Below are 115,343 nucleotides of genomic sequence, written 5' to 3'. Positions count from 1 at the left end.
CGCTCATCATCCGGCCGGTGATCTTCGGGAACCAGTAATAAAGACCTGCGAAGAAACCGAACACCACGCCGCCGATCAACGTGTAATGGAAGTGCGCCACCACGAAGTAGGACCCGTGATACTGAAAGTCCGCCGGAGCAGCCGCTAGCATCACGCCCGTGAACCCGCCGATCACGAAGGTGGGCAGGAATCCCAAGGCGAACATCATGGGGGGCTTGAACCGGATCTGACCGCCCCACATGGTGAACAACCAGTTAAAGACTTTCATCCCGGTCGGGATACCGATGAGCATCGTGGAAATCGCAAAAATCGAGTTGGCCATCGCCCCCAAGCCCACCGTGAACATGTGGTGCACCCACACCATGAAGCCGATAAAGCCGATCAACACTGTCGCAATGACCATGGAGGTGTAACCGAAAATGCGCTTCCTGGAGAAGGTCGCCACCACTTCGGAGATCATCCCGAAAGCTGGGAGCACGACGATGTACACTTCTGGGTGTCCGAAGATCCAGAACAGGTGCGTCCACAACAGCGGGTTCCCACCCATGGTCGCATCGAAGAAGTGGCCGCCAAAAAGTCGCTCGAACATATACAAGAACAGGCCTACGGTCAACGGCGGAAATCCGAACACGATCAGGCCGGAGGTCACCAGGCTGGTCCACGTGAACAGCGGCATCCTGAGCAGGGTCATGCCCGGCGCCCGCATGTTGAGAATCGTGGCGATGAAATTGATCGCGCCCATTAACGACCCGAAGCCCGCAATCTGTAGGCCGATGACGTAAAAGTCCATCCCTGTGCCGGGAGTATACTTATCGAGCCCGATGGGGGTATAAGCAAACCAACCGGCACTTGGAGCAGGGCCAAAAAACCAGCTGATGTTTACGAGCAAAGCCCCCACGAAAGTGAACCATAGGCTGACGGCGTTCATGAAGGGGAACGCCACGTCCCGAGCCCCGATCTGAACCGGCATGATCAAGTTGACCAATCCGAAGATCAAAGGCATGGCTGCGAAGAAGATCATGTTCGTTCCATGCATGGTGAATAATTCGTTAAAGGTCGGGTAACTCACAAACTGATTATTGGGCACAAACAGCTGAATACGCATCAGAAGCGCTTCCACGCCCCCGACGAGCAGATAGAACACCCCGATCAGCACATACATGATCCCGATCTTTTTATGATCCACCGTCGACAGATAGTCCAACAACCAGTGGCGCTTATGAGGCGCTTCGACGGTATGCACGTGATGGCTCAACACTTCTTCCAGCGGTTTTGCCATCCCATAACCCTCCTTTTCGACCGAACTGCCCCCTCGAAACAAGCCGCCGTGGGATGAGTCGTTATTTCAACCCCTCCAAGAATGCGGAGAGCGCCGAGATCTGCTGCTGATTCAAGGGCAGTTTGGGCATCTTGGTGCCCGGTTTGATCGCCGCCGGATCGCTGATCCACTTCTCCACATCGGTGGGGTTATTATCCAGCACCCCAGCCACTTTCGGACGATCCGCAAAACCCGTCAAATCCGGCCCCAGAACCCCTTTGAAGTTGGTTCCCGCAATGGCGTGGCATGTGGCGCAATTTTGCGCGAACAACTTCTCGCCCTCAGCCGCCTGCGCACTCGTCGGCTGCACCTGGGGATTTTTCATCTTCTGAACCCAGGCTTGGAATTGCTGCGGCGTGTCGGCAATGACAACAAAGTCCATCACACCGTGGCTCGGGCCGCAGTATTCTGCACATTTCCCTTGATACTCGCCCGGTTGACTGGCCTCGAACCACATGGTGTTCACCCGGCCGGGGATGAGGTCGGTCTTGCCGGCCAGTCGGGGCACCCAAAACGAATGCATGACATCGGTGGTTTCCAGCTTGAGGTTGACCTTGGTTCCCACGGGGATATGTAAGGCTTGCGCCGTTACAATTCCCAGATCAGGATATTCAAACTGCCACCAAAACTGAGACGCCTTAACCGTGACATTCATGGTGTTCGGACCCGTCTGTTTCTGATCCAGCGCAAAGGCGGTGGACACCGTCGGAACAGCCAGAATCCCCATAAGAATGAGTGGAATAATGGTCCAGGTCAACTCCATCCAATTGTTTCCTTCCACCTGTTTTGGCGGCAAATCCTGCCCCTTCCGCCGACGGAAGCGGATGAGCACATAAACGAGAATCGCCATCGCCACAATAAATACGCCGGTCATAATGTACACGCTGGTCATAATCACCGATAATTCCATCTTGGCCACCGGCCCGGCCGGATCGAAAACGGACATATCGGTCCTTCCGCAACCGGTCAGCCCAAACAGGAGCCCTACCATGACAAACAGTAGTCCGATGCGATGTTTCGGCCTCACCCACCAAACCCTCCCTTTCCCTTATCTCCTAGTGCGGCCAATCCCCTGCTCAGGAGTCTATTTCCATAATATCAAAAAATCCTGGGAGTTAATATGGCCAAAATGTGACAGTATGGCCGATCCTTTGCGTTTTTTCCCGATGTCGAGTAAACGGGGAAGGGTTTGTCATCTAAGGTAAATAGTGAAGTTTCAGAATCTGGCGTCCCGACCGGTGAGAGCCCATCACGTCCCGAGCTCTTCCCGGCCCGCCTGTCGGCGGCCGCTCCCGTACACCCAAAGGGCTGTGAGGAAAAAGACCACCATCGTGGTCCAGAACACCGAACTAAACCCCAGAGTTGTTCCGAGCGCCCCGCCCACCAAGGGGCCCAACACCGTACCCATCATTTGAAAACTCGTGGTCATTCCGAAAGCCGTGCCCCGTTCGGATTCCGAGACGAGCTGGCCAATCAACGCATTGGAAGTCGGAAGAAGTCCCCCAATAAAGAGTCCCGCCGCCGTCCGCAAGGCGATCAACTGCACAATTGTCTCCGCTGTCCCGGTCCACCCGAACACAATGGCGGCGCCAATACACATGAAGACGAGCAAGCGGCGATGGCCGTAACGATCCCCAAGCTGCCCCGCCACCACCGCCGACACCGAGCCCGCCACCCCCGCCAGCGCCACCAAAAGGCCGGTCACCGTCCCCACGAACCGCGAATCGCCGAGTAAATGCCTGACGAACAAGGGAATCACCGGCGCGATGACCACCACACCGAACTGGACCATGGCGCCCGTCATCGCCAGACTCAGCAACCCCGGGCGTCGGACCAGGGTCCATATTTTACCGAAAAACCCCTGTTCGGCCCCCCGGCCGACCGGCCGAACACCGGAAGGTTCGGCCACCCCGAGCCAAACCAGCAGGGCGGCCACCACGTTCAACGCGCCAAGCAGGACGTAGGGAAACCGAATGCTCACGAGATCGGCCAGCAATCCCCCAAAGAAGGGCCCTATCGCAGCCGCCGTAAAATTCGACGTCTGGTACAGCCCCAAGGCGGACCCCAAGCGATCCGCCGGGGTGATGGACGTCACCAAAGATAAGGACGCCGCCGCCACTCCGCCCAGGGCCCCCTGAAGAATTCTGAGAATGAACAGCTGCCACGGCTGATGTACAAATCCCATGGCCCCGATAATGAAAATATTGGCGAGATAGACCTGGATCACCACCCGGCGACGCCCGTGCTTGTCTGCAAAATTCCCCCACAGCGGACCGGTGATCGCCGCCACCAAGGGAGTGACCGCCATGATCGCCCCGGACCACACCCCCACCGCCCGGGTGGAGGTCACCCCCAGATGAGGAAGATAGAGGGGGATAAACGACCACTGAAAATTGAGCCCCAACACCGCAATAAAATTGCTGAGCCACAGAAGGTAGAGTGGTCGCCGCCAAGAGGTTTCCGGATCCTCAACGCTCTCCCGCCGCCCGATCCTCATTCCGCCACCCCGAGGGCGCGGCGCACAAAGGCGGGCAAGGCAAAACTCCCCTCCGCAAGATCGGCGGTTACATACCGTGTACTCTCCTCGCGAATCCGGCGGGTCCATCCGGAATCCTCAAACGGATCGAACAAACACCCCAAAGTAAAGGTCCACAAAGCCCCAGGATATGTCGGTACCGGGGCCCAATAGGTCCGGGTAACGGGAAACAACTCGTTTAGCACCCGACGGGTATTTTGAAGCACCGGCAGATAAAAAAGCGGGGACTCACTCTGGCAAACCATGATTCCGCCCGGGCGAAGAGCCGCTTTCACCGAGCGGTAAAACGGTTCCTCAAAGAGAACCGTGGCGGGGCCAATGGGATCCGAGGAGTCGACGATGATCACATCGTACTGATTCTCGACGCCCTTTATATACTGCACCCCGTCTTCAAACCGCGTGCGCACCCGGGGATCGTCCAACTGTCCAGCGAGCTCGGGCAGATACGTCCTGCAAGCACTGGTGACCTGCTCATCGATCTCCACCAGATCCACCCGCTCCACCGAAGGATATTTTAGACACTCCCGCACCGCGCCCCCGTCGCCTCCGCCGATCACCAGGACTTGCTTCGGATTTGGGTGCAAGGCCAAGGGGACATGGCTGATCATTTCGTTATAGATAAACTCATCCCCCGCCGTGGTCTGCACCACGCCGTCCAGGACCAGCGCCCTGCCGAAGGTTTCCGTGTCCACGATAGCGATCTCTTGAAAGGGCGACCGTTCCACGTGAAGAACGTTTTTTAATCTCCAGTTTAATTTCAGATGACCCGATTCCACTTCAGTCAACCACAAAGCCCCGTCTCGCTCCTGAATGTATTCAGGCCGGTTCATCTCCTTCACCCCCCGCACATCGCCAAAAGCCAGTATAACAAAAGCGTTGCCCGACGACAAAAAGGCCGGCGCGCGAGGCGCCGACCCTTCTGCCTTCTACCTCCTTGTACCGCCGGGGTACCGCCCTCGCGGACCGGAACTCACCAGCCTCAATCGGCGAGAACTTTCTTCAATTCCTCGGTGAGCATGGGAACCACTTCGAACAGATCGCCGACAATCCCGTAATTCGCCACTTTAAAAATCGGCGCTTCCGGATCTTTGTTGATAGCCACGATCACCTTCGAGTTTGACATGCCGGCCAGGTGTTGGATCGCACCCGAAATTCCGCAGGCGATGTACAGATCCGGCGTCACCACCTTGCCGGTCTGCCCGATCTGCATCGAATAATCACAGTAACCGGCATCACAGGCCGCCCGGGAAGCACCCACCGCCGCCCCGAGAACCTCGGCCAGTTCATACAGCGGCTTGAAGCCCTCCGCGCTCTTGACCCCCCGACCGCCGGAAACGATAATCTTGGCCTCGGTCAAATCCACACCGGAAGTGGCCTTTTGCACCACTTCTTTCACCACGGTCCGCAAGGAGGCGCCCGATAGACCCGCCCCCACCGTTTCCACAGTGGCACTCCGTCCCGCATCCGGCTCATCAGCGGACAGGTTGTTCGGCCGGACGGTCGCAAACACCTTGCCGTCTGAGATCGTCACCTTGGTAAAGGCTTTCCCGGCATAAATCGGCCGCGTAAACACGATCTTGCCGTCTTCCAGCCCCACGTCCACCACATCGGACACTTGACCCGCGCCAAACCGGGCCGCGAGCTTCGGCGCCAAGTCCCGGCCAATAGCGGAGTGGGCGAAGAGCACCACGTCGGGATCTGCCGTTCGGATCAGCCGCTCCATCACCGAGGCATAAGCGTCCGGTGTATAATACTTCAACCCGGCATCTTCCACGACGTACACTTTATCGGCGCCGTACGCCCCCAGCCCCTGGGCAAATCCGCTTACGCCATCCCCGACGAGAGCAACAGAAACTTCTCCGCCCTCCGCCAAGCGCCGGGCAGCGGCCAGAGCTTCATAGGTCACATTCCGGACTTTGCCCCCGCGCAGGTCCGCCATCACCAAACATGTACGCGCCATTGTCGTCTCTCCTCTCTCTATACCTTACAGGACTTTTTCGTCTGAACGCAGGGCCTGAACCAATTCCTTCACCTGATCGGCCAAATCCCCCTGGAGAATCCTCCCGCCAGCCTTTGGCTTGGGCAGGAAGGTCTCCAGAATCTCCGCTTTCGCAGCGACGCCTGCGGCGTCGAGGCCGAGGTCAGCCGCCGTATATCGGGTGATCGGCTTCTTGTTCGCCTTGCGAATACCGATCAACGACGGATACCGCGGCTCATTGAGCCCCTGTTGAGCGGTGACCAGGATGGGCAAGGTGCCCTCCACCACCTCGACGTCCCCTTCCGCATCCCGCTCTGCCCGCACCTTCCCGTCCGCCACCTCGAGCTTTGTAACCGTGCCGATATGCGGGATGCCGAGTAGCTCGGCCAGCCGGACAGCCACCTGACCCGAGCCGTCGTCCACCGCCTGATTCCCCGCAAGAACGATATCGTACGGATGCTTCTCGACGGCCTTGGCCAACACTTGAGCCGCCGTGAATTCATCTCCCAGCAAGCCGGGATCATCGACGATGACCGCTTCGTCCGCCCCCATGGCCAACGCCGTCCGCAACGCTTCCTCCGCCCGGGCCGGCCCGAGAGTGATCACCGTAACCTGGCCTCCGTGCTGTTCCTTGAGGCGGATCGCCTCTTCCACCGCGAACTCGTCGTATGGGTTGATCACGAACTTGACCCCGTCTTCCTTAATCTTTCCATTGTCGAGAACGATGCGTTCCTCGGTATCGAAGGTCTGTTTCATGCACACAATGATGTTCATCCCAAGGACTCCTTTCTGTCCGGTTCTCTTCGCCATCGCTCATCTTCGCGGCGGACCAGCCCTCCGAGTAACAAGTCTACCACCGGACCCGCCAAGGCCACCAGGTCATATTTCGCCCCAGTCAAAACCCAGGCGGTGACCGTTTCGTCCATGGTGCCAAAGATCATTCGCCGGGCGATGCGCCGATCGATGGTCGGTCGAAACATCCCCCGCTCCACTCCCCGCTCGATGATCCTGTCGATGATTCGATAATACGGGCGCATAATGTCGCCGATCTTGCGCCTCACGTCGGGATTGGTCTGACGGAGGTGGACCTGGGTGACCATGGCCAGGTCTTTCGTTTCCGCAAGTCCCCGAAAGTACAGAAACACCAATCGATGCAACATCTCGGCGGGATCCTCGAGCCCGGTCAGGGCCGCCTGGACCCGTTCGATGATCTCCCCGATGGTCTCCCGGAGGATGGAGATGAGAATATCCTCTTTGTTTTTAAAATAGAGGTACACGGTGCCGTCCGCGACCCCGGCCTCCCGGGCAATCCGGGACACCTGGGCATTGTAGTACCCGGACTCGGCCATGACTTTTACGGCCGCCTGCAGAATCGCTACGTACTTTGCTCGATCCTTGCGCAGCGCAATCGCTCTCACCCCGGTAAAATGAATGGTGATTCATTCATTCTTATTCTATCGACCGACCGTTCGCTTTGTCAATAAAAAAGACGAGGGCGGCGCTGGGCCGTCCCCGCCTCCTTCAACTTTTTTACCAAGTCCGGATCCCCGGAGCGCTGGGAGGCGCATTTTGCAGCGTATCGATCACGGGATATGCGTAAGCCACCAGGATCAAGACGGCAGCCAGGGAAATGAGCACCGGCCACCGCTCCAGCAACCGGGGCGTCGCCTCCGCAGGATTGGCGACCTCGCCGATCGGATACTCCTCGAAGCCTTTCGGGGCAAACCAGGTCAAGTAAACCACCATGCCGATCATGAGCATGGCTCCAATGAAGAGCAGCGTACCACCGAGGGCCATGACCCCCTCGAGGGGCATCCAGCTGAGTGCAGTGGGGTCATTCATGTAGGTCGTGTAGGCAGTGCGCCGGGGTACACCCAAGAGCCCCATGTAATGCATGGCACCGGACATGAGCAGCATCCCCGTCCCCCAGATCACCGCCTGGATCAGTCCGACCCGGTTGGCTGCCCGGGTCAATTTTCGTCCGGTAAGATGCGGCAACAGCCAGTAGCTGATGCCGAAGAAGGTCATGGCCACTGCCGTGCCGACGGTCAGGTGGAAGTGACCTGTCACAAAGATCGTATTGTGCACGACCTCGTTCATCTGGTTACTGGCGTTGACAATCCCGCCGGCCCCGCCCGGAATGAAGGCGATCATGCCCATCATCGGGACCATAAACCGCACATCGTTCCAGGGGAGCTTTTTAAACCACCCGAACAGCCCCGTCGCCCCCTTGGCGCGGCCTGCCGATTCAAACACCGCAAACATATTGAAAGCGGTCATCAGTGAAGGAATCACGACAAACATGGTCAAGATCACGTGCAAGAATTTCCACAGGGGCGGAATACCCGGCTCCAACAATTGATGGTGAAAGCCAACGGGCGTCGAGAGCAGGATAAACATCACGAAACTGGTTCGCGCCAAGGCGTCGCTGAACACCTTGCCGCCGACGATTTTCGGCATCACCGCATACCACATAGTGTATGCTGGCAGCAGCCAGAAATACACCAGGGGATGGCCGAAATACCAGAACAACATCCGGCTCAGTAACACATTGACGGTCGAAACCCAACCAAAAGACCACGGAATCAGTTGCAGGACGACCTCCAGGGCCACGCCAATGGTCGCGATCTGCCAGAGCAGCATGGTGGCAAAGGCCATAAAGGTAAAGAGGGGCGAGAGCTTACCGGGATTTTTCCGTTTCCAGATTCGGTATGCCGCAAAGACGCCGTACCCGCCGAACCAGCTGCCCACCACCACCAAGGCCGTGCCGATATAGAAGAGCGGCGACGCCTTCATCGGCGCGTAAAACGTGTACAGGACCGACGCATTTCCCGCCAATACTTCGAAGGTCGCCGCCACTTGCCCGATGACCATCATCCACCAGCCGAGCCAGCCTAACCTGCGGGCCACCGGGGGCAATGAACCGCCAGTGGTTCGGGCGACACCGGAAAAGAAAAAGCCAATGATAAAGTAGGTGGTGAAAAGAAGCCCCATGTACACACCGTGCGCAGTGAGAATCTGGTAATAGTTCAACCATTTCGGCAGGGTGATGACGCCGCCCCGGTCCAGACCTTGGAGCAGGCCGGCGATGGCCGCCACTCCGAAGGACAAAAACGCCACCAACACGTAAGCCAAGCTCAACCGGGCTGCCGCTCGGTCCACCCGCACGTTCTGGGCTTCCGCCACTTGTGCTTCCGCCATCCTGATTCACATCCTTCCCGTCTCTACTTTACAATTAAGTGAGCCGCCATCAATTGGTGGCCGGTTCCGCAGTACTCGTTACAAAGAATTAAGTAATCCCCGGGCTTTGTGAAGGTATGGGTCGTGGAGTTGACCAACCCCGGAATGACCATCATGTTCACGTTCGTCCCCGGTATTTCAAACCCGTGCACCACATCTTTACTCGTCACGTTGAAAGTCACCGTGGATCCCACCGGGACCTCCATGCGGTTCGGTGCATAGCTAAACACAAAAGCCGTCATGTTGGCCACATAATTGTTCTGGCCGATTTGTTTCAAGGCAGGCTGATCGAAAGGCGGCGTCTGGCTCACTTTGGTCGGGTCCATCACCTGAGTGTTACTCGGTGGTTGAGCCCCCATGGCGAATGCGTTCACCCCAAGTGTGATGATAAATGCAATCAACGTCAGCACGCCCACGGTGAGCCAGATTTTTTCATAACGATGCAGGTGCATATCCGAACCCTCCTCCCCACTCTAACCTTTCGGAAAGCGATTCACTGATTGTCCTTAGCTGCGAGGCTCACTCCCGACTCAATTCCTGTCCAAAAAGAGAATGAAGACCCCGAGCCACGACACCAAGAGAACCGCCCCCACGATAAATACCGAAGCCAGAGTCCCTTTCAGGTTCTCCTCTGCTTCCGTCTCCCGCTCCCTGGTTTTTGGAGCTGACATCTGGGCCATTGTGCCCCCTCCCTTCATGACCATGGCCGCTGAACAGATGAACCGCCTCGGCTAATTCCATCCTCAGTTTCCTTCTTCCCTCAAACCAGCGCATGATAAAAAGGGACCATTGCCGATAGTACAAAACTACCAGGAATGTTAAATAGACACATAACCGACACAAAGGTTTCACTCGAAAGACACAAACGCCATCTTTTTGCCAAAAATAAAGGCCCGCAGACGGGAAATTGACCTTCCCGTCCCGGGCTTTCCCCTTTTCCGACAAATTCTGCGCGGTGCTGTCAAAAAAGATTCGAAGGCATTACCGGTGCGCCCGGCCCCGAACGCCGGCCAGGGAGTACGCCCGATCCACCCCCACCGCCGCCGCCGCGGCAATCACCGCTTTGACGAGATCACCCGGAATAAAGGGCAACACCCCCAGGGCGATGGCTTGTCCCGCGGTCAGATGCCCGACGTGGGCCAGCCAGGCCGCCCCGGGGATGTACGCCACCAGGGCGCCCCCGACCACACTCCCCACAAGAGCCCGAAAAATCGTCAACCGCCCTCGCACGAACCAACCGATGACGAAGGCACCGAGGATAAATCCGATCAGATAACCGCCCGTCGGCCCGAGCAGAACCCCGAGGCCTGCATGTCCCCGGGCGCCGATGGGTACGCCCAGCGCCACCAACAGAACGTATAAGACCATACTTAAACCGCCCCACCAGGGCCCGAGCAACAGCCCCGACAGCATGACGCCGAGGTTTTGCCCGCTGATGGGCACCTGGGTGAAAGGCAGCGGGACCGCCACATAGGCCAGCGCCCCGGTGACCGCGGCCATGAGCGCCGCCATCACCATTCCCCGGACCTGCATCTCCATTTTCCTCTCCCCCCTTCGCCGATCTACTTTACCATGGGAAACCGCCCTGGACAAACGGGTTGCCGAAGATCGGCCGATTCACTACAATGCTCGTGGACACGAGTGCTCGTCGACCCGGGATTCCACAAGGGATTCCAGGTCATCGCCGGGGACTTTCACGAGAGGATTTTGACACCATGCTGGCACTGAACTGCGCGACCATAGGATGGGACGACGGGGGATACCATGCCCCCGTCCTAGAAAATGTGGATTTTCAAGCGCCCCGGGGGACATGGACCTGCGTGATCGGCCGGAATGGATCGGGCAAGTCCACCTTACTTCTGGCCTTGGCCGGCCTTCTGCCCGTGACCCCAGGAGGCCTCACGGTGGACGGACAACCGTTGGAACAAGTCAACTCCGCCGCCCGCTTGGTGTTGGGCCGGGGAAGTCATCAGATCGTGGGCAGCACCCCCGCCGAGGATATCGCTTGGGGCCTGCAATTGCAACGCCTCGCCCCGGACGCGATCCGGCGCCGGACTGCTGGGGCCCTGGAGGCATTCAATCTGGTGGATATAGCCGAACAGCCCATTCATCTTCTTTCCGGCGGTCAACTCCAAAGGGTGGCCCTGGCGGGGGCATGGGCGATGAAACCGGGATGGATTCTCGCCGATGAACCCACATCGATGCTGGATCCCGATCATCAGGAACGAGTCTTGGATCTCCTCGCCACCCTTCGGGACGGGGGGGTCGGAATTGTCCACACGACCCATTCATTGGAAGAAATGGAGCGCGCGGACCGGGTGTGGCTGGTGGATGGAGGCCGGGTGATTCCGCTGGGAACGCCCGAAGAAGCCCGAGAGGCGTGGGAGCGGATCGCCGAAGCGGGTTTCCCAAAACCGTGGAAATGGAAAGTTATGGAGAACATGACAGTCCCCCCTCGGGCAGAAGAAGACTCCCGTCGACCTAAACCCGCGGGCCCAGACCCGGGAGTCCACCCCGGTGCGGCGGCCGGCCAGGTGTCCTGGATTTTTCTCGCCGGGGTCCTGCAGGGTGTGAATTCCGGAAAACCTGGGCCGGATCCGCGGCCACAAGATGCTGAACCCATAGCCACCCTGACCGATGTGGTCGTGGAGGGCCGGCTGCAATTGGAACGGTGTGAACTCTACCCGGGCATCACCGCCCTCCTCGGACCCAGCGGGGCAGGCAAAACGACGCTCCTCGCCCTCCTCGGGGGGCTCCTGCAGCCGAACTCCGGCAATTTTCACATGAGGGAAGGCGACCCCTACCGGGCCCGCCGGGCCCTGACACAGCTCAGGCAAAACGCGGCCATGGCTTTGCAGTTTCCCGAGCAACAACTTTTTGCGCCGACGGTGTACGAAGACATGGCCTACGCCCTGCGGCGTCGGGGCCTTCGGGCCGAAGAAGTCGACAAAAGGGTCCGGACGACGGCGTCCGATCTCGGCCTTACCCACCTGCTGGAGCGCTCGCCTTTTACCCTCAGCTTTGGCGAACAGCGCAGGGTGGCCCTGGGGGGCATCTTGGCCCTCAACCCGCGCATCCTGCTGCTCGACGAGCCCTTCGCCGGGATCGATTCTGCCGGCCGAACGGCCCTGGCCGGGCTTCTTAAAAATTGGGCAAAACGAACCGGAGGGGCTCTCGTGGTGGCCAGCCACCACATCGAAGAGCTCCTGGATGTGGCCGACCGGTGGTGGCTGTTGGAGGGTGGGCGACTGACCGCCGCAGGTTCCTTGTCCGCCGTTGCCCGGGCTGCCTCGTCCGGAGGGGACCACCCCATCGCCGCGGCCAAGCTGCGCGTCGCCGCCCGGTGGTCTTCCCGGGTTTGAGATGGCCTCCAAGGCTGCGAGGGAGAGGAGGGAGAAATCCATGAAAACCGAACTGTTACTCGGACAGTACCTTTCAAGGCAAACTTTCCTCCACCGGCTAGACCCTCGCAGCAAACTGTTGATCGCTCTCCTCCTCACCATCGATCTCATGAAGGCCCAATGGCCATGGGAAGTGTTGGGATTGGGTGCATTGGCTCTTCTGGGCATGGGGGCCGCACGGGTGCCTCTGAGGGCCGCTCTCAAAACTTTACGCCCCATCCTTTTTCTGATCGCCTTCAGCGCGGTCATGAATCTCACCGCCCCGGGAACCCGCTGGATCGAGGTCGGCCCAGTCACTCTCACCCGCACGGGCCTGGTTCTCGCCATGGACACCTTGACCCGGATCCCGGCTTTGATTCTCCTGGCCTCACTTCTGGTCTGGACCACCTCCCCCGGGGCGTTGGCCGAAGGACTCGCATCCGCTGTCCGCCCCCTGGAGCAATTGGGCCGCCCGGGCCGGGCGACGGCAGCGAGCTTGCGGGACGTGGTGTTTTTCGCGGGGCTGGCCCTGCGCCTGATCCCACAAGTGCACCAATCGTTCCGCCAGGTCCGCACATCCTTTCTGGCCCGGGGCCTGGAGGTGGACACCGGGCCAGCCCGGGTCAGGTGGCGCTACCTCGCGGAGATGATCGTCCCTTGGCTGGTGGCGATCCTCCGGAGCGCCGACGACATCTCCCTGGCCCTGACCGCCAGGGGTTACCGCCGGGGTGCCGCCCCCACCCCGCTGTACGTCCAGCCCTGGTCCCGGCGCGAAATCCTCTCGGTGGCGGCCGCTGGCCTCGTCACCCTGTGGGTCTGGCGACACACCTTCGTCGGCCTCCTCGGCATCGCGGCTCTCCCTTTCTAGCCGCCTGTCCCGGATCGCCACCATCGAACCGAAACTAGACGATCTCGCACTTCAGCACGTGCTCCATGTGATTCAGCGCCATCTCGTGAGCCTGGGCATTGAAAGACGCTACCCCTTGGCGGTGAACGGCAATCTCCAGATCTCCCCGTTTCGTCACCCGGTGTTTGTACAAGCCCAGGCAAGTGCTGACCACGCAGATGTCTGTGCAAACCCCGGCCACGTGCAATCGGGTGATCCCTTCTCGATCTAAGTAGTCCAGCAGCGGCGTCTCGTAGGTGGCGTCATACGTTTTCTTCGGCCAGGTCACATACCCCTCGTAGCCCTCCACCGCCGCGGCCAGCCGGTCTTCCAGCTCCCGACCCGGGGTCCCGGTCAAACAATGGGGCGGAAAAAGACCGGTCCGGATCTCATAATCGGACTTCAGATGATCGTCCCGGATATCCAGGATCGGGCGGCCCTCCCGGCGGAACTCTTCGACGAGCCCCTGAACATAGGGGATGATCTCCTGTCCCGCAGCTCCACACGTCAAAGCCCCATCCATATCGATAAAATCTTTCGATAAGTCGATCAAAAGCAGAGCTTCTCGCACAGCCGGCACCCCCTCTGCGAATGTTCTGCATTTATCATAGCAAAAAATGGCTGGCGGGCCAAGGACCCGCCCTACGCCCTATTTTCCCGGCCAATCGGTGCGAAGGCCCGCGAACAGCCGCTCCTGGTCCCGCTCCGGCCGCACTGCCACGCGAAAGTATCGCTGGTCCAACCCGACAAACGTTCGGCAGTCCCGGACGAATACCCCCCGACGGGCAAGGCGGGGCCACGCCCGACCGATGTCAAAATCCTCCCGCCACGCTAACAAAAAATTCGCCTTCGAGTCGGTGACAGAAAACCCGAGCTGCCCGAAAGCCCCCACCATCCGCCGGCGCTGCTCGATAACCCACCGCCGGCTCCAGACCGCAAAGGCCTCATCTTGCAAAGCCGCCGTCCCCGCCGCCAGGGCAACACCGTTCACCGACCACGGGGGGCGCAAACCCTCCATCCGCCGGATCACATCCGGAGACGCCGCCCCGTAACCCAGACGCACTCCGGGAATACTGTAAAATTTGGTCATCGAGCGGAGGACGAAGAGCCCCGGCCGCCGGCCGACCCGGGGGATCTGACTCCGAATTTGCTCATCGGAGCAAAAATCGAGAAACGCCTCATCCAAAAGCACCCGCACCCCGGCCTCCTCCGCCTCATCCAACACCCTTTCCAGGGATGCCGAATCCCAAAGAACACCTGTGGGATTATTGGGATTGGCAAGAACCAACAGATCCACCCCGGTCCCGAGGGCGTCCATCAGCACCCCGACGTCGGGGACAAACCCCCGCTCCGGACGGAGTGGGATACGGTGGATCTCAGCCCCGGCCGCCAGGGCGGCGTCTTCGTATTCCGAAAAGGAAGGGGCAAGAGCCAGGATCCGCCGAGGCCGCCACGCAAACATCAAGAGAAAAATCAGTTCCGCCGCTCCATTGCCCACAATTACCGCGTCCGGGCTCATGCCCCACCGCTCGGCCACCTGCCGGCGAAATCCCTCCTGGCGGGGGTCCGGGTAGCGATGGACCTCTTCCAGGGCCGCCCTCATGGCCGACCTCACCGACTCCGGGGGACCCAGGGGATTGATATTGGCGCTAAAGTCAGCGAGATCCTCGGGATCGCCGCCCCAGCGCTCCCGATACTCCCGGACATTTCCCCCGTGATCCATGAATGGGCGCGTCATATCCACCGCCCGATCACCTCCATCGCCACCAGGGCGCACACCTGGGTGAACACGCACAAGGCTCCGTAGACGTCCCCGGTCAAGCCCCCCAATCGTTTGGCCACCCGGCCTGCCCAAAACCGGGCGGCAACAAAGGCGACCCCCGCACCGAGAAGCACCGACCACTGGCTGGAGATCACCGCCGGGACCCCGGGGATCAGCAGGGCCACCCCCGCCACGGCCACATCCCCAGGTCCTGCCCCCCGAAGGGCCGCCCCCATTCCTTCCGCCCGGGCGTAGGGCAACGCCGCCACCGCCCAGACCATGATCCAGCGGGCGATGCCCCAGGCGGCCGCCGGCACCTCAAAGGGCGCCCCTTCGGCGATCCACATATCCAAGAATGCCCATTCCGTCAGGAGCACCCCGATGGCCGTCATGACGCCAAAGGCGCCCACCCGGCTGTCCCGCATAATTTCCAGGGCCCTCTCCCGCTCCCGGCGACTGCCCAGCCCGTCTGCCGTATCCATCCACCCGTCCAGGTGAAGCCCCCCGGTGAGCCACAGATCTGCCGCCACCACCAGGGCCGCCGCCCCGGGCGCCGGCACCCGCAGAACGTGCAAAAGCTCCGCCGCAACCCACAATAGGGCTCCGAGGATGACCCCGACAAAGGCGTACCAGCGAAGGCTGCGCTTCTGCCGTTCCTCTCCCGTCTCCCCCAAAAGGGGCACCGGAATTCGGCTGAGAAACCGTACGGCGGTGGTCAGGGCCGCCCCTTCCCGGGCCGCCCATCGTCCAATCCCGGCTACCGCCACCCGGCCATCCCCTCCGCCAATAAAATCAACACCGCCATCTCTCCGGTGGTCCAGGCCATGAGTCGCACAGTCCGGGGGATATCTTCCGGCTCCAGGGGGCGTGCGTCAGGACCCAGGTAAGGGCGGAAGGATCGCCGCCCGTGATAAAGGTTCCAGCCCCCGAGCCGCACTCCCAGAGCCCCGGCCGCCGCCGCCTCCGGAATACCCCCGTTGGGGCTGGGATGCCGCCGGGCATCCCTCCGTATGGCGCGAAAGGCCCCCCGCACGTCCAGTCCAAGCACCCCCGCCGCCCCGAGCATCAGGACCCCGGTGATCCGGGCCGGAATCCAGTTGAGTGCATCATCCAGCCGGGCCGCCACCCGGCCGAAATCCAGGTATCGAACATTGCGGTACCCAATCATGGCATCAAGGGTGTTGGCCGCCCGGTACGCCATGGCCGCCGGCCCCCCGCCGAGGGCGGCGTAGAATAAAGGGGCGATGATGGCGTCCACGATATTTTCCGCCACACTTTCCACAGCCGCCCGGATCACCTCCCCTTCGGGAAGACCGCCGGTGCTTCGACTCACCATCATCCCGGCCGCCTTCCTGGCTCCCTCCAGGTCCCCCGCCAGGAGGAACCCGGACACCCGCCTTGCCGCCTGGGCGAGATTTCGAGGCGCCACCGCCACCCAGACCCACAGGGCGGACACCACAAACCCGAGGGCAGGATGAAAATGCCCTCCTAGCCACACGGTCAGCCCCGTGACCGCGTAGGTCAGTCCCACCACCCCGACGGCCAAAATACCACCTGCCCATCGTTCCCGGACCCCACGACCAAAGGGAGCCTCGGAGGCGTTCCCACCTCCGCGCCCAGCACCGGGAACTGAGCCGGATGGGCCCACGCCGCCCGGATCGCCGCTCTCTCCCTCAAGCGGAGGCACCCGAAACAGACGGCGCAACCCCCTCTCCCCGGCTTCGATGCAGCGCCCGAGTCCCACCACCGGATGAACCGCCCCGGGCGGTTCTCCCACCAGGACATCGAGAATCAGGCCGGCCAAAGCCTCCATCACGGCGCTCCGCCTCCCAGACCGGCTTCAACACGGCTGTCTATCGCCCTGGAGCGAATCTCGACCGGTAGACCCGCCGTCATCCGGTACACCCGCCCAGAGGCCCGGGCCAGGGTTTGATTGGCCAAGCCCAGAGCATCCCGGAACAGGCATCCCACCGCCGTGGCCGGGACCACCCCTTCCCCCACCTCGTCGCTCACCACCACCACGGGATAAGGGCTCCGCCGGCACCGGCGGATCAGCGCCTCCATAGTTTCCTTAAGATCTCTTTCCTCTTCGGGTGACCATTCGGGAACGGGTTCGCGGTGGGACCCGTCCAGGGACGGGGATCGCAGGGCCAACCTCCGGCTCATCCAGGCCGTGACCCAGTGGGTCAAACTGTCGATGAGCACCACTCCCCCGGGGCCCGGCCCGTCCCACAGTCCGGCCAGTACATCTCCTTCCGGCGCTTCGATGGTCTTCCATCCCGGCGGGCGCCGCCTTTGGTGGCGCCTCACCCGCTCCTCCATTCCCTCCCTCGGGGCTGTGGCGACGTAGACGACCTTCACCCCGAGCTGTCGCGCCCAGTGATCGGCCAAACCTTCCGCCCATTCGCTTTTGCCGCTTCTCGCCCCGCCGATCACGAAGGTAAGAGACGGCAGCCCCCCCCGGCGATCATCTCTCTCCCGGAGCGCCCGGTGGAGCAAGCGATGGGCCTCCCGAGCCAACATCCAGCCCGCCTCGGACCCCGGGCCCGCGTACACCGCAGATCGTCCGCCCTTGCGAAACAGCACCGCCACCGCATCGGTACTGGTCCCCGTCGCCGGGAGCCCGGACTCCGCACACCGGACCCCCCGCTCCCGCAAAACCCGGCTTTTGACCTCGGTCAACGTGATGACGGCGTTCACCGCCGCTTGCTCGGACAGCGCCCCGTCGAACACCGCCGTCATATTGATCGTCCCGGGCCCGGCATCGAACCATCCCGGCTTCTCCCCGGCGCACAAGGCATTGCTCGTCCCCGCCGTGAGGGCGATCAGCCACCGGCCCCCGGGGCCATTCACCACCGACCACTGGGTCTCCCTCACGTCTACCGCGGTCATCATCCCCACGGCGGGCGTCGGCACCCGGACCGACTTCAGCCTTCGAGCAATGTCCCCCGCGGGGTCAAGGCCCTTGTATCCGAGATCCACCGTTACGTTTGCCACGGCGCGGATGCCGCTTTGGCGTCCGCCGCCGTACACCGCCGACGACAGGCTTTCCCAAGCCTCCTCCGACTCCAGCCACCAGCACCCTTCCCCCCACCGAAGGGTCAGCCCCAACTCCGTCACCCGCCGAATTTCACGCTCCATCTCCGACACCGCACCTCGACCACCCATCCTGTGCAGCCCCCATCGCCCGCCCCGCGCCCTTGGCGTCTTCACGCCCCGGGTTCCCCGGGCACCGCCCGCGGATCCCTTCCCCTGCGCCGGGGCGCGCCCGGAGGCTCCAGAGCCAAGAAACGATAAACCCGCTCCCAGTCGACATGTTGTCGCAACAAAGCCGCCAACCGATCGAAAGCTTCCTCCCGGACAGCATACATGTCCCGCACCTGGCCTTCAAGAGGGGGCAGACCCTTCTCCCGGCGCAGCCCATCCAGCCAGCGGCGCCGGAAGGCCCAGCTGTCGAAAATCCCGTGGACATACGTCCCCCAGACCTTTCCATCCCGGGACACGGCGCCCTCGGGATACCCCGCCTCCCCCCCGGCAGACTCAAGCCACAATAAAGAGCGGGGCTCTTCGCACCAGGACGTCCGGCCCATGTGAATCTCGTACCCCTCCACCGGCACACCTTGCAAATCCGGCCCCAACTCCTCCGCCGCCACCCGGCCGGCCCTGCGCAAGACACGCTTGGTCGGGAAAAACGCCGTCTCCGCGGGAAGGAGGCCGAGCCCAGGCACCTCCTCCCCCGGGCGCCCCCCTTCGATCCCCTCCGGGTCCGTCAAGCGAATACCCAGCATTTGATAACCTCCGCACAGCCCCACCACCCGGCCCCCCCGGGCGGCAAAATCGCCGATGGCCGCCGCCAGCCCCCGATCCCGGAGCCAGACCAAGTCCCCGATGCTATTTTTCGTGCCGGGCAGGATCACGGCGTCCGGATCCCCCAACGCCTCCGGCCGCTCCACCCAGCGAATCCGCACGTCGGGTTCCAGTCGCAGGGGATCGAGGTCCGTATAGTTCGACAGGTGAGGCAAACGGATGGCGACAATCTCCAATGGCCCCTCCCCGAAGCCGCCGGGAAGGGCCAGGGAATCCTCGCCATCGATAGGCAAATCCTCCCAGGGAACCACCCCGATCACCGGCACCCCGGTCCGCGCCTCCAGCCACTTCAGCCCCGGTTCGAGCAACGACGGGTCGCCCCGGAATTTGTTGATCAAAAAGCCCTTCACCCGCCGCCTCTCCTCCGGGTTGAGCAGCTCCAGGGTCCCCACGAAGGAAGCAAACACCCCGCCCCGGTCGATGTCTCCCACCAGGAGAACCGGGGCGTCGGCCAGGGCGGCGATGCGCATATTCGCGATGTCCCGGTCTTTCAAATTGATTTCCGCCGGACTGCCCGCCCCTTCGATCACCACCACTTCCGCCTCTTGACGGAGCCGGTCCAGGGATTCTTTCACCGCACCTAGAAGTTCGGGAATCAGGCGTTCCCGGTATTCCCGGGCGCCGGCGTCCGTCAAGGGTTTCCCTCGGAGGATCACCTGGGCCGAGGCGGGGCCGCACGGCTTGAGCAAAATCGGGTTCATGTCGACGGTGGCGATCACGCCGGCGGCCTCGGCCTGAACCCCCTGGGCCCGGCCAATCTCCCCGCCGTCCATCGTGACATAGCTGTTTAACGCCATATTTTGCGACTTAAAGGGCGCCACCCGCCAGCCGTCCTGGGCCAGAACTCGGCAAAAGCCGGTGGCCAGCCAGCTTTTCCCAACGTTAGAGGCCGTGCCCTGTAACATGATGCACCTGGCCGGGGGAGAGACCGCCGCCTCAGGCCTCGGCATCGGAGACCCCTGCCTCCTCAAAGGTGGCCATCTCATCGAGGATTCGCGCAGCGGCCTCCATCATCGGCATGGCCAGGACCGCGCCCGTCCCCTCCCCAAGGCGAAGATCGAGATCGAACAAGGGCTCCCGCCCCAGCCAGCGAAGGATTCGACCATGCCCGGGCTCCACCGACCGGTGCGACGCGAACATGTAGGGCAACGCCCTGGAGTCGATGTGAACCGCCGCCAACACCGCCGCCGACGCGATGAACCCGTCCATGAGCACCGGCACCCGCCGGGCGGCGCCGGCCAGAGCCGCCCCGGCCAACCCGGCGATCTCCAGACCGCCCACCTTGGACAGCACGTCCACCGCGTCCGAAGGGTCCGGCCGATTCACCGCCAGAGCCCGGCGGACCGCCTGGAGCTTTTTCTGCCGGCGGACCGGATCGATTCCGGTTCCCAGCCCCACCAGGTCCCCCTCGGGCCACCCAGTCAGTGCGGCAGCCACCGCCGCGGCCGCCGTGGTGTTGCCAATGCCCATTTCTCCCAGGGCGAGGAGCCGGATGCCGGAGTCGATCATCTCTATGGCCACACTCCAGCCAACATCCAGGGCCCGCTCCGCTTCCTCCCGGGACATGGCCGGCCCCCGGGTCATATCCGCCGTCCCGGGTCGGACTTTCCGCACCCGGAACACCGCCCCGGAACCGGCCGCCCCGGTGGTGGAGCCGACCCCCGCCGGGTTGATCTCGACCCCCACTCCGACATCCACCACCCAGACCGCCGCCCCGGCCACCCGGGACAGGACGTTCACCGCCGCCCCGCCGCGAAGAAAATTCAACACCATTTGGGCGGTGACCTCCGGGGGGTAGGCGGACACGCCGCCCGCAGCCACCCCGTGATCCCCGGCCATGACCAGCACCCCCGCCGGCCGGACCTTCGGACGCTCCTCCCCCGTCGCCGCCGCCAATTCCACCGCCAGACCCTCCAGGCGCCCCAGACTGCCCTGGGGTTTGGTCAACCGGTCCAACCGCCGCCTCGCGGCCTCCGCCGATTTTTCAGAGGGAAGGGGGATTTCCCGGGACATCCAAGAATACAATTCGATCACCTCACAAAAGGGGTCTTCATCCATTGAAACTCCCGGCGCCGCGGATCCTTTTTTATCGGGCCTCTCGCCCTAGTCCTTTGTTGAGCCCAACGCCCAGGGCATGGGATCCAGGCGCCCCCGCTCATTCGCTCCGGTCAATGTATACTTGCGCTGGTAACCCCGGGGGGTCACCATCCGCCCGTGATACTCCCGGGTGGAAGAGTTGCCGATAATGAGAGTAGTCAACATCCCGATCTCGTGGTTCAACATGTCTTCCAGCGTGGTCACGTCCACACGCTGCCGCTGTCGATAAGCGCTCTTCACGATCCCCACCGGCGTCTCCGGATCCCGGTACCGCAAAAGAATGGACTGAGTTTCTACAATTTGTTGGGTCCTGCGCCCGCTTTTGGGATTGTATAAGGCGATGACAAAATCGGCCGCAGCTGCGGCCTCCACCCGGCGGGCGATCACCTCCCAAGGGGTCAGGTGGTCACTCAGAGAAATGGCGGCAAAATCGTGCATCAAGGGCGCCCCGAGGAGCGCCGCCACGGCGTTCACCGCCGAGATGCCGGGAACCACCTCGATCTCGGGATCGTCGCCGGGCTCCCAGCCCTGCTCCATGAGGACCTCATAAATCAGACCGGCCATGCCGTATACCCCGGCGTCTCCACTGGAGATCACCGCCACCGTCCTTCCCGATTTCGCTTGCTCCACCGCCGCCTGGGCCCGGGTGACCTCTTCGGTCATCCCCGTGCGAAGGACCTCCCGGTCGCCGATCAAATCCCGGACGAGATCCACGTAGGTCTTGTACCCGACAATGAGATCGCTTTGTTCGATGGCCTGACGGGCCCGGAAGGTCATGTGTTCCTCACTGCCCGGCCCAAACCCGACGACGAAAATCTTCCCCATCCCCGTCCCCTCCTCGTGCCATCTCATGCATTAACTCCTGCAGCCGCCCCGCGACAATGTCCTCCAACTTCGGATGTCCCGCGAGATACCGGGCGAGCCGAAATTCCACCTCCGGCATCTCCGCCTGGGCCTCCTCCACCCATCCCGCCAGCCGCTTCATCAGGACCCCGGTGAACAACAGGTACGGCAACACCACCACCCGGCGCACTCCGGACAGGACGGCCCGGCGGAGAGCCGTGGGCACATCCGGGTATGTCACCCCGACAAAGCAGGGCTCCACCCAGTCCGCGCCGCACTTTTCCCAGAACAGGCGAGCCAAGCGATACAATTGCCCATTCGCCTCGGTATTGCTCGATCCCCGGCCGACGAACACCACCGCCGTCCCCTCGGCCTTCCCGGTGGACAACTCCCATTCCCCAGCGGCCTCGGCCAAGCGGTCCACCAACATGTCGAGGACGCCGGGGTGAAGGCCCAAGGGGCGCCCGTAACGCACCCGAACCCCCCACTCCCGGGCAGACCGGGCGAGAATCTCCGGAATCTCCTCCCGGACGTGCCGGGCCGGCAAGAGAATCACCGGTATCGCCCACACTTCCCGAATTCCCCGAGCGGAGAGCCGCTCCATCACGTGGGGAATCCCGGGCTCAGCCATCTCCAGAAATGCCCCGGCGACGGTGCGGTCCGGCCACCTGTGGCGGAGGTTCTCCACCAATGCAGAAAACTCCCGGTTTCCCTCGGGATCCCGACTGCCGTGACCGATGAGAAGCACCGCCCCTTGCTCATTTTCCATCCTCATCCCCTTCACCCCTCCCAAGCCCCGGCCCGCTCCGCCCGGTGGCGGGCGCAAAGATCCAACCAACGGTCGACCATATCGGGATGGGAGCCAAAATGCAGGTGCGTGTAGGCAGCGAGAAGCCGGTCTTCCGCGTACCCATCCCGGCCCCAGCCCCGGCGGGCAGATACCCGGTATGCCCAGGGATACGGCTCCTCGATCTCCACCAGATGCGAATAGTGAAACTCGTGCCCCCGGGCCTTTTCACCCGCTTTCAAAAGCACCGTATCCCGCTCCGCCACCACCTCCCGGTACCCGAGAGCGGCGAGAGTCCGCTGCATCCTCACCCAAGCCGGGACGAGCCCCGCCATGGGATAGCGACGCCCTTCCGCCGTCTCGATGCCCCGGGACAAGTACATGAGTCCCCCGCATTCCGCGTAGATGGGCAGCCCCCCGGCGTGCCGCCGGCGCAGGTCCTCTAGCACCTGACGATGGGACGAAAGTTCCTGGGCGAACTCCTCGGGGAAGCCCCCGCCGATGTACAGGCCGTCCGCCTCCTCGGGCACTTCCTCCCCGGCGAGAGGCGAGAAAAAGAGCAGCCTGGCTCCCCGGTGCTCCAATAACTCCAAGTTCTCGGCGTAATAAAAATGAAAGGCCGCATCCCAGGCCACGGCGAGGTTGACCCGGGGCGGGCGCGGGGGCCGGGCAAAGAGCACGGGATCCGACGCCCCCGGGGCCGGTGCGCTCCGGGCCAATTCCACCACCCGGTCTACGTTCACCGACTCCCGGACCATTTGGGCCAACTCGTCAAACCACCCTGACAACTCCCCGCGCTCCAGGGCGGGAATGAGACCGAGATGGCGCTCGGGAGCGGCGAGATCCAGCCGCCTGGGCAGTGCGCCCAGGACGGGGATGCCGCACGCCCCTTCCACGGCGGTCCGGATGATCTCGGCGTGGCCCGGGGATCCCACCCGGTTCGCCACGACCCCGACGATGCGGACCCGGGGGTCGAGGCGCTGAAAGCCGAGCACCACCGCCGCAGCGCTCCGGGCCATGCTGTGCACATCCACCACGAGGATCACCGGAACCTGGAGCAGCCGGGCCACCTGGGCGGCACTCCCCCGGTCATTCCGGGGGTCTTTGCCGTCGTAGAGCCCCATGACCCCCTCGATCACCGCCACATCGGCCCCGGCACACCCGCGGAAAAAGCTTTCGCTAAGCGCTTCCTCGGGCACCATCCACGTGTCCAGGTTGCGGGCCGGCCGGCCCGTCACCGCCCGGTGAAAGGTCGGGTCGATATAATCCGGTCCCACTTTAAACCCCTGCACCGTCAATCCCCGCCGGCGCAATTCCGCCATCAGCCCCACCGTGAAGGTGGTCTTCCCCGCCCCGGAGTGGGTGCCGGCAATGAGAAGGCGCGGGCAGGAACTGCCGGAACTTGGTTTCGCAAGGGCCTTCCCTTTCACGGGCCAGCCCCCCTTTCCACCGCCCCGTTCTGGAGATCCGGACATTTTCTCGCCACGGACAGAGTGACATTTCCAGAAACGATTTTGTCGACGAGCAGCCGGTCGGTGCCCGCCGCCCGCATGGCCGCAGGTTCACTGACTCCGTAAGCCCCGGTGTAGCGATACACCATCTCCGAAGGGTGCCGCATGGGCATCTCGTTCAGTTCAACCGGAGTGTAGGCAATCAGGGGCCAACCGCGATCTCGGCACAGCGCCACCAGACCCGTTTCATCTTTTTTGCGGTCGATTGTCGCCACCGCCGCCACGCTGTCCACCGCCAATCCCTTCGCCCGGAGGGTCCCTTCCACCACCTCCTCAATCTCCGCCCGGGGGGTGCCCCGGTTGCACCCGATCCCCAGAATCAGGGATTTCGGGCGGTAGACCACCCAGTAAGGAGCAAACTGACGCAGCTCCTCCTCGGACCAGATCCGGTCGGTGATGAGGAGCAAAGCCCCAAAGCCCGGCAACCCTTGCCGGGCACGCTCGGCCACCGCCCCCCGGGCTTCCTCCAGGCTGTCACACCGGTGGATGGTGGGCGGCAAAGGGGTCGGGCGGGTCCACCAACCCCGCTCTCCGGCCTCTTGGAGAACCAAGACCGGCTCCTCGTTGACCACCGCCGCCGATGCCGGAGTGACGTGGCGGTCGTCGGCCAAAGTCCAGCCAAAAGATCGACCCAGGAGGTCCACGGCGATGGTCCGGCCCACATCCGAAGCCGTGGTGATGACGGGCTGGGCACCGAGAACCTCGGCCACGCGCTCGGCCAGGCGGTTCGCTCCCCCCAGGTGTCCGGAGAGGACAGAGATGGCAAACCGCCCGGCGTCATCCACCACCACCACCGCAGGATCGGTCTTTTTGTCCCGCAGCACCGGAGCGATCATCCTCACCACCGCTCCCAGGGAGATAAACAAAATCCAGCCCTCGTAGCGGTGAAATCCATCTTGAAGCAACTCCCGGACACTCCCGGAAAAGGGCGTCGCCCAAAAGGAACTGAACGTCTCGCCCTCCTGAGCTCCCCCGGCTGCCCGGAGGTCAAATTTCTCACTGTAGTACACATCGACGCCGCCCAGCCCTTCCGCCGTCCGCCAGGCCAATTCCACCCCGTGTTTGGTGATCGCCACCGCGGCGTAAGGCTGGGGATGATCCGGCCACGGCATCACGGCTCCTCCCCCCCGGGGGCATCCCCGGCCCGTACCGCCCGCCGGTACCGATGGGCAAAAGTGGGATCGTAAAGCCGGGATTTTGGCCCATCGGGACGGCGCAGCCCGGGGTCCAGGGCCGGCCCGGCCAAGATCAAGGCGTGACTTCGGATTTGGGCGTCCCGCATGTCCTCGACAATTCGGCCCAAGGTGGAGCGGACAACCACTTGGTCCGGCCAGGTGGCTTTGTACACCGCCGCCACCGCGATATTGTCCTCCCATCCCGCCTGCCGCAGGGCGTTTCGGACATCCCCCATGAGCCCCGCCGACAGGAACAGCGCCAAGGTGGAGCGGTGCCGGGCGAGGGCGGTCAACTCCTCGCCCGGCGGAACCGGCGTCCTCCCCGCGGCCCGGGTGAGGATCACCGTCTGGGTCACTTCGGGCACCGTCAGCTCCGCCCCCAAAACCGCCGCCGCGGCAAAAACTGAGGAAACGCCGGGAACGATCTCCCAGGGGATCCCCGCAGCGTCGAGCCGGGCGGCCTGCTCAAGGATCGCCCCGAACACCGACGGGTCCCCGGTATGGACCCGGGCCACCCGCTGACCCTGCTCGGCGGCATCGATCATCCGCCCGGCGATCTCTTCCAGGGTTAGCCCCGAGCTTTTCTCAATTCGGGCCTCGGATTTCGCTCCCCTCAGCACCTCGGGATTCACCAGGGAATCGGTGTACAGAATGAGATCGGCTTCCTCGATCAGGCGCTTGCCCTTGACGGTGATGAGTTCCGGATCCCCCGGCCCTGCACCGATAAAATACACTTTGCCGATCCCCGGGCGGCTCATCGTTCCTCCCCCTTTTTGACGATCATCAGGGTGAGGTATTCCAGTTCCCGGCCCCGGAGCTCCCGGACATCCCGAAAGACCTGCTCATCGGGGGTCCCGCATTTGGTCACCACCGCCGCCCGGTCCACCAAGTGCAGCTCTTCCAAAAGATCCACCATCATATCCATGACTTTTGCCACTTTCAAAAACACCACGGTGTCGTGGTCCGCCAGGGCCCGGCGCATGGCCTCCCGGTCATTCACCGCGGGGATGATGCCCACTCTCTCGTCCCCGTCCGCCAAGGGAATATCCAGCCGGACCGCCGCTCCGCCCGGAGAAGAGACCCCCGGGACCACCTCCACCTCCACCCCGGGGTGAAGCCGGCGCAGGAGCCGGACCAGATGAATGGCCGTACTGTACAGATACGGGTGACCCTCGGTGATAAAGGCCACGTCCCGGCCGGCCGACAACTTCTCCCACACCCGGTTCACCGTCTCCTCCCACTGAATCCGCAATTTTTCCGGATCCCGGGTCATGGGAAAGACCAAACCCAACCGTTCCGGGCCCGGGGTGGGCAGCAGACTTTCGACGATGGAAAGGGCATAGCTTTCCCCGGAGCGCATTTTTTGCGGATATGCCACAACCGGAGCTTCCCGCAGAATCCGATGGGCACGCAGGGTTAGCCACTCGGGATCCCCCGGCCCCACCCCGAGCACGAACAATTTCCCCAGTCGATCAGCCATTCTCGTTCCCAGCCCCTTCCTCCGCCCGTCGGGCGGCCACGATGTACACCGGATCAAAAGCTTCAAACCGGGTGAGATCCTTAATGGGGCGGCTGCGGGCCACCTGGATCAGCGTCACGTCCACCGCCATCCCCCGATTTCGCAGCCCCTCCACCGCCTGATAGAGATTTTCAAGCGTCGCGGCGTTCACCACAATGCGGCCCCCGGGCCGCAGGCGCCGGACGCAGACGTCCAGCAACTCCTCCATCCGCCCGGCGGTGCCGCCCAGAAACACCGCGTCGGGGTCAGGAAACGCCTCGAGTCCGTCCGGGGCCGTGCCATGCACCCAGTGGACCGGGCGGTGGAATTTTTCCACGTTGCGGCGGAGGTTCTCACAATCTTCCTCATTTTTCTCGATGGCGTACACCCGTACCCCCTCCGCCAACCCCGCCGCCTCGATGCCCACCGAACCGGTACAGGCCCCGATATCCCACATCACGGCACCCGGGCGAATGTGCAACTTCGCCAGGCTGACCACCCGGACTTCCTGTTTGGTGATCAGCCCACGCTTGGGTTTGCGCTGAAAAAACGCCTCATCGTCAATCCCCAGGGGCCAAACCGCCTCCCCCGATGCTCCTTTTTTATGGGCCTCCGCCCCAGTCCCTCCTCCGTCTTGCCGGCGGCGGATCACCACCACGTTGAGGGGGGCGAACTCCTGCTCCGCGGCGTCTGCCACCGTGTACCATCCCGTCCGCTCATCCGGCGCTCCGAGGTTCTCCGCAACGAACACCTCCACCTCCGAAAGCCCCGCCTTCTGGAGTGCCCTGGCGATTCTCCCAGGCGTACTCCCGTCCGACGTCACCAAGGCGACTTTCGCATGGGTGCGCACCCAGTCCACCACCGGCTCCACATCCCGCCCGTGCACCGAAGCCAAAAAGGCGTCCTGCCAAGGCTCTTTCATCCGGGCAAAAGCCAACTGAACCGAAGAGACGTGGGGGTGGATCTCCACCTGTTCGGGGCCGAGTTTTTTCGCCAAGTACGCCCCGATGCCGAAAAAATTCGGATCCCCCGAGGCCAGTACCACCACCCGGCGGCCTTCCCGGCGGACCTGATCAATGCGGCCCACCGCCCGGGAAAGCCCCTCTTGCACCGCCAGGACCTCCCCGGAGTATTCGGGAAAATAGTCCAAATGCCGCCTTCCCCCCACTAACAGGTCAGCCTGTTCAATCCATCGCCTCACCGGGACGGGCAGTCCCTCAGCCCCGTCCGCTCCGATGCCGATGATCCGGACCGGTTCCACGGCCTCTCCCCCCTTCCGATCACGCGCCCCTCCAAATCGCAGAGGATCATTTCCACCCCGAAGGCTCCTCCGACGTGCTCAGAAGCGCGTGCACAGATCTCTTCGCACAATCGCTCAAAAAATGCATGGTACCCCTTCGACCAAAGGACATCCCCGATCTCCTTGGCGGTATTCGCCCGACGAATTCCTTCCGCCTCGGAGGGCGGCACTCCGGACTGAACGGCCAGGTCGGCCAGCCACCCCGGGTCCACCGACGATCCTTTTGAATGGAGATGCATGTGTCCCGCCGCGGCCTTGGAGAATTTTCCAATCATGCCGCAAAGGGTCACTTTTTCCACGCCCCGTTTGGCGCACTGCTTGAGAGAAAACCCCAGAAAATCCCCCATTTCGATAAAAGCCTCTTCCGGGAGATGGGAAAGCTCCCGCATGGCCACCTTTTCACTGCGCCCCCCGGTAGTCAACACCACCTGCCGGCACCCCGCCGCCGTGGCCACACTGATGGCCTGGGCTACGCTGGCCATCCACGCCGCCGTGGAAAAGGGCTTGACAATCCCCGTGGTACCCAGGATTGAAATTCCTCCGATGATCCCCAGCCGGCCGTTCATCGTCTTTTTCGCGATCTCCTCGCCCCCGGGCACGGAGATCACCACCCGAATCCCGCGCCGCCCCAGCATCTCCGGCCCCGCCGCCTCTTCTGCGGCCTGGCGGATCATCCTCCGGGGCACCGGATTGATGGCCGGCTCCCCCACGGGCACGGCCAGCCCGGGCTTCGTCACCCGACCCACTCCCTCGCCACCCTCGAGTTCAATCCCCGGCTCTCCCCGCCAACTCACCGTGGACCAGATCCAGGCGCCGTGGGTGGCATCGGGATCGTCCCCGCCGTCTTTGATCACGGCGCAGGCGGCGCGCTCCGGCGTAAACGATAAACCTTCCACGGCGAATCGCACCCTTTGCCCGGCCGGGAGCCCGATTTCCACCTCGGACAGCGGCTGTTGGTGAACCAGGGCCCATACGGCTGCTTTCGTCGCCGCCGCAGCGCAACTGCCAGTGGTATAGCCGTGGCGCAGCGGCCGCTCCGGCGGTTCGGTCATCTCGCCCCCGCCTCCGATACGGCCAACAGAGACAGGGCATTGACGATGGCCACAGCCACCGGACTGCCCCCTTTGCGGCCCTCATTGGTGATAAAGGGCGGCTGATCCAGACCGGCCAACTGCGCTTTCGATTCCGCCGCCGATACGAACCCCACCGGCACGCCGACGATCAGCGCCGGGCGCGCCTCCCCCGCCCGGACGAGGCGAATCAACTCCAACAGGGCGGTCGGGGCGTTACCGATGGCCACGATCCCCCCTTCCGCCATCCGGGCCGCCTTGCGCATCGAAACGATGGCCCGGGTGGTTCCCTGGCGCCGCGCTTCCTCGGCCACGTCCGGATCGGAAATCAGGCAGTGCACCCGCCCCCCAAACCGCTCAATCCGCGCCTTGGAGATCCCCACCTGAACCATCTGGACATCGGCCACCACCGGCCGTCCCTCCCGGATGGCCCGAATCCCCGCTTCCACAGCCTGGGGATGAAACCGCAGCGACCTCCCCAGATCAAAATCTGCACTGGCGTGAATCACCCGTTGGACAATGGAAAATTGTTCTTCCGTAAAAGAATGCTCCCCCAGTTCTTCCGCAATGATGGCAAAACTCCGGGCCTCGATCTCCTCGGGCCGGACTGTCGACGGCACAAACTCGCTCACCCCATCTCCCCCTCCCCGCTGCGGGTACAAAAAAACCCCCGACCCATCGGTCGGAGGCAATATGCGTTGACGCCTGGCGGGCCTCAAGAGCCCGGAATCGGCACACCGCACCCCATACCGCGAGGGTCTGCCGGCGTTTCCATCAAGGTAGGTCTCCTGGCTCCCGGGTCATCGCGGCCCTCCGTCTTCCCCGCAGCTAAGCGAGTGACGTCGTCCTCGGCGGACGTGGAGGGCAACTCGTCCGGTCACAGTGGCGGGTCCGCTCGGGATTCTCACCCGATTCCCTGTTACCTTCCGCCGCAGCGGAAGCACCTTGACGTCGTTGCCACAAACAGTCATGCTTGAAATTGGATGAAGATAAGATTCGTTGTAAGCATAACTCACGATCCGGGACCGTGTCTAGAGCCGTTTTCGCCGATCCCATCTGTCCTGCCACCGAGATCCTGGCTTTTCAACTTTTTTGACCGAAAAATGTTCCCGTGAAGAGGTGGTTCTCCGATGCTGTTTCTCCTTGCCGGTACCAGCGACGCCCGGGCCCTCGGCGTTCAGTTGCAGAACGCCGGCTACCCGGTATTGGCCTCGGTGGTCACCGAAAGTGCCGCATCCTCTTTGCGTAAGGAGGGGCTCTCGGTCACCGTGGGCCGCAAATCCGCCGATGAAATGGCTAGGCTCTTTTCCGAAAACGGAACCCGGGCGGTGGTGGACGCCAGCCACCCCTTCGCCGAAGAAGCGTCGCGAAACGCCATGGAAGCGGCCACGATTGCCGGTATTCCCTACATCCGGTATGAACGTCCGAGCTCGGAATTATCCGAACATCCAAACTTACACTTAGCGCGGGACTACCGCAACGCCGCAGAGCTCGCCGCCTCCTTCGGCGGCACCATTTTCTTGACCACCGGCAGCAAAACCCTGCCCATCTTCGCCGAAGTCCTGTTGAAAGACCCGACCATCCGGATGATCTGCCGCATTCTCCCCACCGAGGAAAATATGCGCACCTGCACCGCCCTCGGCATTCCTCAGCGAAACATCGTGGCCATGCAGGGTCCGTACACCTCGACGCTCAATGCGGCCTTCTATGAACATTTCGGCGTGACCACCCTGGTCACCAAGGAGAGCGGCTCTGAAGGCAGCGTCATGGAAAAAATTCAACCCGCTCTGGACCGTGGCATTCATACTATCGTGATCTGCCGTCCGGGCATTCAATATGAGCACCTGTGCCACAGCGCCGGCGAAGTACTGGAAACACTGGACCGCCTGCCTTAGGCGGGCGGCCGTTTCCACTTCGCACCAACCGCTGGATCCCCTCGATCACCCGGCCGATCGCAGCCACAACGATCGAAAGGGACAGGGCGGATGCCCAGAAGCTCCTTTTGGGAGCTCGCACCGCCTGAACCTTCAACCGAGCGCCGTCCACATCATCTCCGTTTCCAGGGCGGTCTTCTCGGCATCTCGCCGATCATCGATTCTTCATCATATAAATCTCCCGATCGTGCTCGCCGATTTTGCGATCGTAAAAAGCCAAATCCGCTTTCGTAACCATGTTCGTTTCAACGTGTTGCAGCCGCTGATCGATACCGATGGTTCTGGCGTCGATCTCCAAAACGGCCTGGCGCATATGCGGAAATTCTTCCAAGATATGCTCGACATGTACGACCCGGCAGTCCACATCTCTCACCCGCTCTTCGACAGTGGACAACCGGCTCTCGACCACATCCAACCGGCTCTCGACCACATCCAAGCGGCGTTCGACCGCGTCCAAGCGCTGCTCCACCGCGTCCAGGCGCTGCTCGACCGCACCCAAGCGCTGTTCCACCGCGTCCAAACGCTGCTCGACCGCACCCAGGCGCTGTTCCACCGCATCCAAACGTTGGTCGACCGCATCCAAGCGCTGCTCCACCGCATCCAGGCGCTGCTCGACCGCACCCAGGCGCTGTTCCACCGCATCCAAGCGTTGGTCGACCGCATCCAAGCGCTGGTCGACCACATCCAAGCGCTGGTCGACCACATCCAAGCGCTGGTCGATTCTATCAACTCGCGCTTCCATCCGGTCGAATCGCCCATGCAAACTCCGAACCTCTTGAAGAATGACCTCCAGAACCTCGTTGACGTGACGATCGTCCATCCGGCACCACTCCTCATCTGTGGGTGTCGGCCGCATCTTCCGCGTTCATCTGAGCTGCCACAAACAACATCGGCCTCCCCTTCCACTTCGACACCGAACCCGGAAACTCCTGTCCACCGGGAGGATACACCACCACCGCCAGATGGGGATCCCCGACCCCCGCGAGCTGTCGGTCCTGAATCCATGCGCTCGCATCGAAACTCACCCACTCCAAGACGGCGTGTTTCAACAACGCCGTCTCCCCCAGTTCCAGCCGGGCAAACTCCGGGCCCAGAATCTCCGGCCGTTCGGCCAACCTCCGGGCCCACCCCAGCACCCCCCCTTTGTCCAGGGTCGGCACCCACCAGGGGGACCGCGGACGAACCCGGCGTGTCAACAGATAATCGATTTTTAACAGATCCTCCGCCACCATGGGCCGCCTGAGACCCTTGTCGCGCAAAAAATCGCGCATGCGCAGAAACAGATCCTCGGGCTGATATCCCAGCGTCCCGTACCCCTGCCGATCCCAGTAATCCCCCAGTTCCTGATACAAATCAAAGGCACTGGAAAACTCCCAGGCCCTCAGATACCGCAGGGTGTGATCCATCCAGTGCGAATTCCAATATTTGTCCACCATATCCTCGACCCGCTTGATCCGCCGGACGTCCTCGTAGGGCAACACGTCGTTGGCCAACACCTCATAGGGGGGCTCGTCCATGTACACGTACCCGAACTCCGCCGCCCGGGCCCTGAGCCCCGTTCCCCGCAGTAGTTTGAGAAACCCGAGTTGCAGCTCGTCCGGTTCCAAGGCGTACACATCGTCGAAGGTTTTGCGGAACGACCGGTAATCTTCCCGGGGCAACCCGGCGATCAAGTCCAGGTGCTGCACCACCCGACCGGACTCCCGCAACCGCCTCACCGTGCCGGCCAACCGATCGAACCGCTGAATCCGCCGAATCAGTCGGTTCGTCTCCTCGTTTGTCGACTGGACCCCGATCTCGAAACGAAACCGTCCGGGCGGCGCTTCCGCCGCCAAAAACTCCACGATCTCCCGGCGCAGGATATCTGCCGTGATTTCAAACTGAAACACCGTCCGCCCGGGGTACCGGGCCAAAAACTGAAACAACTCCAAGGCATAATCTTTTTTCAAATTGAACGTTCGGTCCACGAATTTAATTTGTGAAACGCCGTAATCGATCAACCGGGCCAAGTCTTCTTTGACCCGCTGCAATGAAAAATACCGCACCGCATCATCGATGGACGACAGGCAGAACTGGCAATGAAACGGACACCCCCGGGAAGCCTCGAAGTACACAATCCGATTGTCCAACTCCTCCAGGTGGCCCCGGTAAGGAGAGGGGATCGCGTCCAAAGGTTCAATCCAGCCCCGGCGAGGCGCAATCTTCACCCGGTCCCCCTCGCGGAAGGCCAGGCCAGCGATCTCGCCAAGATCGCCTCCGTCCCTCCAGGCCCGGAGCAACTCCAGAAACGTCGCCTCCCCTTCTCCGATGACGATGGCGTCCACCTCCGGCCACTTTTCCATCCACTCCCAGGTGTCATAAGAGACCTCCGGTCCCCCTAACACCACCCGTGTAGCCGGAGACACTTTTTTCAAGAGGCGCACGATTTTCAGTGTTTCAACGACATTCCAAATATAACAGGAAAATCCGACGACCTCCGGGCGGTCGCCCACCACCTCGGACAAAACCCGCAACGGATCGTCCTTGATGGTGAACTCCCGGAGCAGTACGTCGAACTCCCCTTCCGCCGCGGCCCGAAGATAACGAAGCGCCAAGGAAGAGTGAATGAATTTCGCGTTCAGCGCCGCGAGCAGGACCTTCACTCCGACCCCCCCCTAGTGCGTAATGCCGGTTCCACTTTGCACCAGCCACTCTTTGACTTCTTCCGCCAACTGCCGCAGGCCTTCAAAATCTCCCGCCAACCCGTGCAGCCGTTCCTGAAAGGCCGTCGCCATCTCCACCTGTCCCGAGGATTCCAATTGTTCCAGATCCCTCAGAATCGAGGAAACCAAATTCGACTTCCTTTCAAACAGCCGCTGGGCCTGCTTGATTTCTTCGCGAATCTCGGACATCTCCCGATCTAGCTGAAACGCCGCCTCGGCGGCCGCCCGGAGGCGCTCCCGAACTTGGGTCGGCAGATTGCCTTTGTATTTATAGTTCAGGGAATGTTCGATGGTCGCCCAGAAGTTCATCGCCAAGGTTCGGACCTGAATTTCCGCGAGCAGCTTTTTTTCCCCTTCGGCCGTTTGGATGGGATACCGAATAATGATATGGTAGCTGCGATAGCCGCTGTCCTTTTGGTGCCGAATATAATCGCGTTCCTCCACGATCTCCATGTCCCTGCCGTCCCGCTGGCGAATGAGCTGGACCACCCGATCAATGTCGTCGACAAACTGACACATGATGCGAATACCGGCGATATCGGGCACCTCTTCCACCCGTTCAAGGGGGATGCCCAACCGGGCCGCTTTATCGAGGATGCTGGAGACTTTCTTCAGCCGCCCGGTCACAAACTCGATGGGCGAATACTCTTCTTTTCGCTTGAGTTCATTCCGGATACTGCGAAACTTCACCTTGAGCTCTTCAACAGCCTGCTCATAGGGCAACAAAAACCGATCCCAGTCAATGGTGTGCACGCGCCTATTCACCACCCCAGGCCCCGTGGGCCGGAACTTTCGCGGACCAACGTCCTCCCTTTATCATACCGGAATTCCGGTTCGTCCTCCAAGGGATGAACACGCTGTTCAAGGACCCGCCAGGCTCGGCAATCCTACGGCTTGACCGATCAAAAACACGATGCCCACCACCACACTGTATACCGATGTACAGCCCGCCAAGACCACCCTCCAGCCCATCCGTCGCCCCGCCAGTCCGTACCCCATCATCGTCAACAGGGAAATCAAAAGATTGGCCACCAGCATGCCCGCCACGAACAGGAAAAATACCCCCAGGGCGGCCGTGCGCCCCCCGGCCTGCATCGCCGCGGCAAATACCATCAATTGGGTGGGCGTTTCGGCCCCGGCCCCGTGAATCACCCCGACGGTAAAGGCTCCACCCGCCCCCAACTCCGCGTCGGCGCCCCCGGAATCTTTGCGCCAGAGCCGTCTCCACCCCCGCCGCACCCCTTGGTACAACAGCATCCAGCGGCTCCGGACCGCAAGCTCATGCCTTCCCGTGAACAACATCACCAACACCCAGCCGCCCAGGGCGATCAACGTCGCCCCCACCACCGGTTCCATGACACGCCCCAGCCACCCCGGCACGTGAACGTCCGCGACGATGACCGGAATCCCGAGCAACAGAACCACCGTCCCATGGCCGAGGGCATACAACATCGCAAAAAAAAGACCCCGAAGCCGGTGGGTTCCTCCGGCAATCAAGTCCGTAATCGCCGCCACGTGATCCCAATCAATTCCATGCCGAAATCCGAGGGCCAGCGCCAATCCGCCGAGGGCCACCACCGAGATCGTCATGACCGGCCACCCCGCTTCCGCCCGTCGAATCCGGCTCCAAAGACAAAAATGCCCCCCGAGCGCCGCCCGGGAGTGTTCTCCATAGAAAACACCACGACCATGTTCGCGCCCCCCTATCCGCGTAGGTGTGCGGCCGGTTGTCGGACAGGGCAGGTCTCCTGGCTGAGGATCTTCACCTTTCCGCGTCTTCTCAGGCAACGTGCCCAATGACCCCTGCGGATCGGCTCCCCATCACAGTGGCGGGACCGCGCCGGACTTGCACCGGACTTCCCTTTTCAGCGCCGATCAGGCGCACCCTGTCTTCCATCCATTGTCCGTCGTCCAAAGTATACTACAGTTCCGTCTTTAAGAAAAAGATCCCGAAACGGGAATCTACTCCTCCACAAACCCGGAGCCAATGCTTTGCAGCCGCTGAAGGGCCTCCGCCCAAAGCACCGGGCGCTCACAGGCATTTCCCCGACAGATGTACACCTGGGTCTGCCGACCCTTCGACCGGTGGCCACTCACCCAGGGCAGCACCTCCGACACCCGATCCCCCTCCGCTCCATCCGGCCTCACCACCCACAGAGCCCGGGGGAGATACAGGCGCCGAACTTCTGCCGGCCAGCGGGCCGCGGCAAAGGAGCCCTGAGCCTGCGGTCCCCCGACGAAATCCTCCCCGCTGTCCCCCGCTTCATCGCGAACCGGTTCGGCCACCACGATCTCCTCGGAAGGCCCCACGGCGAAATCCCAGGCCGTCAAGAAGAACGTGTATCCGGCAGGATAACGGGACACCGCCCCGGCAAAAGCCCGAAGCTGGGCCTCCGCCCACCGCTCCCAGGCCGGATCCCCCGTCAGGCGGCCTAGCCACAGCAGGTCCAGGGCCAGGACGGAGTTTCCGGAAGGCAGGGCTCCGTCCTCCGCCGTCTTGGGCCGGGACCAAAGCGCCTCCGCATCCGACCCGGTCAGAAAACAGCCCCCCTCATTCTCATCCCAAAACAACGTCCGCACATCTTGCGCCAGCCGAATCGCCCGCCGCAGCCACACCACATCTCCGCCGGCCTGGTACAACTCCAACAAACCCCAGATATAAAAGGCGTAGTCGTCCAAATAACCCAGGATCCCCGCTTCGCCATCCCGATACCTCGCCAACAGCCTGCCGTCCCCCTGGCGCAAAGTCCGCCACAGCCACTCCGCCGCCCGCCGGGCGGATACCAGATAGTCCGCATCCCCGAGCACTCGAGCCCCCCGGGCCAAGGCCGCGATCATCAGCCCGTTCCAGGCGGTGAGAATTTTATCGTCTTTATGAGGGTGTACCCGACGATCCCGCACCGAGCGCAGAATCTCCAGCCCCCGGCGGACCTTCCCATCGATCTCTTCGGGAGTCATTCCCAGTTCCCGGGCCAGCAAATCGACATCCGTATCGATCTCATTCAACACCGATCGGCCGCCTTCAAAATTCCCCTCCTCCGTCACACCAAAGTACCGGCAGAGAACCTCACCATCCTCCGGCCCCACCGCTTCTGCGATCTCCTGGGGCGTCCAGACGTAAAATTTTCCTTCCTCCCCTTCTGAATCCGCATCTTCCGCCGAGTAAAATCCACCCCCGGGATCGGTCATCTCCCGGCGCACGTAAGTGACTATCTCCCGGGCTGTCTGCGCCCATCGCTGGTCCCCCAACGCTTGGTACGCTTCGAGATAGGTCAGAACAAGAAGAGCATTATCGTACAGCATCTTCTCAAAATGCGGGATGAGCCAACGCCGGTCGGTGGAATACCGGGCAAATCCAAAGCCGACGTGATCCCAGATCCCCCCTCGGCGCATCCCCTCGAGGGTTCCCTGCACCATATCGAAAGCCTCCCGCCGCCCGCTGCGCACCCCGTACCGCAACAAAAACAAAAGATCGTGGGGCCGGGGAAATTTCGGGGCTTGGCCAAACCCGCCAAAGGTGTGGTCATAGCTGGCTAAAAGCTGCTCGAAGGCCCGGGTGAGCGTTCCCGCATCCACCTCTCCCTGGGCCGTCCGACCCAGGGCTTCCCCGATCTGGCCGGTGAGATGCCTCCCGGCGTCTTTGACGCGGTCCGCCCCCTTTTCCCACAACTGCGCCACCCGGGTCAACAGTTCCATCAGCCCCGGGCGGCCATATCGACTCCGCTTGGGAAAATAAGTTCCGGCGTAAAAGGGTTCTTTTTCCGGTGTTAAGAACACGGTGAGCGGCCAACCTCCTTGCCCGGTCAGGGCCTGGCACGCGGCCATGTACAGATGGTCGACGTCCGGCCGCTCCTCCCGGTCCACTTTAATCGCCACAAAATGGCGGTTCAGAAGTTCCGCCACCTCGGGATCTTCAAAGGATTCCCGTTCCATGACGTGACACCAATGACAGGTGCTGTATCCGATCGACAAGAAAATGGGCTTATTTTCCTTCTTGGCCTTCTCAAAGGCCTCCTCGGACCAAGGGAACCAGTCCACTGGGTTATACGCGTGCTGGAGCAGATATGGCGATTTTTCCCTGGCCAAGCGGTTGGGTTTATTATTAGTTGTTGTCATGGGGAACACCCCTTATTTTTGTACAGGATCAAAGACCCTTGATGAGGAAAGGATCCAGGTTACGGCGGCAATCCCCGCCACTATAAGAAAAGACCCCCGAAAGGCGCCAATCATCGCACCGAGGGGCGCTGCACTTTGCTGCACGACTCCTTGCAAAGCGAGAAACAACTGGCCGCACATCGCGGAACCCGCGATGAATACGGTAAAACCGAGGGCATACATCCATCTGCGGCCGAACAGATCCGCCAGCTGACCGAAGGGGACAATCAGTCCCCCGAGGGTCAACAGATAGACCAGACTGACCCATTCGATAATATGCATGCCGACGTCTAACTGCTCTTTAAGTACCGGCAAGGCGATGTTGATGATACTGGCGTCCAGAGCGGCCATAAAGGCACCGATACACACCGTTCCCACCACAAACCAGTGATACCCCGCCCGTTGCCGCACCGCCCGGAGCGGCAGAGCCGCCCCCATCTCTCCCCGGGTGATTCTGGCCAACGCTGACACCGCCTCCCCTCTCTGCACCTATTGTTCATTATATCCCGCGGCTCCATCTTCAGGGCTGCTACAGTGGCGAAAAAGAACCACGGGATCCCGCCGGCCTGTGCCCCGATACAAAAAAAAGACCTGGCCGGGTTCCAAAACCACCGGCCAGGCTCCTTCGATGGTAGTCCAGCACTTCCCGCAAACCGGTCGCGTCCCCGTCCGGTTAATGATACCCCTTTGCTTCCTCCGGTTTGATCTTGGTCGCAAACTTCCGGTACGCCCAAAGCTGATACGTGATCACCGCCGGAACGAGTACTACCGCCACAACCAGCATAATGGTCAGAGTTCGCGGACTGGCGGCCGCCTCATAGAGGGTGACACTAGCTGCCGGGTCGGTGGCCGAGATCAGCATGTTCGGAAACATGCCGATGAATCCCGTGGCCCCGGTCAAGAAAATCACCAGGGAATTCGCGAAAAATCCTGCCAGGGCCCGGCCTTTCCCTAGATAGAACTTCGCCGCGACCAAGGCCACCACGGCTAGGGCGGGCACGACGTACAAAAAGGGCAGCCGGTTGAAATTGTCCAAAACCTGGGTCCGGTTGGCCGTGGCCACCATAAATAGACCGTAAAGGCCAATTGCGACAAACCAGGCCACGTTGGCGACAGACAACATGCGCCCTTCCAGGGGCCCGCTCACTTTATGGGCCACCCAGGACCCCGCCGAGACCAACGTCAGGGACAGGAACGTGAGTCCTCCCAGAATTCCGTAGGTGTTCAACAAGGTCAACACGTTCGTCTGATTCCCGTGGGCATCGAAAGCCAGCCCGTAGAACATGTTCGCAAAGGCGACGCCCACCAACAGTACCACGAGCAAACTGCCGCCGAAAAAGGCCCATTTCCAGCTCGCCCGCCAGAACCGGCCGCGGTCTTTGTGCATGAACTCAAGCCCGATCGCCCGGTAAAACAGGCCAAACAGGATCAGGAAAAGCGGCACGTACAAGTAGCTGAACATCATCGCATATACGAGGGGAAAAGCGGCGAAGGTCGCTCCCCCGGCGGTAATCAGCCACACCTCGTTTCCGTTCCAAAAAGGCCCCACCGTCTCCTGTAACTGCTTTTCCTCCCGCTCCGAACGGGACACGAAGGGGTACAGGATACCCACCCCCAGGGTATACCCGTCCAGAGTGAAATACATCATCCAAAGAACCGCCCACAAACCGAACCAGATCACTGCCAACGTTTCATGGCTCAACATCGTGTTCCCCTCCTTGCTGCAACTACGCCTGGGCCGCACGGGCCGGGGTTTTGCCGCCGCGCTTGACCGAGCCCTCTGCCGGCGGGTCCACCGGGCCCCGGACCGCGTATTTATGCAACAGATACACATCCGCGACGATCAGCGACGTGTAAAAGACCACCAGCCCAGTAAGGGAGAAGAGAATGTCCCCCAGGGCGATGGGGCTAACAGCCTGACTGGTCTTCATCAAACCGTACACAATCCACGGCTGCCTACCCATCTCCGTAACCACCCAGCCCAGGTTGATCGCCACGTAAGGGAGCGGAATGGAATACAACAGCAACTTGAGGTACCGCCGGGAATCCAGTAAGCGCCCCTTTCTCCACAGGTACAGGCCGTACCAAGCGAGGCCGAGAAACAAGAATCCAAGGCCCACCATGAGACGAAAGCTCCAGAAAACCGCCGGGACATTCGGCCGCTGATCGGCTGGAATGTCCTTCAAGCCCGTCACGTATCCACTGAAAGAATTCGTGTACATCAAACTACCGACGCCCGGGATTTTGCCCCAATCGAGTAAATTCCTTTCATTCGCCGGATCGGGGATGGAGAACACGGTAAAGGGTTGATTCGGCCCGGACTCCCACACGGCCTCAAAAGCCGCTGCCTTGGCAGGCTGCACCTTCGCCGTGTGAATCCCTTGAAAATGCCCGACCAACGGGACCGCCAAGGTCGCGACCAAGGCCATAACCAGACCGAACTGAAAGGATTTTTTGTAAAACTCCACGTGCTGTTTGCGGAGCAGATGATAGGCACTCACTCCGAGGACAAAAAACGCACCGACAATATAGCTGGCCAATACCGTGTGGAAGAACATATACCACGTGTAAGAGTTTGTGACCACCTGCAGGAAACTTTCGAGCTTAATCCGTCCATCCTGGATTGTATAGCCGACAGGGTTTTGCATAAAACCGTTCGCCGTGATGATCCAGAGGGCGGAGATGTTGGTCCCGATGGCGACCATCCACATGGACAGAGCCCGGAGTTTCGGAAAGCGCTCTTTCCCGAACAGCCATACCCCAATAAACGTGGACTCCAGGAAAAACGCCAGCAGCGCCTCAATGGCCAGAGGCGATCCAAAAATGTCCCCCATAAACTTCGAGTACTCCGACCAGTTCGTACCAAATTGAAATTCCATGGTGATGCCTGTGACAATCCCCAGCGCAAAATTGATCGTAAACAGTTTGCCCCAATAATCTGCCATCCGCCGATACAGCTCGTTGCCGGTGCGCGCATACCGCGTTTCCATAAGCGCCACCAGCACGACCAAGCCCAGCGTCAGGGGCACAAACAAGAAATGATAGATCACCGTGACTGCAAACTGGATCCGACTCAAGAGGATGACCTCGGCCACCTCGACCCGCCCCTTCCGGAACCCGAAAAATTCCTTTAATTGATAACGGGTCCCATCTACTACTTTACCCGAAATTAAAGGCATTTTTGGGGACGAAAGGTGATACTGTTGTAGCGAAATGTAAACAAAACTGTAGCGAACCTGCTACTCCTTGTCCATTTTGTGAAAGCGAACCATCGCTCGAAAAATCGCCTCTTCAATGTCTTCGGACCGAAGGACGAGAGGCTGTGGGGCCTCATCAAGAGCGGCCCCCTCCGCCCGATCTTCCTCTTTATCTTTGCGAATCGCCACGAGTTTTCCCAGGTAAGACGTCACCCAGACCGCGAGAGCGGTCACCACCAGGGCGTAGAGCACCATGGAGAACAACCCCCAGCCCTTTGGCACGTAAGGCGCGATGAAATCCTGGATCACCTGTTTAATCAGGTCATTCCAGGCCAGGGCAGCCACCAAGCCAAACCCGGCTGTGGCGAGATCCACCATTTTTTCTAAAACTGTCCGAACCATGCGATCGACCTCCCATCATGAAAATGTGTACAAAATATACCCGAGATACACCGCCGATGCCCACATCATCACCGCGGAAATACGTTGGATCACCAGAAGGGACGATCCCCGGAGCACCACCCGTCCCATGGCGTGGCCCACCATCGACAAGGCGAAAAACCAGAGCCAAGAAACCATGACGCTCGCCAGGCCAAAGGCCAGGCGCTGGGGCCACAAGGAGTAGGCCAGGGCCGCACCGCCCACCACGACCAACGTATCAATGAGCGCATGGGGATTGAGGAGCGACACGGAAACGGTGAACCCGACCTGCCGTCTGGGCGGCCAAGCCACCGTCGAACCATCCGCCTCCCGGTCTCCTCCCTTATCCCGCCAGGTTGAGATCCCCATGTAGAGCATAAAAGCGATCCCCACCCCGCCGAACAACCCCCTCAGCCAGGGCACGTGCAAAGCAGCGGTGGACACGCCGACGACGGCCAGGACAATGAGCAGCGTGTCGCAGATCCCTGCCGTTATCACTGCCGGAAGGGAACGGGACCAGCGCCGGTGCAATGCCCCTTGGGTGAGAATGAATCCATTTTGCATACCGATGGGAAGAATCAGCCCCAGCGACAAAATCAAACCGTGGAGAAACGCAACGAGCACCCGCACCCCTCCGCCAGATCCCCGGTGCCATGGTTTTCATATGGCTTCCCTGAGAATTTCACACGTCTTCATTTTAATACAAATGATCGATCTCTGTCGGCAGGGAAGTGCCGAGCGACGACTACACCCTTTCGGCCGCCCACTTCTTGGCCGAGATCCTGCCTTGGATCACGACGCCCACCAGGGACACAACGATCAAACCGACAGCCATGCCCAACAACACTTCTATGTCCGTCCGCATCGTGAGCCATCCGTTCCCTTTGAGCGCCACCTCCCTCAGCCCGTCCACATAATACGTGAGGGGCAGGCAGTGCCCAAGGGCGGCGACCCAAGCCGGCATTGCGAGAAAGGGCCACGTGAACCCCGAAAGCAGAAAGGAAGGCACCGCCACCAACATCGAAACCTGAGTCGCCTCCAATCGACCCCGGGAGAACAACGAGGCGGCAAACCCCAAGGCCACGAGCACCAGCACAAACGCCACCGACAGAGCGACAAAGGGCATCATGGCCCCCTGAAAAGGAACACCGAATCCCCGGACGGCCACACCGACCCCCAGGAGTACATCGAAAAGGCCGATCAAAAAGTACGGAAGCGTTTTCGCCAGAAACACGGTACCCGGACGGCGGCCGCCCGCCAAATACGCCCCCCATCGCCCCTGCTCCTTCTCTCGGGTCACCCCCAAGGAGACGCCGAGCAAGATCACTTGTTGAAACACGGTCCCGGCCAGTCCCAACAAGAGAAAATCACTGTAATTCAGCGTTGGATTAAACAACATCCGGTAGCCAAACCCCAGACCGTACCCATAATCCGGAGACAGACCGCGGGCCTCCATGCGCTGGATGGCGATTCCTCCCGAGAACGTCTGCACCACGGCGTTGGCGTTCTGGAGGGCGCTGTTGGCGATGATCATATTGCTGCCGTCGATCACCGCCAGAATCTTCCCCTCCTGCCCCCGCTTCACCGTCCGGGACAGATCCGGGGGAATGACCAGAGCCATCGACGCCTCCCCTCGCTGGACGGCATCCAACGCCTCCGCTTCGGAGGCAACCGGGCCGATTAACTGAAAACCTTCCGATGCGCTGAATCCCTCCAGAATCTCCCGGCTCAAGGCGCTTTGGTCCTCATCCACATAGATTGTGGGCAAATGCCGCACCTTGTGCTCACTGTAGAGAAACCCGAACAAAACCAGGTACGCGACAGGCACGAGCAGGAGGATGGCGAGCATGCGCCGGTCCCGGATCAGCGCCCTCCACTCAGCGGCCAACATGTCCGATAACGTCATGGCGTCTTCGCCCCTTGCCACACGGCGGTCATCCCGGCCAACACATCCTGGGGATTGTCCTCAATCTTGATTTTTACTTGAAACGATTGGATATCGCGATCTTGCAAGTGGTTCGTGGCTTTCGTCACGGCAAACTGAGGTGCCGGGTTGATCTCCTCCACGCGGCCGTTCACCTGTCGGTGAAGGGCCGGAATATCCAGAGAAACCGGGTCCCCCACCTTCACCTGGGGAAGCTGGTTCTCCCCCACGTAAATCGACACCCATTTGTCCGCCGGATCCGCCACCGTCAGCACCGGATCGCCGGCATTCACCATTTCTCCCACCGAGAAATTCTTCTTGACCACGATCCCATCCACTGGGGCCACGAGCTCGGTGTACGAAAGATAGGTCTGTGCTTCATCTAAACCGGCTTTCGCCTGTTCCAGTTGCGCCTGGGCGGCTTTCACATCCGCCTGGGCCACCGCCACCTGGTCCCGCCCCGCACTGGCCTCCTGGAGAGCGCCCTGGGCCTGTTCCACTTGGTGGCGCGCGGCGTCCACCTGCTCCGGGCGGGGACCCGCCTGGGCCAATTGGAGTTGGTTCTGGGCGGCCTCGTACTCCGCCTTAGCCTGGGAGAGTTGGAGTTCCGCCTGGTTTTTCTCGGCCTCGGATACAGCCCCCGACTGGTACAATTTCAACGCCTTGTCGTAGGCATCCTGGGCCTGATGGTAGGCCGCCTGGGCCCCGTCGACCTTCGCTTGGGCTTGGGCGATTTCCTGGGGCCGGCTGCCCTGTTGCAAGCCGGCCAACTGATCCTGGGCCACTTTCACCGCCGCCTGAGCCTCAGAGACCTTGGCCCGGGTGGTTTGGTCCGTCTCACCCACCGCCGCCTCGGCTTTTTGCACGTTCGCCGCGGCAGCATCCACCGCCGCTTGAGCCTGCTCGACCTTCGCCTGAAGATCGGCGTGTTCAAGCCGCCCCAACACCTGGCCCTTTTTCACCGATTGTCCTTCGGAAACCGAAAGACTCTCGATGCGCCCGGCTATTTTAAAACTGAGATCCACCTCTCGCTGCTCGACGATACCACTTTGGGGAGAACCATTCTGCTGCGCGTGAACCGGGAGAAACAAGGCACCGGCAACCAAAGCGGTCACCCCGGCCACCGCGCCACTAATCCCCCAAGGACGCCAATTCATCGTCAGATACTCCTTTCATCTGCCGCAAAATCATCTTGACGATCGTCCGCACCCGCTCGGGCGCGTCGATCGCGCCCCCGTGCAGCACCGCCCGGGCCGCTGGAATCACCACCATGCCGAAAAAGGCGCCGGAAAGGGTCTGAACGTCGGCACGATCATCGATCCAATTCCGGGCTTTGGCGGCGGCCCACTGGTCATCGAGGAGCTGGAAATACTCGCTCAGCACCTCCTGCACGGACAGTTGACCCTGGACATCGGCACTCCAAATCTTCTGAACCAGTAAATGGCAAAAGGCCCGATTTTCCTCAAAGAAGCGAAACTGGCTTTCCACCGCCCGGACCCATTTGTGAACCGGGTCTTCTGTGGAGAGCAGCGCCTGCCGCAACCGATCAGTCAACTGGCTGAGGCCCCGGCGCATCACGTAAGTGAACAGTTCTTCCTTGGTCTTGAAATTATAGTAGAGGGTCCCTTTAGCGACGCCGCACTGTTCAGCGATGGCGTCCATCGTCGTATCCCCAAAACCCCGTTTTGAAAATACTTCTACCGCCCCTTGATAAATCAGATCTTTTGTACGCTTCGCCATCACCACCACCCCCGTTTTGATCTAACACGAACAAATTTATACCCAATCGATCAAAAAATCAAGTCGGCATCTGCTGCTGTTCATCAAAAAAGAAGCCCGGGAAACCTCCCGGGCTATACCTGACCGTACCCAAGTCCCTTACCCTGCCTTCGCGCCCATCCCCAGGCCTCCCCATCGGCAGCCTGCGTCCCCTGAGGGGGAATCATACCGGTGTCAGGGGCTTTTCGCCTTTTAAGACGTTGACGGCGTTTTGTACCGCCAACCGGGCCATGGCGGTGCGGGTGGCCACCGTGGCGCTGCCGATGTGGGGGAGACACACGGTATTATCCAACTGGAGCAGGGGATGATCGGCCCCAATCGGCTCCCGCTCATAAACATCCAAGCCCGCCCCCCAGATCACCCCTTGTCGGAGGGCGTCCACTAACGCTTCCTCGTCCACCACCGGCCCCCGGGACACGTTGACGAGGATCGCGGTGGATTTCATTTTTGCCAGTTCGTTGCGGCCGATGAGGTGCCGGGTTTCCGCCGTCAGGGGGGTGAGGATGACCAGGATGTCCGCCTCCCGCAGGAGTGCGTCCAAACTCAGGTACCGGGCGCCCAGGCGCTCCTCCACTTCCGGCCGGGGGCGGCGATTATGGTACAGAATGGTCATGCCAAACCCCTGAGCCCGGCGCGCCACCGCTTCTCCAATCCGGCCCATGCCGAGAATGCCCAGGCTTTTGCCATAGATATCTAAACCGGTCAGTCCCAGGGGCGACCACGTGGTCCAGCCCCCATCTCGAACCAGTTCGGCGGACTGGGGAAGCCGCCTGGCGGTGGCAAGCAGCAGCGCCCAAGCTAAATCCGCCGTGGTCTCCGTCAGCACGTCCGGCGTATTGGTCACGATCACCCCGTGGCGGCGGCAGGCCTCCACATCGATGTTGTCGTAGCCCACCGCCATGTTGGCCACCACCTTAAGGCGCGGAGCAGCTTTTAGCAACTCTTCATCCACCCGTTCGGTCAGCACGGAGACCAGGCCTTCGGCATCCCGCAATTGGTCCAACAAGACATTCCGGGGAACAGGCTCGGACTCCCGGTCCCACAGGCGAACCTCACAATCATTTTCTGCCACACGCAAAGCTTCATCGGGCAGTTTCCGGGCGATATAAAGAACTGGCCGCATCGGGCGCTCCCCCTTCACGTTTTTTTCGTGGCAATCCGATGATTTGCGACAAATTTCGACGCCATTTTGCTGCCCAAACCGCTATTTTGACTGGTTTTCCACGTGAAACCTTAGAATGGTGGATATATTTTGACTCCCATATGCCCGTTTCGCGGTCCGAGATTATTTTTTCCCGGACCGCATAATTTCCATTATTAACCATAACGTTATCCCGGCTATGACCGCAAGCCCCACTGTCAAGGCGGTATAAAACCAAGTGGGCACTGGAGAACGGGCGAATCCCCCGAGGACCAAGGCCGCCACCACCACCGCCAGGGACAGGAGGATCACACTGGCCGCCAACCGGTTCACCGCCCGCTCCACCCGACGCAGCGCCCATTGTCCGTCCCGGAGGCGCAACCCGAGCCGCACCTCGCCGCCCCCCGCCGCCGAAGCCCACTCCGCCAACCAGTCCGGTGCCTCTTCGGCAATCTTTCGCCATCGCCGGCCGTAGGCCGCCAGCTTCACCGCCGCCGCTCTGGGGGTATAGCGCCCGACAAACAATTCCGTTCCAAAGGGCTCTGCCAACTCCACGATACTAAGAGAGGGATCGAGCTGCTCCACCACTCCGCCCAGGGTGACCATGGCTTTCCCCACCAGAGTCAAATGGGTCGGCAGGCGGATCTGGTGGCGGAATGACAACTCGAAAGTGAGTTGCACCACATCCCGGATGTCGATTTCGTGAAGGGGCACTTCGTAGAACTGATCGCGAATCTCTTCCACGTCCCGGTACAAGGCGTCCCGGTCCACATCGGCCGGAGCTACCCCCAGATTGAGCAGCGCCTCGACAATGGCCGGGGTATCTTGGCGCATGAGCGCGATGATCAGGTCTGCCAACTGGCTTTTGTGCTCCGGGGTCAGCCTTCCCACCATGCCGAAATCGAGCAGCACCAGGGAGCCGTCTTTCTTGACCAGCCAGTTGCCTGGATGGGGGTCGGCGTGAAACAGGCCGTCCACCAGCATTTGGTGGAGGATCGTCTCTGCAATGATCCGGGCGAGGCGCCGTTTTCGTTCCTGACCGAGCGCCTCCACCGCCCGGGAAGACAATTTGGACCCTTCCATATACTCGGCGGTGAACACCCGACGAGTGGAATATTCCCCCACTACCTCGGGGATGTACACGTTACCATCATCCGGCAAACGCCGGCGCATCTGCCGTGCATACTGGGCCTCCAGGCGATAATCCAGCTCCCGGCGCAAAGATTGCCGAAGCTCTCCGACAATGGCGGTGAGGGGGTAGATCTTTCCCCACTGGGTGTGCACCTCGGCCCAGGCCGCCAACTCTTCCAAGATCGCCACATCCGTTTCAATCTGCCCCTCAATGCCCGGCCTTTGCACTTTGACGGCAACCTCCTGGCCCCAGGGGAGTCTGGCCTTATGTACTTGTCCGATGGAGGCGGCAGCCAGAGGAGTCGGATCGATAAACGAGAACAAGCGGTCTATGGGTTTGTCAAATTCCTCTTCTAGACGGCGGGCAATCACTTCAAAGGGAACGGGGGGGACCTGATCCTGAAGCTGCTCCAGCTCCGCCGCCACCTCCGGCGACACCAAATCCGGCCGTGTGCTGATCAGCTGGCCCAATTTTACAAAAGTCGGCCCCAGCTCTTCGCAGACCTGGCGCAATCGCCTTCCCATGGACCGCCCCCGCTCCGGGGACGCGATTTCCTTGCGCCCATCCCACAGGTAGCCAAAACCGTGTTTGAGAAACACCCGGGTGATCTGTTGCACCCGCCGCCACTTGGCCTGTCGCCCCATGAACCACTTCCCGCCTTCCATCCCGGCACCCACCCTCACCTCAACCCCGCACCCGCCGGGGGTTGTCCGTAAACACCCCATTCACGCCCGAGCTAAACAAATGTGCCGCCCGGAGCGGATCGTTGACCGTGTATGCAAAAACCGCCAAACCCTTACGGCGGGCGGCCTGGGCCAAGCCCCGCCCGGCAAACCAGTGCCGCACATGAAGGCTGTAAATCCTCAGCCCCGCCTGCCGGGCATATTTCCAAGGGGATAACAGAAACCCATCGTACAGCAACCCCAATCGGGCCTCGGGATCGATTCGCTGAAGCCGCTCCAGGGCCGAGTGATCGAAAGAAGAATAGATGATCCTGCGCCGCCCGGACGCCCGAACGCAGTTGACCACCTGCTCTTCGAGGCCCCGATATACCTCTGGTGTGGTCTTCAGTTCGATGTTGACCCAAACTTCTTCGGGAATTGCCACCAAAGCTTCGGCCAGTGTCGGAATCCGCTCCCCAGCAAAGCGCGGATGGAACCACGCCCCGGCGTCGAGTCGGCGCAACTCCGACCAAGTCCAATCGCCCACCCAGCCGCGGCCATCCGTGGTCCGCTCCAACGTCGGATCGTGCAGGACCACCGGGACGCCGTCCCGGGTCAACTGCACATCGAGCTCGATCCCCCCGACGCCGATCTCCACGGCCCGGCGGAACGCGGCCAACGTATTCTCCGGTGCCTCCGCCGAAGCTCCCCGGTGCGCCCACACTCGCACTTCCACCGGTTCGCGATTCACCTTACCGTTCCCTCCCTAGGGCCCCCTTCGTCCGCCGGCTGGCCATCCAACGATACATCCCATCCCACACGAGATAGACCAACGTCCCGACCACCAGGCCATTGCTGAGAAAAACGCGAACCACCTGAGGCAGTGCAGGGAACGCACCACTGGGAAGGGCTGTCAAACCCAGCCCAAGGAGTAGGGCCAGCCCTAGACCCTGACGCTGCCCCGGACCCAGGTGAGCTTGGCGCATGGCGTCCAGCCCCACCAGAATCAATTGTGTAAAGGATGCAAACATGACGCCGTATCCCACTTCCCTGGGCATGGCCGCCAGCCATCCGGCAATTCCGGGAAAAAAACCCATCGCCGCCAGCATCGCCGAACCCCATAAAAATGGCAGCCGATCCCGAATGCCGGTCAGAGCGACAAACCCCGACGCCGTGGATTGCGGGATCATCCCCACCGTTCCCGCCACCCCCGCGGCCACCGTCGTCACCCCGTGCCAGAAGCCGGCCCGGCGCATATCTGCGGGGGGAACTTGCAGAATCCGCTCCATGGCTTCCACCGAGGCGACCAGGTTACTGATCAGGATAATGGCCACGAATAAACCGTTCACCACCACCGACCAATTCCAAACTGGGGGACCGAACAAAAACGGACCCGGCCAGGCAAACCAAGCCCCGGTCCTGGCTGCGTCCCCGGAGTGGTACCCGGCCGCAGCCATGGCCATCCAGCCGATCGCCATCCCGACGAGCACCGAGTACTGCCGAAGCCAGCGCACCGGCCCCAGAGAGGCCGCAAGAATAATGGCGACCGTGAGCACGCCCCCCCAACCGAACCAGACCGTGTGGGGAGACACCGGCAACCCGAGCACCCCCTCAAAAAACGGCCCGGCCATCTGGGCGGCCAAGAGGAGCAGGTAACACCCCGTCACCGCAGGAGTGAACCATTGTCGGATGATACGAAAGGCCCCGGTCACCGCCAACAGTACCACAAAGGTGCCCGCCGCCAACAGGCCCATCTCTAAAGCCCGGGAAACGTCTGAACCCCCGGCTGCCCCGCTGGCGAACAAGAAAAAAACGGCAAACCACAAACCGGCCGGCCCATCGTTAATGGGCATCCGGTGGCCCCACAGGCCCTGAACCAGTGAAGCGGCTCCGGCCACCAAGCAGGCCCGGGAAATAAATCCGGCAGCCGTCCCCGGATCCAGATGAAACGCTTGAGCGAGCACCACCGGAATGGGGACCACCGATGCGATGAGATAAATCAGCCATTGCACACTCCGCCCCGCCGCACCGGCGATTCCGATCCCGCCAACCACCTTCTCATTCCTCCCTCGACGCTTCCATGATACCGCAAACCCGGCGAAATCGGAAAAGGAGCGGCGAGAACTATTTTCCCGTCGAAATAGACTACTCTCCCGGGCGAAGCTCTGGTATGATCCAACTGGAAGGTTTGTCCCAGTTGGATAAACCCTGAAAATACGAACATCAGGTGATGGGGAGTATGTTACCGTCCAACCAGCGCAATGTTTTGCTTGAATCATCGATCCACCGGGGATTTCAGCAGAGTATTCAAGACCTCGGCTGCGCCCCTCCGGGTCCTGACGTGTTTGATGCGGAAGTGTTACAGTACCTCATCGCCCACCTGGAATTAACTCGGGAAGAGATCAAAAATCTCCGGCAAAACTTACACGCGCAATTGGCCTCCGCCGAGGTGCTGACCGTGGAGGACACAGGGGATGGGCGTTTTTCGTTCCTCGTCCGGATTCCCTATCAAAACCATTTGGTGGACACCTGGTTGATCTATCGCCGGGACGTGTGGAGAAGCGGCGGCGTGGCGGCGCTGTCCAGCCGCCCCGTGTGGAAGCGACCCCGGGTGATGGGGGCGGCTTTGGTGGTCTCCTATGTCCTCATCGCCCTGATCGCCGGATCAGTGGGGCAGTATCTGGCCGGCCACAACCAACAGCGCCTGGAAGCTTTAGCCAGTGCCGCCGGGTACACCTTGGTGCCCACCTCCGCCAACGCGACAAAAGGGGCCGCGTCCGGTACGGCCGCCCAGGCCCCCGGTGGAGCAGCGTCCAAGCCCGAAAGTGCCGCGCCAAAACCCGAGGGAGCTGCGCCTCCGGCCCAGGGGCAGGCAACGCCGCCTAACGAGACGATCACCTTCACCCTTCAGATGGGGATGACGGCCGGAGATCTGACCCAGTTTCTCCACGACAAAGGGCTCATCCAGGATGTCGCCGCCTTCAACCAGAAGCTCGCCGACACCCACGTGGACCAAGATCTAAAACCGGGCACCTACACGTTCCAAAAAGGCATGTCGGAAGACCAGATCATACAGACGTTACAACAAGGCCCCCAATCCTGACGGGGGCCTCATTCATTTTCTTCCAGACGGTGTCCGGTGAGACTATCGCTTACTCCAGGTGGAGTTGAACCGTTTCCCGCTGGCCGTCCCACTCAATGGTACTCTCGGGGCGATTCCACACCTGCAGCCAAATGATCCCCGTTCCGCCGCCCCACATGTGGAAACCACCGGGCGGATAAAGACCGGTCACCGCCCTGGATTTCCACTAACTTTGAGCATACTTGTGCCTGGCCGCCCAAAGGGCCAGAGTGCGAAACAAGTACACAAAGACAGCGCCGACCACCAGAAAAACACCCGCCCTCGCCGGCGTGGACGGCACGTGTCCGGTCCCTCCGCCTCCGAGGTAGACAAAAACCGCCGCCCCCATCGACCCGGCGATGACAAACAGGCTGATCCCGGCCATCCACAGCCCCACCGTCTCGATCCAGCGGAAAAACCACGCCTTCCCCGTTCGCTCCAAAGGGAGCCGTTCAAACGTCCACACGCCGAGCCACAGACCGACGGCAGCCACGGCGAGAAGTAGAATCTTTAGCCCGGTGTTCCCAAACACCGCTCCTTGGGCCAGGTATTCCGACACGGTCAAATAGACCGCCACATCCACCGCCGCCCGGATCCGGCCCGCGAGCCATGTCCAATCTCCGAACACCCCGCCGAGAGCCGTGACGAGAATTCGGACCCATACATGAATCCCAAAAACGACAAAAGCCGAGGTGATGGTTGCACTTCGGGCCGTTCCACTCCACATGGCAAAGAGAAACCCGATGGTGTATACGGCCGAAAGGCCGATGGCCGATGACAGCCACCAGTCGAAGACCGCCCACCAACCCGCATCATAGGCACCCATGAGGACAGCCACCAGGACGTTGGCGAGAACGGCCCCCTGGAGCACGAACCAGCCGGTCCACCATTTGGTCCCCGCCACGTGGCGGCGCCCGACCGGCCCGGCGAGGACGGTGGATAACCCCTGATGGGTCCACTCCCGATACCAGGCGGTCACGGCGAGAACTAGAGCCGACGCGCTCCACAACCCGATATACACCGTGGGAGACTGCACGGATAGCGCAGCGGCCTCCCGAACCATTCTGCCGGCCGTCACCCCCGCCCCAGCCAGCAACTGCACCCCGAGGAGCCGCCCGATGACGGGAATAGAGATCAGCGCCACCGCGAGCACCCACATGGACGTATTCTGGCGCCTCTCCCTCCACGCCACCGCGTCATTCCAATTCCAGATCCCCATAGGTGTACCCCTCCCGGCGCATCATTTCCACAAAAAGATCGTCCAGAGCCGGTTGCACCGCTTCCCAGTACACGGGCTCCAACGCCCGGATCCGTTCCATCACCCGCTCCGCGGAGCCCCCGACCCACAGGACCCGCAGCCGCCCCTCCTGCTCCACCCGCCACACTTCCGGCCACTGGGACAGGTCGGGCTCCGCCTCGGGCCGGAACACCACCAGGATTTTCCTGGCCTCCTCCCACAGATCGGCCAAAGCCGTGGACAGCAGCAGTCTCCCCTGAAAGAGGACCCCGATGTGATCCGCCACCCGTTGCAGATCTTCCAGGAGATGTGTCGAAAACAACATCGTGGTCTCATCTTCGGCCACCTGGCGGACCAAAAGCTGAAGAAATTCCCTCCGCACCACGGGATCCAAGCCGTTGGTCGGTTCATCCAATACCAGGAGCCGGGGATGCGTCGCTAAAGCGCAGGACAGGGAAACCTGCATCTTTTGACCCTTGGAAAGGGTGGAAAACAGCGCTTTGCGCCGGAGTCGGAACATCTCCAACAGCGCCCCCGCCCGGTGCTCGTCCCACCCCCGATAGACGAGGCGGTGCCACTTCAACACATCTTCCACGCGAAAATTGTTCGGCCAGTTCGGGATGTCGGGCACGTACCCCACCCCTTGCCGGGCTATCCCCGTGGGATCGTCCGCCCGGTTTCCAAAAAGCAGCACCTTGCCGGCGGTGGGTTGCCAAATACCCAACATCAGGCGAATCAATGTCGTCTTTCCGGCGCCGTTCGGGCCGATCAGGCCAAACACGGCCCCGGCCGGAATGTGCAGCGTCACATCCTTAAGAGCCTGCACCCCATCGATGGTTTTCGACAAATCTTGCGCTTCGACCGCCCAGCTCATCAGAAACCTCCCTCCGATTGAGACCAGCCGGCCACCACCCGGCCGGCGATCTCCAGCCAAACTTTCGGCTCGATTCCCAAATGGTACGCCGCGATGAGGAGTTGTCGAATCTGCTTTTCCATCCACGCCACATCATCGGGGGAAGGCATTCGAGGATTCGGCTTCGCCACAAAGGTCCCCCGACCCCGGAGCGTTTCGATCAATCCTTCTCGTTCCAGCTCCTGGTAAGCCCTAGCGACAGTGTTGTGATTCAGCGCCAACTGGACCGCCAACTCCCGGACCGAGGGAAGTCGAGTTCCGGGCTCTAGCCACCTCCTTGCCACCGCTTCCCGCACTTGGTCGACAATCTGTTGATACAGGGGTACTTCCGATCTGGGATCAATCCTCAGCCACATCCCGATCCCCCTTCCCCTCACGGCCGTTCTCCCTACCCGCGCTGCAGAACGTGCCCCGTTTGTTCCGTATGAACCATGCGTACCACATCATCCGGTACATATAGTATGCACGGGGTGCAGCGGTTTGTCAAACCTACACGTTGATGCGACAGAATCCCCGGTCAACGGCTCCCAAACGTCAGTGGATCTTTCTCTTGCGAAAATACCCGCCCATCGTTTCGTGAATATCCGCCACGGAAACGAAAGCCTGGGGGTCGATTTCCCGCACCACGGTACGCAATTTCGGCAGCTCAAGCCGAGTGACCACCGTGTAGATCATCTGCTTCGGCTCTTCGGAATACCCGCCCTTGGCCTCGAGGTACGTCACCCCTCTCCCCAGGCGGGCCAAGATGACCACCCCCAGTTCCTCGGCGCGGTTGGAGACAATCCAAACCCCCTTGGACTCATCCAAGCCGTCCACCACCACATCGATGGTTTTGTACGCGACAAAATACGCGATCAAGGAGTACATGGCCCGGTCCCAACCGAAGACGAATCCGGCACTTCCCAGGATGAACACGTTAAAAAACATGATGATCTCGCCTACGGAAAATGGCCACCGCTCACTGAGCACCACGGCGACAATTTCTGTTCCATCCATGGAACCCCCGTGTCGAATCACCAATCCCACCCCGAGACCCACGATCACCCCCCCGAACACCGCCGCCAACAGGAGATCTTGGGTCACCACGGCCGCCGAGCCAAGCACCCAGGTCCAAACCGCCAGCCCCGCAACCCCGAGGAAGGTCAGGACGGTAAAAGTTTTGCCGATCTGGTTGTAGCCGAGGAGGAGAAAAGGAAGATTCAGGGCCAACAGGAACCACCCAATGTTCAATCCGGTCAGATAGGACAGCAGTATGGAAATTCCTGTCATGCCTCCGTCGATGATATGATTGGGCACCAGAAACCCGCGCAACCCGTACGCCGCCACCAAGCTGCCCCCAATAACCAGAACCCCTTGATAGACCCGGTATCTCCAATGTTCGGCCATTCGCGTCTCACCCATCGTCAGTTTTCCCGCCCTCCTTCCAACAAAAAAAGTCACAGGATACCCTGTGACCCATTATTTCACATGCGATTCTCGTGCGTCCAGTGGCTCAGTTGGCCGGACGCGCTTTCTCTTGGAGCCTCGCCTCAATCCATACCACCGGAACCGCGTGGGAGGTCAGCTTGCCGGAGGGGGTGGGGACCTGCCGGAGAACCAACTCACCCGTCACCGAGATATGATCGCCCAGAGAATCGAGAGCGGCGGCATCGGCCAAAATCACTGGGATCATCACATAGCTCTGTCCTTCGATGTTGACGGGCCGATCGGTCTGTACAAAGACCAGCCCCCGCTCCACAAAATCATCGCTGTCGAGAAAAACCCGGGACCGGACCACTGTGCCCTGGATCGTCACTTCCATCTTCTCGTCCCTTTCCTTGCCGAAGTCAGTCTGCAAAACTACGACCCGTCACTATAAATGGGAACTTTCAGACAGTACGGGGACGAGGGCCTTCCCCGTGTCCTGGCGATGCGCCTACCCCAACCACGCCCAGACTCGGGGCTCACCCCCATACCCGATCATCGACTCTACAGTACAAAGTATAGCAGAGCTACTAGCCCGATGACTAGACAGTAAATCGCAAAAGGTCGAAATGCCCGGACCTCCTGTTGTTGAAAATACCGCGTCAAAATCCACACGCTCACAAAAGCGGCCACCCCCGCCGCCAATCCCCCGACCAAGGCGGGGCCCAACAAGTCCCGGTGCTGGTCGTGGAAAAGCTTCGGGACCTCCAGGATCCCGGCCCCCAGGATCACAGGCGTCGCCAACAAAAACGCAAACCGGGCCGCCGCCTCGTACCCGAGGCCCGCATAGAGCCCGGCGATCATCGTCATGCCCGACCGAGAAAAACCCGGGATAAGCGCCAGGCACTGGGCGGACCCGATCAAAAAGCTCTGGCCCAGCCCCAGGCGTGCAATTTCTTCATCCTCCCTGCCGATCCGGCGGAACATGTCGGACCGTGCCATCGCCCGGCGCCTCTGCCGATCTCCGATCCAGAGGATCACGCCATTGACCATCAAGAAAAAGGCGGCACTCGCCGCGGACGGAAAATGAGCACGGAGAGTTTTCTCAAACAACCCCCCGATCACCGCCGCGGGGATGGTCGCCACCACCAACAACACGAACACCCGGCGCTTTTCCGGCGCCCGGCTGTGAAACAGGGACCCGATGAGCGACAGCCACTCCCGCCAATAAAATAAGAGCAGCGCAAACGCTGTCCCCAAGTGAAGCATCACGGTAAAAGGCAACAGCCCATCCGGATCCACCGGCCAGTGCAGCACCGCCGGCAACATGACAGCATGGGCCACACTGCTTACGGGAAACAACTCCGTAATTCCCTGCACCGCCGCAAACCACAACGCCTGTATCCAGGTCATCCGATAAATCTCCTCTCCACGTCCGTTTTCTCACTCAACGAGGTCCGGCCGACCCGCGGACCCCCCCTATGTATCGTCTCCCACACGAAATCTAGCCTACCACTCAACAGCCGCACGGACAAGCCTTAGCGGAGGCCGCCAAAAAACAAACCGCCTGGTGGCAGGCGGTTCTTAGAGGATAAAACGTGTCCCAAAAACTCAAGCTCCGAACACGCGCTGGGGATTATCAACGAGAATCTTGTGGATCGTTTCCTCCGAGATCCCCGCCTCCCGGAGGGTAGGGATGACATTTTCAAAAATGTGAGTGGGATGCCAATCCACCACCGTCGGCAGGAGAGGCTCGGGAATGGCGAGGGCCCGGCCTAACCAGCAGTTCACCGTATCGTGGGACAACAAAATCCGATCGGCGTACCCCATCCCAATGAGGCCAATCAACACGGTTTCCCGCATCCGATCCAAGGGTGTCCCCGCCAACCCTTGAAGCCCAAAACGGTCGAACCCGATGGAGACCCCCGTATCCAACGTGCGCAAATGATACGCCACGTCCGTGTTCCCGCACATGTGGCCGATCACGATGCGGTTCGGATCGGCCCCGTGAGAAATGAGCAACTCCGCCTGCTCAGGTCCCATGGTGCCCTCCTGCGTGTGGGTCACGATGGTCACCCCGGTGTCTCGCTGGGCCCGAGCGGCCGCCCGAAAAAACATCTTTTCATAATCTGTGATCACGTCTTTGCTGGAGGCTAGTTTAATCACCCCGGCCCGGATTCCCGTGTCGCCGATCCCTTCGGTAATCTCCTTCATGTACATCTCATAGATCTCCGACTCCGCGTCTCCGAGCAAAGCCCGGAACTTCCAATACGCCGTGGCCGACTCGCCTTCATAGTAGTACCCCGTGGCACAGATGATGTTCAGTCCGGACATTTCTGATATTTCTTTGAGCAATAGCGGATCCCGTCCGCACTCATTGGGGGTCGGGTCCACGACCGATTGCACGCCGTGGGCTTTTAGACGTTCCGCCACTTCCAGCCCGACCCGCAGCGCCTCTTGTCGGTCGTACCTTCCGAGGGTGATGTCCCCATGAAAACCCGGATACCCAAACTGAAAATGTTCGTGAATCATGGTTTTTCCCAGTTGATCGGCCGGAACCGGTCCCCGTACGGTGTTCACTTGATTCGCCATGGTCATCCTCCTCACGACGTGGTGTTTGCCTTGGCCCATTCCTCCTCCTGCAGCTTTCGCCACAGGATTTTGCCGCTCCCGGACATGGGCAGGCGATCGACAAACTGAACGAGACGCGGGTACTTGTAGGCGGCCATCCGTTCCCTGGCCCAGTCGATAATCTCCTGCTCGCCGACCTGTCCCCGCTGATCGTCCCGGAGTACGATAAAGGCTTTGACCGTCTCCCCGCGGCGCGGATCCGGCACTCCAATCACGCAGGCCTCCCGGATCGCAGGATGTCGGTACAGAATCGATTCCACTTCTGCGGGCCAGACTTTATACCCCGAGGCGTTGATCATCCGTTTGACCCGGTCCACCATGAAAAAATACCCTTCTTCGTCATAGCGGGCGATATCCCCGGTGCGGAAAAACCTTTCCCCCTCGAATTCTATAAACGCTTTTGCGGTTTCCTCGGGTTGATTCCAGTATCCTTGAAACACTTGGGGGCCACGGACGATCACTTCCCCTTCCTCGCCGGGACCCAACTCTCTCCCGGTCTCGGGGTCGATGATCCGGGCGTCCACATCGAAAGCTGGGATCCCCATGCACTGCAGTTTCGCGCGATCCGGCGGATTCATGTGAGTTTGGGAGATCGTCTCCGATAAGCCATAGCCTTCCGAATATTGTACGCCGGTCATGGCCTGAAGTCTCTCCCCCACGGCTTCCGGCAACGGGGCCCCCCCGCCGCCGATGGACGTCAGAGAGCTGATGTCATAGTCCCCGATGGCTGGGTTGGCAAGAAAATCCACCACCATGGTGCTGATGTTGGTCCAGTGGGTAAGCCGGTACCGCTCAATCCACTTCGCCGCCAATTGCCGATCCCATCGGGTCATGAGCGCCACGGTAGCGCCGGCGTAGATCGGCGCGTTCATGCTGTGCTGAAGCCCGGTGACGTGGAAAAACGGCAGCGTCCCCAGTACAGCAGCCTCGGAAGTCAGTCCCGACCACACCACGGCGGAGACGATATTGGCCTGAACGCTGCGATGGGTATGCATGCATCCTTTGGGTTTGCCCGTGGTGCCCGACGTGTAGGGCAACACCGCCAAGTCCTCGCCGGGGCGCACCCCCGGATCGACGGGCGCCAGTCCGGCCTCCAGGGCCTCGGAGAGGAGGATCGCCCGTTCGTCCGGCGCTTCCATACGGGGAGCGGCCACCACATCCGGGAACTCCCATTCCCTTTCCTCCGGAACGTCGTCCGAATAGGCGGCGACCACCACCCGATCTAATACCGTCTCCCCCAACAGGGGAGCAATGCGGGGATAGAGCTCCTGGCCGACCAAGGCCACCCGAGCCCCGCAATCCTCCACGTAAAAAGCCAGTTCCTCGGTGACATTCATCGGATTGAGGGGCACCACCACCGCCCCGGCCCGGAGAATCGCGTAAAACCCGGTCACAAAAGCTGGGCTGTTTTGCATATATAGGATCACCCGGTCCCCCCGGGTCACACCGAGCCGTTTTTGCAAGAACCCGGCCAGGGCATCCACCCGATTTTTCAACTGACGATACGGGATCACGCCACCATAGTAGAGAATAGCGGGTTTATCGGGATATCGCCGAGCAGTGACCTCGAGATTGTCGTACAGTGACGTCGCCGGCACGGTTAAACTTTTCGGAATCCTCGCAGGCCAAAATGGATAGTGCCGGGTGTTCATCGCTGCTCCTCCTCCTGATCCGCGGGATTGAAAATCTGTCTCTCACACATTCATCTTAACCAACCGATCATTCGGTCGTCAATTACAATAAGGAATTTTTTGATCAAATGTGTTCTTCGTGAAAATTCCGCGCTGGGCGGGGGCCGAGTCCTGTGCTACTATGACAGTGGCGCGATGAACGGCGGTTCACCGCCTTGGGATCGACATGTGGAGCGAGGAGGTTTTGGCCAGATGGGACGTATGGAGGGAAAAATCGCCATTGTCACCGGCGCGGCCCGGGGGATCGGCGCAGCCGTTGCAAAGCAATTGGCCTCCGAGGGGGCTCGGGTGGGTGTATTTGATTTGAACGTCGAGGGAGCAAAAGAGGTCGTGGCGGAGATCCAATCCATGGGCTCCGACGGACTCGCTCTGTCTTGCGATGTCTCCAAGGCCGACCAGGTGGAAACGTGTTTCCGACAGGTGGTGGATTCTTTCGGGCGACTGGACATTGTGGTCAACAACGCCGGGGTGATTCGAGACAACCTGTTGTACAAAATGACCGAAGATGATTGGGACACGGTGATCGACATCCATCTCAAAGGCACCTTCCTGTGTTCCCGGGAAGGGCAAAAATACATGGTTCCCCAGAGATCCGGCAAGATTGTCAACGTTTCGTCCACCTCTGCCCTTGGCAACCGAGGCCAGACAAACTATTCAGCCGCCAAGGCCGGGATCCAGGGCATGACCCGAACCATGGCCATTGAACTCGGCCCCTTCGGCATCAACGTCAACGCCGTGGCTCCCGGATTTATCGCCACGGAGATGACCAGAGCCACCGCAGCGCGAATCGGCATCTCCTTCGAACAATTGACCGAGGAGTTTGTAAAAAGCAATCCGATTCGCCGGGTAGGAACCCCCGAAGACATCGCCAAAGCTGTGGCATTTCTCGCCTCCGACGATGCGGCGTACATTACCGGACAGACTCTGTATGTCGCGGGCCGACCGACCGTTTGACACCAGGAGTTTTCCAGTCCCGGGATGAAGATTGTCGTAGACATCCGATAAGCGGGCCACCTGACCCTTCAGAGGCGTTTCAGACTTTATGGCCAATGAGCCTATTCAAAGAAAGGAAAGGTGCCAAGATGCCGGTAGATCGCTCCTTGATCGGCAAGAAGACGAACGTTCATGTCGTCGACGTGGAAAAGGGACATATCCGCCGGTTCGCCGAAGCTGTGGGAGACCCGTCGCCCTTGTACGTGGATGAGGCCTTCGCCGAATCCACCCCTTTTCGTGGGCTCATCGCTCCTCCGACCTTTGCCACCACCCTGGCCCGGGTCATCCCCGGCCCCCTGGCAGATGTGCCGGGGTTTGACCTGCATCGTGTTCTCCACGGGGAACAAGAGTACGTATTCCACCGTCCCATGCGACCGGGAGACCGATACTGGGTGCAACAAGAGGTCATCGATGTCTACGATCGGGCTGGGCGAAGCGGGCGAATGACCTTCATCGTCATCGAAACCCGGGCCAAAGACATCAATGACCTACCGGTGGTCACCGGGCGGGAGACTATCATCTATCGACAGGACTGAGGGGGTGGCACCATGGAACTGATGTGGGAAACACTCAACGAAAACATGGAGCTCGAACCGCTGGTTAAGCCCCCGGTGGACCGGGTGCAGCTGGTGAAATACGCCGGCGCCTCGGGGGATTTTAACCCCCTTCACACAGTGGAGGAGTTCGCCAGGCAGGCGGGCTTGGACGGTGTAATTGCCCACGGTATGTTAAGCATGGGTTTTCTCGGACAATACCTGCGCCATCTTCTGGGGGTAAAAGGGGATATCCTGCGTATGAAGGTTCGGTTCCAGCGCATGGTCAAACCCGGAGATGTCCTCACGTGCCGGGGGACCGTGCGCACCCTGCGAAAGGATGATCGGATCGCAGAGCTGGAAGTGGCCGCCGTCAACCAAAGCGGAGACATCGTGACCGCCGGTGTGGCGGAAGTGCGATTCTTCTAACGAGTGGGAAGAAAAGGAGGCAGCCGCGGAGGTTCTCAACACCCCCGCGGCCGCAACCCTACCGCGAAACAATCCTCAGACGAGCGCCAGGGATACGTACTTGATTTCCAGGAACTCCTCGATCCCGTGGCGGCCGCCCTCCCGGCCCAGGCCGCTCTCCTTGAAGCCGCCAAAAGGAGCTTGGGCGACGGAAGGCAGACCATCGTTGATACCGACAATCCCGTACTCCAGGCTCTCGGCCACCCGGACGGCCCGGGACAGATCCCGGGTGAACAGGTAAGCTGCCAGCCCATAGCGGGTGTCGTTAGCTTTCCGGACCGCTTCCTCGTCATCCCGGAAGGTCTGCACCGGCGCAACGGGACCAAAGGTCTCCTCGTAAAGAACCAGCATGTCGTCACTGACGTCGAGCAGAACCGTGGGTTCGAAGAAATGCACTTCCCCTTTGGTGCCGGCCCGGCTCAACCGATGGCCGCCCGTCACCACCCGAGCGCCTTTCTGGACGGCGTCCCGAACGTGCTCCTCAACTTTCTCCGCAGCCTGGCGGTCGATAAGCGGGCCGATGACCACTCCTTCTTCCAAGCCGTTGCCGACTTTCATCGACGCCGCCCGCTTCGCCAAGGCCTCGGCAAAGGGCTCGGCGATGGACTCGTGCACGTACACCCGGTTCGTGCAGACACAGGTCTGGCCGGCATTGCGGAATTTGCTCGCCGCCACCTCCCGGGCCGCCGCATCGATGTCCGCATCCTCAAAGACCAGGAAGGGGGCGTGTCCGCCGAGTTCCAGGCTGATGTGTTTCACCGTGTCCGCCGCTTTGCGCATGAGCTGCTTACCCACTTCGGTGGAGCCGGTGAAAGTGATCTTCCGCACCCGCTCGTCGGCGAGCATCGTGTCGGCGATCTCCGCAGCCCGGCTTCCCGTAATCAGGTTCACCACACCCGGAGGCATCCCCGCTTCTTCGAAAATCTCCACCAGCCGACAGGCGGTCAGGGGCGTCTGTTTGGCCGGTTTTACGATCACCGTGCAGCCCGCCGCCAAGGCGGGAGCGATCTTTCGGGTGATCATGGCTGCGGGAAAATTCCACGGCGTGATCGCCGCCACCACGCCCACCGGTTGGCGCAGGACCAGGATCCGCTTGTGCGGAAACGAAGCCGGGATCGTTTCGCCGTACACCCGTTTCGCTTCCTCGGAATACCACAAGACAAAATCGGCTGCGTACTGAATCTCTCCCTTGGCTTCAGCCAAAGGCTTGCCCTGCTCGGTGGTCATGATGACCGCCAGCTCGTCGAGATTCGCCACCATCAAATCGTAAGCCCGCCGGAGAATCTCCGAGCGCTCTTTCGCCGTCTTCGCCGCCCAACCGGGAAACGCGCGATGAGCCGCATCCACGGCCCGAAGGACATCCTCTTTCGACGCATCCGCCACTTCCCCTACCACATCCCCGGTGGCCGGGTTGTAGACCTCAAAAGTTTTCCCACTGCCTGCCGGGGTCCACTGCCCATCGACATACAATCCGTATCGCCGCATCGCCGCACCTCCTGAGGGAATGAGACCGGCCGATACCGTCCCTTCCCAATTTATCGAGCTTGTTGAGTCGAAACCGCGCCACTCACTTCGGCCAGGGCTTCTTCCATGACATCGAGCCCTTCGTCCAGCTGTTCCGGCGTGGTCACCAAGGGGCACAAAATCCGAATCACGTCACTGTACAGCCCTGCACCCATCAACAACACGCCCCGCTGAACGGATCCCTGTATCACCCGGGCCGTCTCGTCCTTGGCGGGCTCCCTCGTCTGGCGATCCCTCACCAACTCCACCGCCACCATGGCGCCGAGGCCCCGCACGTCCCCGATCAATGGGTAACGCTCGTACCACCGGGTGAACCGATCCTTCAATTGCCGGCCGAGGGCCTCCGCTTTCTGCACCAGGTTCTCCCGTTGCATCGTTTCAATCACCCCGAGGGCGGCCGCGCAGCCCAGTGGACTGCCCCCGTACGTCCCCCCGAGTTGACCGGGTTCCGCGGCGTCCATAATCTCCGCCCGGCCGACGACCCCACTGATGGGCAGCCCGGCAGCTAAAGACTTCGACACGGTGATCAGATCGGGCTCCAACCCAAAATGTTCCGAGGCAAACCACCGCCCGGTGCGCCCAAAGCCGGTCTGGATTTCATCCGCAATAAAAACAATTCGATGCTGGGCGCAAAACTCCTTCACCGCATCGACGAACCGTTTCGGCGGAACGATGAAGCCGCCCTCCCCCTGAACGGGCTCAAAAATCACGGCGGCCACCTCTTCCGGTGAGACTTCGGCGGAGAAAAATTCTTTGAACTGGGCGATCACCGAATCGGTGTATTCCTCCTCACTCATCCCCGCCGGCCGGCGGTACACATAGGGATAGGGGGCTTGGTACACCATCGGCGCAAAAGGACCCATCTGGTATTTATAAGGTTTGACCTTGCTGGTCAGCGACATGCCCATCAACGTCCGGCCGTGGAAACCCCGGGTAAAGGACACCACCGCCGGCCGTCCGGTGTATCGCCGGGCGATTTTGATCGCATTCTCCACCGCCTCAGCCCCGGAGTTGAGAAACATTGCCTTCTTTTCAAAGTTTCCGGGGGTCAATTCCGCCAGCTTTTCCGCCAAGGCCACGTAGGACTCGTACATGGCCACGTGGAAACTGGTGTGCAGAAACCGGTCCACCTGCTCATGCAAGGCCTTGACCACCGCGGGGGGCCGGTGACCAGCGTTCATGGTGCCGATCGCTCCGGCAAAATCCAAAAAGGTGTTTCCGTCCACATCGGTCACTAACGCACCTTCTGTTCGATCGACAAAAATCGGTGAGGCGTTGCTGACTCCCCTGGGCACCCGAGCCTTCCGGCGTTCCATCAACGCCTGAGACTTTGGGCCCGGGATCGACGTTTTTAAATCAATGAATCGACGCGTCAAACTCCCTCGCTCCCTTCCCCTTTTCGGGCTCTAGGCCGCGGTCGGCCTCCGACTGACAGTTGCCCGCAGGCCCTTGCCACGTTGGTATGCAAAATGAATGCCAATGCGGGGAAGAGCCCGGAATGGCCGATGTTTCCGGGATGGACAATTCATCTGTGCACGATCGAATTCCGTTTTGATTCGTGCATGAATCAAAATCCGCTCAACGACAGGCCCCGGAAAGAGGACGATCACCCGCACAGCCTGGCCCAGGCGCTCTCCGGATAGGATAAGCAAAAATGGCATACATTTTGCAGGGGATTTATTTGATTGTCCGGTTGAAGGAGGGATGAATCATACATTCGACCCCACGTTATACTTATGGCGGCGATGAATTTATTTTCGTCGAACTCTCCGAGGAAATGAGCCTTGAAGCGAACATCCGAGTGATGGCCATCACCCGGGAGCTTCAAGAGCATCATATTCGGGGAGTCTCGGACATCTGCCCGGCCAATGCGTCTTACATGGTCCGGTATGACCCCGACGTGATCTCCCCCGAGGATTTGTTGCGGCACCTTGAGGCGGCAGACCGGTCCACCACCGATCTGGCCCACGTATCTCTCACGTCAAGGGTGGTGGATTTTCCGATCCTTTTCGATGACCCCTGGACCCGGGAGGCGTTGATGCGGGCCCGGGATCGCCACCAAGACCCGAACTCGACAGATTTGGAATACGCGGCGCGGATCAATGGGTTTTCTTCGACAGAGGCTTTTATCGAAGCTCTGTGCCGAGCACCGTACATTGTGTCCATGACGGGGTTTGTGCCCGGGCTGCCCTGGTGTTTCCAGATCGCCCCCCGGGAGGAGCAGATCGAAGTGCCCAAATACGTACGGCCTCGGACGTATACGCCGGAGCGGGCGTTTGGATTCGGAGGCGCTTTTGTGGCCATCTACCCGGTGGAGGGGGCGGGGGGATATCAATTGTTCGGCATCTCCCCAAGTCCGATTTTTGACCGGGACCAGCGCCTGCCGGATTTTCGGGAGTCCATGGTCTTTCCCCGGCCGGGAGACATTTACTGGTTCCGGCCCATCGACATGAAGGAGTACGAGGCCATTCGAGCCACCGTGGAAAACGGGACGTTCCGATACCGGATACGGGAGATCACTTTTAATCCCAACGACGCCATCCGGGATCCCGCCGGATTCTCCGCGGCCGTGAAAGGGGAGCTGGAGCGATGATCCGCGTGGTAAAGCCCGGACTTTCAACAACGGTGCAGGATTTGGGGAGACCCGGATACTATAGCATCGGCCTCCCACCTTCGGGGGCTCTCGACAAATATTCTCACACCGTGGCCAATCTGCTGGTGGGAAACGATCCGGCCGCGGCGACCCTGGAGGCGACTTATCTCGGCCCGGAACTGGAATTCCGGGCAGACCTTCGATTCGCCGTGTGCGGAGCCGACATGCCCGCTTTTCTCAATGGACAACCCATCCCTCTCTGGACGGCGGTGGCTGCCCGGTCCGGGGACGTGCTGTCCTTCGGCATGTTACAAAAGGGAGCCCGCAGCTACATCGCCGTGGAAGGAGGCATTGAAGTCCCGCCGGTCATGGGCAGCCGTTCGACCTACGCCCTCTGCGGCATCGGCGGCCATGAGGGGCGGGCCTTGAAAGCCGGGGATATGCTCGAGAAGGGGGACTTGCAAACCCGAGCGCCCAGGGAAGGGGTTGCCGTACCCGAGAAATGGCGTCCGAATTTTGCCGAGGCAGCGGAGCTCCACGTGGTGCCGGGACTGTACGTACACCGGCTGACCGAGGAGAGTAAACAGGAGTTTTTTGCCGCCGAGTGGACCGTCACCCCCGAGGCCAACCGCGTGGGCTATCGGTATAAGGGCATCCGTTTACAATTCGTGGATCGCCCCCAACCCTTCGGGGCCGGCAGCAACCCGTCGAACGTGGTCGACTGCGGGTATCCCATCGGTTCCATCCAGGTCCCGGACGGCGTGGAGCCCATTGTCCTGTTGAACGACGCCGTGACGGGAGGGGGCTACGCCACCATCGGCACGGTGATCAGTGCGGATCTCGATCGCATCGCCCAGACCCGGACGAACCAGAAAGCGAAATTCGTCGAAATCGATCTGGCCGAGGCCCTGCGCCGGCGCCGGGAGAGGCAGACGAGGATTCTGGAAGTGGAATCGTTTTTGCGACAAAGCTGATAGAAGGGGGCCTATGCGGTGCAGGTGGACCTGAACTGCGATATGGGAGAAAGCTTTGGGGCCTGGACCATGGGACGGGACGAGGAAATGATGAAGTACATCTCCTCGGCGAATGTGGCGGGCGGCTTTCACGCCGGAGACCCTCACGTGATGCGCCGGACCGTAGAATTGGCAAAAGCTCACGGCGTCGCCGTGGGGATTCACGCCGGATTCCCGGACTTGGTGGGCTTCGGCCGACGGTATCTGCGCTGCACACCCCAGGAGGTTCAGGACGACCTCATCTACCAACTGGGGGCCCTGCGGGAATTCGCCTCTCTTTACGGGTTGAAAGTCCAACATGTAAAGCCCCACGGCGCCTTGTACATGATGATGGCAGACGACGAGGATCTCAGTCGGGCAGTGATCGATGCGATTCAGCGGGTAGATTCGTCCCTCATCCTGTACTGCATGGAGGCCTCCGCCACCTATCGCGTGGCCAACGAGATGGGCCAGCGGGTGGCGGCGGAGTTTTACGCCGATCGGGAGTACGCCAACGACGGCAAAATCTTGTTCACCCGGAAGGTGGAGACAGCCCTGGACCCCGTTAAAGCGGCCGATCGGGTTCTACGAGCCGTTCGGGAGAATCGGGTGACAACGGCAGAAGGCGAGGACATCCCGGTTAGGGTCGATAGCATTTGTATTCACGGTGACACGCCCGGCGCCCCGGAGTTGGCCCGGGTGATCCGCCAGCACCTCATGGAACACGGCGTCGAAATTCGCCCTTTTGAAGGCGCCTCTGCCTGAGGACACGACGTAGCAAACGCAGCAACCTGAAGGAGGTGTACCGGTATGTCCGAACCGCGCAAGAGCATCGTTTCCCCCTTGCCCGGTATATTCTATCGACGGCCCAACCCGCAGTCGGACGTATACGTCCGCGAAGGGGATACGGTGAAGTCGGGAGACACCATCGGGCTGGTGGAAGTGATGAAGAACTTCTATGAGATCCAGGCGGAAGAAGACGGGATCATTGCCGCTTTCTCCGTGGAAAACGAAGCAATGGTGGACGTCGGCCAGGAGATCGCCGTCCTCATTCCCAAAGAGGACAAGTAGATAACCGGAAGCCAACACGGCCGGTCGGGAGTCGGAATAACCGCCCCGGCCCGGCTTCACTTCCCGGGGTCTTTGGTCACGGCCTCCCCCCTGGATTCCATATCGTGAGCCTTCAGTTCCTGGGCGGAGTCCCAGGTGTAAGGCTTTATTGAGAATCCAATGCCCTTCCGCCCGAAAGGCCGAACTGTCTTAACTTCCGTACCACGGTGGGTTGGCTCACCCGAAGATGTTTTGCGATGGCATAGGTGCTTCCATATTGTTGTAAAGCCCGGGCATACAGCTCCCGTTCCACCTCTTCCAACACCTGGCGAATGCCCCATCCTTGGGAAAGAATATCTGGCGAAGAGTGCGACTGGAAAGCCGCCTTCCCCGGCAGCGAAGAGCCGAAGACAGTCTTGGGCGGTGGGCCTCCGTTGTCCGGCGTTCCCTTTGTCCCAAGATACCCGTCCTTCTCACCTCGCTCGGTCCCCCCCGATGACCAAAGTTCTTCAGGCAGGTGTTCCGGAAGCAGGATGTCATCTTCCACGATGATGCACAGCCGTTCGATCACATTCTCCAGCTCCCGGACATTGCCGGGCCAGGCATAGTGTAGGAAACACGCCATGACGTCGGGATGAATCGCTTTTCTCGGCAGTTGATATTTGTCACAAAAGTGGTGAACCAGGGTCTCCGCGAGGGTACAAATATCTTCCCCCCGCTCCCGAAGGGGTGGAATGGTTAAAGGGACGACGTTCAGGCGGAAATATAAGTCATCCCTGAACCGCCCTTCTTTCACCAATTGGCGGAGATCCTTGTTTGTCGCCGCCACGATCCGGATATCGACCTTCCGGGTGTGCACCCCTCCCACCCGGGAAACGGTCCGTTCCTGAAGGAGGTCCAAAATCTTTCCCTGCACGTGAAGAGGCAGCTCCCCCACCTCATTGAGGAATAAGGTGCCCCCGTGGGCCAACTCGACTTTGCCGACCTTACCCTCCTTCCGAGCACCGGTAAAGGCTCCGCTTTCATAGCCGAATAGTTCACTCTCGAAGAGGGATTCGGGGACATTGGCGCAGTTGATCTCCACAAAGGGATTCGCCCGGCGGGAACTGAGGTCGTGAATGAAGCGGGCCAGGCGGTTCTTTCCCACCCCAGTCTCTCCGAGCAGCAAAATCGTCGCATCGGTGGGGGCCACCCGCCGGATCAGATCCATGACGGACTTCATGGCGGGGTTCTCCGCCACCAGGCCCGAATCCCGGGGTATTTCTACGCCTTGCCCTACTCCTTGAACAGCGACCGAGGGCCATGACCGGCTAGAGGTCAGATCCCGGGTGTAACAAACGATCCGCACGATCCGCCCTTCGCGATCGAAAACCGGGCTACCCGTCACCACCAGCCGGTGGCCGTTTTTCGTCTCTTGAAGCGCTGTCACACGTCTGCGCCGCTGAAGAACCATGGCGGCCACCGACGGGTAAAACACCTGTTCCCGCTCAAGGTCAAACACCGTTCGTCCGACGATATCGGAATTTTGTAGGCCGTACAACTGCTCCGCGGCCGTATTGACCCGCAGGACCACCCCTTCTCCATCGGTGACGAAAACTTCATCAAACAACGTGTCCAGGATGGTTTCAAGATCCTCATTGGCCTGGCGCAGCCGTTCCAACTCGGACAGCAGCGCGGGATCCACACTCGGCGTCCCTTCCACCATTACGCCAGGTTCCCCGCCGACCTGCACTTCGTGGAACCTAAAGATGTGGGTTCGCGGAAGGCGGGGCTGTACGTCAGTCCACGGCATCCCCTTGACAATCCCTGGAACCGCATTTTGGGCGGCACGGTTCATCCAGACCACGACGTGCTTTGCATCGATAAAATAGATCGGCGTGTCCAACACATCTAACAGTTCCCGCTCCGTCATTGGCCCCTCACCTTCCGTTTTTCCCGCACCACGATACCCTTCGCCACCGGCCGGTATCGGCTCAACCAGCGATCCTGGTCATCGGTCGAGGCTTCTCATAATCTCTTCCACCTCGGACTCCGTCAGACCCGTGAATTCCGCGACAACCGACACGGATACACCCCGTTGTAACATTCGCTTAGCAATGTCACGTTTTTCTTCCTCGCGACCCTGTTGCAATCCCTTCTGCAAACCTTCTTTCCAACCTTTTTCAATGGCTTCCCGTTGAACAGAGTAAAGCAGGTCGGCCACCCCAGCCACCTCCCGAAGAATTTTCATCTGTTGATCGGTTAAAGCCTTGGCACTGAACCCGAGGATGAGGGCCGCAACGTAGCGTTGCTCCTCTTGATCGGGTATTCGACGAATCACTTCCACGATCTCGTCAAATGCCTGTTCCGGCGTTCTCCGGGTGAAACGCATATGAAACGCAAACGCTGTTTTCACCCGATCGACCGCAGTCCATTCACCCACTGACACATGCTGGCGCAGTGTGTCGATTGTAGCGTCGCCGTCAATTCGGCTGAGATACAAATTTTCTACCCGATAAGAGATGGATCCGGCATCCAACTGTTCTGGAGCACTGGCCACCTCATCGGTATAAACGACAATGGTGCGAACCTTACAGTGATATCTCTCGACAATGGCGGCATCATAATGCAAAAACCGGTAGAGATTAGGCTCCTTCTTTTTCTGATACTCGAGATGCATCAATCGGCCATCCTGCAGTTCCAACAGGATATCCATCCGCTCTTCGCGTACTTCCACCCTCGGCAAATCCGCAGGCAAAGCTCCGACCACCACAGCGTCGGAGATGCCGATCGCCGCCAGCGCACCCTGGGCCATGGCAACAGTCAAATGGCGCGCGACAATATCGTTTGAATTCCGCGATATCTCCACGATCTCCCCGCCTACCCTCAGTATAATCAAGGCCCGCCAATCCGGCCAGCATCCCTTCTCCTGCCGGTATGTTACGAACATATGTTTCATATCTCCAACCTACCATACGCATAGGCTCCGGGTCAAGAACTTTTTGCAAACAGCATCAACGTAAAAAAAAGACCGCCATTTCGGCGGCGTGGATTCTCCACTGCCGTTCGGCCCGACCACGCCGATGATCTTGCCCCTTGGCAGCGTGAAGGTGACGTCTTTCAACGCCAGGCGCCGACCGTATCGTTTCGTCACACGTTCAAAGTCAACAATTGAGGTATCCATGTGTTTCCTCCCGCGGTTTAGTCCGTTGTCGAGCATCACGAAACATCCTACACCGGGCAGATCCACGCCTCGATGTAGAATCCGAACAGCGCCGTTCCCAGGACCACGATCAGTGCAAGTTCCCGGAAATTGAAAACTCGGATTTATAGCCGCCGAAGCCGGCACGATCATCTCCCCCAAGTGGCTGGATTCCACGTGAAGGAGCAACAGGACTATCGCGTAACTCACCACCTCCAGCAACAGCGCCGTCAAAAAGGGTGACAAGCCACTTCGAACCGAGAAACATCCATCCGGGTTGAGGCGACTGCAGCCAAATGGACGGATCCCTTTCCAATCCCACCGAGGTGCACGATACAAGAGAATGGGCATGCTGAGAAAGTTGGCAGGGAGCAAGGCAAAAGCATTCCCACACCCACACCCGGGTGAAGCCATCCTCGCTGCGAAGCTAAAGCCAGCAGCAGCCCGAAAGCGGCCACGAATCCGCCCGCTATAGCCACCGTTGTGCGGGAAATCATCCAGTCCTTCTTCAACATGGCAGGAACTTTACTAATCGGCTTTTTTCTCCGTTCCTACAGTTTCTTCCTCCAAAACGATGGACTGTGTGGAACGCCTGATCTCCCGAAAGGTCTCGCCCACGGCGCGTCCCAATTGTGGCAGTTTTGCCGGCCCGAATACCACTAAAGCCACAATCAGAATGAGTATGAGCCCTGGGATACCGATATTGGCCATAGTACCCTCCCCCTGTCACCTCATAGTCATGCCAAACTGCCGCCATTTTTGTGGTATTTCAAGATTCCCTCTGCCGCTCTATACGCCAGGGCCCCGACGGTACCCGTGGGATTGTACCCACTGTTATGGGCAAATGCGGAGGCACCAACTACAAAAAGGTTCTCCATGTCCCACATCTGCAGATAATGGTTAACCGCCGAGGTACGCGGGTCCGCGCCCATGATCACACCGCCGGTATTATGGGTTGACTGGTAAGGCACGATGTTATAGGGCCCAAGTTTGGTGTTTGTCACCACCTTATCCGCCCCCATAGCCTTGGCGATCTTCTCCGTCTGTTGGCCCAGAAACGCGACCAATTCCCTCTCCTGGTCCTCAAAATCGAAAGTGATCCGCAGAAGCGGTTGACCGTAGATATCCTTGTAAATTGGATCGAGATCCAGGTAATGATAGCGATGTGGCATGCTCGCTCCTTGTGCCCCGACACTGAAAACGCTGTTCGCGTATCGAATCGATTGGGCCTTGAAATCTTTCCCCCACGATTTCGTCCCTGGCAATATCGGATTGTTTGCAATGGGACGAAGTCCCGTCTGACTCACTGAGATGTTGGCACCGTGTATAAATTTGAGGGACGAGTGATCAAAATTATCTCCGTTGAAGTCATCCAAACACATGGCCAAAGCCCCAGCACCGGCAAACAGATTGAACTGCTTGTTTTCGAAAAAGCCTTGGGCGGCAGCCCCCATTGTTTGGTAACAGTAATTCTTGCCGATCACCCCCTGGCCGGTGTGTGGATCATAGGGACGTCCAATTTTGGAGAGAAGAAGCAACCGGGTATTGTTGAGAACATAGCTTGTTAGCACGACAATATCGGCAGGCTGTTCAAACTCTTCCCCAGTCCGAGTATCTACATACACGACACCGGCGGCCGTTTTCCCATCGTGAATGATCCGGAGGACATTAGCAAAGGTCACTAGGGTAAAATTTCCAGATTTCTGGGCAACAGGCAATACCGTGACAACTGGGTCGGCCTTTGCACCATACTCGCAGCCGAATCGTTCACAAAACCCGCAATACTGACAAGCGACTCGTGAAATGCCATCCGGATTTGTGTAATTTTGACTCAAATTTGCAGAAGGAGACATATACGGGTGAAGATTCAGAGATTTTGCCGCCTGCTTAAACAACGTCAGCAAAGGGGTCTCTTTCATCGGTGGGTTGGGATACGGACTGGACCGTTTTGCCCCCAGCGGGTTTTCTTCCCCTGAAATCCCGGCCATTTTCTCGAATTTGTCGTAATACGGTTCAAGTTCGTCATAGGTGATCCCCCAATCCTGGATCGTCATTCCGTCAGGGATCTTGTTTTTTCCATATCGCTCTACCGTTTTGCTATAAATCTGAAAGTCATAGGGCAGAAAACGAAATGTCATACCGTTCCAATGGACTCCAGCACCACCGAGGTTCTCGCCCGGCAAAAATGATCCGTAACGACGCATGGGCAAGGCCCGCATCTGCTCATTGTTTCTGAAGGTAACTGTCTCTCTCGACAGGTCCTGCATCAATTCATAGTGGAACGCATAACGTAGCTCGTCGTGGACCATGTAATAATCCTTTGTAGTTCTTTCTTTTCCCCGCTCTAATCCCACGACCTTCAGACCTTGTTTGGTCAATTCAGCTGCAATAATACCTCCGGTCCATCCGACGCCGACAACGACCACATCGGTTTTGGGCAATTTGGTCGGCATATCCGAAACTCCTCCTACACAAGATGATCTCTCAGACTTTTTGGTTCGAGATTTACCAATCCGTTTTTGTCGACAACGTTGGCATACGACATTTGGTTGCCGGGATAGTGCTTCATTTTCCACCCAGCCATGTTTCGATTGCCGCCGTACATAGGATCGGCGTACGCCCCTTCCAAGGTTACCAGTCGGAACAAGGAAAAGAAGTACGCACTCGATACCCCTTTTAATGGAATCTGATCTTTCTCGCAGGCTTCGAGCACCGAGTCTTGCTGATTGGGGTCAAGTTGAACAAAGGGCTTGCCGTAGTGTTTGACGCAGTAGTCGTCAAGTCCTTGTACACCGGCATCAAAAATCTGTTGATGTCTCAGTTGACCTTGATACCCTTGAGTCGGGCTGCCCGGGAAAAATGGCGGTAACATGTACTCTTTCGCATTGTTGCCCCACGATCCAGCCAATTGATGATCAATAAAAAATGCAATGCCTAGCTCCTTGGCCCCCGGACCATTTTCATCTTTTGGGAAAATACGCTCCACCGCAGCCTCAACAACTTGAAACTGCTCTTTAGAGAAGTACATGAGTGCGTTGCCGTAATCCACGGAGATGGAACCGCCCGTTTGGACTACTTGCCCCTTGTCGAGGCCGGCAACCAAGCTCCCCCCGACAACTCCTCCTACCACTAGTCCCCCCACGGCCCACCCAGCAGTTTTCAAAAAATCTCGGCGGGAAATTTTTTTCTCTTTAACCTCGGACTCGGCCATCAATCTCCCTCCATTTCGGCATAGCACTTGGTTTAGTTATTAGTATTATATAATTCACATTTCTATGCATAAGGATTTGACTACACTCACTGTTCCCGTTGGGTTCGCCTCGTCTATGATGAGCTACCCCGCATCCAGAAGGATATTCGCCCGCAGTAGACTCAGGGGCCCACCCTGTGGTGTCCCTTCCTCTCTTTCCATGACCACCCCGTTCACCATGATCCCTGCCTGGAGATACCGGCGAATGACCTTGAGCACTCGTTTGTCCGTTACCTTCCGGGCTACCCGGGCCATGAGGATGTCATGGTTCACCCGGTCAAAGAACTTTTCCAGGTCCATGTCCACGGCCCATTCGTATCCCTCCTCCACGTACTGCCGCGCACATCTCACCGCATCGTGAGCCCTTCTTCCGGGGCGAAACCCGTAGCTGACCTCCGAAAATTGCGGGTCAAAGATCGGCGTCAGCACTTGCAGGAACGCCTGCTGGATCAGGCGGTCCATCACGGTGGGGATCTCTAGCATCCACTTGCCTCCCCCGGGTTTCGGGATTTCGACCCGGCGCACGGGCTGCGGTCGGTAGGTCCCCGTGAGCAGCTCTTCCCGGATGCGCGGCCACTCGGCTCGGATCTGTTCCCGGAGGTTTTCCGTGGGAATGCCGTCCACGCCGGGGGCACCCTTGTTCTGCTCCACCCGCTTCAGGGCGGCCAGCATGTTCTGCCTGGCCACCACCTTCTCCATCAGGCCGTCACCTTGTTCTCCGCGAGGTGAAGCTCCGCTTTGTGCCGGAGAAGGGCTCGGCTCTCCACGGTCCCTCGTGGCTTCACCACTTTCTCCCGTGGGCAGTCCCTGTCCAGGGTTTTCGGCTGTCTTTGTCCTTCTCGCGAACGCACCCGGGTTGCCAGTTTCCCTGGTGTATCCGGCAGGCCTACCCGGATAAGAACGTTGACCTTCCCCCCGCGCCGCCTCATATGCTCCACCGCCCCTTGGCAGCCTTGGATTTCGCTGTGTCGTGCCAGCTCATCCGAACGGCGTAGCCTCGTATGAGGTTGTTGTTCATCGGGCCTTGGGTTTGCCTCCGGCTTCCTTCAGATTCGACCTCGCGATGGACACCCTTGCCTTTGGCTAGTGCCCTTTCAGGCAATGTAGTTGGATAAATCGGAAGGAATGTCCAGTTGTCTGTCGAATGATCATCCCAGGTGGTGATCATCATGTGCATCTTTGTCCGAGACCTGACACCTGAAGAGGGCAACAAACTTGTGAAGATTGCTCGCAAAGGATCCAACCCCGTTGAAGTGCGACGGGCTTTAGCCGTGTTGGCTTCCGCTCAAAAGATGAAGGTGCCGGAGATCTCCGAGTTGTATCACCTCTCTCAGGAGCACATTCGTCATATTATTCATGCCTTCAATCAGCATGGATTCGAGGCCTTAAAGCCTCGGTACAAGGGCGGACGACCGCGGACCTTTACCGAAGAACAAAGAGCCGCGATCATTGAGTTGGCCCAGATCCCGCCAAACACCCTGGGTTTGCCCTTTACCCATTGGTCACTGTCCAAGCTCAAAGAGGAGGCCGAAAGGCGGGGCATCGTGACCTCTATTAGCATTGAGACTATCCGTGTCATTCTGGAGGAAGCCGACATCACCTACTAGCACACCAAGACATGGAAAGCCTCGAATGATCCTGACTTTGAGGTAAAAAAAACGAATCCAGTCGCTCTACCGGAATCCGCCCAAAGACGGACGGGTCATCTGCGTTGACGAGTTTGGACCGTTGTCCATTCAGCCGTTTTCCGGTTGCGGATGGTACCCGAAAAGTCGGCCCGATCGATTGCCGGCAACGTACCGCCGCACCCACGGGGTGAGGCACTTGTTTGCGGCTCTAGATCTGAAAGCGGATAAACTGTACGGGCACGTCTCATCCAGCAAGAAGCACCAGGATATTCTGCGTTTTCTCAAGGTGCTCCGCCGGCGGTATCACCGGTCTGAACGGCTGTACGTGGTCTTGGACAATTTTTCACCTCACAAGCATCGTACTGTGACTGAGTGGGCTGCAGAAAACAATGTAGAACTGGTTTTTACACCGACCCAGGCGTCATGGTTGAACCGAATCGAATGCCATTTTGCGCCGTTACGATCGTTTGTGTTGCGTGGGAGTCACTATCCAAATCACGAGGCGTTGGCCACAGCGATCCGGTCGTACCTGCGTTGGCGAAACAAGCACACCGCCATGCCAGACTTCTACGTGAGCAAAAGAAGATCAAGGTTCTCTGAAGGGGCACTAGTTCCAGGCACAACTGTCACTACATACCGCTCCCTCTACACCGGAGGATTCTTCCGTGCTGCCCTTCCAGATTCTTCACACGTTCCATGGCCTTCGCCGGTGCACACGCGGCTCGGCTTCCTCTTGTCCTTTTCGGGTCTAAATTAACGATGCGGCGGGATTCACTTCATGTTACGGCCTGCAGTTTTGCTTCACCCATCCGGGCTTTTCGCAGGGCTTCACCCTTAGGCTCTCACCACCAGATGCCTGCTAGCTACGAGGCGATCTGGCCCCTACCTCGGCCGGACTTGCACCGGCAAGTTGTGCCTAGCTTTGCTAGGCACGCTGTGCGCCATTTTACGCTTACTGTGGATTGCACGCCGTTCCCAGCGCAGCCGCCTATACCCGATTTCTCCGCAGCTTGGTGAGGCACGGATCGTGGATCGAATCGATGTTCGACGCGTTGGTGAAAGCCCTGAGTGAGGAGCTTCCGGAGTTCGGGCGTCGTTTGGCGATGGACAGTAAGACGATCGCCTCGTGGGCGTCCCGTCCCTCGAAAGAAAAGAAGGAAGACGGACGGCGGGATCTGGATGCAGCATACGGGGTAAAAACCTATCGTGGGTCGCGCGAGGATGGGGGGACATGGGAGAAAGTGGTTCGGTGGTTTGGCTATAAGCTCCACCTGGTGGTCGACGCCAAGCATGAATTGCCTGTGGCGTATACGGTGACCAAGGGGTCGCGCTCCGACGTCAAAGAAGGACATGTCCTGCTGGATAAGCTGGAGAAACGACATCCCGAGATGTTGAAAAAGGCAGAGGTCCTGACGGCCGATCGGGGGTACGACGACTCGAAACTCCTGAGTCGCTGCTGGGATGAGTATGAGATCAAGCCCGTGATCGACACGAGGCGGCTGTGGAAAGATGGAGAGCAAACGCGGTTATTACCAGGACATACGAACGTGGTGTATGACGAGCGGGGAGCGGTGTACTGTTACTGTCCAGAGACAGGGGGCCGGCGGCGGATGAGCAACGGCGGATTTGAAAAAGATCGGGGGACGCTGAAGGAAGGTTGCCCAGCCAAGGCGTACGGGGTCACGTGTAAAGGGCGGGAACAGTGCCCCGTGGCCGGAGGGGTGCGGGTGGCGCTCGCGGTGGACCGACGGATATTCACCCCGATTGCCCGGGAGAGCTACAAATGGGCGAAGGAATACCGGTACAGGACCGCGGTGGGACGGGTGAACCGCCGATTGAACGTCTCGTTTGGGTTTGAACGGCACACCGTTCGAGGGCTGGGGAAGATGCGGTTACGCTGCGGCTTGGCTTTGTGCGTGATGCTGGCGATGGCATTGGGGAGGGTGCGGGAGAAGCGGCAAGAACGCATGAGGAGCTTGGTTCGAAGCGTGTCCTAAAAACGGCACGCGATCATAGAAGGCGGAGCTCCTGGGCCAGGTAACCAAGAACCTAACCTTGGCTCAACATGGGCTGAACCACCCAACATATGGCTGATCAACCATATTATGGGCATATTGAGATCAACCCGCCAATAGGAATCTTGTCGGCGGTTCCGGGACAACGGGACATCGAAAAAGGCTCAACCATCTTTCATCCGTCCAAGTAGCATTAGAACTCCTTACTTACCGGAAATCTCATCCGGAGAAACAATGTTTGCCAGTATATCCTAAAAAAAGTCTTACATTAACATCGGCCGCCTTAGTCCTGGGGCCTAAACCCGAGGCTCGTGGCGGCCGAAGTGTGGTCAAGTATTTGGGCAAGACTGTCCCTACTTCTTTAACTTTTTAAGATGAAGATTCACATCGTCCGGATTTATGAGGTCCTCCACCGTCCACCCGTCTATATCGTATTCATTCATCATTGTCTCGGCGAACTTGACGTAGCTATCCACATCTTGCATGGCTTGGGCAAAAAGCAAGGTTTCTAAGCGAATGTTTTCGTAATTCCCGGCATAGTTTCGCTCATACAGCTCATGTCGGCTGCCGAACTCACTCCCCACGGCATCCCAGAGCGCTTTCATCACCTTCATCTTTGAAACGGCATCGTACCCGTTTGAACCCCGCAGATACTTATCTAAATAGGGGCGAATCTCGGGGGTTTTGAAATCGACCGCATTCGAGTTCATATACACCAAGGCACTAGCCACATCCGTCTCAATAATTTCTTTAATGCGGGGATAGGCTATTGGTGCAAAGACACGATAGGCCTGTGCATGGCGAACGTCCGGGTTGACGTACTCACCGATCCAAGGAACGGGAGCGTGGGCCATAGCCTCGGTGATGGAGTAGAACAGGTGCCGCCAAGCGATGACTTCACCCAGCCGGGCCTGCACCCCGCGAAAATCTTTTGCTCCGGTTGACTCAAGCGCCTTAATGAGCAACCCGGCGATCAGTTCGAGTTTCACGACAAGTCGAGTGCAGCCGTGGAATGTAAAACGGGGGACAAACCCCGACATCGGGAAAAACTGGTTTGCCTTCTCCACATCGCGGTAGGTCAAGACGTCTTCCCAAGGGACAAAAACATTGTCAAAAATCAACACGGCATCGTTCTCATCCAAACGGCTGGACAACGGATAATCGAACGGGCTGCCCATAACGGCGGCCGTGTATTCATATGAGGGGCGACAAAGTAACTTAACTCCAGGGGTGTCCATCGGAACGATAACCGTCAAGGCGAACTCTTCTTTCTGAACCGGCAACGTTGCGAAGGGCGCCATAAAGTTGGCGTGGGTCAGAGCTGATCCAGTTGCCACCACTTTGGCGCCGCTTACGTAAATGCCGCCATCCGTTTCTTTCGTCACGCGCATGAACACGTCGCTAACCTCGTGAGGTGGCTTGTTCCGGTCCACCGGAGGATTCACGATCGCATGGTTCAAGAACAGCACCTGTTCTTGGGCACGCTTATACCAGCTTTTTGCATTTTCATCAAATGGTTTATAGAACTCGGAATTAACAGCCAGTGTTCCGAGAAAACTCGCTTTATAGTCCGGACTGCGCCCCATCCATCCATAGCTGATCCGTTGCCAGGCCATGATTGCATCCCGGGCCGCAACCAGATCGTGGGCACTTTTGGGCGCCTTAAAAAATGGGTGCGTCTTTCCGCTGTTGCCCGTGTCGGTGTCGGTCAGTAGGACATCCTGATAATCGGGATCATGAAGGGCGTCATACATGCGTGCCAGCATTCTCGCCGAATTGCGGAACGCGGGATGGGTGGTCACATCCTTGACCCTTTCTCCGTAAATCCATACTTCCCGGCTGTCGCGCAAACTCTCCAGATACTCCTGCCCCGTCAGGGGACGACTCAAAGTTAAATTAACCGCCATTGGATCACTTCCCCTTTCCATTCTTAATGTTCCCATTCATCCTGCACTAAGCAGACATTCAGGTATCGTGCCTTTCTTCCATCACCTCCACCCAGAGTTCAAGACATCAAAACTGTCTCCGCCAACATCCGCAACGTACCCGTCTCTGCGGCGGTCGACGCCTCCTCCCGGCTCTTCTCGTTTCCTTTGCGGCAAAAGGGAGGATCCCAAAATTCCCCGTGAAAAAGATCAGCGGTTGATCATCACAATAATCGTAACGGATGATTTTCCCGGTATAGAGAACGTGGTCACCTCCGTCGTACCTGCGCCACGGAACACACTCCATCCATGCAAGAACCCAGAACAACCTCGGAGCCCGCTCACCCATTTCCCATTCAAGCGAAACGTCCGGTTGCGGTCTGCCTGCAAAATGCATCGCCAACTCCTGTTGGCCGGATGTGAGGACATTTACAGTGAAGGGAGCTCCGTCCAGCGAATTGCAAGCTTTGGCCCGCCGATCAATGGACCCCAGAAGCAACGGCGGATCCAAAGACACCGACGTGAAGGAGTTGACCGTTATTCCGTGGGGTCCCCCACCGAACTCATATGTAACCACGGTCACACCCGTGGCAAATCGCCCAAAACAGAAACGCAACTCTGTGTATCCATCATCTTCCTCCCGGCCTGCAGTTGGTGGTACAACGATCATATATGATCTCTTCTCTCTATTTCACCGGTCCATTGTCGGGACACAAGTGCCAATTATCTTTGTGAACATAGCCCAAGCGAATCATACCCATAGAGTCATTCCTCCAGTGTGATGAGCTGAAATTTTAAGGATCTGACAGTATAATATCAATAAGACATAAAACACGGAAATTCACTTTATGAATCTCAGTTATCAGAAATGGTGATTACTCTTTCAACCTTCTTGTTCGTCGGGAACCATTGTACCGGATTGAATGGTTTTTCAGAGACAGTACGGAACCTGTTCATTGATCGGGAAGGCGAAGATTTTGCCGCCAATCTGCTGGTAAGGGAATTCGGCTCCCTATCGATTCCGTGTGTTCATGGACGCCAATTGAACTGGGGGTAGAGCATGAGCACATTCCAAGCCTCACACCGAATATGAATGCGCACATCACCGGATTTTGGAGGAGGAATGCCTGAGCCGGCATAAATTCGGGTCATGTGTCGAGGCGTATACCGCAATCATGGAGTTCGCGGAATTTGACAATCACAGGCGTCTTCATGCGGCCTTCATTACTTAGGGTCTGCTGAACGATTCAAAAGTCCCGTAATGGAAGGGATTTCGGCACCTGACAGAGAAATTAAGTGCATGGATTTTGCGCGAAACCCTTCAAAAACCGTGCACTTGAGGTGTCGACAGCCGTGTACCGAGCGACTGAGCGTCAGATTCTGTTGCCCGATGACTTTTTCCTTCCGTTCGGCGGGAAATTGAATAAAGAGAACCGCTGGGTCAAACTAGTGCCCCTTCAGAGAACCTTGATCTTCTTTTGCTCACGTAGAAGTCTGGCATGGCGGTGTGCTTGTTTCGCCAACGCAGGTACGACCGGATCGCTGTGGCCAACGCCTCGTGATTTGGATAGTGACTCCCACGCAACACAAACGATCGTAACGGCGCAAAATGGCATTCGATTCGGTTCAACCATGACGCCTGGGTCGGTGTAAAAACCAGTTCTACATTGTTTTCTGCAGCCCACTCAGTCACAGTACGATGCTTGTGAGGTGAAAAATTGTCCAAGACCACGTACAGCCGTTCAGACCGGTGATACCGCCGGCGGAGCACCTTGAGAAAACGCAGAATATCCTGGTGCTTCTTGCTGGATGAGACGTGCCCGTACAGTTTATCCGCTTTCAGATCTAGAGCCGCAAACAAGTGCCTCACCCCGTGGGTGCGGCGGTACGTTGCCGGCAATCGATCGGGCCGACTTTTCGGGTACCATCCGCAACCGGAAAACGGCTGAATGGACAACGGTCCAAACTCGTCAACGCAGATGACCCGTCCGTCTTTGGGCGGATTCCGGTAGAGCGACTGGATTCGTTTTTTTTACCTCAAAGTCAGGATCATTCGAGGCTTTCCATGTCTTGGTGTGCTAGTAGGTGATGTCGGCTTCCTCCAGAATGACACGGATAGTCTCAATGCTAATAGAGGTCACGATGCCCCGCCTTTCGGCCTCCTCTTTGAGCTTGGACAGTGACCAATGGGTAAAGGGCAAACCCAGGGTGTTTGGCGGGATCTGGGCCAACTCAATGATCGCGGCTCTTTGTTCTTCGGTAAAGGTCCGCGGTCGTCCGCCCTTGTACCGAGGCTTTAAGGCCTCGAATCCATGCTGATTGAAGGCATGAATAATATGACGAATGTGCTCCTGAGAGAGGTGATACAACTCGGAGATCTCCGGCACCTTCATCTTTTGAGCGGAAGCCAACACGGCTAAAGCCCGTCGCACTTCAACGGGGTTGGATCCTTTGCGAGCAATCTTCACAAGTTTGTTGCCCTCTTCAGGTGTCAGGTCTCGGACAAAGATGCACATGATGATCACCACCTGGGATGATCATTCGACAGACAACTGGACATTCCTTCCGATTTATCCAACTACATTGCCTGAAAGGACACTAGCAGACTCGTGCTGCCTCGCCTGCAGTGGACTTTCACCACCAACTCAACGCCCATGCCGGCACCACTAAACAAGCGGGGACCCCCGGCCCCCGCCCACCTACAGCCTTACGCATCCAAACCCACTTTTACCCGAGTCATCGCACCGTCTTCACTCCCGCTCCCCGTCCACCTCAAAGGGCCAGGAGGGCAACATCTTGTTCAGCGGCTTGTCCTCCCGGTATCTCAATGCGTACTCCGCCTGCATAATTGTGTGGATCTCCCGGGTCCCCTCGTAGATCACAGGCGCCTTGGCGTTGCGCAGATACCGTTCCACCGGGTATTCGTTCGAGTATCCGTACGCCCCGTGGATCTGCACCGCGTCGCTGGCCGCCTCCCAAGCCGCGTCGCAGGCCACCCATTTGGCCAGGGACACCTCCCGGGTGCAGCGTTGCCCTTGATTTTTCAGCCAACCCGCCTTCCACACCAGAAGCCGGGAGATCTCCAGGTTCGCCGCCATCTTCGCGATCATCTGCTGCACCAGCTGGTGCCGCCCGATCTCCTTCCCAAAGGTCTCCCGCTCGTGGCTGTATTTCAGCGACGCCTCCAGGCAGGCCTGAATCGTCCCACAGGCCCCCGCCGCCACGGTGAACCGCCCGTTGTCCAGGGCCGACATGGCGATCTTGAACCCCTCGCCCTCTTCACCCAACCGGTTCTCTTCGGGCACCCACAGATCCTCAAAAATGATCTCCCCGGTATTCCCGGCCCGGATGCCGAGTTTCCCTTTGATCGGCCGGCTGCTGAACCCTTCCCAGGTCCGCTCGACGATAAATGCCGTGATCCCGTGGTGTTTCTTGGATTTATCCGTATAGGCGAACACCAGAAAATGATCCGCCACATCCGCCAAGGAGATCCAAATTTTCGACCCGTTCAACCGGTACCCCTTGCCGTCCCGCACCGCCGTGGTCTGCATCGACGCCACGTCCGACCCGGCCCCGGGCTCGGTCAGGCCAAAGGCCCCCAGTTTCTCCCCTTTCGCCTGGGGAACCAAATATTTTTGCTTTTGCTCCTCGGTGCCCCACTGCAGGAGAGTCATGGAATTCAGCCCGGTGTGCACCGACACCGCGGTGCGAAACGCCGTGTCCCCCCGCTCCAACTCTTCACACACCAGAGCCAGGGTATTGTAATCCATCCCCGCCCCGCCGTAGGCCTGGGGAATGCACACGCCCATCAGGCCGAGCTTCGCCAGCTTGTCCAGGACGCTGCGCTCAAAATGATGGTTCTCATCCCACTCTTTGATGTAGGGCAGAATCTCCTTGTCCACAAAGTCCCGCACCATATCGCGAACGGCAATCTGCTCTTCTGTCAAACTAAAATCCAGCATGGTGTCTCTCCTTTTCTGTTCAGTCTGTTCGGCGGGCCCGGCGGTCCATTCGGCAGTCCGCCGATCTTTTTGCTTGGCCCGGCGTTACGTTCGGGTGGCCTCCGGTTCGTTTGGCCGGCCTGCCGGTCTCTTTGGCTGGGCTCCGTCGATTTGGCCGGTTCTGGCAGGACCGACTTCTGCACGGCTGGCCCTCCCCGCCGCACGTCCCGGGGCCAAAGCCCTGGCAAGGACCTCATTCCCGCGAGGCCAACCAGAGCGGCCACACCCTTCGTACCCTACCGCGAGTCGGATTCGGGCCTCTGCCCGGAAGCCCCGTCCCCCGGCGCCGGCCCCCTGCTCCTGCCCCGGCGAACGCTTCCACCCGCCTCCAGAGCTTCAATTTGCTCCAGCGTATAGCCGAGTTCCAATAAGATCTCCTCGGTATGCTCCCCCAGATCCGGAGGATGCCGCCGGATCTGCACCGGAGTTTCCGACAATTTTAACGGATTCGCCACCACCGGCACCTCCCCGGCGGACGGATGGACCAGACGGCGCACCATCTCTCGGGCCTGAACCTGGGGATCGGCGAACACCTGGTCCATCGTCTGGATGGGACCACAAGGAATCTCGTGCTCCGCCAGAGCCGTCATCCACTCCCGCCCCGTCCGCGTTCGGAACCGCTCCTGAAGCATGGGGATCAGCACGTCGCGATTCTCCACCCGGCGGTCATTCGTGGCAAACCGGGGATCCTCCGCCCACTCCGGCACCCCCATCGCTTCGCACAACCGCCGGAATTGCCGGTCGTTGCCGACCGCCACGGCGATCTCCCCGTCCGCCGCCTCAAAAGTTTGATACGGCACGATGTTCGGGTGTTGATTGCCATACCTCCGGGGGACATTGCCGCCCACCAAGTAATTGCTGGCGACGTTCACCATGACGGCGATCTGCACATCCATCAGCGCCAGGTCGATGTACTGCCCCACCCCGGTTCGCTCCTTCACCCGCAGCGCCGACACGATCCCCAGGGCGGCGAACAGCCCGGTGAACACATCGGCCACCGCCACTCCGACTTTCATCGGCCGCCCGTCCGCCTCCCCGGTGATGCTCATGAGTCCTGACATCGCCTGGACGATAAAATCATATCCGGGCAGGTTCCGGTACGGCCCGGTTTGGCCGAATCCACTGATGGAGCAGTACACCAGGTCCGGCCGCACCTCTTTGAGCTGGGAATACCCTACCCCCAGCTCCTCGGCCTTCCCCGGGCGAAAATTCTCAATCACCACGTCGCTCTCAGCCGCCAAGCGCCGGATGATCTCCAACCCCTCGGGCGTTTTCAGGTTTACGGCGATGGACCGTTTGTTGCGGTTGGCGCACAGGTAATAGGCACTCACCTCTCCCACGAAGGGCGGCCCCCACGCCCGGGTTTCATCCCCGCCCCGGGGAGACTCCACCTTCACCACATCCGCTCCCAGATCCCCCAAGAGCATGGTGCAAAAAGGTCCGGCCAGGACCCGCGACAAGTCCAGTACCCGCACCCCGGCCAGGGGCAAGGCCGCCGACTGCATTGGAGCGATCATCGCTCCCTCCTCCCGCCGGCCCCGAATCCCCTCTGTCCGTCGTCGATCACAACCATCGGTCAACCTTCCTTTCTTGTCTTCAACCTTTCGGCCGTCTGTATCCTCATATCAATTCTGCGCCTTTCGAAGTGTTCACGCAATCGGAGATGTCCATTTCACCCCTCTCGCCCTTCAGCTCACGAGTCGTGCGAATCCGCCAAGATGCTCCCCGCCTTCTCAGCAATCTGCGGATGCTTTTTTAGGCGGTACCTGGTCCAGAAAATCCCAGCAACCACAATGCCCCCCGTAATCCACGGGAACAAGTTGAGCGGCCACTCTTGGTTCGGTTGCACCAACTGCCAAAACGGCCAGACCAAGATAATCAGACCAATGACGGGAATGACCAGATGTCGAATGAATCCGAACTGCTCACGATGAACTTTTAAATAGTACCAAGGCAACGCCAGATTCGATAAGGCATACATCAGAATCAGCGGAATCGTCCCCAGGGTCGTAAGGTAGCCGTAACACGTGTTGGCGTCGAACTCCAGTCCCAACAACAAAGCCAGCCCGGTCGCCACCCCCATGTAGGTGTAAATCGCCACATGGGGCGTTTGATTTTTGCCGTGCACCCGCCCAAACACCGCCGGCAACAACTGCTCCCGGCCCGCATGGAACAGGATCCGGGTTTGGGAGTTCCCCGCAGCGACAATGGTGGCCACGATACTTGTCAACCCGGCCAAATCGACCAGAACTCTGAGCGGCCCCAAATACTGTCGCCCCAACGTGTCAAAGGGTGCCTCGTCCTTGGCCATCAGGTCGATATGCCCCGTCCCGAACCCGAGGACCGCCGCATAGGAACTGACGATGAACAGCGCCGCCACAATGAAAATCGTCGAAAAAATCGCACGAGGGACATTCCGTCGGGGATTGGCCGTCTCCTCGGCCAGGGCGCCACTGTTCTCCCATCCCACGAACATGAACACCACCAAGGGGAACGCCGTCGCCAGAGCCTCCATTGACGCTCCGGACGGGTTAAACGGCATCCCGGAGATTCCCTCCGCACCTCCTTTGATCAGAATCGCCCCAGCCAACAGCAGCAAAACACCCGCTTCGAAGAAAAAGAAGACGATCGCCCAAAAGGAAGACACCTTGACGCCGCGGAGCAACAACCACGTGATCCCGGCACTGCCCAGGATCATCACCACAAGCCAAGGAACGTGGACCCCCAGATCCCGGGAGAGGATCGCCGACACCCAGCCTCCCAAAACCGCGATGACGCCGGAAATGGCGATGATGTATCCCACCACGATGACAAAAGCGCTGGCCGTTCCCAGCCCGGCTCCGAACGTCCGACTGATGAAGGTGACAAAAGATCCGGCGCTGGGGATCGATTTCGAAAATTGGGCCATGGTGTTGCCCAAGGTGAGGATCGCGATGCCCGCAAGAATCACCTCGAAAGGGATTGATTTTCCCACCGTTTCCGCTAAAAAGGCTGCCCCGAAAAAGAGGCTCATGGCTGGCCCGATATTGGCCAGTCCAGACACCATCACATCCGTGAAACTCAACACACCATGCTTTAACGTCACCTGGCTCATAGAAAACCTCCTCTCTTGCATGATTGTAGGTGTTGTCCTCGTCGTTTTCGGTTGCGGCGACGCGCACCTCGCGTTCAAAAGTCCGCCTCAACGGTTCCTGCCATGAAACCGAAAAAACCTCCTAAGCAAGTATCGTGCCAGACCGGCTGCTCAGTCCCGAGAGACGGTGAGTGAGAGATGGACCAAGGTTATGGACGCCCTAGCCTTTACTCCTACCGATTCATACATGCGGCAAATGCGGTATCCGCCAATAACCGGTTCCGAGAGAGAAGGACCCGGAGAGTACCCTTCGGAGCACACCGACTTTTTTCTTGTTGGCGATTAATTCATTTATGAATCGTCAGGGCGCTTCTAAACCACACCTGTATCGTTCCCCACTCGCACGGATCCGTCGAGAATGTGGACTTTCGTCATAATGAACAAGGCTGGCCCCGTTTCGTAGAACGTGGATTACAATGGTTCCGATAGGCCATCAAGCCAACCCCCAAACAATGCAACTTGAAACAGTTCAGGGCTTTCGTTAGCCACTTAAGGGAGGTTCCACCTCCCGGTGAACAAAGTGGTCCATTTCATTCAGGAACAACGGTACAGATGGGTTCATATTTCTTTTCTTCCGATAAACCACCACATCAAAACTGTCTTTCTCATCTTCTACCTCAATAATGCGAATGGATGGATTCGCATACATCTCCAGGTACCGAGGGAGAATCGTAATCCCTAGTCCCGCCTCTACAAACATCAGAACAGTCTCAATGTGCCGCGTTTCACGAGCTATTTTAGGGAGAAAACCGTTTTTTGCGCAAATCATCAATATGTATTCATACCACTGCGGACCTTCTTCTCTATCTCTGAGAATAAACGGTTCCATCGCCAAATCAGCTATCCGAAGGCGCGGTTTTTGACACAGTGAATGTTCAGGATGCAAAAATACACAAATGGATTCTGAAAAGAGCTTCTTGCATTCGTAATCTCCAAACTGAGGAACGGCAAAGGAAACGGTAAACACAATATCCAAGTCATCCGCGTTCAGTTTTTCATTTAGTTGAGCGAGATTCAAATGATGCAATTCAATGTCAACCATCGGGTACTTGTTGTTGAAGTGTCGAATCAGGGAAGGAAGAAACTTCCTCACAGGAGCTGCTAGGAAACCAATTTTCAAATTCCCAAGAATCCCAACATTCGCTTTGTGGGTTTTGTCAATTGCCTCTTCGGTTTTCCTGACAATTTCTATAGCTTCCTTTAGAAATGTTTTTCCTGCACTTGTCAATTGAACACTGCGCTTATTTCTTGTGAACAGCTTTACCCCAACTTGTTGCTCTAATTTCGCAATCTGTTGACTCACCGCTGACTGAGCAACAAACAATCGTTTTGAAGCCTCTGTGAAATTCAAGTACTCAGCAACCACAATAAAATAACGCAATTGTCTGAGCTCCATATATCCGACCTCCCGGTAGTCATTTCATACGAAAAAGTATACAACAAAAGTAATCATGATCACTGATTACTGAGATTCATAATCGATATTTTCGTGTTTTCTGCTTTGTTGATATCATGATATCAGAAACGGAAAACTTAAACAGTCTTAGAGCACAGAGGGGTGATAAAAGACCGAAAAAGAGGACAAGCCTTTGCCTGGTTTACAAGCTGACCATAAATTTATCGCATTGGAGGAGTGGCTATGGGCGTCATTCGTTTGGGCTACGTTCACCTGCGTGCGACAGACAATTCAGAAGCAAGGAAGCATTACGAGGATGTCTTGGGGCTTAAGCTGATGCACGAAGAACCGGACAGGCTGTATTACAAGGCGTGGGATGAATGGGATCACCACCATCTCGTCCTTGAGCAAGGCGGACTGGGACTGAACAAATTTGGGTTTAAGGTTACAGGTCCAGAAGCACTGGACGAGTTTGAGAGGAAAACCCGCCAATTCGGATGCACGGTCATGCGAATGAGCAAGGGTGAGAATTTGGCGGTTGGTGAAGGACTTCGCGTCGTCCTGCCTTCCGAACACATCATGGAGCTGTATTACGACATTGAATACGTTGGCACTGAGGTCGGCACCATCAATCCCCTTTTACGCCCGAAGCATCTCATCGGAATTGGCGTGCCGCAACTTGACCATATGCTTCTAAGCGCTGAAGACCCCGGGTTAATGGAGCGATTCTTTATCGAGTGCATGAATTTCCGGGTGTCCGAGCGAGTGGTGACCGAGTTAGGCGAAAAAGGGAAAGTCATAGGAACGTGGCTGTTTGCGACTCATAAGACACACGATATCGCTTTCATTAACGGTGTGAATGGGAAGTTCCATCACATCGGTTATAAGGTGATGGATTGGAACGCGATTCGGATTGCCGGTGAAATTCTGGGAATGAACGATGTTTCCGTTGGCTTTGGACCCGATATCCACGGCCTGAGCCGAGGACAGACGATTTACTTCTTTGATCCCGCGGGGAATCGAAACGAAGTGTTCGCAGGAGGGTATGAGACATTCCCTGACTGGCCAACCATGACGTGGACGGCTGACCAGTTGCTCAGAGCTGTGGGGCACATTGGACGCGAGATGAAAGAAAATCACTTTACGGTTGTGACTTGAGTTGAGACAGTGCCACTGTACCGTCTTCAAACATGATTTAACATCACTCAGCACAGGTGGTGAGTCATGACGAACACGACAAAAATGGTTGACGACCAGTATATGCGTACGGAAATTCGGGACGACATGCTGATTATGTGGCAAGTGCCAATTCAAATGAGGGATGGCGTAGTTCTGCGGGCGGATGTGTTTCTTCCGACCCCAGAGGGCGCTTACCCAACCATCATGTCTTATGGACCTTATGCCAAGGGACAGTCATTTCAGGAAGCGTATTCGGCCCAATGGAATCAAATGCTCAAAGACTTCCCGGAAATAGCGGAGGGCTCCTCAAATAAGTACCAGTGTTGGGAAGTCACCGATCCAGAGCGCTGGATACCGCACGGCTACGCCGTCGTGCGGGTGGATTCTCGTGGCGCCGGTTGGTCTGAAGGGCTACAGAATTTATGGTCAATGGAGGAAATTTACGATTTCTACGAGTGTATTGAGTGGGCGGCTGAACAACCGTGGAGCAATGGCAACATCGGTCTTCTTGGGATCTCATATTACGCCGCCAATCAATGGCTGGTCGCTGCACTGCAGCCACCGCATCTGAAGGCGATCATTCCGTGGGAGGGCACGTCCGATCTATATCGGGAATTCTACTATCATGGAGGTATCCGTTGCCAGTTCATCGATAGTTGGCTTCCCAAGCAGGTGCCGATGCAATACGGGTACGGGAGCAGAGCAAGGAAGAATCCTCACACAGGGGAATCCGTTGCAGGACCTGAGACGTTTACAGAAGAAGAGCTCCGGCGTAATCGAGTGGACAAGGTGGCGGAGGTCAAGGCGCACCCCTTATTCGATGAGTACTATCAGACATTGAGCGTCGACTGGTCACAAATCAACATTCCGTTGCTCTCTGCGGCCAACTGGGGTGGACAAGGATTACATCTGCGCGGAAATATTGAGGGATTTATGCAATCCGCTTCGGAGAAAAAATGGTTGGAGGTTCATGGGCTTGAGCACTGGACACACTTCTACACACCCTACGGCGTGAACCTGCAGAGGCAGTTTTTCGATCGATTCCTGAAAGGCGAAGACAACGGCTGGGACAACAAACCGAAGGTACTGCTTCAAATCAGACACGTCGGGAATAAGTTTGTCGCGCGCGAAGAAGACGCCTGGCCCATACCGAGAACAGTCTGGACAAAGTACTATCTTAATGCAAGAAGTTTCCTTTTAAACAAAGAATTGCCTGAAAATGATTCCTCTGTGACGTACGAGGCTCTTGGTGACGGAGTAACCTTCTATACGCACCCGATGGAAAAAGAAACCGAGATCACCGGGCCGTTGGCAGCCAAATTGTTCATCAGTTCATCGACACAAGATGCGGATATCTTCCTAGTGCTTCGGCTGTTTAACCCGAGCGGGGAAGAAGTTGTCTTTCGAGGAGCGATGGATGCCTATACACCGGTAGCACAGGGATGGTTACGAGCCTCACATCGGAAGCTGGACATGGAACGCAGTTTACCCTACCGGCCATATCACACGCACACAGAGGTTGAATGGTTGGTACCCGGAGAAATTTACGAATTGGACATTGAGATATGGCCGACATCGATTGTGGTGCCCGAGGGATATCGCCTGGGTTTGACAGTACGCGGGAAGGACTACGAGTACAGCGGGGCACTCGACGAGGAGATGACCCAATTTCACCGTTATCCATCACGAGGATGCGGACCATTTCTGCACGCAGATCCCGATGATCGACCGAGTCACATTTACGGAGGCAAGGTGACTGTATACACGGGAAGAGGGAGAGAATCCCATCTACTCCTTCCCGTTATTCCAGAGAAACCGTAACATCAAGATTCTTTGAAATCGGGTTGTCATTGTCGTTACCTACACCGACAATGACAACCTCCCCTTGGGGGTCAAAAACATTCAGACGGGTGATGCCTATGTTTAATGTCGAGATTGTAGACAGTTTTTATGAGAAAGAAAAACCGTTCTTTTCATGCACAAACCAGCAGAGTCTATTGGATGCGATGCGGCTTCAGGGGGTTCGGATTAAGTACGCGTGCAAGGTGGGAGGATGTGGATTGTGCAAAATTAAAGTTGTTGAGGGGGAGTACAGAAGGGGGACTTGTTCCGTTTCGGGATTACCCTACGACGAAAGGCTGCAAAACTATACTTTGGCATGCAAAACGTATCCCACAAGTGACATGAAAATTCTGATTCAGATTTGATCGGGTGGAGGAGACCGACATGAACAAAATAAAACAGAAATTTCTTACTTATGAGAATGGAATCTTGCTCATGATGTTCTTCACTTGGGGATTTGTGTTTATGGAAAGGCTGAGCGTTTCATTCCTTTTTCCCTTTTTCGCTCCAGAGTTAAAACTCAATAATGCGCAGCTCGGGCTGATTGCCTCGGTCTTGGGAGTCACTTGGGCAATTTCGGGATGGATTTTCAGCTCAACATCAGACCTGATTGGCTCCCGAAAGAAAGTGCTGGTTCCCATTACGTTCGTTTTCTCGATCTGCTCCTTTCTGTCAGGCGCTGCAAAATCGTTTGTAAACATGTTGCTTGTGCGCGCTTTGATGGGTCTCTCGGAAGGACCGGTACTTCCAATTGCGCAGGCGGCTGTCACAGCAGAATCCTCGTCAAGGCGACGAGGCTTCAATATTGGCTTTGTGCAAAGCGCCGCAAGTTTGATTGGTGCGACATTAACGCCGCTGATTGTTACTGTGATAGCTATGAACTATTCATGGCGTACGGCGTTCTACATTGTCGGAATTCCAGGTTTGGTGATGACATTTATTCTCTTAAAATACATGAGGGAACCAAAGGTAAAGGAACCGGCGTTGCAGGGACAAGTTCATACAAAAGCAAGTTGGGCAGATTACCGTAAGGTTTTTATGCATCGGAATGTGTGGCTGTGCGTCGTCATATCAGCATTCTTCATGACATGGTTGTTTGTATTCACTACCTTTGCTCCTACATTCTTCGTGGAGGCAGATCATTTCTCCGCTGGAGAGATGGGGCTGATCATGTCGGCCGTGGGGCTGGGGAACTTTTTATGGACCATAATAATCCCGACGATTTCCGATAAACTGGGAAGAAAACCGACTTTGATTCTGTTCTCGTTTGTAGCAATCTTATCACCGTTACTGCTGGCAACCGTTCACGGATCCCTTGCCGTAATGATGCTGATCAGCCTTGTGACAACGGTTGGTAACGGCGTATTTCCGCTGTTCATGGTGATTATACCGAGCGAATCCCTTCCGCTGGGGGTTGCGGCAACAGCAATTTCTTTGACGCAGCTGATCGGGGAATTGGTTGGTGGAACGATTGCTCCGACGCTCGCCGGCATAGCTGCAGATCAATTCGGTCTGTCTGCTCCACTATACATTGCCGCAGCCGGTGCCTTGGTCTGCGCACTGGTTGGATTTGGCCTTAAAGAAACGGCTCCCATTAAACAACGAGTAACAACTGCGTCAACGGAGACAGCCATTCAATGAACTCCCGAAATAATAGATGAATACTTAGTATTTTCACACCTTATCGGTGGCCGTCCGTCTGAAACGTGATTCTCTCCGTTTTGCCCGTTCCCTTGCCCCCGGAGCGCCCTTGTGCTATTCTCAAACCAGCACAACTGCACATCTACGGGAGCTCGGGGAGCCGGGCTGAGAGGGCAGCCGATCCGCTGCCGACCGTCAGAACCTGACCTGGGTAATGCCAGCGGAGGAACACTTGTCGTCGCTCAGCGCCGTGCCACAAAACATCGTTTTCGACACGCGTCCGCGCCAAACCGCCCCCGGTCCGGCGCGGTTTTTCTTTTCCTCGTCAAACCCGCCGGCCCGGGCCCAGACAGGTACGACGGGATCTCCCCAGAGGAGCGGCAACGGAAGTTCCCCAGAGTGGCCGCCGCGCCGACCAGCCTTCCGGACCGCGCGCCGGGCGCCACCGGGTGAACGGTCAGGAACCCCGCCGACGCCCTGGACGTGCAGCATGACCACCCCAAAGGAGGTCTCTTCCATGCCGAATCCAAACGGTCCCTTTGTACCGTCTTATGCCGGGCATTTTCCAGAAAGTCGCAAAGTGTATCTTCAAGGTTCTCGCCCGGACCTGCGGGTGCCGATGCGGGAAATCCATCTCTCCCCAACCGATGGCCTCTCGGGGCCGGAAAACAATCCGCCCCTTCGGGTGTACGACACGAGCGGCCCCTACACCGACCCGGATTATGTCCCGGACGTGCGCCGGGGCCTTCCGCCCCTCCGTCGCCCGTGGATTCTCGAGCGCGGTGACGTCGAAGAATACGAAGGCCGCCGGGTGCTGCCCCAGGACGACGGAATGCGGCCCGACGACCCCCGGGCGAACCGCGAAGTGTTCCCCGGTCTCACGCGCAAACCCTTACGGGCGAAGCCCGGCCGGACAGTGACCCAGATGCATTACGCAAGACAAGGTATCATCACCCCGGAAATGGAGTTCGTCGCCCTCCGGGAGAACCTGGATCCCGAATTCGTCCGCCAAGAGGTCGCCCGGGGCCGGGCCATCATTCCGGCGAACATCAACCACCCCGAGAGCGAGCCGATGATTATCGGACGGAATTTTCACGTGAAAATCAACGCAAACATCGGCAATTCAGCGGTATCCTCGTCCATTGAGGAAGAAGTGGAAAAGATGACCTGGGCCACCCTGTGGGGGGCGGATACGGTCATGGATCTATCCACGGGGCGCAATATCCATACGACGCGGGAGTGGATCATCCGCAACTCCCCGGTTCCCATCGGCACGGTCCCGATCTATCAGGCTTTGGAAAAAGTAGACGGCCGCCCGGAAGAGTTGACATGGGAGATCTACCGGGACACCCTCATCGAACAGGCGGAGCAAGGAGTGGATTATTTCACCATCCACGCCGGTGTCCTGTTGCGGTACATTCCTCTCACCGCCAAACGGGTGACGGGCATCGTCTCCCGGGGCGGATCGATCCTCGCGGCCTGGTGCCTGGCCCACCACCGGGAGAACTTTTTATACACCCATTTTGAAGAGATCTGCGAGATCCTGCGGGCCTATGACATCTCCGTGTCCCTGGGCGACGGCTTGCGTCCGGGCTCCATCGCCGACGCAAACGACGAGGCACAGTTCGCCGAATTGGAGACCCTCGGCGAACTCACCAAAATCGCGTGGAAACACGACGTTCAGGTGATGATCGAGGGCCCCGGGCACATTCCCATGCACAAAATCAAGGAAAACGTCGATCGGGAGATGGAAGTTTGCCAGGAAGCGCCCTTCTACACCCTGGGACCCCTGGTGACCGATATCGCCCCGGGGTATGACCACATCACCTCGGCCATCGGGGCCGCGATGATCGGCTGGTTCGGCACGGCCATGCTCTGCTACGTGACACCCAAAGAGCACCTCGGGCTGCCAAACAAACAAGATGTCAAAGACGGGGTCATCGCTTACAAAATCGCCGCCCACGCCGCAGATCTCGCCAAAGGCCACCCCGGCGCCCAGGCTTGGGACGACGCCCTATCGAAAGCGCGGTTTGAGTTCCGGTGGCGGGATCAGTTCCACCTTTCCCTGGACCCGCGGCGGGCCTATGCCTTCCACGACGAAACCCTCCCCGCCGAACCGGCAAAAACGGCTCATTTTTGCTCAATGTGCGGCCCGAAATTCTGCAGCATGCGCATCACCCAGGACATCCGGGAGTACGCGGCGAGCAAGGGCATGGAGCTGAGCGAGGCCGTCGAAGTCGGGATGGCGGAGAAAGCCGAGGAGTTCCGGCGAAGCGGCGGCGACATCTACCGCCCGGTCTGATTCCCAAAGATATGACTCAAGCCGGCGTCAAGACCTCCTTCCGCCTCCGGGCCATGGCCGGCCCGGGGGTATTTTTGTGCGCCCCTCCGCAGAGAGCCTTTTGTGAAGCGTTTGCGCACTTCGCCACCACTTTCTACGCGTTTCTAACTCTCGAATCATTTTGCTAAAATGGCTACAAAAAGGAGGTCTTCGTCGAATGATCGATGTGCACACCCACGCCTTCCCCGAACGGCTGATGAACGCGATCTACGCCTGGTTTCGCCGGGATGGCTGGAAGATTCCTTATGACGGCAAACAGACCGAAGAGCTCTTTGCAGAACACAGAAAGCAGGGAATGGAGCGATTCTTCGTCCTCTTGTACGCCCACAAACCGGGAATGGCGCGGTCCTTGAACGACTGGTTGGCGGACCTGGCGACGGTTCATCCCGAGGTCGTTCCCATCGGATGCGTCCACCAGGACGACGATGTCAGTGCGGAAACCGAGTATTGCTTGGGGGAACTGGGTTTTGCGGGAATGAAACTCCACTGCGCCGTGCAGCGGGTCTCCATGGACGACCCGAGGCTCGATCCGCTGTATGAAAAATTGATCGCTTTCAACAAGCCTTTGATCGTTCACGCCGGGACGGCCCCCCGGGACTACACCGGAACGGTGGGCGTTCGATTTTTCGCCCGGACCATGGACCGGTTTCCCGAACTTCGGGTTCAAGTGGCTCATTTCGGCCTGTACGAGACCGAATCTTTTGTGCGCCTCGCCGAGCAGCTGCCGAACGTCGTCTTTGACACGGCGGCCATCACCCCGGAAACACTCAACCACTGGCCTGGCCCCATGGGTTGGCCGCCGGCGGAGCAATGGGTGGAGTGGATCGAACGCCTGCCCGGACGCGTACTTTTTGGCAGCGACATTCCATTTTTAAACGGCCAGGCCGATGTGAAAGCCTGGGTCGAGGGTCTGCCCCTGAGCCAACAGGTCAAACAAGAGATTCTGGATACCAACGCCCGGCGGTTCTGGAATTTGACGGACCCCCCGCGCTCGTGATCAACGGGAGTTCTGAGGAGAATTCCAGTGAACGAACAGGGACTCGATCCGTCTCTCGTGGTACGTGGCGTGCACCGGGTGGGGCACCCGGTGCGGGTCCAGAAAAAAGGTCCGGCATCCCCCGCGCCGGGCCGGCACCACATCATTCCGGTAGTTGTCGCCCACCATGAGCACCTCGTCGAGGGAAACGCCAAATTTGGCCGCCCACTCCCGCAACCGGGGGAGCAATCCGGCAGGTTTGCCCGTGACAAAGGAGCAAACCTGAAACAGACCTTTCAAGCCGAGTTTTCCAATGATCGCCCAGCTATCCGGTTCCGGGCTGTTCGTGGCCAGGATCTGCACCACCCCTTCCCGGTTGCGAGCTTGGATGAACTCCCTCAGACCGGGCACTGTCCTGAGCGGCACCGTATCCTCCATCATATACGCCCGGGTAGCCAGGAAGCTTTCCCTCAGCCGCTCGGGCGGCACCCGGTGCCACGCCGCCAGGGCGATCATCGACCACCAAAGGTCGCCGATGTACAACCAATCCCCCAGGTCCCGTTCTTGTTCCACGTCGTTCACCAGATCATCATAAAAGGCTGACCCCGCCTGTACCACCTCCCCCTCCCAGGTCATTAAACCCTTCGGGCCGCAGATCTGCCCCGTTCTGCCGTTGAAAAACATCCCCACCCGCAGAGGGTGGCGTTCCTCTTCAATCTCTTCCCAATCCCGTTCAAACGCTCTCAGTCGGGGGGCTCCGGCGGCCAGAAGTTCGCAATAACGGCGAAAATGTCTCCGATCCCGATACAAAGTCCCGTCCAGGTCATACACGATCATCCGAATGTCCGGCATCCCTTCACCTCCCCTACCGAATCAATCGCCGACGCAACAAGATCACGGGCAGCCATGAAAGGGCTGCGGCCGCCACGGCCAACCACAGCGCATCCGCCCAGACATGAGTCCACGTGCCGAAGATCAACTCCCGGCTCATGCGCACCCCATGCATCAGGGGTGTAAACCACGCCACCGCCTGCACCGCGGAAGGCAATCCCTCCAAAGGGAAGAAGATCCCGGAAAACACAAACATTGGAGTGATCAACAACGTGATGTAGTAATTAAAATGATCGATTTGAGGGACGAGGGTGGAAGCGGTCATGGCCAGGGCCGAAAAAACCAACCCCACGAGCAGAGCCGCGGGCGGAACCAGGAGGGCGGAGTAATGCCACCCCGGCACAAACCCGAACACCTCCACCACCGCCAGGATGATCACCCCGACGATGGCCGCTTTGACTGCCCCATAAACCAGTTCCCCGACCGCCACTTCCTCCACGTTCACCGGGGTCGCAATCATGGCATCGAAAGTCTTCTGAAACTCCATGCGGACAAAAGTTCCATAGGTCGATTCGAAAGTCGCCGCAAACATGGCCGTGGACGCCACAATCCCCGGAGCGATAAAGGCAGTGTACGAAACGCCATCGATCCCGCCCACATAGCGAGTCATCCCCACACCCATTCCCAAAAGATACAAAAAGGGTTCAAAAAAATTCGACACAAGGTTGTTCAACCAGTAGCGACGAAACACATCCATATTTCGGGCGAACACCGCCCATACCGCCCGCGCGCTCATCTCATGCCTCCCGGAGGGTCCGCCCGGTGAGTCGCAGGAATAAATCGTCCAAAGTCGTGGGCCTGGAGAAAAAGCCCGCCCCGCCAAGTCCCATAGCCTTCAAACGCTCGCAGGCTGCAGTGGCCTCCTCGACGGACTCTGTATAAAGCAACAATCGATCTTCCGCCGACTCCCACCCGCGAATCCCTTGATTCCCGATTTGACCGACCCCGGCAGCCGTGTCGACTTCTAACCGCCTCAGCGCCTCTTGGTGCTGTGCCGGAGGTAGCATCACCTCTGCCGTCCAGGGCCCGGCGTGAGCTTCAATCAGACCCTGGGGCGATCCCTCGGCCAGAATGCGTCCCCCGTCCATGATGACGAGTCGGTCGCACAACCGGGCGGCTTCTTCCATGTAATGGGTGGTCAGGAGCAGCGTGACCCCCCGGGTTCGCAGTTCCCGCATCTTGCTCCACACCAGCTGCCGGGCTTGGGGATCCAGCCCGGTGGTGGGTTCGTCCAGAATCAAGAGCTCCGGGTCGTTGATCAAGGCCCGGGCGATAACCAGCCGGCGTTTCATCCCCCCGGAGAGACTGTCCACCCGGGAATCCCGCCGCTCCGCCAAACCGACAAAATCCAGCAGCTGCTCGGCCCGTTCCCGGGCAATTCTCCGGGACAGGTCAAAATACCGGGCAAACACGAGCAGGTTCCGGATCACCGTGAAATCAGGATCCAGATTATCCTCCTGGGGAACCACGCCGATCCGGGCTTTGATCCGCCGCATCTCCGTGCGGACATCCATCCCCAGCACAAAGAGTTCCCCGGCGCTGAGGGGCGTGCGACCGTAAATCATCTTCATCGTCGTGGATTTCCCCGCCCCATTGGGGCCGAGCACCCCGAAACACTCGCCGCGCCGAACGAGCAAATCAATCCCCCGGACCGCCTGAAAATGGCCGTACTGCTTGACAAGTCCCCGGGCCCGCACCGCCGGGTCCCCGGGCCCTCGGTTGCTTTCTGCCGACACTGAGGCACCCCTCCTGTCACATCTGGGGGCCGCTCCCCAACAACCGCTCCACCTGGGCCAGAGACCCGGGTTCTGCAATGAGCCAAAGCAGATCCCCGGCGGACAGGGGGGCCTCTCCGGCCGCGAGATTCATGGCCCGGTCCGACCGCTCGATGGATACCACCGTCGCCCCGGTCACGTTGCGAAAAGAGAGTTCCCTCAGGGTTTTTCCGATCACCGGAGAACCTTCGGGAATCGCCACGCAGTGAAGTAAATCGTGCAACACCACGTACCGGTGAGAAGAATGCTGAATATCGTGAAGCACCTGGTCGATCTCGTTGTCAATCACCCGGCGTTTTTCCACCAATTCGGTGAGGCGGCGGTGCAACTCTTCCAGCGTGCGCTTAAAATGCATCTGGGATAGGAACAATTCAGCCGCCCGTTTCGACAATACCACGATTCCAACGCCGGGTTGCACCCGGACCACTTTCGCGGCATCAAGCACGGAGATCGCCCTGCGAATCGTTTCCGGCGACACGTTGTACTGACTGGCCAAGGTGGACCGACCGTGCAACTTCATGCCTTCCGTATACTCCTGGGACGCGATTTTTTGAGCAATATCCACAGCGATCTGCTCATAGCGAGAAAGACCCTCCGAATGGGGACCAGCCACAACCACGCACTCCTTCGCACAGTTTCCGGGGCTGTCAGGGCCCGTCGATGTTCGGACCCCCATACCAATGCTCCCATCCTTGGAGTATACCACAGGCGTAAGGTTTCGAGGCGATGTATACCCGGGGCGGCCAACGTTCTTCCCGCATCCCCTTATCGGCGTTTCCGACCAGCACAGCGGGAAAGCCGGCCAGAAGCAGGTCCCGGTCGTTTCCGTTGTCCCCACAGGCGAGGACCTTCCGCCAACCCAGCCGGGCCACGGCGTACCGGGCCGCCGCCCCTTTCCCCCCCGAGGCCGGAATCACGTCGAGCCGCCCCCGGCTGACCACCACCCGGGTCGGTAAACCGGCCTCTTTCAGTGCTTGCTCGACCCTGGCGACAACGCCTGGATCTCCATCCCACCTGCCGCTGATTCGCCCTTTCGGCCCCCGGGGATCTTCCCCGTCCACCGCGTCCACAGAAAAGCCCGGGACTCTTTTCAGGGCCCGGACCACCTCCACCGGACGCCAGGTTGCCAAGGCCCGGCTCCACCACCTCAAATCTTCTTCCCACTCCGTCCCGGAAACCGGCGAACCCTCGCCCCCCGCCGTCTCCCGGCCCGAACCTCCGCCGGGAAAACCTGAAACGGGGAAAAAGATCCGACTCCCCACGTCGGTAATCAATGCCTCTGGCCGTGGCAGCCCCGCTTCCCGCATCACGTGCAGCGCCGAGTCCAGGTAACGGCCGGTGGCATAGGCCAGTCCCCATTGCGGCCGCCCTTCCCGCCAGCGCAAAAAGGCGGACAAACACTCCGAGGAACCGAGTAACGTGTCATCCAAATCAGTAACAATCCCCATCTCCACCCGAGGCTGTTCAGGGGAGGACGACGGGCTGTTTGACGTAGCCCAGATAGACTTCCACCACTTGCGGAGCGATGTTCGGCCAGAAAAACCTTCGCCGGGCATCCCTAGTCCCCTTTCTGCGGAAGGCGTTTCGAAGAGACGGACTCACCCACATTTCGTCCATGGCTTTGACCAATGCCCCGGAGTCCCGGGGCGGGACCAGCCGGCCTGTGACCCCATCCTGAACGATATGGCGGAGACCTCCAACCCCGGAAGCGATCACGACACCCCCCGCCGCCATGGCTTCTGCCGCCACCAAACCGAAGGATTCATACCAGGAGGGCACCACCACCATCTCCGCCCCCCGGTACAGCTGCGGCAATTTTTCGTTCGCCACCGGGCCGAGGTAGTGAACGCGATCCGGTATCGTGGTCAGCAGTTCGCCAAGAGCGGCATGGCTCGCCGTCCATCGCCGCCACTCCCGGCCTTCCCGGTCCCCACCTGCAATCCACAAATCCGGAACATCGGGATTCCGGGCCACCCACATGCTGTATGCGTCCAACAGTACACCGAGACCTTTCTCCATCGCCAATCGGCCGACGTACAACACATAAGGCCGCCGATGTCCATTTGGATCCACGGGCACCCCGCAGTCCCGATCCGCCGTATCATCCGTTTCCGACTCCGCTTTCGGATCGGCTATAAAATGTTCCCCCACCCCCGCCGGGATCACACTGATGGGCGCCGTCGCCGTTTTTCCGCAAAATTCCTTGGCATGCTCTCTCTCGGTTTCGGTGGTCACCACGACGTGATCGGCCTCAACCAAGATCGACCGTTCTTTCCAGAGCCTCTCCCAGTCCCAACTGCCCGTCCGAAGCCCTTTTACCATACCCAGGGAATGCGGCGTGTAAATGAGCGGATAGTTCAACTCCCGGCGCAGAACGCGCCCTAGGGTGCCCGACATCCAGTAGTGGGCGTGGACCAGATCATACGGCCCACAAGTGGCGATCTTCGCCGATAATTCATGATAAAAAAGATCTAGCCGCTCATAGAGGTCATCTTTCGGGAGATGGCCCCGCTTCCCGGCCGCCACCCGGATCACCCGGGCGCAATCCCCAAAGGCTTCTACCTCCGGCGCATCCTCCCGGGACCAGTGGGTGTAGACATCCACTTGATGCCCAAGGCGATCCAGGTGGAGACTAAGCTGGTACACGTACTGATTCTGCCCGCCACTTTGGGTATCCCCAAGTGTCGCCAGAGGATCGCCGTGATCCGAAATCATGCAGACGCGAAGCCCCATCCTTCCACCCCCTCAAAGACCTTCCGACAACTTAATTTTATACATGAGTTGTCTGGATGTCAATTCGACCCGATTCGGGCCGTCTATCGATATGAGGTGGAAAGGATGTGCTACAATGGACATCGAAAAAATCGCCAGGCAGAGGAGGTGTGCGATGTTATGGGGCAAAAGGAAAACCAACGGCCGACCCCGCAGCAAAAACCGTCTCCCGACATCGGACCCCGCGCCGCCGGGACTAAGTCGGATCCATCTTGACGCCTCCCGTCGGCCCTTGGTCTCCAGGCCGGCGGCCGCCTCCCGACCGCCGGCGCCAGGCCCTGTCATTCCGCCACTCCCAAGATGCGGTCGATCTCCCGCAGCGCTTCCTCGGGCAGCACCACCCCCGCGGCCTTGACATTTTCCTCCACCTGCTCGGGCCGGGAAGCCCCCACCAAAGCGCTGGACACTTCCGGCAGCCGCAACACCCACGCCAACGCCATCCGCGCCAAAGTCAGGTCGTACCGGCGGGCGACGGCCGCCAGCTCCTCCACCTTTTGCAAGATTTCCGGTTGCAGGTATCGGCGCATAAAGGCCTGCACCTCCGGCGTGGCCCCCCGGCTGCCCGCCGGCGGCCGCTCGCCCGGGCGGTATTTGCCCGTGAGGACCCCTTGCCCAAGGGGCGAAAACACCACCTGGCCGATTCCCTCCCGGGCGCACAAGGGGATCACCTCGGCCTCGATGCCGCGATTGAGCATATTGTACAGCGGCTGGCTCGCCACAAACCGGTGCAACCCCAACTCCTTCTGCAGACGCACCCCATCGGCAATTTGCACCGGCGACCATTCACTGAACCCGGCGTACAAAATCTTCCCCTGGGTGATCAGATCATCGATGGCCCGGAGGGTCTCCTCCAACTCTGTCTCCGGGTCAAACCGGTGGCAATAGAAAATATCCACATAATCCACCCCAAGGGCGGTCAAACTTTTCTCCACCTCGTCGATGATGTGTTTACGGCTGAGTCCTCGATCATTGGGTCCGGCTCCCACCGGCCAAAAGGCCTTCGTCGTCACCACATAGCTCTCCCGGGGGTACTCCCGCAGGGCCCGGCCCAGCACCCGCTCGGCGGCATGGGGTTCCGCCCCGTACACATTGGCGCAGTCAAAATGGTTAATCCCCAACTCAAAAGCTTTATGTACACAGGCCTCGGCTGTCCGCTCTTCAGTCACGGTCCCATAGGTCAGCCAGCTTCCCAGGGCAATCGCCGAAACTTTGAGCCCACTCTTCCCCAGCCTTCGGTATTCCATCCCTTTGAGCCCCCTCATCAAAAAAATCGCCCGGCGGCACCCGGGCCTCTTTTAGTTTATCACAGGAAAATCCGTGACAGTGTACGGCTGACAGGGGGTCGGCCAGCGCCGACACCCCGTCAGAAAACCACTTGAACTTTGAGCAACTCCGGCGCTTTCGGGCGTCCCAGAAATTCGGGCAGCTCCTCCAAGGCGATCGTTTTCGACAGCAAAGGCTTCACCTGGATCCTTCCCGCCGCCACCCACTCCAGGGCGGGCAGAAACGTGTGGTTAATGGCCATACTGCCGATCAGCGTCCAATCCCGCCGATACAGATCAAAAGGGCTCAGGGAGATTTTCGCCCTTTTGGGCGCTACGCCGAACTGCAAGAACTTTCCCGCCGGCCCGAGAAACCGCAAGGCCGTTTCAATCACCGCCGGCGCTCCAGTGGCATCCACCACCGTGTCGAAAGACTCCAGCTCCCCGCCGAGCTCCTTCTCCAGGGCCGCCGCCGGCACCGTCCGGGTGGCGCCAAACCGCCGGGCCAACGCCAATTTCCCCGGGTCGACATCCACGGCGGTCAACTCCGCCGCCCCGGCGTGGACCAGGGCCTGCACCAACTGCTGGCCCATCGCCCCGGCCCCGAAGAGGAGCACCCGTTCCCCCGGGCGAAGCTTCAGCCGGTTCATCCCGTGTACCACGCAGGCCACCGGTTCCGCGAACGCCCCTTCTTCAAAACTAAGCGCATCCGGCAGCCGAAAAGCGGAAGACTCGGGTACCGCCACCTGTTCGGCGAACCCCCCGGGCACCGTGGTGCCGATGCCGCCCCAGTTTTCACAGTGATTCCCCCGGTTCGTGAGGCAATAGCGGCAGTGTCCGCAAAACAGAGACGGGTCCACCGCCACCCGGTCCCCTACCGCAAGGGACGTAACATCCGGGCCCACCTTGGCCACCACACCGGCGAACTCGTGCCCGGGGATGATCGGGTAACTGCCCAGAGAATCTCCCTCAAAGATATGAAAATCTGTCCCGCAAATCCCCGCCGCTTTGACAGAGACCACCACTTCACCCGGGCCCGGCTCGGGTTCCGGGACCTCTCGGATCACCGCCCGCCCCGGCTCGGGGATCACCATCGCCTTCATCGCGCTCCCCTCCCTCCGCGTGCTGTCGCTTGCAGGCTGCCCGCCCAGGCGGGGTTACCGGGCGATCTCCGCCACCACCGGCGCCCCATTCAGACACCGCGCCGTCACCCGGTGAAGCCCCCCAGACACCCCGGCGGTCACTTTCACCACCCGGCTCTCTCCGGCTGCCAGGTCAAAAAAATTCTCCTCGAACACCGCCGGTTTCCCCGGCACCTCCAGGACGATCATCCGGGCGTGGACGTCAACCCGGACCCGAACCTCCTGCCCGCCCTCCAGAATCTCCACCTCAAGGGACGCTTGGGGCAGGTCCATGTCTTTTTGATCGCAAAGGTACACCCAGCGTTCCGGGGTGCGCCCCGTCCGGGACCGCAGGGCCACCGCCACCCGCCGGACATCCGCTCCACCCAGCCACTCCTCCGGGGCGAGCCTGGCAATCTCCACCCGGCCTCCCGCAGGCACCCGAATCGGCCACTGCGCCATTTTCAAGCGAGTTCCGTGAAAGTCGGCAAGTTCCATCGTCACCTCATCGCTCAAAGGGTCCAGACCGTCCCACACCGCGTGTAAAATCCATTCCGTTTCCTTCACCTCAAGGGTTAACAGGTACGGGTGGAAAAACCGCCGGGCATAGTAGTAAGCCGCCTTGGGCAGGCCCTCGTAATCGATGATGCTCCAGCTGATCCCCGGCCAGCAGTCGTTCAGTTGCCAAATTAATGCCCCGGAGGTGGCGAACTTTCGCCGGCGGTAGTGTTCCACCGCCAACCGGAGCCCTTCGGCCTGGATGAGCATGGAGTTCATCCCATATTCGTCAAAGGTCCGTGGCACGCCGGTGTACCCAGCCATCACCAAAACCGCCGTCTGTGGATGAGCGTCTTTGTTCCGGTACGCCATCTCCCGGCCCCCCCACTCCAGGCCGCCGTCGGGAAGCCATTTTCCCAATGTATAGCGATTGGCCGCCGCCTGAATGCCGAACTCGCTGACAAACCGTGCGGTGTCCTGCAGGTACTGTTTAAACGACACGCCCTGGACGCTGCGATCCACCCGCTCGGGCTCCCCGAAATGGCGGGGGTACACATGTCCGTGCCACACCTGCCAATTGTGTCGGTCCCCCTCCTCGGCGCTGTTGTGGTCCGCCCCGCCGTAGGGCGAGCTGGGCCAGTACGGCCGGTCCGGATCCAGGCGCCGCAGCACCTCGGGGATCAAACGGTGGTAAATCCGCTCCCCGTAAAACGGTTCCCGGAGCCGGCCATCGGAGACCATCATTTCCCAGAGCCACTGATTCTCATTGTTGCCACACCACAGGGCCAAACACGGATGACCCCGCAGCCGGCGAACCACCGTTTCCACCTCGGTTCTTACATTTTCCATAAAATCCTTATTGTAGTCCGGATACAGGGCACAGGCGAACATGAAGTCCTGCCAGACCAAGATCCCCAGTCGGTCGCAGATTTCGTAAAAAATATCCGGTTCGTAGAGTCCACCTCCCCATACCCGGATCATATTCATTCCCGCCTGTCCGGCTGCCTCCAGGAGCCCAGCGATGCGCTCTTCCGTCACCGCCCCGGGGAACTGATCCGCGGGGATCCAGTTGGCCCCCTTGGCAAAAATCGGCCGGCCGTTAAGCACAAAGGTAAACCGGGGTTCACCATCCTCCTCCCGGAGCAGGGTCAATGTGCGCAGCCCCGCCCCCTGTTCCCGCCGGTCCAACTCCTCTCCCCGGACAATCAGGGCGACCTCCAACCGGTATAGGTGGGGTTCACCGAGGTCCCGGGTCCACCACAGCTTTGGCCGCAACACTTCCAGGTCCACCGATGCCTTTTCTCCGATCACCGGCGCCTCGCCCTCGGCGGCCTTGCGTTCTCCATCCCAGAGGACAATCCGCACCCGGGCATCTTCCTTCTCCTCGGGATCCCCCGGGCGAAGGATCTCCACCTCCACCGGCCATTTCGCCCAGCCCTCGCCAATAAATGGAGTCCTGGGACTCACGGACTGAATCCGCCAGCCCCGGTGGCTGCGAAGCACCACGGGCCGCCAAATTCCGCAGGGGACGATGTTGGGCCCCCAATCCCAGCCAAAATGGCTCTGGGCCTTCCTGACCCACACCCGGTCGCGGTTGAAAGCCGCCCACAACCCGTGATCTTTCTCTTTGACCGCCAGGGCCACGGGGTCGAATTTCACCGCCACCACATTGTCCCCGGCCACCAGTTCCCGGGTCACATCGAAGGTCGCCGGGACGAACATGTTGGCGTGGCGCCCGAGCTCCCGGCCGTTGAGATAGATCGTGGCCAAGGTATCCAGCCCTTCGAACACCAACTCCAACGTCTCCCCCGTGCGGACTGACCCTTCATCCATAGAAAAATGGCCCCGGTACCACCACACCCGTTCTTCCACCCAACGGGTGCGCCGGTCGTTGTGTCCATAAAATGGGTGAGGAATGACCCCGGCTCGATGCAGGGTCGTGTGCACATCTCCGGGCACCTCCGCCGGGAGCCAGAAATGATCGATGTAATCCCGGGCAGCTACTTCGGTATCCCGGGCGCCGCCCGGCTCAAACCCCTCAATGCGCCACTCTGTGATCTCCCGTTCTTCCCTCACGCCAACCACCTCGGCTTCTCTCCATAACAAAAGAAGCGGATAGACCTCTGCCTATCTCCGCTTCCCGTCACGCCCCCATGCCGACGAATCGCCCAGAGGCCTTTCCTCATCCCAGCCCGGACCCAGCACCCCGGCCTTTTCTAACTGTCGTTCGAGATAGTCCAAGGGTGTGCCCTCCACGCCGGCATACCCCGCTTTGGTATAAACGTGAAGGGCATCTGGAAACACCTCGGACAACAGCCCCCGGATCCGCCGACCCGACGGGTCATTGTCTGTCAAGATCACCGCTTGCCGGCGCCCCACTTGTTTCTGCAGCGCCATGAGCCGCCGGTGACCGGGAATCCCGTTCGTACACAGTATCATCACGTCTGCGGGCAGGATTCGACGCAACCTCGCCCGATCGTGTTTTCCTTCCACCAGAATGGCGAAACCCTCTTCCTCACGGTCGATGCCTTTCATAAATCCAGCATACCACGCCGCGGCCGGAAATGCCCTGGCTGTACCCTGCCTCAAAAATGAAAATTGTCCGGATCGGGCCCCACCCGCTGGTCGCGATTCAACCCATCCAGGGCCGCCACGTCCTCGGGGGCGAGCTCAAAATCGAACACCTTGGCATTGTCCCGGATCCGTTCGGGATGGACAGATTTTGGAATGGTCACCACTTGGTGTTCCAGGTCCCACCGAAGGATGATCTGGGCCGGGGTCTTTCCGTATTTTTCTGCCAACCCTCGTACCGTCGGCTCGTCGAACAGGTGACCCCGCATGAGAGGGCTCCAGGCCTCCAATTGAATCCCGTGCTCCCGGCAAAAGGACAAAAGGGGTTTTTGGGTCAGACGGGGGTGAAATTCCACCTGGTTGACCGCCGGCCGAATCTCGGCATCCGCCATGAGGTCCTGCAAATGGTGGATCTGAAAGTTGCTTACTCCAATTGCCCGGACCCAACCGTCGCGATACAGTTTTTCCATCGCCCGCCACGTCTCTTTGTAACGACCCTTCACCGGCCAGTGGATGAGGTACAAGTCCACATACTCCACCCCCAGCCGCCGCCGGCTCTCTTCAAAAGCCTTTAGTGTGGAATCGTACCCCTGGTCGCTGTTCCACACCTTCGTCGTGAGAAACACCTGCTCCCGGGGCACTCCGCTCTCCCGAATCGCCCGGCCTACTCCTGTTTCATTCTGATACATCGCCGCGGTGTCGACGCTGCGGTACCCCGCCTCCAAAGCGGCTCGCACCGCACGCTCCACCTCCTCGCCCTCCTTGGTTTTGTACACCCCAAGGCCAAACCAGGGCATCGCGACGCCGTTGTTGAGAACCGCCCTATCCGACAATCCCCGAATCACCTTCATCCCTCCACCATCTCTGCTTCATCCCGCCCGAGATTTTGGACAACAGTCCTTACGCCTGAGGTTGGGGCGGCTGACCCCGCAGAACCCGCAGGACCTCCGTCTCCAAGGCCAATTGCCGGGCGAGGACTGCTCCCCCATCCCCCGCGAAGGCCAAGGGCAACAGATCTTCCAACGCCTTATCCACAGGTTGCCCCAAACGGGTGCGCAACTGAAGGAATTCCTGGAAAATCCACCGGATGCCAAAGGGGAGTTCCAACTGATCCAACCCCGCTTCGATTCCCCGGCTGGGGCCCACGACCAGCCTCTGGGCGCCGAGAATCCGGAGCACCAAGTCCCGGACTTCGTCTTTCCGGCGTTCTTCCAGGCGCACCGCCACATACTCGTACACCAGGGCTTCCACCAATTGCTCCATCTCCCGCCGGGCGTCCTGGGTGTCCTTGACAATGCCGAAGATCGGTCGGTCCACCGCCTGTTTAAAGGCCTGGGCCACCCCTTCTTCGGACAAGTGCGTCAGAACGAGATTCACCCGACTGCCGTGAAGAGATTCAATGTGGTGAAGCAACCCCGCCAGCCCGGCCGCCAGGGCGGGATTCCCCGAACAAATCAAAAACAGTCGGTCGGCCTTGTCGATCGGCCCAAGGTTCAATTGCCGCAGCGAATTCGACAAATCCACCAATTCCACATCTTTGTGGACATCGGCCACTCCAGAAAAGCGCTCCGCCCAAATCTCCGTCACGGTATTCAGAAATTCCGTCAGATCCGCGTGGGTCACCGATGCAAACCCGAAAATCGTCATCCCTGCACCCCGCTCCCTCTCGAAACTCCTTGCCGCTAAACTCTCTATTTGCTAGTGTCTCATGAACGGCCGAATCTGTACAGGGCAAATTCTGCCCAACCCGGGAGGAAAACGGTTCTCTGTGGACGAATTCTTCTCTTGGTGATGTAGTAGATGACCTTCCCCTGCAAGGATGTGAGACACGACTTCCCAGCCGGCCAAACGCCGTCTGAGAACGACGTGACGCCAAGGGACTGAAGGGAGGCAGTGTCGGTGAAGCGCAAGAGATACCTCTGGCCGTTGCTCGTGCTCGGAACGGCCGGTGGCGTGGCGGGAGCACACCCAGCCCACGCGGAGGGTTCTTACGCCGTCTTTCAATATGCCGTTCGGTTAAAAGAGTTTCCTACACTGACGGATGCCGTGGCCTATGCGAAGCTGTGGGACCACAGCCGGATCGTCAACCTGGCCACCGGCGAAGACGAATGGGACAACTATCCGGCCCCTATCGCCAAGTTGGGCTACTGGGTAGTCCGGCACGGCGAGTGGGTGGATGCTGCCTGGACCCAGGAGCAAGCCGTTCAAAAAGCGAAGAATGTGCCGGATTCCGTGGTTTTGAACGCCCTGACCGGAACCGTGGTTTGGCAGCACCCCCCAACGACTTCTCCGAGTCAAGGCGGGGCTTCCGGGGACGGTTTATCCTCTCGGGGAGAAACGGCGAGCAACCCCACGTCCGGCAATTCCCCATCGACCCCGGTGGATCATCCGCCTGTTTATGCCCAAGTCCTACCCCCGGCGGCGACCGCGACCAAAGCGCCGGCAAATGCGTTATCTGGTGGATCTTCGCCGGGACCTGCCCCGGGGACATCAACGAAAAATCCCTCGCCCGCTTCCTCGGCGAAAGGGCAAGGGACATCATCCCCTGGGGCCGCAACCTCTTCACCCCAACCGGGGAATGGAAGTGGGACTACCCGGGTCCCGGATCGGCCTGCTCCCTACGGGCCGGATTATTACGAGGTTCAAGGGGGCACTCTTTTGCACCTGTTCGGCACCCCCGGGGCACCGCCCAAAGCGGCGATCGTGGTGGGACCGGCACCAGACTTTATGCGGCCCGGAGACATATACATCCGGGACTCTGCACATCGGTTTTACCGGCGGACTCCTTCGGGCGATCAGCCGGTGGGCGTGTGGGAGCCTCCCTTTGAAACCCTGGACCTCCGGCTGCCGGCCAAGATCACTGGCCAGGAGATCGACCAGTTTATTCGGGAGCACCACCCCGAAAGCCCGCTGGTGGGTATGGGGAACGCTTTCGTGCAGGCCGGGCAACAATACGGTGTAAACCCCCAGTACCTAGCCGCCCATGCGATCCTGGAGAGCGGGTGGGGACTGTCTTCCATCGCCCTCGACAAGAAAAATCTGTTCGGATACGGGGCCTATGATGGAGATCCGTACAACGCCGCCGCCACCTTCGCGAGTTACCAGGACTCGATCCGTTTTATCGCTTACTTCGTTCGGCACCAGTATTTGGATTCCAGTGGGCGCTGGTACGGAGGTTCGCCAACTTTAGACGGCATGAATGTCCACTACGCCACCGATCCCGATTGGGCGGAGAAGATCGCCAGCCTGATGGAACAGATGCGCCCGTATCAGCCGGAGGATTACCGCGGGGTGGCGGTGCTTCCCGCCTCCGCTCCGCAGCCTCCCGGACCCATCGCAGATCCACCTCCGGCACCCGCCAACTCCGGTGGCACCTTGCCGACTCCAAACTCGGGCCAGCCAGGCCCCGGTTCCGGCTTTCCGATCCCCGGTTCCCAGCTCGGAGACCGCTCGGGGGTGCCAACCCCCCTGCCCGCAGGTCTCAAGGGCGAGACGACAGACGCCGTCAATCTCCGGGAAGGCCCCAGCACCTCGACCCGGGTCATCACTGTGCTGCCACCCTCGACTTCGGTGACGGTGCTGCAACGCTCCCCGGATGGCTGGTTTCAGGTGGACATCGGCGGTCAAAAAGGGTGGGTATACGGCCAGTACCTGCAACTTGATCACGTGCTCGTGGCCCGGGTGGACGACGCCCTCAACGTCCGCCGGGGACCGGGTCTCTCCTTCAGCGTCATCACCCAGGTGCCCGCCGGCACCCTCCTCACCCCCGTCAACAACGCCGGGGGCAAGCCAACGGCAGTCAACAACTGGTACCACGTCCGCCTGCCGAGCGGCCAAGAGGGATGGGTCTACGGAGATTACGTCGCCCAGGCTGTGCCCGTGTGACAAAGCGCCTGGCCGGAGTGGGCCGATGATCTCCGGCCCCGCCCACAGGACAGTGCGCTCCACCCGACGAAAAAAGGGCTTCCCCCGGAAGGAGGGAGGCCCATTTCCCTTCAACAAGAGTTATTCCACGCCAACGATGGCCGCTGCGCAGATGGCCATGAGATAGATCAACGAATAACGAAACATCCCATTAGCCCATTTCATCGGGTCGGACGTTCGAAAACCCCACAGACTCATGCCGATGTAGATCCCGCCGAGAATCGCCGCTGAAATCACATACAGCCAGCCCGCAGCCCCGGTCCAAAAGAGCAACAGCGAGACGGGCCACAGCACGGCCGTGTAACCGAGCATCTGGCGCCGCGTCGGTTCGAACCCCCGTACCACCGGCAGCATGGGGATTCCGGCCGCTCGGTAATCTTCCACCCTTTTCATGGCCAGGGCAAAGAAATGGGGCGGTTGCCAGAGAAAGATGATCAAAAAAAGAATCCACGCCGATGGGTCCAACGTGCCCCGCACCGCTGCCCAGCCAATGAGAGGAGGTACAGCACCGGCGATCCCCCCGACCACGGTGTTCAGGGTGGTGGTTCGCTTCAACCATAATGTATAGACGATGACATAAGTAAACCAGCCGACAAAAGCCGTGAGCGCCGTCAGACCATTGATGCCCACAGCGAGCAGCACCAGCCCTGCCAGAGAAATCGCCGAACCGAGCAATAGCCCCTGAACAGCTGGAATCCGGCCGTTGGCCAGTGGCCGCTTGGCCGTGCGAGGCATGACCCGATCAATATCCCGATCAATCCAATTGTTGAGCGCGGCCCCGCCCCCCACCACGAGGGCCGTACCCGCCAAGGTCACCACTGTGGTGTACCCTTCGAGGCGCCCGTGGCCCGCCAGCCACAACCCCGCGAACGTCGTCCACAAGTTGGCGACATTGATTCCTACCTTCGTGATCGACACATAATCTTTCCAGGAACGGCTGACCTCTTGCGGCTCCGCTGCAGAATCGGATTCTATCTGAGCGGGGGTCGGAGAATCATAGGCCGCGGGCCTTTCCATCCTTCCCCCTCCTTTCTGTACATCGTGCGTCCTCGACCTTCACCACCGTTCCGGTCACATCCGGCCCCCGGCCGTCAGGCTGTCGGAAGACCCCTGGGACACCACTGTTTCGTGCCCAGGATTGATCTGTTGACCGTGCAGATCGTGCCACAAGCCGGTCACCAGATACGACCCGAGCCCGACCACCAGCGCCGCCCCCGACCAATGCACGGTCACCGAGGCCACATTGAGTTCCAACAGGTACGCCACCGCCCCCGCCACCATCTCAGCCACCAACAGGCTGAGGTAGAGCACGACGGTCTTGACACCCCGGGCGCTTCGCACCGCCTCGGTCAACAGCCAAACGGCTAACACCACCACGACGAAGGCAAAAAGGATGTGTAGGGCAAACACCGTTGTGGAGAAAATCTTCGACGGAATAATGAACTGCTGATGACTCGCAAGGTAAGTCCCCTTGCCGAACAAGGCTTCCCCGGCCCCGGAATGGCGAAAATACCCGCCCAACAGTACCTCCCCAAAGGCCGCAATGGCGGTGATCCAGGCCGCCCGCATCAAGCCCCGGTCTTTCGCGTCCATCTCCCGGGGGGCGACGGCGGTTCCAGATCCAGCGGACCGCCTCAAGTGTACCGTCAAAGCCACCATCGTCGCAAACAGAATCATGCTGTTTCCTACGTCGATGGTGGTGAACGCGCCGGGCAAGACCAAGACCACAATCAACGCCCCTGCGATCACCTGAACCATGATACTGGCGACGGTGATCCCAAGCAGCCACTTCGACAAACGGTCCAACCGCTTCCGATTGCGAAAACCGACTACAGCTACCGCCAACACCAGGAGTGAGACTGCGGCCGCAACCAAGCGATGGGTGTATTCGACCAGAACGAGGCCATCGAGCGGCGGGATCAACTGTCCATTACAGAGGGGCCAGTCCGGGCAGACAAAGCCCGCATTCAGGCCCACCACCAAAGCACCCATGACCATCGAAATGTATATTGTCACTGCTGTAACCAACGGCAGTCGGTACCCCACCGTCCCATCCCCTTCCGTCGAATTCATCGCCCGGAGAAGCCGTGCCACAGTGCAGCGATGACCGGGCCTCACTCCAACGCCACACTTTCCTTAGCATAATGATACACTCCCAGACGTCCGACCGCCAGTCCCAGGAAGGGCCGTCCTCCGCGGAGATTCGACATCTGTCGCACATCGTTTGCAATTTCGACACAGTTTATCCAAGAAATGCCCCGCATGCCCTTTACTTGACAAGGGGTCCGGATTGACGGAACATGGGAAAGAAGACAATCCGCGTGGTTGAGGTGAAAAGGATTGAATCTAAAAGTCGTCTTGCCCGGCATCGTCGTATTGCCGCGACAGACCATCGTCGTATTGGAACGCGTGTATTCCCGGGGGGACGGAACTCACGGGGCTCTGTCCGTTTTTGACAAAACCGAACACATCCGATTTGAGTTTCAAGGTCAGCAGCCTCCGGAAGGGACAGAGGAACCTTCTTTATCCGGGAAAAACTATTTGGTGGACTATTGCCAAGTAAATTTTGATGGCGACAAAACCACGACCTTGATTCACGCCCGGGAGATTCACGTCGGCGTACATTGAACCGGCAATCGTGATCTGCCTGGGATCTGGGCCGCCGGTCCCCCGACGGCCCGCCCTCCATCTCAATCCCTTTCCTCGCGCTCTCCGGTCCGACCAGTCGTTGCCTCGTCGCTACATCCCTGTCCCGGGAGATGACCGCATAGCATTCCGTCTTTCAGCATCGACCGACCGATTGGCTCCTCACCTGCATCGATCCGTGCTCTAGAAAGCGTTGGTGGAAGGAAAAAGCCCGTTCCAACACATGGGGGGTATGGCCGCCCCGCTTGAGCGCCTCCTTGTAATACTCCCGCAATTCGTCCCTATACGCCGGGTCCGCACAATGCTCGATGATCAAAGGGGCCCTCTCCCGGGGGGCTAAGCCTCGCAGATCGGCCAAACCGTGCTCGGTGACCACCACGTCAACCTCGTGTTCGGTGTGGTCTGTGTGAGACACCATCGGAACGATGCTAGAAATAGCCCCACCTTTGACCGCCGAGCGCGCGACGAATACGCTCAATCGCGCGTGACGGGAAAAATCTCCCGAGCCGCCGACACCGTTCATGATGTTCGACCCCAGCACATGGGTGGAATTGACATTCCCGTATATGTCGACTTCCAGGCCCGTATTGATGGCCACCACCCCGAGCCGTCGGATAATCCCAGGATTGTTGGAAATGTCCTGGGGACGCAGGAGGATGCGGTCCCGATAGCGATTTAACTCCCCCATCACCTGCGGAGCTTTTTCCTTCGACAGAATGATAGCGCTGGCCGATGCAAAGGAGAGCTGACCGCTGTCGAAAAGGTCGAACATCGAATCCTGGATGACCTCGGAATACACCGTAAGCCCGCTCCACGGCACATCCAAAAATGATTGGAATACCGCATTGGCCACGGCGCCGATCCCCGCCTGCAGGGGAGGCAGGGGAAGAGGCAGCCGGCCTTTGCGCACCTCGTGGGCAAAAAACTCCATCAAGTGCCCGGCGATCCCTTCCGTCTGGGCGTCCCCGGATTTCATGGGCGCGTGGCGGTCCGGGCTATCCGTTTTCACCACAGCCACCACTTTCGACCAGTCGACGGGGATGACCGGCGTGCCAATTCGTTGCTCCGGCCTGGTCAGAGGAATGGGTTCCCGGTGCCCCCAAGGGCCGGGATCATAGATGTCGTGCATCCCGATGAGAGCGGGGGGCTGTCCCTGGTTCCACTCAATGATCACTTTCTCGGCGAGCTTCGCAAAGAGCGCCGCATTTCCCACCGATGTCGTGGGGACAATTCCTTCCTCCCGCACGTCCACCGCGTCGAGAATCGCTATATCCGGCCGGCGCCACACGCCGTCCTCAAAGCTCTCCCGCATGTGAGAAAGGTGCTCGTCGACAAACAACACTTCGCCGCGGTTAATCGCTGCCCGCAGATCGGAGTTTGCCTGAAACGGCGCCCGCTTGTGAAGAAGGCCCCGCCTCGCCAGCTCCCCATCCACCGGGTCGCTCATCGAGGCTCCGGTGAGCAGATCGATTTGGCCTTTTTCTCCCAATTGCTCCTGGAGAGCTACCCATGCGCCAAGTACGGCCCGGGCCTCCCCGGCTCGGGCAAACCCGGATACCGCCACTGTCATCCCAGGGCGAATCCACGATGCCGCCTCTTCCGCCGTCATCCATCGATCGACCAATCGTTCGCGCAACAATCCAGACACCTTCTTTGCATGAACTCTGTCGTGATTCGAGACTGGTGGTTTGAGGATAAGTTTTTCGTGCAAAGCTCACCGATGACCGCAGCTTAACCGGCCCTGCCTCCAGGGCCAGGCGATCCGGGCAGCCGGACCGAGCTAGGTTACGTCTGCCCGAAAATACACCGCTTCCGGATGACTGAAAACCAAGGCGGACACCGAAGCCTCGGGGTCCATCATGAAACCGTCTGTCAGTCGAATCCCAATCTCTTCTGGCCGCAACAAGCGGAAAAGTTTCGCCTGATCCTCT

Annotated in this window: 105 protein-coding genes, 2 pseudogenes and 3 riboswitches (2 of these 110 only partly in view); of the genes and pseudogenes, 22 read left to right on the top strand and 85 right to left on the bottom strand. The window is 59.5% G+C overall.

Annotated elements, in window-relative coordinates; genetic code table 11:
• The 11 genes from ctaD to CVV65_RS03645 all read right to left on the bottom strand — a co-directional run.
• On the bottom strand, window positions 1-1,279 hold the 5' portion of the coding sequence (ctaD, locus tag CVV65_RS03695; RefSeq protein WP_100666996.1) for a cytochrome c oxidase subunit I. The gene continues 602 nt to the left of window position 1, outside the view; the window shows 1,279 of its 1,881 coding nt (coding positions 1-1,279); the start codon lies at window positions 1,277-1,279; its stop codon lies off the left edge, out of view.
• 61 nt (window positions 1,280-1,340) lie between these two features.
• The gene (gene coxB / locus CVV65_RS03690) at window positions 1,341-2,345 is read right to left on the bottom strand and encodes a cytochrome c oxidase subunit II (protein WP_100666995.1); all 1,005 of its coding nucleotides are present in this window, start codon (window positions 2,343-2,345) and stop codon (window positions 1,341-1,343) included.
• A 222-nt stretch (window positions 2,346-2,567) separates the two neighbouring features.
• Window positions 2,568-3,815 carry an MFS transporter gene (locus CVV65_RS03685; RefSeq protein ID WP_157935363.1) on the bottom strand — a complete coding sequence of 416 codons (1,248 nt, stop codon included), beginning with the start codon at window positions 3,813-3,815 and terminating at the stop codon, window positions 2,568-2,570.
• Window positions 3,812-4,684: a polyamine aminopropyltransferase gene (gene speE / locus CVV65_RS03680; protein WP_100666993.1), complete on the bottom strand. Its 873-nt coding sequence runs from the start codon at window positions 4,682-4,684 to the stop codon at window positions 3,812-3,814. The genes CVV65_RS03685 and speE overlap by 4 nt, the downstream gene beginning before the upstream one ends.
• A gap of 149 nt (window positions 4,685-4,833) precedes the next feature.
• Complete coding sequence (locus tag CVV65_RS03675) at window positions 4,834-5,814, bottom strand: electron transfer flavoprotein subunit alpha/FixB family protein (protein WP_100666992.1); 981 nt, start codon at window positions 5,812-5,814, stop codon at window positions 4,834-4,836.
• A gap of 24 nt (window positions 5,815-5,838) precedes the next feature.
• A complete protein-coding gene (locus CVV65_RS03670) occupies window positions 5,839-6,606 on the bottom strand; it encodes an electron transfer flavoprotein subunit beta/FixA family protein (protein WP_100666991.1) in 768 nt (255 codons plus the stop codon).
• The gene (locus CVV65_RS03665; RefSeq protein ID WP_100669145.1) at window positions 6,603-7,235 is read right to left on the bottom strand and encodes a fatty acid metabolism transcriptional regulator FadR; all 633 of its coding nucleotides are present in this window, start codon (window positions 7,233-7,235) and stop codon (window positions 6,603-6,605) included. Before CVV65_RS03665 ends, CVV65_RS03670 begins: the two co-directional genes overlap by 4 nt.
• Before the next feature lie 127 nt (window positions 7,236-7,362).
• Window positions 7,363-9,033 (bottom strand): b(o/a)3-type cytochrome-c oxidase subunit 1, encoded by a 1,671-nt coding sequence (locus CVV65_RS03660; protein WP_100666990.1) that lies wholly within the window; start codon window positions 9,031-9,033, stop codon window positions 7,363-7,365.
• 23 nt (window positions 9,034-9,056) lie between these two features.
• Window positions 9,057-9,524 carry a cytochrome c oxidase subunit II gene (locus CVV65_RS03655; RefSeq protein ID WP_100666989.1) on the bottom strand — a complete coding sequence of 156 codons (468 nt, stop codon included), beginning with the start codon at window positions 9,522-9,524 and terminating at the stop codon, window positions 9,057-9,059.
• A gap of 78 nt (window positions 9,525-9,602) precedes the next feature.
• On the bottom strand, window positions 9,603-9,752 hold the full coding sequence (locus tag CVV65_RS03650) for a cytochrome c oxidase subunit 2A (protein WP_100666988.1): 150 nt from the start codon (window positions 9,750-9,752) through the stop codon (window positions 9,603-9,605).
• Between the two features lie 301 nt (window positions 9,753-10,053).
• A complete protein-coding gene (locus CVV65_RS03645; RefSeq protein ID WP_100666987.1) occupies window positions 10,054-10,611 on the bottom strand; it encodes a biotin transporter BioY in 558 nt (185 codons plus the stop codon).
• Between the two features lie 176 nt (window positions 10,612-10,787).
• Between CVV65_RS03645 and CVV65_RS03640 the strand changes: the two genes are divergently transcribed.
• On the top strand, window positions 10,788-12,434 hold the full coding sequence (locus tag CVV65_RS03640) for an ABC transporter ATP-binding protein (protein WP_198592118.1): 1,647 nt from the start codon (window positions 10,788-10,790) through the stop codon (window positions 12,432-12,434).
• Between the two features lie 40 nt (window positions 12,435-12,474).
• Entirely contained in the window at window positions 12,475-13,320 is an 846-nt protein-coding gene (locus CVV65_RS03635; RefSeq protein ID WP_157935362.1) for an energy-coupling factor transporter transmembrane component T family protein, read from the top strand.
• A 34-nt stretch (window positions 13,321-13,354) separates the two neighbouring features.
• Here the strand turns inward: CVV65_RS03635 and CVV65_RS03630 are convergent, their stop codons facing one another.
• From CVV65_RS03630 to CVV65_RS03555, 16 genes and pseudogenes are all read right to left on the bottom strand, one after another.
• Window positions 13,355-13,909 carry a cysteine hydrolase family protein gene (locus CVV65_RS03630; protein ID WP_100666984.1) on the bottom strand — a complete coding sequence of 185 codons (555 nt, stop codon included), beginning with the start codon at window positions 13,907-13,909 and terminating at the stop codon, window positions 13,355-13,357.
• A 78-nt stretch (window positions 13,910-13,987) separates the two neighbouring features.
• Window positions 13,988-15,076 (bottom strand): threonine-phosphate decarboxylase CobD, encoded by a 1,089-nt coding sequence (gene cobD / locus CVV65_RS03625; RefSeq protein WP_232796752.1) that lies wholly within the window; start codon window positions 15,074-15,076, stop codon window positions 13,988-13,990.
• The gene (gene cobS / locus CVV65_RS03620) at window positions 15,073-15,867 is read right to left on the bottom strand and encodes an adenosylcobinamide-GDP ribazoletransferase (protein WP_157935361.1); all 795 of its coding nucleotides are present in this window, start codon (window positions 15,865-15,867) and stop codon (window positions 15,073-15,075) included. Before cobS ends, cobD begins: the two co-directional genes overlap by 4 nt.
• Window positions 15,858-16,913 (bottom strand): adenosylcobinamide-phosphate synthase CbiB, encoded by a 1,056-nt coding sequence (cbiB, locus tag CVV65_RS03615; RefSeq protein ID WP_100666981.1) that lies wholly within the window; start codon window positions 16,911-16,913, stop codon window positions 15,858-15,860. The genes cobS and cbiB overlap by 10 nt, the downstream gene beginning before the upstream one ends.
• Window positions 16,913-18,268 carry a bifunctional adenosylcobinamide kinase/adenosylcobinamide-phosphate guanylyltransferase gene (locus tag CVV65_RS03610; RefSeq protein ID WP_100666980.1) on the bottom strand — a complete coding sequence of 452 codons (1,356 nt, stop codon included), beginning with the start codon at window positions 18,266-18,268 and terminating at the stop codon, window positions 16,913-16,915. Before CVV65_RS03610 ends, cbiB begins: the two co-directional genes overlap by 1 nt.
• A gap of 41 nt (window positions 18,269-18,309) precedes the next feature.
• Window positions 18,310-19,917 carry a cobyric acid synthase gene (locus CVV65_RS03605; protein ID WP_100666979.1) on the bottom strand — a complete coding sequence of 536 codons (1,608 nt, stop codon included), beginning with the start codon at window positions 19,915-19,917 and terminating at the stop codon, window positions 18,310-18,312.
• Window positions 19,904-20,980, bottom strand: a complete 1,077-nt coding sequence (cobT, locus tag CVV65_RS03600) for a nicotinate-nucleotide--dimethylbenzimidazole phosphoribosyltransferase (protein ID WP_198592187.1) — start codon at window positions 20,978-20,980, stop codon at window positions 19,904-19,906. Before cobT ends, CVV65_RS03605 begins: the two co-directional genes overlap by 14 nt.
• A gap of 96 nt (window positions 20,981-21,076) precedes the next feature.
• A pseudogene (gene cobJ / locus CVV65_RS03595) lies at window positions 21,077-21,889 on the bottom strand (precorrin-3B C(17)-methyltransferase); the annotation flags it as partial.
• Window positions 21,849-22,682, bottom strand: a complete 834-nt coding sequence (locus CVV65_RS03590; protein ID WP_100666976.1) for a sirohydrochlorin chelatase — start codon at window positions 22,680-22,682, stop codon at window positions 21,849-21,851. The pseudogene cobJ and the gene CVV65_RS03590, both read right to left, overlap by 41 nt.
• A 5-nt stretch (window positions 22,683-22,687) precedes the next feature.
• The gene (locus CVV65_RS03585; RefSeq protein WP_100666975.1) at window positions 22,688-24,124 is read right to left on the bottom strand and encodes a cobyrinic acid a,c-diamide synthase CobB; all 1,437 of its coding nucleotides are present in this window, start codon (window positions 24,122-24,124) and stop codon (window positions 22,688-22,690) included.
• Window positions 24,121-25,317 (bottom strand): cobalt-precorrin 5A hydrolase, encoded by a 1,197-nt coding sequence (locus CVV65_RS03580; RefSeq protein ID WP_100666974.1) that lies wholly within the window; start codon window positions 25,315-25,317, stop codon window positions 24,121-24,123. Before CVV65_RS03580 ends, CVV65_RS03585 begins: the two co-directional genes overlap by 4 nt.
• Complete coding sequence (cobM, locus tag CVV65_RS03575; protein WP_100666973.1) at window positions 25,317-26,138, bottom strand: precorrin-4 C(11)-methyltransferase; 822 nt, start codon at window positions 26,136-26,138, stop codon at window positions 25,317-25,319. The genes CVV65_RS03580 and cobM overlap by 1 nt, the downstream gene beginning before the upstream one ends.
• Window positions 26,135-26,860 (bottom strand): precorrin-2 C(20)-methyltransferase, encoded by a 726-nt coding sequence (gene cobI, locus CVV65_RS03570; protein ID WP_100666972.1) that lies wholly within the window; start codon window positions 26,858-26,860, stop codon window positions 26,135-26,137. The genes cobM and cobI overlap by 4 nt, the downstream gene beginning before the upstream one ends.
• A complete protein-coding gene (gene cbiE, locus CVV65_RS03565; protein ID WP_100666971.1) occupies window positions 26,853-28,139 on the bottom strand; it encodes a precorrin-6y C5,15-methyltransferase (decarboxylating) subunit CbiE in 1,287 nt (428 codons plus the stop codon). Before cbiE ends, cobI begins: the two co-directional genes overlap by 8 nt.
• A complete protein-coding gene (locus CVV65_RS03560; protein WP_100666970.1) occupies window positions 28,076-29,230 on the bottom strand; it encodes a cobalt-precorrin-5B (C(1))-methyltransferase in 1,155 nt (384 codons plus the stop codon). Before CVV65_RS03560 ends, cbiE begins: the two co-directional genes overlap by 64 nt.
• On the bottom strand, window positions 29,227-29,880 hold the full coding sequence (locus CVV65_RS03555; protein WP_100666969.1) for a precorrin-8X methylmutase: 654 nt from the start codon (window positions 29,878-29,880) through the stop codon (window positions 29,227-29,229). Before CVV65_RS03555 ends, CVV65_RS03560 begins: the two co-directional genes overlap by 4 nt.
• A 129-nt stretch (window positions 29,881-30,009) precedes the next feature.
• Window positions 30,010-30,211, bottom strand: a riboswitch (cobalamin riboswitch).
• A 167-nt stretch (window positions 30,212-30,378) separates the two neighbouring features.
• On the opposite strand from CVV65_RS03555, the gene cobK reads away from it, so the two are divergent.
• On the top strand, window positions 30,379-31,143 hold the full coding sequence (cobK, locus tag CVV65_RS03550; RefSeq protein WP_100666968.1) for a precorrin-6A reductase: 765 nt from the start codon (window positions 30,379-30,381) through the stop codon (window positions 31,141-31,143).
• Between the two features lie 193 nt (window positions 31,144-31,336).
• Here the strand turns inward: cobK and CVV65_RS03545 are convergent, their stop codons facing one another.
• The 17 genes from CVV65_RS03545 to CVV65_RS03465 form a co-directional block, all read right to left on the bottom strand.
• Entirely contained in the window at window positions 31,337-32,002 is a 666-nt protein-coding gene (locus CVV65_RS03545) for a tropomyosin (RefSeq protein WP_100666967.1), read from the bottom strand.
• A gap of 13 nt (window positions 32,003-32,015) precedes the next feature.
• Window positions 32,016-33,824 (bottom strand): B12-binding domain-containing radical SAM protein, encoded by a 1,809-nt coding sequence (locus CVV65_RS03540; RefSeq protein ID WP_100666966.1) that lies wholly within the window; start codon window positions 33,822-33,824, stop codon window positions 32,016-32,018.
• A 12-nt stretch (window positions 33,825-33,836) separates the two neighbouring features.
• The gene (locus CVV65_RS03535) at window positions 33,837-34,652 is read right to left on the bottom strand and encodes a GTP diphosphokinase (RefSeq protein ID WP_407928384.1); all 816 of its coding nucleotides are present in this window, start codon (window positions 34,650-34,652) and stop codon (window positions 33,837-33,839) included.
• Between the two features lie 93 nt (window positions 34,653-34,745).
• Complete coding sequence (locus CVV65_RS03530) at window positions 34,746-35,474, bottom strand: HoxN/HupN/NixA family nickel/cobalt transporter (protein WP_100666964.1); 729 nt, start codon at window positions 35,472-35,474, stop codon at window positions 34,746-34,748.
• 131 nt (window positions 35,475-35,605) lie between these two features.
• A riboswitch (cobalamin riboswitch) is annotated at window positions 35,606-35,788 on the bottom strand.
• Window positions 35,789-35,846: 58 nt separating this feature from the next.
• Entirely contained in the window at window positions 35,847-38,000 is a 2,154-nt protein-coding gene (locus CVV65_RS03525) for a thioredoxin domain-containing protein (RefSeq protein ID WP_100666963.1), read from the bottom strand.
• A 12-nt stretch (window positions 38,001-38,012) separates the two neighbouring features.
• The gene (locus CVV65_RS17055) at window positions 38,013-38,510 is read right to left on the bottom strand and encodes an MFS transporter (protein ID WP_232796702.1); all 498 of its coding nucleotides are present in this window, start codon (window positions 38,508-38,510) and stop codon (window positions 38,013-38,015) included.
• Window positions 38,511-38,712: 202 nt separating this feature from the next.
• On the bottom strand, window positions 38,713-39,741 hold the full coding sequence (gene cydB, locus CVV65_RS03515) for a cytochrome d ubiquinol oxidase subunit II (protein ID WP_100669144.1): 1,029 nt from the start codon (window positions 39,739-39,741) through the stop codon (window positions 38,713-38,715).
• A gap of 25 nt (window positions 39,742-39,766) precedes the next feature.
• Entirely contained in the window at window positions 39,767-41,134 is a 1,368-nt protein-coding gene (locus tag CVV65_RS03510; RefSeq protein WP_100666962.1) for a cytochrome ubiquinol oxidase subunit I, read from the bottom strand.
• A 144-nt stretch (window positions 41,135-41,278) separates the two neighbouring features.
• Window positions 41,279-41,638 carry a DUF5654 family protein gene (locus CVV65_RS03505; protein ID WP_100666961.1) on the bottom strand — a complete coding sequence of 120 codons (360 nt, stop codon included), beginning with the start codon at window positions 41,636-41,638 and terminating at the stop codon, window positions 41,279-41,281.
• Between the two features lie 15 nt (window positions 41,639-41,653).
• A complete protein-coding gene (locus CVV65_RS03500; RefSeq protein ID WP_100666960.1) occupies window positions 41,654-42,280 on the bottom strand; it encodes a LysE/ArgO family amino acid transporter in 627 nt (208 codons plus the stop codon).
• A 121-nt stretch (window positions 42,281-42,401) separates the two neighbouring features.
• Window positions 42,402-43,583, bottom strand: coding sequence for an ABC transporter permease (locus CVV65_RS03495; protein WP_133121207.1), 1,182 nt, complete (start codon window positions 43,581-43,583; stop codon window positions 42,402-42,404).
• Window positions 43,559-44,737: an HlyD family secretion protein gene (locus CVV65_RS03490; protein ID WP_100666958.1), complete on the bottom strand. Its 1,179-nt coding sequence runs from the start codon at window positions 44,735-44,737 to the stop codon at window positions 43,559-43,561. Before CVV65_RS03490 ends, CVV65_RS03495 begins: the two co-directional genes overlap by 25 nt.
• Window positions 44,712-45,320, bottom strand: a complete 609-nt coding sequence (locus CVV65_RS03485) for a TetR/AcrR family transcriptional regulator (protein WP_100666957.1) — start codon at window positions 45,318-45,320, stop codon at window positions 44,712-44,714. Before CVV65_RS03485 ends, CVV65_RS03490 begins: the two co-directional genes overlap by 26 nt.
• Window positions 45,321-45,522: 202 nt before the next feature.
• Window positions 45,523-46,482, bottom strand: coding sequence for a 2-hydroxyacid dehydrogenase (locus CVV65_RS03480; protein ID WP_100666956.1), 960 nt, complete (start codon window positions 46,480-46,482; stop codon window positions 45,523-45,525).
• A 162-nt stretch (window positions 46,483-46,644) separates the two neighbouring features.
• Complete coding sequence (locus CVV65_RS03475; protein ID WP_157935360.1) at window positions 46,645-48,297, bottom strand: ABC1 kinase family protein; 1,653 nt, start codon at window positions 48,295-48,297, stop codon at window positions 46,645-46,647.
• A gap of 19 nt (window positions 48,298-48,316) precedes the next feature.
• The gene (locus CVV65_RS03470) at window positions 48,317-49,045 is read right to left on the bottom strand and encodes a glycerophosphodiester phosphodiesterase (RefSeq protein ID WP_100666954.1); all 729 of its coding nucleotides are present in this window, start codon (window positions 49,043-49,045) and stop codon (window positions 48,317-48,319) included.
• Between the two features lies 1 nt (window position 49,046).
• Window positions 49,047-50,348 (bottom strand): purine/pyrimidine permease, encoded by a 1,302-nt coding sequence (locus tag CVV65_RS03465; RefSeq protein WP_157935359.1) that lies wholly within the window; start codon window positions 50,346-50,348, stop codon window positions 49,047-49,049.
• Window positions 50,349-50,533: 185 nt separating this feature from the next.
• Between CVV65_RS03465 and CVV65_RS03460 the strand changes: the two genes are divergently transcribed.
• Window positions 50,534-51,397: an endolytic transglycosylase MltG gene (locus CVV65_RS03460; RefSeq protein WP_157935358.1), complete on the top strand. Its 864-nt coding sequence runs from the start codon at window positions 50,534-50,536 to the stop codon at window positions 51,395-51,397.
• A 205-nt stretch (window positions 51,398-51,602) separates the two neighbouring features.
• On the opposite strand, the gene CVV65_RS03455 is transcribed toward CVV65_RS03460, so the two are convergent.
• From CVV65_RS03455 to CVV65_RS03420, 8 genes are all read right to left on the bottom strand, one after another.
• On the bottom strand, window positions 51,603-52,634 hold the full coding sequence (locus CVV65_RS03455; RefSeq protein ID WP_100666951.1) for a hypothetical protein: 1,032 nt from the start codon (window positions 52,632-52,634) through the stop codon (window positions 51,603-51,605).
• Entirely contained in the window at window positions 52,612-53,526 is a 915-nt protein-coding gene (locus CVV65_RS03450; RefSeq protein ID WP_100666950.1) for an ABC transporter ATP-binding protein, read from the bottom strand. Before CVV65_RS03450 ends, CVV65_RS03455 begins: the two co-directional genes overlap by 23 nt.
• Complete coding sequence (locus CVV65_RS03445; protein ID WP_100666949.1) at window positions 53,526-53,921, bottom strand: GntR family transcriptional regulator; 396 nt, start codon at window positions 53,919-53,921, stop codon at window positions 53,526-53,528. Before CVV65_RS03445 ends, CVV65_RS03450 begins: the two co-directional genes overlap by 1 nt.
• Window positions 53,922-54,099: 178 nt before the next feature.
• Entirely contained in the window at window positions 54,100-54,966 is an 867-nt protein-coding gene (locus tag CVV65_RS03440) for a YitT family protein (protein WP_013074439.1), read from the bottom strand.
• Window positions 54,967-55,057: 91 nt separating this feature from the next.
• Entirely contained in the window at window positions 55,058-55,366 is a 309-nt protein-coding gene (locus tag CVV65_RS03435) for a hypothetical protein (RefSeq protein ID WP_100666948.1), read from the bottom strand.
• A gap of 167 nt (window positions 55,367-55,533) precedes the next feature.
• On the bottom strand, window positions 55,534-56,382 hold the full coding sequence (locus CVV65_RS03430; RefSeq protein WP_100666947.1) for an undecaprenyl-diphosphate phosphatase: 849 nt from the start codon (window positions 56,380-56,382) through the stop codon (window positions 55,534-55,536).
• 198 nt (window positions 56,383-56,580) lie between these two features.
• Entirely contained in the window at window positions 56,581-57,561 is a 981-nt protein-coding gene (locus CVV65_RS03425; protein ID WP_100666946.1) for a phosphotriesterase family protein, read from the bottom strand.
• Between the two features lie 11 nt (window positions 57,562-57,572).
• Complete coding sequence (locus tag CVV65_RS03420; protein ID WP_100666945.1) at window positions 57,573-59,252, bottom strand: long-chain fatty acid--CoA ligase; 1,680 nt, start codon at window positions 59,250-59,252, stop codon at window positions 57,573-57,575.
• Window positions 59,253-59,483: 231 nt separating this feature from the next.
• On the opposite strand from CVV65_RS03420, the gene CVV65_RS03415 reads away from it, so the two are divergent.
• From CVV65_RS03415 to CVV65_RS03405, 3 genes are all read left to right on the top strand, one after another.
• Complete coding sequence (locus CVV65_RS03415; protein WP_100666944.1) at window positions 59,484-60,245, top strand: SDR family NAD(P)-dependent oxidoreductase; 762 nt, start codon at window positions 59,484-59,486, stop codon at window positions 60,243-60,245.
• Between the two features lie 128 nt (window positions 60,246-60,373).
• Complete coding sequence (locus tag CVV65_RS03410; protein WP_157935357.1) at window positions 60,374-60,820, top strand: FAS1-like dehydratase domain-containing protein; 447 nt, start codon at window positions 60,374-60,376, stop codon at window positions 60,818-60,820.
• A 12-nt stretch (window positions 60,821-60,832) separates the two neighbouring features.
• Window positions 60,833-61,246, top strand: a complete 414-nt coding sequence (locus CVV65_RS03405; protein ID WP_100666942.1) for a MaoC/PaaZ C-terminal domain-containing protein — start codon at window positions 60,833-60,835, stop codon at window positions 61,244-61,246.
• 75 nt (window positions 61,247-61,321) lie between these two features.
• Here the strand turns inward: CVV65_RS03405 and CVV65_RS03400 are convergent, their stop codons facing one another.
• Together CVV65_RS03400 and gabT are read right to left on the bottom strand one after the other, a co-directional pair.
• Complete coding sequence (locus CVV65_RS03400; protein WP_100666941.1) at window positions 61,322-62,770, bottom strand: NAD-dependent succinate-semialdehyde dehydrogenase; 1,449 nt, start codon at window positions 62,768-62,770, stop codon at window positions 61,322-61,324.
• A gap of 50 nt (window positions 62,771-62,820) precedes the next feature.
• A complete protein-coding gene (gene gabT, locus CVV65_RS03395) occupies window positions 62,821-64,185 on the bottom strand; it encodes a 4-aminobutyrate--2-oxoglutarate transaminase (protein ID WP_100666940.1) in 1,365 nt (454 codons plus the stop codon).
• A gap of 332 nt (window positions 64,186-64,517) precedes the next feature.
• Between gabT and CVV65_RS03385 the strand changes: the two genes are divergently transcribed.
• From CVV65_RS03385 to CVV65_RS03370, 4 genes are read left to right on the top strand one after another with little or no spacing between them, the layout of a single operon-like run.
• The gene (locus tag CVV65_RS03385) at window positions 64,518-65,402 is read left to right on the top strand and encodes a 5-oxoprolinase subunit B family protein (RefSeq protein WP_331250462.1); all 885 of its coding nucleotides are present in this window, start codon (window positions 64,518-64,520) and stop codon (window positions 65,400-65,402) included.
• A complete protein-coding gene (locus CVV65_RS03380; RefSeq protein WP_100666937.1) occupies window positions 65,399-66,376 on the top strand; it encodes a 5-oxoprolinase subunit C family protein in 978 nt (325 codons plus the stop codon). Before CVV65_RS03385 ends, CVV65_RS03380 begins: the two co-directional genes overlap by 4 nt.
• Window positions 66,377-66,394: 18 nt before the next feature.
• Window positions 66,395-67,159: a LamB/YcsF family protein gene (locus CVV65_RS03375; RefSeq protein ID WP_100666936.1), complete on the top strand. Its 765-nt coding sequence runs from the start codon at window positions 66,395-66,397 to the stop codon at window positions 67,157-67,159.
• Between the two features lie 45 nt (window positions 67,160-67,204).
• Window positions 67,205-67,465: an acetyl-CoA carboxylase gene (locus CVV65_RS03370; protein ID WP_100666935.1), complete on the top strand. Its 261-nt coding sequence runs from the start codon at window positions 67,205-67,207 to the stop codon at window positions 67,463-67,465.
• A 145-nt stretch (window positions 67,466-67,610) separates the two neighbouring features.
• Here the strand turns inward: CVV65_RS03370 and CVV65_RS03365 are convergent, their stop codons facing one another.
• From CVV65_RS03365 to CVV65_RS03335, 7 genes and pseudogenes are all read right to left on the bottom strand, one after another.
• Window positions 67,611-69,356 carry a sigma-54 interaction domain-containing protein gene (locus CVV65_RS03365; RefSeq protein ID WP_100666934.1) on the bottom strand — a complete coding sequence of 582 codons (1,746 nt, stop codon included), beginning with the start codon at window positions 69,354-69,356 and terminating at the stop codon, window positions 67,611-67,613.
• A gap of 78 nt (window positions 69,357-69,434) precedes the next feature.
• Entirely contained in the window at window positions 69,435-70,292 is an 858-nt protein-coding gene (locus CVV65_RS03360) for an RpnC/YadD family protein (protein WP_100669143.1), read from the bottom strand.
• A gap of 99 nt (window positions 70,293-70,391) precedes the next feature.
• The gene (locus CVV65_RS17385; protein WP_232796700.1) at window positions 70,392-70,607 is read right to left on the bottom strand and encodes an ATP-binding cassette domain-containing protein; all 216 of its coding nucleotides are present in this window, start codon (window positions 70,605-70,607) and stop codon (window positions 70,392-70,394) included.
• Window positions 70,608-71,153: 546 nt separating this feature from the next.
• Window positions 71,154-71,336 carry a twin-arginine translocase TatA/TatE family subunit gene (locus CVV65_RS03350; RefSeq protein WP_100666933.1) on the bottom strand — a complete coding sequence of 61 codons (183 nt, stop codon included), beginning with the start codon at window positions 71,334-71,336 and terminating at the stop codon, window positions 71,154-71,156.
• Between the two features lie 26 nt (window positions 71,337-71,362).
• Window positions 71,363-73,078, bottom strand: a complete 1,716-nt coding sequence (locus CVV65_RS03345; protein ID WP_100666932.1) for a GMC family oxidoreductase — start codon at window positions 73,076-73,078, stop codon at window positions 71,363-71,365.
• Between the two features lie 14 nt (window positions 73,079-73,092).
• Window positions 73,093-73,836, bottom strand: a complete 744-nt coding sequence (locus tag CVV65_RS03340; RefSeq protein WP_100666931.1) for a gluconate 2-dehydrogenase subunit 3 family protein — start codon at window positions 73,834-73,836, stop codon at window positions 73,093-73,095.
• Window positions 73,837-73,968: 132 nt separating this feature from the next.
• Window positions 73,969-74,726, bottom strand: a pseudogene (locus CVV65_RS03335) (reverse transcriptase domain-containing protein); the annotation flags it as partial.
• A 318-nt stretch (window positions 74,727-75,044) separates the two neighbouring features.
• Between CVV65_RS03335 and CVV65_RS03325 the strand changes: the two are divergent.
• The 3 genes from CVV65_RS03325 to CVV65_RS03315 all read left to right on the top strand — a co-directional run bounded on the left by CVV65_RS03325 (window position 75,045) and on the right by CVV65_RS03315 (window position 77,500).
• Entirely contained in the window at window positions 75,045-75,482 is a 438-nt protein-coding gene (locus tag CVV65_RS03325; protein ID WP_133121205.1) for a helix-turn-helix domain-containing protein, read from the top strand.
• A 55-nt stretch (window positions 75,483-75,537) separates the two neighbouring features.
• The gene (locus CVV65_RS17380) at window positions 75,538-76,260 is read left to right on the top strand and encodes an IS630 family transposase (protein ID WP_100666929.1); all 723 of its coding nucleotides are present in this window, start codon (window positions 75,538-75,540) and stop codon (window positions 76,258-76,260) included.
• 283 nt (window positions 76,261-76,543) lie between these two features.
• Entirely contained in the window at window positions 76,544-77,500 is a 957-nt protein-coding gene (locus tag CVV65_RS03315) for a transposase (protein ID WP_232796699.1), read from the top strand.
• A 371-nt stretch (window positions 77,501-77,871) separates the two neighbouring features.
• Here CVV65_RS03315 and CVV65_RS03310 read toward each other — a convergent pair whose 3' ends face one another.
• The 8 genes from CVV65_RS03310 to CVV65_RS03270 all read right to left on the bottom strand — a co-directional run bounded on the left by CVV65_RS03310 (window position 77,872) and on the right by CVV65_RS03270 (window position 87,973).
• Window positions 77,872-79,425, bottom strand: a complete 1,554-nt coding sequence (locus tag CVV65_RS03310) for a 4-hydroxyphenylacetate 3-hydroxylase family protein (protein ID WP_100666928.1) — start codon at window positions 79,423-79,425, stop codon at window positions 77,872-77,874.
• A gap of 106 nt (window positions 79,426-79,531) precedes the next feature.
• The gene (locus CVV65_RS03305) at window positions 79,532-80,113 is read right to left on the bottom strand and encodes a flavin reductase family protein (RefSeq protein ID WP_100666927.1); all 582 of its coding nucleotides are present in this window, start codon (window positions 80,111-80,113) and stop codon (window positions 79,532-79,534) included.
• Window positions 80,114-80,884: 771 nt separating this feature from the next.
• The gene (locus CVV65_RS03295; protein WP_100666925.1) at window positions 80,885-81,466 is read right to left on the bottom strand and encodes an IS630 family transposase; all 582 of its coding nucleotides are present in this window, start codon (window positions 81,464-81,466) and stop codon (window positions 80,885-80,887) included.
• Window positions 81,467-81,521: 55 nt separating this feature from the next.
• Complete coding sequence (locus CVV65_RS03290; RefSeq protein ID WP_133121205.1) at window positions 81,522-81,959, bottom strand: helix-turn-helix domain-containing protein; 438 nt, start codon at window positions 81,957-81,959, stop codon at window positions 81,522-81,524.
• A gap of 234 nt (window positions 81,960-82,193) precedes the next feature.
• Entirely contained in the window at window positions 82,194-83,405 is a 1,212-nt protein-coding gene (locus CVV65_RS03285) for an acyl-CoA dehydrogenase family protein (RefSeq protein ID WP_198592114.1), read from the bottom strand.
• Between the two features lie 275 nt (window positions 83,406-83,680).
• Window positions 83,681-84,961, bottom strand: a complete 1,281-nt coding sequence (locus tag CVV65_RS03280) for a CaiB/BaiF CoA transferase family protein (protein ID WP_232796698.1) — start codon at window positions 84,959-84,961, stop codon at window positions 83,681-83,683.
• A 176-nt stretch (window positions 84,962-85,137) separates the two neighbouring features.
• On the bottom strand, window positions 85,138-86,538 hold the full coding sequence (locus tag CVV65_RS03275; protein ID WP_157935356.1) for an APC family permease: 1,401 nt from the start codon (window positions 86,536-86,538) through the stop codon (window positions 85,138-85,140).
• A gap of 520 nt (window positions 86,539-87,058) precedes the next feature.
• The gene (locus CVV65_RS03270) at window positions 87,059-87,973 is read right to left on the bottom strand and encodes a LysR family transcriptional regulator (RefSeq protein ID WP_100666922.1); all 915 of its coding nucleotides are present in this window, start codon (window positions 87,971-87,973) and stop codon (window positions 87,059-87,061) included.
• A gap of 243 nt (window positions 87,974-88,216) precedes the next feature.
• Between CVV65_RS03270 and CVV65_RS03265 the strand changes: the two genes are divergently transcribed.
• The 6 genes from CVV65_RS03265 to CVV65_RS03240 all read left to right on the top strand — a co-directional run bounded on the left by CVV65_RS03265 (window position 88,217) and on the right by CVV65_RS03240 (window position 95,973).
• Window positions 88,217-89,131 (top strand): VOC family protein, encoded by a 915-nt coding sequence (locus tag CVV65_RS03265; protein ID WP_100666921.1) that lies wholly within the window; start codon window positions 88,217-88,219, stop codon window positions 89,129-89,131.
• A 66-nt stretch (window positions 89,132-89,197) separates the two neighbouring features.
• The gene (locus tag CVV65_RS03260; protein WP_198592113.1) at window positions 89,198-90,973 is read left to right on the top strand and encodes a CocE/NonD family hydrolase; all 1,776 of its coding nucleotides are present in this window, start codon (window positions 89,198-89,200) and stop codon (window positions 90,971-90,973) included.
• 50 nt (window positions 90,974-91,023) lie between these two features.
• Window positions 91,024-91,359 (top strand): 2Fe-2S iron-sulfur cluster binding domain-containing protein, encoded by a 336-nt coding sequence (locus CVV65_RS03255; protein ID WP_331250461.1) that lies wholly within the window; start codon window positions 91,024-91,026, stop codon window positions 91,357-91,359.
• Between the two features lie 19 nt (window positions 91,360-91,378).
• Window positions 91,379-92,635 (top strand): MFS transporter, encoded by a 1,257-nt coding sequence (locus CVV65_RS03250; RefSeq protein ID WP_100666919.1) that lies wholly within the window; start codon window positions 91,379-91,381, stop codon window positions 92,633-92,635.
• Window positions 92,636-92,769: 134 nt separating this feature from the next.
• Window positions 92,770-92,882: riboswitch (TPP riboswitch) on the top strand.
• A 270-nt stretch (window positions 92,883-93,152) separates the two neighbouring features.
• A complete protein-coding gene (thiC, locus tag CVV65_RS03245; RefSeq protein ID WP_100666918.1) occupies window positions 93,153-94,937 on the top strand; it encodes a phosphomethylpyrimidine synthase ThiC in 1,785 nt (594 codons plus the stop codon).
• 196 nt (window positions 94,938-95,133) lie between these two features.
• Window positions 95,134-95,973: an amidohydrolase family protein gene (locus CVV65_RS03240; RefSeq protein WP_100666917.1), complete on the top strand. Its 840-nt coding sequence runs from the start codon at window positions 95,134-95,136 to the stop codon at window positions 95,971-95,973.
• Here the strand turns inward: CVV65_RS03240 and CVV65_RS03235 are convergent, their stop codons facing one another.
• From CVV65_RS03235 to CVV65_RS03175, 12 genes are all read right to left on the bottom strand, one after another.
• On the bottom strand, window positions 95,974-96,804 hold the full coding sequence (locus tag CVV65_RS03235) for an HAD family hydrolase (RefSeq protein ID WP_100666916.1): 831 nt from the start codon (window positions 96,802-96,804) through the stop codon (window positions 95,974-95,976). It lies immediately after the preceding gene.
• A gap of 13 nt (window positions 96,805-96,817) precedes the next feature.
• Complete coding sequence (locus CVV65_RS03230) at window positions 96,818-97,579, bottom strand: ABC transporter permease (RefSeq protein WP_100666915.1); 762 nt, start codon at window positions 97,577-97,579, stop codon at window positions 96,818-96,820.
• A gap of 1 nt (window position 97,580) precedes the next feature.
• Window positions 97,581-98,579, bottom strand: a complete 999-nt coding sequence (locus CVV65_RS03225; protein ID WP_100666914.1) for an ABC transporter ATP-binding protein — start codon at window positions 98,577-98,579, stop codon at window positions 97,581-97,583.
• Between the two features lie 16 nt (window positions 98,580-98,595).
• Window positions 98,596-99,231, bottom strand: coding sequence for a GntR family transcriptional regulator (locus CVV65_RS03220; RefSeq protein ID WP_170084971.1), 636 nt, complete (start codon window positions 99,229-99,231; stop codon window positions 98,596-98,598).
• Window positions 99,232-99,265: 34 nt separating this feature from the next.
• Complete coding sequence (locus CVV65_RS03215; protein ID WP_198592112.1) at window positions 99,266-100,066, bottom strand: HAD family hydrolase; 801 nt, start codon at window positions 100,064-100,066, stop codon at window positions 99,266-99,268.
• A 16-nt stretch (window positions 100,067-100,082) separates the two neighbouring features.
• A complete protein-coding gene (locus tag CVV65_RS03210; RefSeq protein ID WP_100666911.1) occupies window positions 100,083-101,351 on the bottom strand; it encodes a glycosyltransferase in 1,269 nt (422 codons plus the stop codon).
• 320 nt (window positions 101,352-101,671) lie between these two features.
• The gene (locus tag CVV65_RS03200; protein ID WP_100666910.1) at window positions 101,672-102,634 is read right to left on the bottom strand and encodes an aldo/keto reductase family protein; all 963 of its coding nucleotides are present in this window, start codon (window positions 102,632-102,634) and stop codon (window positions 101,672-101,674) included.
• A 119-nt stretch (window positions 102,635-102,753) separates the two neighbouring features.
• Window positions 102,754-103,755 (bottom strand): zinc-dependent alcohol dehydrogenase family protein, encoded by a 1,002-nt coding sequence (locus tag CVV65_RS03195; protein WP_100666909.1) that lies wholly within the window; start codon window positions 103,753-103,755, stop codon window positions 102,754-102,756.
• Between the two features lie 54 nt (window positions 103,756-103,809).
• Window positions 103,810-106,356 carry a beta-mannosidase gene (locus tag CVV65_RS03190; protein WP_232796697.1) on the bottom strand — a complete coding sequence of 849 codons (2,547 nt, stop codon included), beginning with the start codon at window positions 106,354-106,356 and terminating at the stop codon, window positions 103,810-103,812.
• 42 nt (window positions 106,357-106,398) lie between these two features.
• Window positions 106,399-106,806, bottom strand: a complete 408-nt coding sequence (locus CVV65_RS03185; protein WP_100666908.1) for a ribonuclease M5 — start codon at window positions 106,804-106,806, stop codon at window positions 106,399-106,401.
• 50 nt (window positions 106,807-106,856) lie between these two features.
• Window positions 106,857-107,684 carry an aldo/keto reductase gene (locus CVV65_RS03180; protein WP_100669138.1) on the bottom strand — a complete coding sequence of 276 codons (828 nt, stop codon included), beginning with the start codon at window positions 107,682-107,684 and terminating at the stop codon, window positions 106,857-106,859.
• Window positions 107,685-107,742: 58 nt separating this feature from the next.
• Complete coding sequence (locus CVV65_RS03175) at window positions 107,743-108,489, bottom strand: hypothetical protein (protein WP_100666907.1); 747 nt, start codon at window positions 108,487-108,489, stop codon at window positions 107,743-107,745.
• Window positions 108,490-108,741: 252 nt separating this feature from the next.
• On the opposite strand from CVV65_RS03175, the gene CVV65_RS03170 reads away from it, so the two are divergent.
• Window positions 108,742-110,727, top strand: coding sequence for an SH3 domain-containing protein (locus CVV65_RS03170; RefSeq protein WP_100666906.1), 1,986 nt, complete (start codon window positions 108,742-108,744; stop codon window positions 110,725-110,727).
• A gap of 120 nt (window positions 110,728-110,847) precedes the next feature.
• On the opposite strand, the gene cyoE is transcribed toward CVV65_RS03170, so the two are convergent.
• Both cyoE and CVV65_RS03160 read right to left on the bottom strand, forming a co-directional pair.
• Window positions 110,848-111,783: a heme o synthase gene (gene cyoE, locus CVV65_RS03165; RefSeq protein WP_100666905.1), complete on the bottom strand. Its 936-nt coding sequence runs from the start codon at window positions 111,781-111,783 to the stop codon at window positions 110,848-110,850.
• A 54-nt stretch (window positions 111,784-111,837) separates the two neighbouring features.
• The gene (locus CVV65_RS03160; protein ID WP_157935355.1) at window positions 111,838-112,812 is read right to left on the bottom strand and encodes a COX15/CtaA family protein; all 975 of its coding nucleotides are present in this window, start codon (window positions 112,810-112,812) and stop codon (window positions 111,838-111,840) included.
• A 294-nt stretch (window positions 112,813-113,106) separates the two neighbouring features.
• Here CVV65_RS03160 and CVV65_RS03155 point away from each other — a divergent pair, with 294 nt between their 5' ends.
• Window positions 113,107-113,394: a hypothetical protein gene (locus tag CVV65_RS03155; RefSeq protein WP_100666903.1), complete on the top strand. Its 288-nt coding sequence runs from the start codon at window positions 113,107-113,109 to the stop codon at window positions 113,392-113,394.
• A 154-nt stretch (window positions 113,395-113,548) separates the two neighbouring features.
• On the opposite strand, the gene CVV65_RS03150 is transcribed toward CVV65_RS03155, so the two are convergent.
• A complete protein-coding gene (locus CVV65_RS03150; protein ID WP_100669137.1) occupies window positions 113,549-115,021 on the bottom strand; it encodes a succinyl-CoA:acetate CoA-transferase ScpC in 1,473 nt (490 codons plus the stop codon).
• A gap of 171 nt (window positions 115,022-115,192) precedes the next feature.
• Window positions 115,193-115,343: the end of a methionine synthase gene (gene metH, locus CVV65_RS03145; protein ID WP_100666902.1), read on the bottom strand. Its footprint extends 3,329 nt past the window's final position; 151 of the gene's 3,480 nt are visible here — the last part of the coding sequence; its start codon lies off the right edge, out of view — the gene reads right to left on this strand; its stop codon occupies window positions 115,193-115,195.

The organism is Kyrpidia spormannii (assembly GCF_002804065.1).
GTDB lineage: Bacteria > Bacillota > Bacilli > Kyrpidiales > Kyrpidiaceae > Kyrpidia > Kyrpidia spormannii.
The sequence above is the reverse complement of the archived record's forward strand: the minus strand, read 5'-3'. Positions and strand labels throughout refer to the sequence as shown.

Excerpts from the sequence above, each read along its gene's own strand:
- CVV65_RS03685 (WP_157935363.1), bottom strand. The coding sequence starts at position 3,815 with ATGAGGATCGGGCGGCGGGAGAGCGTTGAGGATCCGGAAACCTCTTGG.
- speE (WP_100666993.1), bottom strand. The coding sequence starts at position 4,684 with ATGAACCGGCCTGAATACATTCAGGAGCGAGACGGGGCTTTGTGGTTG.
- CVV65_RS03675 (WP_100666992.1), bottom strand. The coding sequence starts at position 5,814 with ATGGCGCGTACATGTTTGGTGATGGCGGACCTGCGCGGGGGCAAAGTC.
- CVV65_RS03670 (WP_100666991.1), bottom strand. The coding sequence starts at position 6,606 with ATGAACATCATTGTGTGCATGAAACAGACCTTCGATACCGAGGAACGC.
- CVV65_RS03660 (WP_100666990.1), bottom strand. The coding sequence starts at position 9,033 with ATGGCGGAAGCACAAGTGGCGGAAGCCCAGAACGTGCGGGTGGACCGA.
- CVV65_RS03655 (WP_100666989.1), bottom strand. The coding sequence starts at position 9,524 with ATGCACCTGCATCGTTATGAAAAAATCTGGCTCACCGTGGGCGTGCTG.
- CVV65_RS03650 (WP_100666988.1), bottom strand. The coding sequence starts at position 9,752 with ATGGCCCAGATGTCAGCTCCAAAAACCAGGGAGCGGGAGACGGAAGCA.
- CVV65_RS03645 (WP_100666987.1), bottom strand. The coding sequence starts at position 10,611 with ATGGAGATGCAGGTCCGGGGAATGGTGATGGCGGCGCTCATGGCCGCG.
- CVV65_RS03640 (WP_198592118.1), top strand. The coding sequence starts at position 10,788 with ATGCTGGCACTGAACTGCGCGACCATAGGATGGGACGACGGGGGATAC.
- CVV65_RS03635 (WP_157935362.1), top strand. The coding sequence starts at position 12,475 with ATGAAAACCGAACTGTTACTCGGACAGTACCTTTCAAGGCAAACTTTC.
- cobD (WP_232796752.1), bottom strand. The coding sequence starts at position 15,076 with ATGACGCGCCCATTCATGGATCACGGGGGAAATGTCCGGGAGTATCGG.
- cbiB (WP_100666981.1), bottom strand. The coding sequence starts at position 16,913 with ATGGAGGCTTTGGCCGGCCTGATTCTCGATGTCCTGGTGGGAGAACCG.
- CVV65_RS03610 (WP_100666980.1), bottom strand. The coding sequence starts at position 18,268 with ATGGGTGGTCGAGGTGCGGTGTCGGAGATGGAGCGTGAAATTCGGCGG.
- CVV65_RS03605 (WP_100666979.1), bottom strand. The coding sequence starts at position 19,917 with ATGCCGAGGCCTGAGGCGGCGGTCTCTCCCCCGGCCAGGTGCATCATG.
- cobT (WP_198592187.1), bottom strand. The coding sequence starts at position 20,980 with ATGTCCCGGGAAATCCCCCTTCCCTCTGAAAAATCGGCGGAGGCCGCG.
- CVV65_RS03590 (WP_100666976.1), bottom strand. The coding sequence starts at position 22,682 with ATGAGGATGGAAAATGAGCAAGGGGCGGTGCTTCTCATCGGTCACGGC.
- CVV65_RS03580 (WP_100666974.1), bottom strand. The coding sequence starts at position 25,317 with ATGCCGTGGCCGGATCATCCCCAGCCTTACGCCGCGGTGGCGATCACC.
- cobM (WP_100666973.1), bottom strand. The coding sequence starts at position 26,138 with ATGAGCCGCCCGGGGATCGGCAAAGTGTATTTTATCGGTGCAGGGCCG.
- cobI (WP_100666972.1), bottom strand. The coding sequence starts at position 26,860 with ATGGCTGATCGACTGGGGAAATTGTTCGTGCTCGGGGTGGGGCCGGGG.
- CVV65_RS03560 (WP_100666970.1), bottom strand. The coding sequence starts at position 29,230 with ATGACCGAACCGCCGGAGCGGCCGCTGCGCCACGGCTATACCACTGGC.
- cobK (WP_100666968.1), top strand. The coding sequence starts at position 30,379 with ATGCTGTTTCTCCTTGCCGGTACCAGCGACGCCCGGGCCCTCGGCGTT.
- CVV65_RS03545 (WP_100666967.1), bottom strand. The coding sequence starts at position 32,002 with ATGGACGATCGTCACGTCAACGAGGTTCTGGAGGTCATTCTTCAAGAG.
- CVV65_RS03530 (WP_100666964.1), bottom strand. The coding sequence starts at position 35,474 with ATGACGATCTCGGTGGTGGCCCTCGGCGGATTGGCGCTGGCCCTCGGA.
- CVV65_RS03525 (WP_100666963.1), bottom strand. The coding sequence starts at position 38,000 with ATGACAACAACTAATAATAAACCCAACCGCTTGGCCAGGGAAAAATCG.
- CVV65_RS03505 (WP_100666961.1), bottom strand. The coding sequence starts at position 41,638 with ATGGTTCGGACAGTTTTAGAAAAAATGGTGGATCTCGCCACAGCCGGG.
- CVV65_RS03490 (WP_100666958.1), bottom strand. The coding sequence starts at position 44,737 with ATGAATTGGCGTCCTTGGGGGATTAGTGGCGCGGTGGCCGGGGTGACC.
- CVV65_RS03485 (WP_100666957.1), bottom strand. The coding sequence starts at position 45,320 with ATGGCGAAGCGTACAAAAGATCTGATTTATCAAGGGGCGGTAGAAGTA.
- CVV65_RS03480 (WP_100666956.1), bottom strand. The coding sequence starts at position 46,482 with ATGCGGCCAGTTCTTTATATCGCCCGGAAACTGCCCGATGAAGCTTTG.
- CVV65_RS03475 (WP_157935360.1), bottom strand. The coding sequence starts at position 48,297 with ATGGAAGGCGGGAAGTGGTTCATGGGGCGACAGGCCAAGTGGCGGCGG.
- CVV65_RS03460 (WP_157935358.1), top strand. The coding sequence starts at position 50,534 with ATGTTACCGTCCAACCAGCGCAATGTTTTGCTTGAATCATCGATCCAC.
- CVV65_RS03455 (WP_100666951.1), bottom strand. The coding sequence starts at position 52,634 with ATGGGGATCTGGAATTGGAATGACGCGGTGGCGTGGAGGGAGAGGCGC.
- CVV65_RS03450 (WP_100666950.1), bottom strand. The coding sequence starts at position 53,526 with ATGAGCTGGGCGGTCGAAGCGCAAGATTTGTCGAAAACCATCGATGGG.
- CVV65_RS03445 (WP_100666949.1), bottom strand. The coding sequence starts at position 53,921 with ATGTGGCTGAGGATTGATCCCAGATCGGAAGTACCCCTGTATCAACAG.
- CVV65_RS03440 (WP_013074439.1), bottom strand. The coding sequence starts at position 54,966 with ATGGGTGAGACGCGAATGGCCGAACATTGGAGATACCGGGTCTATCAA.
- CVV65_RS03435 (WP_100666948.1), bottom strand. The coding sequence starts at position 55,366 with ATGGAAGTGACGATCCAGGGCACAGTGGTCCGGTCCCGGGTTTTTCTC.
- CVV65_RS03430 (WP_100666947.1), bottom strand. The coding sequence starts at position 56,382 with ATGACCTGGATACAGGCGTTGTGGTTTGCGGCGGTGCAGGGAATTACG.
- CVV65_RS03425 (WP_100666946.1), bottom strand. The coding sequence starts at position 57,561 with ATGGCGAATCAAGTGAACACCGTACGGGGACCGGTTCCGGCCGATCAA.
- CVV65_RS03420 (WP_100666945.1), bottom strand. The coding sequence starts at position 59,252 with ATGAACACCCGGCACTATCCATTTTGGCCTGCGAGGATTCCGAAAAGT.
- CVV65_RS03415 (WP_100666944.1), top strand. The coding sequence starts at position 59,484 with ATGGGACGTATGGAGGGAAAAATCGCCATTGTCACCGGCGCGGCCCGG.
- CVV65_RS03410 (WP_157935357.1), top strand. The coding sequence starts at position 60,374 with ATGCCGGTAGATCGCTCCTTGATCGGCAAGAAGACGAACGTTCATGTC.
- CVV65_RS03405 (WP_100666942.1), top strand. The coding sequence starts at position 60,833 with ATGGAACTGATGTGGGAAACACTCAACGAAAACATGGAGCTCGAACCG.
- CVV65_RS03400 (WP_100666941.1), bottom strand. The coding sequence starts at position 62,770 with ATGCGGCGATACGGATTGTATGTCGATGGGCAGTGGACCCCGGCAGGC.
- CVV65_RS03380 (WP_100666937.1), top strand. The coding sequence starts at position 65,399 with ATGATCCGCGTGGTAAAGCCCGGACTTTCAACAACGGTGCAGGATTTG.
- CVV65_RS03370 (WP_100666935.1), top strand. The coding sequence starts at position 67,205 with ATGTCCGAACCGCGCAAGAGCATCGTTTCCCCCTTGCCCGGTATATTC.
- CVV65_RS03365 (WP_100666934.1), bottom strand. The coding sequence starts at position 69,356 with ATGACGGAGCGGGAACTGTTAGATGTGTTGGACACGCCGATCTATTTT.
- CVV65_RS17385 (WP_232796700.1), bottom strand. The coding sequence starts at position 70,607 with ATGGATACCTCAATTGTTGACTTTGAACGTGTGACGAAACGATACGGT.
- CVV65_RS03350 (WP_100666933.1), bottom strand. The coding sequence starts at position 71,336 with ATGGCCAATATCGGTATCCCAGGGCTCATACTCATTCTGATTGTGGCT.
- CVV65_RS03345 (WP_100666932.1), bottom strand. The coding sequence starts at position 73,078 with ATGCCGACCAAATTGCCCAAAACCGATGTGGTCGTTGTCGGCGTCGGA.
- CVV65_RS03340 (WP_100666931.1), bottom strand. The coding sequence starts at position 73,836 with ATGGCCGAGTCCGAGGTTAAAGAGAAAAAAATTTCCCGCCGAGATTTT.
- CVV65_RS03325 (WP_133121205.1), top strand. The coding sequence starts at position 75,045 with ATGTGCATCTTTGTCCGAGACCTGACACCTGAAGAGGGCAACAAACTT.
- CVV65_RS03315 (WP_232796699.1), top strand. The coding sequence starts at position 76,544 with ATGTTCGACGCGTTGGTGAAAGCCCTGAGTGAGGAGCTTCCGGAGTTC.
- CVV65_RS03310 (WP_100666928.1), bottom strand. The coding sequence starts at position 79,425 with ATGGCGGTTAATTTAACTTTGAGTCGTCCCCTGACGGGGCAGGAGTAT.
- CVV65_RS03305 (WP_100666927.1), bottom strand. The coding sequence starts at position 80,113 with ATGATCGTTGTACCACCAACTGCAGGCCGGGAGGAAGATGATGGATAC.
- CVV65_RS03290 (WP_133121205.1), bottom strand. The coding sequence starts at position 81,959 with ATGTGCATCTTTGTCCGAGACCTGACACCTGAAGAGGGCAACAAACTT.
- CVV65_RS03285 (WP_198592114.1), bottom strand. The coding sequence starts at position 83,405 with ATGCTGGATTTTAGTTTGACAGAAGAGCAGATTGCCGTTCGCGATATG.
- CVV65_RS03280 (WP_232796698.1), bottom strand. The coding sequence starts at position 84,961 with ATGATCGCTCCAATGCAGTCGGCGGCCTTGCCCCTGGCCGGGGTGCGG.
- CVV65_RS03275 (WP_157935356.1), bottom strand. The coding sequence starts at position 86,538 with ATGAGCCAGGTGACGTTAAAGCATGGTGTGTTGAGTTTCACGGATGTG.
- CVV65_RS03270 (WP_100666922.1), bottom strand. The coding sequence starts at position 87,973 with ATGGAGCTCAGACAATTGCGTTATTTTATTGTGGTTGCTGAGTACTTG.
- CVV65_RS03265 (WP_100666921.1), top strand. The coding sequence starts at position 88,217 with ATGGGCGTCATTCGTTTGGGCTACGTTCACCTGCGTGCGACAGACAAT.
- CVV65_RS03260 (WP_198592113.1), top strand. The coding sequence starts at position 89,198 with ATGACGAACACGACAAAAATGGTTGACGACCAGTATATGCGTACGGAA.
- CVV65_RS03255 (WP_331250461.1), top strand. The coding sequence starts at position 91,024 with ATGACAACCTCCCCTTGGGGGTCAAAAACATTCAGACGGGTGATGCCT.
- CVV65_RS03250 (WP_100666919.1), top strand. The coding sequence starts at position 91,379 with ATGAACAAAATAAAACAGAAATTTCTTACTTATGAGAATGGAATCTTG.
- thiC (WP_100666918.1), top strand. The coding sequence starts at position 93,153 with ATGCCGAATCCAAACGGTCCCTTTGTACCGTCTTATGCCGGGCATTTT.
- CVV65_RS03240 (WP_100666917.1), top strand. The coding sequence starts at position 95,134 with ATGATCGATGTGCACACCCACGCCTTCCCCGAACGGCTGATGAACGCG.
- CVV65_RS03235 (WP_100666916.1), bottom strand. The coding sequence starts at position 96,804 with ATGCCGGACATTCGGATGATCGTGTATGACCTGGACGGGACTTTGTAT.
- CVV65_RS03230 (WP_100666915.1), bottom strand. The coding sequence starts at position 97,579 with ATGAGCGCGCGGGCGGTATGGGCGGTGTTCGCCCGAAATATGGATGTG.
- CVV65_RS03215 (WP_198592112.1), bottom strand. The coding sequence starts at position 100,066 with ATGGGGATTGTTACTGATTTGGATGACACGTTACTCGGTTCCTCGGAG.
- CVV65_RS03210 (WP_100666911.1), bottom strand. The coding sequence starts at position 101,351 with ATGGGGCTTCGCGTCTGCATGATTTCGGATCACGGCGATCCTCTGGCG.
- CVV65_RS03200 (WP_100666910.1), bottom strand. The coding sequence starts at position 102,634 with ATGGAATACCGAAGGCTGGGGAAGAGTGGGCTCAAAGTTTCGGCGATT.
- CVV65_RS03195 (WP_100666909.1), bottom strand. The coding sequence starts at position 103,755 with ATGAAGGCGATGGTGATCCCCGAGCCGGGGCGGGCGGTGATCCGAGAG.
- CVV65_RS03185 (WP_100666908.1), bottom strand. The coding sequence starts at position 106,806 with ATGAAAGGCATCGACCGTGAGGAAGAGGGTTTCGCCATTCTGGTGGAA.
- CVV65_RS03175 (WP_100666907.1), bottom strand. The coding sequence starts at position 108,489 with ATGACGATTTTCGGGTTTGCATCGGTGACCCACGCGGATCTGACGGAA.
- cyoE (WP_100666905.1), bottom strand. The coding sequence starts at position 111,783 with ATGGAAAGGCCCGCGGCCTATGATTCTCCGACCCCCGCTCAGATAGAA.
- CVV65_RS03150 (WP_100669137.1), bottom strand. The coding sequence starts at position 115,021 with ATGACGGCGGAAGAGGCGGCATCGTGGATTCGCCCTGGGATGACAGTG.